The organism is Paenibacillus tengchongensis (assembly GCF_008973665.1).
In the GTDB taxonomy this organism is placed as follows: Bacteria; Bacillota; Bacilli; order Paenibacillales; family Paenibacillaceae; genus Paenibacillus_AQ; species Paenibacillus_AQ tengchongensis.
The window spans coordinates 1-115343 of record NZ_WACP01000001.1; the positions used below are offsets into that span (position 1 = coordinate 1).

The 115343-nt window shown below is 44.2% G+C and carries 55 protein-coding genes, 1 rRNA gene and 2 pseudogenes (1 of these 58 running past the window's edge); 4 read left to right on the plus strand and 54 right to left on the minus strand.

The features are described from left to right. The 26 genes and pseudogenes from F1381_RS00005 to F1381_RS00135 form a co-directional block, all read right to left on the minus strand. Positions 1-1151, minus strand: a 16S ribosomal RNA gene (locus tag F1381_RS00005); the annotation flags it as partial. 498 nt (positions 1152-1649) lie between these two features. After that, positions 1650-2603, minus strand: a complete 954-nt coding sequence (locus F1381_RS00010) for an ornithine carbamoyltransferase (RefSeq protein WP_246187849.1) — start codon at positions 2601-2603, stop codon at positions 1650-1652. A gap of 69 nt (positions 2604-2672) precedes the next feature. Beyond that, positions 2673-3395 carry a ParB N-terminal domain-containing protein gene (locus F1381_RS00015; protein WP_222850409.1) on the minus strand — a complete coding sequence of 241 codons (723 nt, stop codon included), beginning with the start codon at positions 3393-3395 and terminating at the stop codon, positions 2673-2675. A gap of 68 nt (positions 3396-3463) precedes the next feature. Continuing rightward, positions 3464-7936: a non-ribosomal peptide synthetase gene (locus tag F1381_RS00020; protein WP_151732785.1), complete on the minus strand. Its 4473-nt coding sequence runs from the start codon at positions 7934-7936 to the stop codon at positions 3464-3466. A gap of 47 nt (positions 7937-7983) precedes the next feature. Beyond that, positions 7984-9687: an ABC transporter ATP-binding protein gene (locus tag F1381_RS00025; RefSeq protein WP_151732786.1), complete on the minus strand. Its 1704-nt coding sequence runs from the start codon at positions 9685-9687 to the stop codon at positions 7984-7986. Then, complete coding sequence (locus F1381_RS00030; protein ID WP_151732787.1) at positions 9687-11474, minus strand: ABC transporter ATP-binding protein; 1788 nt, start codon at positions 11472-11474, stop codon at positions 9687-9689. The genes F1381_RS00025 and F1381_RS00030 overlap by 1 nt, the downstream gene beginning before the upstream one ends. Positions 11475-11499: 25 nt before the next feature. After that, positions 11500-11772: an acyl carrier protein gene (locus F1381_RS00035; RefSeq protein WP_151732788.1), complete on the minus strand. Its 273-nt coding sequence runs from the start codon at positions 11770-11772 to the stop codon at positions 11500-11502. Between the two features lie 26 nt (positions 11773-11798). Next, positions 11799-12794 (minus strand): BtrH N-terminal domain-containing protein, encoded by a 996-nt coding sequence (locus tag F1381_RS00040; protein WP_151732789.1) that lies wholly within the window; start codon positions 12792-12794, stop codon positions 11799-11801. Beyond that, the gene (locus F1381_RS00045; protein WP_151732790.1) at positions 12791-16552 is read right to left on the minus strand and encodes a type I polyketide synthase; all 3762 of its coding nucleotides are present in this window, start codon (positions 16550-16552) and stop codon (positions 12791-12793) included. The genes F1381_RS00040 and F1381_RS00045 overlap by 4 nt, the downstream gene beginning before the upstream one ends. Before the next feature lie 12 nt (positions 16553-16564). Then, positions 16565-22498, minus strand: coding sequence for a non-ribosomal peptide synthetase (locus tag F1381_RS00050; protein WP_151732791.1), 5934 nt, complete (start codon positions 22496-22498; stop codon positions 16565-16567). 18 nt (positions 22499-22516) lie between these two features. Beyond that, on the minus strand, positions 22517-23935 hold the full coding sequence (locus F1381_RS00055) for a B12-binding domain-containing radical SAM protein (protein WP_151732792.1): 1419 nt from the start codon (positions 23933-23935) through the stop codon (positions 22517-22519). 24 nt (positions 23936-23959) lie between these two features. After that, positions 23960-28798, minus strand: coding sequence for an SDR family NAD(P)-dependent oxidoreductase (locus F1381_RS00060; protein ID WP_151732793.1), 4839 nt, complete (start codon positions 28796-28798; stop codon positions 23960-23962). An 18-nt stretch (positions 28799-28816) separates the two neighbouring features. Further along, positions 28817-33502: a type I polyketide synthase gene (locus tag F1381_RS00065; RefSeq protein ID WP_151732794.1), complete on the minus strand. Its 4686-nt coding sequence runs from the start codon at positions 33500-33502 to the stop codon at positions 28817-28819. 11 nt (positions 33503-33513) lie between these two features. Beyond that, positions 33514-34680 carry an archaeosine biosynthesis radical SAM protein RaSEA gene (locus F1381_RS00070; RefSeq protein WP_187355111.1) on the minus strand — a complete coding sequence of 389 codons (1167 nt, stop codon included), beginning with the start codon at positions 34678-34680 and terminating at the stop codon, positions 33514-33516. A 36-nt stretch (positions 34681-34716) separates the two neighbouring features. Continuing rightward, on the minus strand, positions 34717-35979 hold the full coding sequence (gene fabD / locus F1381_RS00075; protein ID WP_151732796.1) for an ACP S-malonyltransferase: 1263 nt from the start codon (positions 35977-35979) through the stop codon (positions 34717-34719). A gap of 1 nt (position 35980) precedes the next feature. Next, positions 35981-42862, minus strand: coding sequence for a non-ribosomal peptide synthetase (locus F1381_RS00080; RefSeq protein ID WP_187355112.1), 6882 nt, complete (start codon positions 42860-42862; stop codon positions 35981-35983). Positions 42863-42872: 10 nt separating this feature from the next. Then, positions 42873-46817, minus strand: a complete 3945-nt coding sequence (locus F1381_RS00085; protein WP_151732798.1) for a non-ribosomal peptide synthetase — start codon at positions 46815-46817, stop codon at positions 42873-42875. Positions 46818-46847: 30 nt separating this feature from the next. Next, positions 46848-48056, minus strand: coding sequence for a radical SAM protein (locus tag F1381_RS00090; RefSeq protein ID WP_151732799.1), 1209 nt, complete (start codon positions 48054-48056; stop codon positions 46848-46850). Positions 48057-48073: 17 nt separating this feature from the next. Further along, positions 48074-51886: a non-ribosomal peptide synthetase gene (locus F1381_RS00095; protein ID WP_187355113.1), complete on the minus strand. Its 3813-nt coding sequence runs from the start codon at positions 51884-51886 to the stop codon at positions 48074-48076. 4 nt (positions 51887-51890) lie between these two features. Then, complete coding sequence (locus F1381_RS00100) at positions 51891-53561, minus strand: PhpK family radical SAM P-methyltransferase (protein WP_151732801.1); 1671 nt, start codon at positions 53559-53561, stop codon at positions 51891-51893. Positions 53562-53570: 9 nt separating this feature from the next. Then, entirely contained in the window at positions 53571-58028 is a 4458-nt protein-coding gene (locus F1381_RS00105; protein ID WP_187355114.1) for a non-ribosomal peptide synthetase, read from the minus strand. Between the two features lie 127 nt (positions 58029-58155). Beyond that, complete coding sequence (locus F1381_RS00110) at positions 58156-59271, minus strand: serine hydrolase domain-containing protein (protein ID WP_187355115.1); 1116 nt, start codon at positions 59269-59271, stop codon at positions 58156-58158. A 696-nt stretch (positions 59272-59967) separates the two neighbouring features. Then, positions 59968-60699, minus strand: a complete 732-nt coding sequence (locus F1381_RS00120) for a radical SAM protein (RefSeq protein ID WP_187355116.1) — start codon at positions 60697-60699, stop codon at positions 59968-59970. 30 nt (positions 60700-60729) lie between these two features. Then, positions 60730-61776: a hypothetical protein gene (locus tag F1381_RS00125; protein WP_151732806.1), complete on the minus strand. Its 1047-nt coding sequence runs from the start codon at positions 61774-61776 to the stop codon at positions 60730-60732. Positions 61777-62133: 357 nt separating this feature from the next. Further along, positions 62134-63192 (minus strand): hypothetical protein, encoded by a 1059-nt coding sequence (locus tag F1381_RS00130; protein ID WP_151732807.1) that lies wholly within the window; start codon positions 63190-63192, stop codon positions 62134-62136. A gap of 364 nt (positions 63193-63556) precedes the next feature. Then, a pseudogene (locus tag F1381_RS00135) lies at positions 63557-64605 on the minus strand (NAD(P)-dependent alcohol dehydrogenase). A gap of 120 nt (positions 64606-64725) precedes the next feature. On the opposite strand from F1381_RS00135, the gene F1381_RS00140 reads away from it, so the two are divergent. Both F1381_RS00140 and F1381_RS00145 read left to right on the plus strand, forming a co-directional pair. Beyond that, positions 64726-65142, plus strand: a complete 417-nt coding sequence (locus tag F1381_RS00140) for a MerR family transcriptional regulator (protein ID WP_151732809.1) — start codon at positions 64726-64728, stop codon at positions 65140-65142. A gap of 572 nt (positions 65143-65714) precedes the next feature. After that, positions 65715-68858: an amidase family protein gene (locus F1381_RS00145; protein ID WP_151732810.1), complete on the plus strand. Its 3144-nt coding sequence runs from the start codon at positions 65715-65717 to the stop codon at positions 68856-68858. Here F1381_RS00145 and F1381_RS28700 read toward each other — a convergent pair. Next, positions 68838-69035, minus strand: a pseudogene (locus F1381_RS28700) (helix-turn-helix domain-containing protein); the annotation flags it as partial. The gene F1381_RS00145 and the pseudogene F1381_RS28700 overlap by 21 nt on opposite strands. 144 nt (positions 69036-69179) lie before the next feature. Between F1381_RS28700 and F1381_RS00155 the strand changes: the two are divergent. Then, positions 69180-73607, plus strand: coding sequence for an endo-1,4-beta-xylanase (locus F1381_RS00155; protein WP_151732811.1), 4428 nt, complete (start codon positions 69180-69182; stop codon positions 73605-73607). 139 nt (positions 73608-73746) lie between these two features. Here F1381_RS00155 and sigK read toward each other — a convergent pair whose 3' ends face one another. The 10 genes from sigK to F1381_RS00205 all read right to left on the minus strand — a co-directional run bounded on the left by sigK (position 73747) and on the right by F1381_RS00205 (position 87508). Then, positions 73747-74448 carry an RNA polymerase sporulation sigma factor SigK gene (sigK, locus tag F1381_RS00160; RefSeq protein WP_150273160.1) on the minus strand — a complete coding sequence of 234 codons (702 nt, stop codon included), beginning with the start codon at positions 74446-74448 and terminating at the stop codon, positions 73747-73749. A gap of 246 nt (positions 74449-74694) precedes the next feature. Next, a complete protein-coding gene (locus tag F1381_RS00165) occupies positions 74695-75942 on the minus strand; it encodes an MFS transporter (RefSeq protein ID WP_151732812.1) in 1248 nt (415 codons plus the stop codon). Then, positions 75939-76859, minus strand: coding sequence for a serine hydrolase (locus F1381_RS00170; protein WP_151732813.1), 921 nt, complete (start codon positions 76857-76859; stop codon positions 75939-75941). Before F1381_RS00170 ends, F1381_RS00165 begins: the two co-directional genes overlap by 4 nt. 190 nt (positions 76860-77049) lie before the next feature. Further along, the gene (locus F1381_RS00175; protein ID WP_151732814.1) at positions 77050-78444 is read right to left on the minus strand and encodes a radical SAM/SPASM domain-containing protein; all 1395 of its coding nucleotides are present in this window, start codon (positions 78442-78444) and stop codon (positions 77050-77052) included. 2 nt (positions 78445-78446) lie between these two features. Then, positions 78447-79793, minus strand: a complete 1347-nt coding sequence (locus F1381_RS00180; protein ID WP_151732815.1) for a metallopeptidase TldD-related protein — start codon at positions 79791-79793, stop codon at positions 78447-78449. Next, positions 79790-81244 carry a metallopeptidase TldD-related protein gene (locus tag F1381_RS00185; protein ID WP_151732816.1) on the minus strand — a complete coding sequence of 485 codons (1455 nt, stop codon included), beginning with the start codon at positions 81242-81244 and terminating at the stop codon, positions 79790-79792. Before F1381_RS00185 ends, F1381_RS00180 begins: the two co-directional genes overlap by 4 nt. Before the next feature lie 198 nt (positions 81245-81442). Beyond that, positions 81443-83083 (minus strand): type 2 periplasmic-binding domain-containing protein, encoded by a 1641-nt coding sequence (locus F1381_RS00190; RefSeq protein ID WP_151732817.1) that lies wholly within the window; start codon positions 83081-83083, stop codon positions 81443-81445. Between the two features lie 57 nt (positions 83084-83140). Then, the gene (locus tag F1381_RS00195) at positions 83141-84040 is read right to left on the minus strand and encodes a carbohydrate ABC transporter permease (RefSeq protein WP_151732818.1); all 900 of its coding nucleotides are present in this window, start codon (positions 84038-84040) and stop codon (positions 83141-83143) included. A gap of 14 nt (positions 84041-84054) precedes the next feature. Beyond that, positions 84055-85011: an ABC transporter permease gene (locus F1381_RS00200; protein ID WP_151732819.1), complete on the minus strand. Its 957-nt coding sequence runs from the start codon at positions 85009-85011 to the stop codon at positions 84055-84057. A gap of 229 nt (positions 85012-85240) precedes the next feature. Then, positions 85241-87508, minus strand: a complete 2268-nt coding sequence (locus F1381_RS00205; protein ID WP_151732820.1) for an AraC family transcriptional regulator — start codon at positions 87506-87508, stop codon at positions 85241-85243. A gap of 415 nt (positions 87509-87923) precedes the next feature. Here F1381_RS00205 and F1381_RS00210 point away from each other — a divergent pair, with 415 nt between their 5' ends. Further along, positions 87924-88994, plus strand: a complete 1071-nt coding sequence (locus tag F1381_RS00210) for a hypothetical protein (RefSeq protein WP_151732821.1) — start codon at positions 87924-87926, stop codon at positions 88992-88994. 86 nt (positions 88995-89080) lie between these two features. On the opposite strand, the gene F1381_RS00215 is transcribed toward F1381_RS00210, so the two are convergent. The 17 genes from F1381_RS00215 to F1381_RS00295 form a co-directional block, all read right to left on the minus strand. Continuing rightward, positions 89081-91024, minus strand: coding sequence for a stalk domain-containing protein (locus tag F1381_RS00215; RefSeq protein WP_151732822.1), 1944 nt, complete (start codon positions 91022-91024; stop codon positions 89081-89083). 241 nt (positions 91025-91265) lie between these two features. Next, complete coding sequence (locus F1381_RS00220) at positions 91266-92024, minus strand: methyltransferase domain-containing protein (protein WP_151732823.1); 759 nt, start codon at positions 92022-92024, stop codon at positions 91266-91268. A gap of 121 nt (positions 92025-92145) precedes the next feature. Further along, positions 92146-92892: a succinate dehydrogenase/fumarate reductase iron-sulfur subunit gene (locus F1381_RS00225; RefSeq protein WP_151732824.1), complete on the minus strand. Its 747-nt coding sequence runs from the start codon at positions 92890-92892 to the stop codon at positions 92146-92148. Positions 92893-92924: 32 nt separating this feature from the next. After that, on the minus strand, positions 92925-94580 hold the full coding sequence (locus F1381_RS00230) for an FAD-binding protein (RefSeq protein WP_151732825.1): 1656 nt from the start codon (positions 94578-94580) through the stop codon (positions 92925-92927). Positions 94581-94619: 39 nt separating this feature from the next. Beyond that, the gene (locus F1381_RS00235) at positions 94620-95180 is read right to left on the minus strand and encodes a hypothetical protein (RefSeq protein ID WP_151732826.1); all 561 of its coding nucleotides are present in this window, start codon (positions 95178-95180) and stop codon (positions 94620-94622) included. 115 nt (positions 95181-95295) lie between these two features. Next, on the minus strand, positions 95296-96444 hold the full coding sequence (locus tag F1381_RS00240; protein WP_151732827.1) for an ABC transporter permease: 1149 nt from the start codon (positions 96442-96444) through the stop codon (positions 95296-95298). Then, complete coding sequence (locus F1381_RS00245) at positions 96441-97574, minus strand: ABC transporter permease (RefSeq protein WP_151732828.1); 1134 nt, start codon at positions 97572-97574, stop codon at positions 96441-96443. The genes F1381_RS00240 and F1381_RS00245 overlap by 4 nt, the downstream gene beginning before the upstream one ends. 29 nt (positions 97575-97603) lie before the next feature. Further along, positions 97604-98527 (minus strand): ABC transporter ATP-binding protein, encoded by a 924-nt coding sequence (locus tag F1381_RS00250; RefSeq protein WP_151732829.1) that lies wholly within the window; start codon positions 98525-98527, stop codon positions 97604-97606. 30 nt (positions 98528-98557) lie between these two features. Then, positions 98558-99373: a thioesterase II family protein gene (locus tag F1381_RS00255; protein WP_187355117.1), complete on the minus strand. Its 816-nt coding sequence runs from the start codon at positions 99371-99373 to the stop codon at positions 98558-98560. Between the two features lie 192 nt (positions 99374-99565). Continuing rightward, a complete protein-coding gene (locus F1381_RS00260) occupies positions 99566-100345 on the minus strand; it encodes a hypothetical protein (protein WP_151732831.1) in 780 nt (259 codons plus the stop codon). Between the two features lie 51 nt (positions 100346-100396). Next, entirely contained in the window at positions 100397-103867 is a 3471-nt protein-coding gene (locus F1381_RS00265; protein WP_151732832.1) for a thioester reductase domain-containing protein, read from the minus strand. Positions 103868-103891: 24 nt separating this feature from the next. Then, positions 103892-105019, minus strand: coding sequence for a 2-oxo acid dehydrogenase subunit E2 (locus F1381_RS00270; protein ID WP_187355118.1), 1128 nt, complete (start codon positions 105017-105019; stop codon positions 103892-103894). A gap of 13 nt (positions 105020-105032) precedes the next feature. Beyond that, positions 105033-106061: an alpha-ketoacid dehydrogenase subunit beta gene (locus F1381_RS00275; RefSeq protein ID WP_151732834.1), complete on the minus strand. Its 1029-nt coding sequence runs from the start codon at positions 106059-106061 to the stop codon at positions 105033-105035. Further along, complete coding sequence (locus F1381_RS00280) at positions 106054-106977, minus strand: thiamine pyrophosphate-dependent dehydrogenase E1 component subunit alpha (protein ID WP_151732835.1); 924 nt, start codon at positions 106975-106977, stop codon at positions 106054-106056. The genes F1381_RS00275 and F1381_RS00280 overlap by 8 nt, the downstream gene beginning before the upstream one ends. Next, positions 106974-107210 (minus strand): acyl carrier protein, encoded by a 237-nt coding sequence (locus F1381_RS00285; RefSeq protein ID WP_151732836.1) that lies wholly within the window; start codon positions 107208-107210, stop codon positions 106974-106976. The genes F1381_RS00280 and F1381_RS00285 overlap by 4 nt, the downstream gene beginning before the upstream one ends. A gap of 16 nt (positions 107211-107226) precedes the next feature. Continuing rightward, complete coding sequence (locus tag F1381_RS00290) at positions 107227-109266, minus strand: condensation domain-containing protein (protein ID WP_151732837.1); 2040 nt, start codon at positions 109264-109266, stop codon at positions 107227-107229. Positions 109267-109289: 23 nt separating this feature from the next. Next, a protein-coding gene (locus F1381_RS00295) for a non-ribosomal peptide synthetase (RefSeq protein WP_151732838.1) crosses the window boundary here: on the minus strand, positions 109290-115343 show its 3' portion. The gene runs 4233 nt beyond the window's last position; 6054 of the gene's 10287 nt are visible here — the last part of the coding sequence; its start codon lies off the right edge, out of view; it ends in the stop codon at positions 109290-109292.

Below are 115343 nucleotides of genomic sequence, written 5' to 3' on the forward strand. Positions count from 1 at the left end.
TTACCTGCTGGCAACTAAAGTCAAGGGTTGCGCTCGTTGCGGGACTTAACCCAACATCTCACGACACGAGCTGACGACAACCATGCACCACCTGTCTCAACTTTCCCCGAAGGGCACCTAATGCATCTCTGCTTCGTTAGTTGGATGTCAAGACCTGGTAAGGTTCTTCGCGTTGCTTCGAATTAAACCACATACTCCACTGCTTGTGCGGGTCCCCGTCAATTCCTTTGAGTTTCAGTCTTGCGACCGTACTCCCCAGGCGGAGTGCTTACTGTGTTAACTTCGGCACCAAGGGTATCGAAACCCCTAACACCTAGCACTCATCGTTTACGGCGTGGACTACCAGGGTATCTAATCCTGTTTGCTCCCCACGCTTTCGCGCCTCAGCGTCAGTTACAGCCCAGAAAGTCGCCTTCGCCACTGGTGTTCCTCCACATCTCTACGCATTTCACCGCTACACGTGGAATTCCACTTTCCTCTTCTGTACTCAAGCGATCCAGTTTCCAGTGCGACCCCAGGTTGAGCCCGAGGTTTAAACACCAGACTTAAATCGCCGCCTGCGCGCGCTTTACGCCCAATAATTCCGGACAACGCTTGCCCCCTACGTATTACCGCGGCTGCTGGCACGTAGTTAGCCGGGGCTTTCTTCTCAGGTACCGTCACTCCGTTAGCAGTTACTCTAACGGACGTTCTTCCCTGGCAACAGAGCTTTACGATCCGAAAACCTTCATCACTCACGCGGCGTTGCTCCGTCAGGCTTTCGCCCATTGCGGAAGATTCCCTACTGCTGCCTCCCGTAGGAGTCTGGGCCGTGTCTCAGTCCCAGTGTGGCCGTTCACCCTCTCAGGTCGGCTACGCATCGTCGCCTTGGTGGGCCGTTACCCCACCAACTAGCTAATGCGCCGCAGGCCCATCCCTTGATAGCAGATTGCTCCGCCTTTCATTCTTCCGCCATGCAGCAAAAGAAATTATCCGGTATTAGCTACCGTTTCCGGTAGTTATCCCAGTCCAAGGGGCAGGTTGCCTACGTGTTACTCACCCGTCCGCCGCTGAATGAATCGGGAGCAAGCTCCCTCATCACTCCGCTCGACTTGCATGTATTAGGCACGCCGCCAGCGTTCGTCCTGAGCCAGGATCAAACTCTCCAATAAGGTCGTTCCGGATGATCCGAAACTTTATCGAATAAGCTGATAGCTCATTTTGAAACTGACGAGAATAAATTCTCATTTGTGGAATCACTTTATTGAAACCAATAAGGTGAATTCCGATACTCACTCGTTGTTCAGTTTTCAAAGATCAACATTGTTGCGTTCGATCAATTTCTCATCAGCAGCAACTTTTATAATATATCATATTCAAAATTCGTTTGCAAGAGTTTTTTTAAGATAATCTCTTGCTGTCCTAACCGCCTTGATGCGGCCGGATTAATAGTATATCACGATATCAACAAATCTTACAAGCTGTATTTTTTACCATTGGCCCAACTTTATTTAAAAGTTGATAGGACTACCAATATACATCATTCAACCGGCATATTCAACATTAAATATTTCGGAAGTTGCCGACGGCCATGACCCACAAGATGGACACTCAGAAAAAGTGACATCTTGTGGGGCTTTGTGTTCAATACAAACTTTCTTTTTCTCTGCTTAATTGCTGCTAGAGCTTAAACACCATTCCATGGCTGCCATCGCACTGTACATTTTATTTTTTGCCTGCACAAACGCTATACTCGCAGGCCCATCCAAAACGTCTGCTTCAACTTCCTCACCGCGGTGTGCAGGCAAATCATGCATAAATACAGCACTGGAGTATGAATCCATTAACCGACTTGTTACCATAAACGGCTGAAAGCGTTCCTTCCAGCAAGGATCTTCTTTACTCGTACCTGTAGTTTCCCATCTTGTTGTGTATATGACATCTATATCATTTGGTAAGTCAAACGGATCATGATTCTCAATAATTTTTGCGCTGGAGATCTGAGCATATTGTTGAGCAGCTTGAAGAATTTCCGGCTTCAGTCCATATCCTTGGGGTGTTCTAAGATGCAACTCAGCGCCCGGAAACTTGGTTAGAGCAAGAGCTAATGCTGCTGCAGTATTATTGCCTTCACCAAAATAAAGTACTTTTATATTCTCAATTTTACCAAAGTGATTCTTAATTGTCGTTAAATCCGCCAAAGCTTGCGTAGGATGCTCATCTGCGCTCATTGCATTAATAACCGACATTTTGTTTTGTGAGGCAAACATCTGCATTTCTGACCATTCCCCTGCTGTTCTGGCAACTAGACAATCCAACATACCTGAAAGGACATTAGTTGTATCCTCAATGGTTTCCCCGGTGTTTATCTGTAGATCATTAGGGCCATAAGATATAATCTGTGCCCCCATTCTTAATGCAGCCGCGGAAAAGGCTGTTCTTGTTCTTGTTGAAGTTTTCTTGAAATATATGCCGATAATCTGTCCGACTAATAATTGTTGAATTTCCACATTACCCTTTGAAAAGTCCGTGCTGCGTTGTATTATTTGGCACAAATCCGCATACGAAAGATCATTTAAAGATATTAAATGCCTCCTCATAATCAAAGCACCCCCGTTGTACATTTCATAACACCCGGTCAACTATATGTATTTAAATACTTTTGGTATCCATATGGTTAAGAGACTTTCGGATCACTCACAAATATATACGGATTCCGGATAATATCTAAGTTTCTGTTGAATATTCACCAAAAAATCCAGCCAGCTATGCCCATAACCGTCAGGCTCCAGGTATTCCAAAGGTATTTTCAGGTTTAGTAATCGGTTACTTATAGAAAAATGCGTTACACCTGTGGGTAATTGTCCCCGTCTAGACACAAGCTTATTTATTTCCCCCATACTAAAACTATAAAAATCTACCAATATGTCTTCGCCAATAATCTCACTCTCATTTAGTTCACTGACTCTTAGAAAGGGTTTACAGCTATATTTAGCAACAATATTATGCATTGCATTCACATAACTCATTAAATTGTGGTCATCATTTAAATAGTAATAGAATGACTCTTGTTTTGAGTCCGTTATTTTAAAGGCATATTTTTGAGTGCTGAGCTCCTTTCCTGTTACTATCACATTTTTATCTGCGTAACCTTTTAACCATTCACCTGCTTTTACAAGATGAGACCACATATTTAGCTCTACATCTCTCTCCTCCACAATTTGACAAGCGACTACTTTAAAACCAAGCTCTTTTAAAGATAAGAAACGGTGAACTCCATCGATTATCATATACTCTTGTTCATTGATCCTGGTTGTGATTATAGGATTTATCAGCATTCTATCATTTAATATAGCAGACATAGTTTTTTCCAATCTGGTCGGTTGGAAATTTTCATGCATTTTAATGTTATCCACATGTAACAGCTGTAATGAGGATTTCAAGTCAATCATACTTTCTCCTTAATCACACATAAATTTTGTAACTATAGAAACAGACTATCTAACTCCTCCTGACTAATCTCCGCCGCATCAAAATCAGATGGAGTGTAATTAACATGAGTGGTTTGGTGGCAATGATCAACAATTTCTTTCAATCTATTTTCTAAGTTTTGAACAAAACCTGTTATGAAATCATCAGAATACAAAGTGCTGTTATAAGTTATTTCGAAACGGAGCTGGTCTTTTACGACCATCGAAATAATATCCATCTCTGCCGTCAAATGATTCTTCAGATCAATGTCAGGCCCAGTCCAGATATGACTCCAATCAATATATTGACTCTTGAATGCAGTATCGAACTCACCCATGTAGTTAAACCGGATCTCCGCCATATACACTTCGTTGTTAGTTTGACTCATACAATGATTTGAGAACATGTCAAAACCCACCCCATTCATGGGTACTGAACGTAACTGATCTTTCCACCTTTTCAATACAATTGTAAGATCACCAGTTGCTTCGGTCTTTAAAACTACCGGATACATCGTAGTAAACCATCCAACGGTTCGTGATAAGTCCAGCTTTGCATCCAACATTTCACGTCCATGACCTTCAATCTCAATGACAATTTCCCTTTTGCCTTCGTAAGAGTCAATTGCCGCCAGAGCGGTCCCTATTATCATTAATTCATTCGCATGTGTATTAAAAGCATAATTTGCTGTAGTAAGCAATTTCTTAGTGTACACCTCTGACAAAAGGAGAGACACTTTCTTTGCATTTTCTAATGCATTTTCAGATGTGATCTCCCATTTTTTATATATTGGCCTATCCGCATAGATCGAATCCAAATATTCCCGCTCCCGCTCTTCCATTTCATCCCTCTTGCCATATAAAAACTCAGCCCATTCTTGATAAGATGCCGTTTTAGCTGGCAAAGATAAGCTCATCCTATTTATGGTTTGCTTTAACAGCAAACTGATATCTTCCAGTAATATTCTCCAGGATATTCCGTCCGTTATTAAGTGGTGTGCAATAAGCAATAGGTACATATCACCTGTTTCCGTTTTAAATGGGGCCGCTTTAAAAAGTAATCCATTTGTAATATCTAAACTTGCTTTTAATTTGCCAGCTATAATAGGCATAAGCTCAAATGGTTCATTTCCGAAATGATCCAGATCCATTTTAAAGGATTGCAAATAATCATTTTGATAATACAAAATTTGTTCTTTCTGATTGTAGTTAAGCCTTAAAGCATCATGATGGTCCACAATATACACCATAATTTCATTTAATTGAGTTAGTGTGATCTCAGCATTAATTCTCAATAAAACGGACTGATTATAGTAATTTAAATTCTCAAAACGCTGGCCAAAGAACCACTTTGTGATTGGTGTGTGCTTCACGGTGCCTATACTTGTTCCGGAATTTGAAACATACCGATTTTCCTGCCGGATTAACATCGCCATATTTAAAATTATTGGATTAGCCAATATATCCTTTACAGATAAATGATATCCTTTGTCCAACAAGCTAGATGTAATTTGTATTGCTTTAATTGAATCGCCGCCCAAATGATAAAAATTATGATTAGCTTGAATAGAGCTATTTTGTAATATTTCTTTCAACACACAAATTAGAACTTCAGTTTCTTTATTTAATGCAGTATGCTGATCCTCTATTTCCATGGGGATTTTCGGATGTGGCAACTGATTTCGGTTAATCTTGCCATTATGGTCAAGAGGTATGTAATCCAATTGAACGATATAATCCGGAATCATGTAACTTGGAATGGAAGAGGCTAATTCACGCCTAATATTCAATTCATGAATTGGATGAGAACAAGTGACGTATGCACATAGATTTTTATTATTATCTTTTTCGTAAATAATAACTGTTGCTTCATTTATTCCTTCAATGCGCATTAAATTTTGTTCAATTTCCCCCAGTTCAATTCGATATCCCCTTAGCTTAATTTGCTGGTCAATTCTCCCTTTGTATTCCAGAACCCCCTCATCAACTAAACGAACATAATCACCTGTTTTATACATTTTTCCGCCCGGTGTAAATGGATTAACAATGAACTTTTCGGCAGTCAATTCCGGGTTGTTTAAGTAACCTTCTGCAACCCCTTCACCTGCAATATATAGCTCTCCTACAGAATACTTAGGAAGAGGCTTCAACAATCGATCCAAAACATATAGTTGTACATTATGAGCTGGCCGACCTATAGGTACAGAAATTCTATTATCCGTTTGATAATTATATTTATGCACGGTACACCCAACAACAGTTTCTGTAGGTCCATACTCATTATAAATCTCAATATCGGCATTGAAGATTTCGTATACCGCTCTAGCCAAATCCATTTTTAAATCTTCGCCGCCCACGATGATTCGCTTTATAGAAGAGCTTCGAAAATCATAATTCTTTATAAGTGAAAGATGAGCTGGTGTAAGTTTTATAATGGTAGCCAGATTTTTACGAAATATTTTGTGAAGGATAAATTCTGATGGGTCCTGTTGATAAATTACTATTTGGTGACCACTGATTAATGGCGTGAATAAGGAGGTTACAGTCAAATCAAATGAAAGAGACGAATATAGAGGGAAAATTTCAAGTTCGTTTTTAATGTAGGTCTTTTCAGCCCAGCATAAATAGTTTAATAAGCCCCGATTTTTGACCATTACCCCTTTGGGATTCCCTGTTGAGCCAGATGTGTACATCACGTAAGCAAGATCATCCGGGTGACTTATAATACCCAGGTTAGAGGTGTCTTCATTCATTAAATTCTTATTATGTACGTTAATAATTTCTCCTGCGAAATCAAAGGAAGCATCATATTCATCCATAATTAATAGAGAGATCCCAGAATCTTTAATAATATAAGATATTCTCTCTTGCGGATAACTCGTATCAATTGGAAGATACGTTGCCCCAGCTTTCATAACTCCCAATATTGCTATAATCATTTCAACAGAAGGATTAGTCATTACTCCAACAATGTCGCCACGAGTGATGCCTCTTGATTGAAGATACCAGGCCACCTGGTTTGCCCTTTGGTTCAGTTCAAGGTAAGTAAAGCCCTGTTGTTCAAGCAGAACAGCAATTTTGTTGGGTGTTTTATCTACTTGAGCCTCAATGATTTGAATGGTCGTTCGACCTTTAGGATATGCTGCAAAGGTATTATTTAAATCTAATAGTAACTCCCTTGATTCTTCATCGGAGATAACCGGAATCAGCTCTAATTCTGTCCCGGGATTGATCATAAGTTCCTGCATTAAATGATTGATGTTCCTAAACATCTGGACAACTTCTTGCCGTGTATAATCTTTCACTTTGTAATCAAAATCTAATGTCAACGCTCCGGAACAATCCCAATCCTTAATGACGAACTGCAGGGCATACAATTGTGAACCGTTGTAGAATTCATGATTTTCAACAGACTTACCTTCTATCGATTTGGGGTGGGTCGTATTATAATAATTAACACATAAATTAAAGAGATTATCGTAACCCTGCTTTTTAAGATCTAAATCATGCACTAATAAATCGTAAGGGTATTTCTGATGGATAAAATAATTGGTCATTTCTTTTTGTATCCGGACAATCAGATCTTTAAAACTTTCCTTCCCATAGATAGCTGTACGAAACGGCATTGAACTTGTAAACATCCCAAAAGTGTCTTTTTCTTTTTTTCCAGAGCGGTTAATTACGGGAGTACCAATAATTATGTCTTCAGCTTCTGTAGTTTTATATAGATACATTAGAAATACAGATACAAAAAAAATATTCATAGAAATATTATGACTTCGAACAAACGTTCTGATTTGATTAGAAAGCAATGAATCCAGTTTAAATGTCTCCCGGTTTCCGGTGAAATCATCAGAGCTGTATTTCAAGAAAACTTCGGGTAAATCTTTTAATTTCTCCTTCCAGAAAACCTTGTCCCTTTCGTATCGTGCCGATGCTAAATATTTTTTCTCCCGTTCATAATAATTAATATAGCTGTATGAAACATCATCTATAAGAAGACGTTCCTTTGAATTCTCTTCATATAGAGTATGGATTTGGTGAGTCAACAGTTGAAGTGACCATCCATCAGCAATGATGTGATGAAATTTCACAAAATAACCTGTTTCGCCAAGTGAAATTCGAAACATTGCTATATAAAAGAGAATATCGTTTTCTATGGAGAATGGTTTCGAGGCTTCTTTTTGAACCCAATCATCGAATAAGCTCTCCGCTTCTCCAAATCCACTAAAATCAAAATAATCAATTTTAGGCACATCGTAATAGCCGATATGCTGAAACATTTCATTATTTTGTTTGAATATTCGAGTACGGGTGTTTTCATTTTTTTGAATAAACCGTTTAATCGCATGTTCTAACCTGTCGAGTTCGACGGATCCCTTGATGCGAATAACCCCACCAATGTTATGAAGAGATGGATTAGAACTTATTTCTTTGGAATAATAAATTCTTTTCTGCGGATGGGTTAAAGGTAGGAGTTTCTGCACATTTATCGCCTCCCTTATTTCAGTTTACTTTATCAGCATTGAGTAGTTTAACTGATTACCATTCTATCTTCTTTTAATGTTCCATTCGCTAAAGTATAGATAACATCAGCAGCACCATAGGATTCCTTTTTGTGGGTTATTGTGATCACTGTCTTACCCTCAATCAATGTTGCCAGCGCTTTTTGAACAACAGCTTCGGTTTCCGGATCTAGTGATGATGTTGCTTCATCCATAAGAATGATTGGGGCATTTTTCAAGATACATCGGGCTATGGCAATTCGTTGTTTTTGCCCACCGGACAGAAGTACTCCATTACTTCCAACCATGGTATCATACTGATCTGGGAGACTCATGATAAAATCATGGGCGTGTGCTTCTTTGGCAGCCATGATTATCTCATCATTGGTAGCTCCCAACCGACCAAAACTTATATTCTCACGAATTGTTGTATCAAATAAAAAAGCATTTTGCGGAATATAAGATATAACGTTTCTTAATTGCAAAACAGATGTTTCTGAAGACAAGCCACTTTTGAATTGCTTTAAATTGACGTACACTTCACCATGTTTTATTGGAACAAGGCCTGTTAAAATTTTTATAATTGTACTTTTTCCACTACCACTTGGGCCACTTAATACTGCAATCTCACCCTGCTTAACAAGCATATTGATATTATCCAGCACATGTGTGCCATCATCGTAATCAAAAGATACATCCTTCAGGACAATACATTCGTTGTTGTTATCCGCATATCGAACGACTACGGATCCGTTCAGATGTTCAGTTTCCTCTTCAAGTATTGCCTTTATTCTGGAAGCCGCAGCTAAAGGTGCATGTAGATTTCCGATAAAAGTATTTATACTGCCGAACAGAAAGGTTACTCCGTTAAGCAATTGACCGATAGCAATAATTGTTCCAAACTCTCTCGAATTAGAAAGAAACAGGATTGAGCCAATGACAAGGGTTAATACGTAAGTCCCCCAGTTAATAAAAAAGTTCATTGATTCTATGCCGGCATTTTTTCGTTGGGAATCCTTATAGCTTTGAAACGTATCTTCACTCAAATCACTATATTGTTGAATAAACTTTTTTCTGATTGGAAACATCTTGACCAAAACAATGCCGGATATTAAATCTATCGTTTTTTCAGTTAATTTACCTAACCTCTCAAGCAGCTTATCATTGATCTTTCTTAAGTTTCTGGAAAAGAACACATTTACATAAGAAGTCAATGCACCAATTGCTATAAAAAGAACGGCAAACCGCCAGTCTAAAATAAACATGGATACTATAGACCCCATACCAAAAAAAACGGCAAATACAATCATATAAATATTTGAGGTAAAAGCATTCTCAATTGAACCTATATCATTACTTAATTTTGAGATCACTTCACCTGAATGATGTTTTTCAAAATACCGGTTAGGCAAATGTTCAATATGAGTAAAAACCTTTTTTTGCAGATCAGCCATCGCATGTTTAGCGCACTTGTTTCTCAAATAATTAAAGGCATATAATAATATTCCGGCCCCCACAGCTGTAGCTAAGGATAAAATAATGGCATATGTCAAATATCGAGAGTTGTCCTTCACTGCGGAGTCAACCATAAACTTCATAATCAGACCTATCATGATATAGATACTTGCACTAACTGCACCATGACCAACAGTCCCAATTACAAATGGAATTGTGCGTGGCTTTATTATCTGTAACAGCGCAATATAATCTTTAAGCGTACTTGTTTTTTTCATTAGTTGGCCACATCTCCCGGAATAGCGACATCATGCGAAGCAATTTGATTTTTATAGAGTTGATGATACACTAAGTTGTTATCCAGTAATTCCTCATGCGTTCCTATTCCTACTACTTCACCTTGATTCATAACTATAATATGATCCGCCTTCATAATGGTCGAAAGGCTGTGAGCGATAACGATGACAGTTCGATTGTCAGCAAGGATGTCAAGTTCCTTTTGTAAAGACTGTTCTGCTGACTTATCCAATGCAGACGTTGGTTCATCTAAAAGGATTAAAGGTGCATTTTTAAGTAATGCCCTTGCAATCGATATACGCTGTTTTTGTCCGCCTGATAAATTCATGCCGTCCTGGCCGACAATGGTATCATACTGATTAGGCAGATCCATGATAAAGTCATGGGCATTTGCCATTTTTGCAGCATTTCTTATAAGTTCAGTCGAAGCCTCAGGCAAACCAATTGCAATGTTTTCAGCTACAGTCATAGGGAACATATGACTATCTTGCGAAACCAGGGAAATATGCTGCCTTATAGTATTCAGATTTCTCTCGTCCAAAGGCCGGTTAAATACTTCGATACTTCCATGAGACACTGAATATAATCCGGTTATTAACTTAAAAATTGTCGACTTTCCGCTACCATTTGCTCCAACCAGTGCGTACATTTTGTTGGGAGCAATGTCGAAAGTTACATTATTTAGAACCGGTTCACCTTCATCCCTATATCTGAATGATACATTATTAAATTTGATAACATTCTCAGAAGAAGAATCGATATGTACTTCACTGCTGTCAGTCTCATTTACGTTTTCAATAGTCTCGTTCAGTAACTCCCTAATATAAGATGATGCCCCTTCTATACCCCGAACATCCCGGATCAGGTGCGGTATTTTGTTCATTGGTTCAATAATGTAATTCTGTAATTGTAAAAATGCCATCAACGTCCCCAGGGTAAGCACATCTTGCGTAATGAGGTAGCCCCCAAGTATTACGCATAAGACAAAGGGCATTAATCTCAAAACCACCTGGACCGGTTCCATTAAACTGTTTAGCTTAAAAATTTTTAATGAAGTATTTACTTCCTGGTCTATTATAGAAGCATGTTTTTGAGCAAAAATTCCTTCCAGATTGAAAATCTTCAAGATGCTCAAACCACTAATGGCATCCTGAATTATTCTCCCTTTGCTTCCTTGTCTTTCATTCAATTCATTATAGTAAGAACCATATGGCTTGCTGATCTTGTTTCCCAAAAAAATAGCAAGAGGCACCAGCATCGAACTTAATAATGTTAATTTCCAATCGATATAAAGCATACATGCAAACGCAACCAAAAATCGTAACGGCTGAAAAAAGAGCTCCGGCATCTGATATCTTAAAAATGCTTCTATTGAAGTTATTCCTGAATTTTGCCTTGCCGCAATTTCCGAACCATTGTTTTTCTCTATATATTTAACAGAAATATTAGACAGATGAGAATACACAGCAACACGGATATCCTTCGTAGTTTTACCGGCAAATTGAATTAGAAACAGCCTATTAAAGTAGATAATGGCTGTACTAAAAAGGATTATCCCCGCCATATATAAAACTGTTTGAATAAACAGCCCTTTTTCTCCTTCTAGAGCCAGGTCAATAATCTGTTTTAAGTAATACGCCAATACCACTTCTACGAAAATAATAATTAAAGATAAAGCAATACCACCTATCAGCCAGATCTTATGCGGTTTAATATAATTATAAAACCATTTAGCAATCCCTTCTTCAGTGTAATTCGTTTTCTTCATTCGTCAGCTCTCACCTTTCAAGTTACTATCCTAGTGTATTACGAATATACTTGACTAGTTTTCCAATCGTATTTAATCTATCTAAGCTTTCTAGTTCTTCATCTGCAAACTCAAACTTAAATTCAGTTTCCAAAGCAACCACTATTTTTATAATCATAAAAGAATTTAACCCGATATTTTGTAAATCATCATCTTGGGTCAGGTTACGAACAATATTCTCTGGGTCCTCTTCAAAAAGATCCTCTTCCTTCAAAATCCCGGTGATAATCTCCCTTACTCTTTCCTCCAAATTTATCATATGTCAACTCCCCTATTCTTTTTTTATTAATGATATTTGAGCAATAAATTCATATATTGCAGTTCTAAATGATGAATTTCATCCAGTTTTTCGGTACACTTTTCAAAATAGTCTGTTTTAATATCGCAAATATACATAGATCTAACTAGGACATTTCTTACAAATAACCATGAGGATAGTATTTTTTCGCAATAGCTCCTTATAATTAAATTTTCTGGAAGTAAATTTTTAATACGATAAGTCTCTACCTTCTTTACATTTACTGTCGTATTTACACTTTTCAACAGGTTATTTATATATGCCGGGAATTGCATCCCTTCCTCTAGCTCTTTCTTGAAAATATTAGTGTACTCCGCCAGGGATTCAAGCCCCTGAATTATGATTTCATTATGTTTGAATAAATTCGATTTAAATTGTTCTCTATACATGTTTATAGATTCTGTTCCCTCCTTAAACCTCCCTTCAGAAAACTCAAGATAACTAAATTTCTCCTGCCCGCAAAAATTGACCAGATACCCTTGGTACGAGTTACTAATATCAGAAAAACTAACTTCCGTTTTGTCATATGACAAGCTATCTTTATGCTTATGTTCCATCACCAAGAAGTGATTTCTCTCTTCGGAATAACCATATATCAATATATGATGCGGATGATGTTCTTTCATGAAAGTGTCTCTGCGAATGGACATATAAAAACAGTCTATCGAGAGAATGACTGGATAATCATTGTCCAAAGACTCCTGCAATTTCTTGACCACATCGGATACTCTGCCCAATTTATTCACATGAACTCCAATGGACTCTATTACAGACTCTAGAGGGTTCTCCGACAAATAATCTGCTTGAAAGCTTGTCCAGTCTTTTTGCTCCCTACATGTATAAAAGGAAATATCATTATAGAAAAAATTCATAATGTTCCTTCCGAAATGCAATACAATAGGAAAAAGAGCATTATAAAAACAATCTTTATAATAAAAATCATTAAACGCCTGAATTCCGTTGATCATTTTTTCTTTTTTCATATTCCCTCCACTAGACTATATGCACGGTTAATATACTGTCCTAACTCGGATATGGTGGGATACGTTTCTACATCAGAGAACTGAATATTGAATCCAAGTTTCTCCATCTCTACTTCGATAGCAACAGACAGTAAAGAATTTCCACCTAAATCATAAAAGTTATCATGTACACTAATTTCATTAATACCTAGGAGGCGACACCAGATCGTTGCGATTTCCTGCTCTATTTCGGTATAATCAGCTTCTAATGATTTACCGGTCAAAATGACACTGCCATGTTTTTGGGAATCTCCAACTGTTGCTGACTGATCATTTTTTGGCCCGATTCCCCTTCTTATCTCTTCGGAGAAATCAAATGACATACGCGGCTCCAGATAGAGTGCCTGCTTATTTATTTCACCTACTATCACCTGCTGCACATCCCTGCCAATAATTTCAGTAAAACCCAGAATAGCGATTGAAGCAGATAATGTTTTGAATAAACCATTTTCATTATCTTGAATTTTGGCGGCCATACCGGTTTTATCCCATGCTGCCCAGTTAATGCTTGTACAATGTTTGCCTTTTATATTTCTATATGCTGCAAAAGAGTCCAGGAACGCATTTGCTGAAATATAATCCCCTTGCCCGGGCGGAATAATAATGGATGAGATAGATGAACATAATACAAAAAAATCAAGATCATCCTTCTCAGTCAACAAATCAAGGATCAAGGTCCCCCGTGTTTTGGCCTCCATTACTCTCGAAAAATCTTCAAACTCCTTATTAAATAAAAACTCGTTATCTCTGAGTTCACCGGCACAGTGGATAATTCCATTAATATTTCCGTACTTGCTTCTTAAATGATTAATGAGCTGTTCCATAGCCTTATAGTTCGAAACGTCAGCGGCATAAGCCTCGACAGTAGCACCTTGCTGCTCCATTTCGAGCAATACTTCGATATTATCGCATACATAATCACTTGCTTTGTGATCATTGCATATATCATCCCACTCCGACCGATCAGGCATCTCTTTTCGATTTATCAGCACAATATTGGGACTGTTTTCAGAAGCCATGCGCATACCTAATTCTTTACCAATACCACCTAGTCCACCCGTTATCAGGTATACCCCTTCGCTTTTAATTTTGCGGTCATGCCTTTTGAAATTGTCCAGGCTAGTCTGCTTCATTTCCTGTGTATATCTTATCCCGTTTCTATAAGAAACATGACTCTGCTTCATATCACTTAACATAATCTCATTTATCAATTGATCCACTAAAAATTCACTGTCGACATCAATACACTTGCATTTCAGCTTTGAATTCTCCTGTCCAATCGCTTTGGCTAAACCGAAATATGCAGCACGTTCGGGATAAACCGTCGTATCACTTTCTGTGACCTGGTAAGCATATTGTGATATGCAATAAACATTTAAGTCACCAGACTGAGATAACAAAAAATTTGTTGAGTATAAGGATTTTATAAGTTGAAACAAATTATCGACCCCGTGCTCCAGCCCCTTGGTTAAGCCTGTCAATGGATCGCTTTCATTATTTGGTGAAATACTTCTTAAATGAATCAATTTGCTGATCTGCTTATCCTTTAATTCATTAAATAATTGCAAATAAGACATCCCGTTATCTTCACTAATATATTGGGTGTCACTTAATTTTGAAAAAGCTTTTCCCTTTCCTATCTTAATAACATGTTCACCTCTAGCCTCCAGTTCTTTGGCTATTTCCTTGCCAATCCCTGATTCATCTTCAAATAACAAAACTAATCCACTTGGTGAATATTGTTTCTGGTCAAAAATATGACTTTTCTGTTCGATCCACCTATTTATATAGTAAATATCTTTATTTAAATCTTTGCTGGATACATTGATTGGAACCCAACAACGTCTTTTCACAAAACCATAGGAGGGTAAATTAACCCTTCTTCTATCATGTTCTTTATATAATGGGTCCCAATCAATCATTGCCCCTCGGCAGTAAAGACTTCCAAGGCTATTTAAGAAAGTTCGGCGATCGTTTCCTTCGGGTACTTCTTTAACTACACGATTTGCAATTGCCGAAATTTCGTTGATACTTTCGTCTCTCCTCAAATTCTTGTCCCAACTATAATAAATATTATTTAGACCATGCTCCTCGATTTTATTGATTTCCAGTTGTTCAAGCTTTTCTTTGAAATCAAGATAGCTCTCTACAATAAGTGCTATCCGGTACTGGTAATGGTCCCTTCCTGTATTTGCTGTATACCCAATATAGTTTATATTACTTTCGGCTCCATATCGGAGCATTCTTTTATACTTCCTGATTAAGTTACAGAGTGCTTCTTTGCTTTTGGATGAAATACAGATTATTTGGCAACGGCTTCCTTGCTCATCCTTTCTATCATTTGCTTCGGGGCATTCCTCTAAAACAACATGACAATTTGTTCCGCTTAAACCAAAAGAACTTACTCCACACCGCCTTGGACCGTTAACTTCCCAATTCAGCGACTTGGTATTTACGAATACCGGTGAATTCAAAAAGTCGATTTGGCTGTTAGGCCGATTAAAGTTCAAACTCGGGGGAATCACTTTATTCTTTAGAGAAAGTACAGCTTTTAATAATCCTGCCCCGCCGGCAAGATTATCTAAATGCCCTATATTCGTTTTTATAGAACCGACCGCAATAAATTGTTTCCGGTCTGTATATTTACCAAATGCTCTTCTAATTCCTTCGATTTCTATCGGGTCACCCAACTTGGTTCCAGTACCATGCGCTTCAATGTATGAAAGAGTATTGGGATGTATTGTGGCCTGCTTCAAGGCTTGCTCAATTACCTTTGCTTGCGCATCGGGATTGGGGCTAGTCAATCCAATTGTTCTCCCGTCATGATTCACTGCCGTTCCCTTGATAATAGCGTAAATGGAATCGCAGTCACTTCTTGCTTCTTTTAATGGTTTCAAAAGGAGGGAAATAACTCCTTCACCAAATCCTGTTCCAGTTGAAGCATCATCAAAGGTCTGGGTTAGTCCGTTCTCTGACTCAATCCCCATCTTCCCTCCTTTTGAGAAGGGAAGGAGCGAAATCTTGACGCCTCCGGTTATAGCCATATCACACTCTTTATTTCTCAGCGCTTGGCATGCATAATGAACAGCGACAAGCGATGATGAACAAGTCGTATCAATAACCAGACTCGGTCCTGTGAGATCCATATGGTAAGCAATTCTGCTTGCAATCATTGCTCCCAAATTACCTGCCATAGAGGAAGCAATCATCCCAGGCTCTGCTTTTGAACAGATCCGAAAATAATCATCACTCATGAATTGGCTTATCCCTAAAAATACACCGGTTCTTGATCCGCGTAATTTCTGACCTCCGTATCCAGCATCCTCAATGGCTGACCAGGCTGATTCAAGAAACAACCTTTGATTAGGGTCCATTAATCGCGCTTCTTGGGGGGAATATTCAAAAAATTCGTAATCAAAGGCATCAATCCTGTTCAAAAATGCTTGTTTTTCATATTGAACGGTTTTCAAATCAATGCCAGGATCAGACCACATCATTAATTTTTCCAAATCTCTTTTCCTTGAAGTTGAAATCGGTCCGATTAAGGATTTCCCGTCAGCAAGATGATTCCAGAAATCATAGATATCTTCAGAGTGTGGCATAGTTGCCGATATTCCTATAATGGCGATATCCTCATTTTTTTCCGGTTCCGAATAAGATATTGATATATCACTGCTTTGAGTAAGTTCATCAAGTTCAATATCTAACCATTTCTCCATACCTGACCTCCTCTATTGAATAATCCCGCCTTTATTAACAATATAATCCAAAATTCCCGCACATTCTTTCGCAATTTCTGCCAATGAATCCCTGCCGACTTTATTACTGTTGATCTGCAATTGCCAGCTGTTGTCCTTAAACGACTTATCAAAACCGAGGATAAGATCAAATTCATCTAACAAGTTCACACGATTATTAAGTAATTTCTTGTCATAAAATATTGGAAATATATAGCCCGGTTCTTTATTCTTCATAACATCACTTATTTTTGATAAAGGAATGGCTTCCTTTAAAGATTTAATTTGCGAAATCCTTCTGATCAGTTGAGATAAGCTTTCTATCAGAGAAAGATCAAAAAATAATGATTTGATATGTTTCGGGGCATCCATCACTTGTATTGTTATTTTGTTTTCGTTATGTGACAGCTTATCCAGTACATAAATAATTACCGCCAATATTATATCTTCTTCGAACACTCCCATTTTCACTGCAGCTTTTTCTAAACCTGTTTTGATCTGACCTTTAATGTTTAGGTCTATGCCTAAACTGTTATCTCCTATGGCATACTCATCGAGAATATACTCTTTCGGCCAGGAAATTGGTATAAGGGGGGCAGCTTGCAACTGTTCCTGTTTGAGCTGAATAAACGCAGACATTTTTTCAATGGTCGGATTCGCAAATAAATCGGCCACTGCAAAAACTCCCGGATACCACTTATCAATCTCATTTTTTAGTTTCAACAGGAGTAATGAATTCCCACCCGCATTGAAAAAGCTGTCCAGTACACTTATACTTCCCTTATCTCTGTTCAACAAATCAGACCATATAGCCGTTAAGCCAGATTCAATTTCATTTTTAGGTGCATGAAACTCTACTTGATTCGGAATTTCTCCGACTAAAGAGAGCGTCTGCAAATCAAGCTTTCCATTCGGCGTCAATGGCGCTTGCTTCAAACGAAAGAAGTAAGAGGGAATCATAAAATCAGGTAACCTCTTTGAAAGAAACTCACGCCATTCCGTATCGGAGATCGTAATATCGGCAAGATAATAACCACAAAGGTACGAAGTACCATCTTGATATTGTTGTTTCGTTATGTAAGCATCCTCAATCTTATTGATAGCTGACATATTTTCGACGATCTCTCCAGGTTCGATTCTATATCCTCTTATCTTCATCTGGTTATCCATTCTGCCAATGTACTCAATCTCTCGATCAGGTAACCATTTTGCTAAATCCCCAGTTCTATACATCCTCTCTTCCCCGCAAACAATATCAGGAACAAATCGCGTTTGGGTCAACTGGAACTGATTCCAATATCCTCTAGCCAGGCCTGCCCCGGCAATATATAACTCCCCTGCAACCCCGGTGGGTTGTACATTTAAATCTTCATCCAGAATATACATCCTCGTGTTATCTAAGGGTCTGCCGATAGTAACTGCATCAAGCTCGGTTATTTCTTTGATAGAAGACCAAATGGTAGATTCGGTCGGACCATACATGTTATAGATCCGGGCATTATGATTCAACAATTGACTGGCCAGGGCATAGGGTAAAATTTCTCCGCCGATCAAAATACTCTTCAAAGAACTGTTAACTAACAGATTCGGATCACAGTATAGCAGTTGCTTCATCCGTGACGGAGTGCTTTGCAGGATCTCAATTTGATTTTTTTTAATTACCTCTATTAATAATTCCGGATCTTTGACTTCCTTATCATCCGCTAGAACGACAACAGATCCTGCAGTAAGCGGTAATAATAGTTCAAGCACAGAAATATCAAATGAAGTTGTTGTCACAGCCAACACTCTTGTCTCCCGTTTAAAGCTTATTCGGTTGGTCATTGATGCAATAAAATTATGAACCGCCTGATGCTCAATCATTACTCCTTTCGGTTTTCCGGTTGAACCGGAGGTATACATCATATAAGCAAGGTCATCCGGTTCCACTTTATCCTCTAGCTCTTCTCCGTCCGCTCCTTGAAAATCCAAATCCTCCAAATAAACCACAGTTCCATCAAAACTCTTTTTAGCATGAACCGCCTTTGTAGTTATAAGGACCTTAACCTGCGAGTCGCTTATCATATAATTCAGGCGTTCTTGGGGATACTCCGTGTCCAGAGGTAAATATAAACCGCCTGACTTAAGGATCGCTATCATGCTTATCAGCATTTCAACTGAACGATCAACCATGAGGCCGACAACAGTGCCAATATCGACTCCTTTTTTCCGTAATAAACTGGATAAGTGATCTGACCTTTTTTTAAGATCCCCATAGCTTAAATGCTTATCGCCAAAAATAACGGCGGTATCACATTCGGATTTCAAGCACTGCTCGTCAATTAAACTATGTATCGTCCGCTCTTTTATCGGCATTACTGTGTTAGAGTTACTGAAATCGGCAAGTATCCTGTCCCGTTCATCCGGTGCAATTAACGGGATTTCACCAATTGGTTTATTCAGGTCAGAAATCACATTCATAACTAAATGATTGAAATACTTGGATAGTCTTTCAATCGTTTCTTTCTTATATAATTGGGTTCTGTATTTAAGGTTAACAAGCAGTTGATGGTCCCATTCAATCACTTCAAAGGTCAAATCACAGGGAACGGACACTTGGTTAAATTCATACGGTATGATTTCAAAATCCTCTGTTTGCATCGCAGGCATCATGAAGTTCTGATAAACCAACATGATATCAAACAGGGGGTTTCTGCTCATATCACGATCTTTTACTTTCTGGGATACTAATTCATCAAAGGGATACAATTGATTTTCAATGGAAGCAAAGGTGTCCGCTTTTACCTCCGCTAAAAAATCTATAAACTTTTTTTTGCGATTTGGTTTATTGCGGAGAACTATAGTATTGATAAACAAGCCAATCATAGACTGCATATCACGGCTTGTTCTTCCGGAAACCGGCGTTCCAATTAAAATATCATCCTGTCCACAAGTTTTGGATATGAACACATTGAGAATAGCAAGAAATACAACAAACATTGTTGTTTTCTGTTCAATAGCTATTTTTTGGAGCTTTTGAGTTAACTCTTCATTAAAATGAAACGAGAAAACCTCTCCAACATTATCCTGAAACGGAAGTCTTGGGAAGTCAACTGGTAAGCTTAGCATTGGAGGAACATCTTCATAAACGTTCAACCAATAGTCCTTCTGCCGCATGAATGCTTCACTATTTGTTTGCGAGTTATGCCATACACTATAATCCTTGTACGTCACCGTTAAATCAGGCAAATTCTGAGCGTTGTATAAATGGAGGCATTCGTTAATGAATATACTTAAAGAAGTTCCGTCAAATATGATATGATGAGCATCTATGAACAATAAACTTTTTTCTTCATTCATTCTTCCAATCTTTATCCGGATAAGTGGAGCTTTACTTAAATCAAACGGGCAAATCCAACCTTTTATAGTATCAGCCAGTTCCTTCTCATTAATATCTTCACATACGTTTGCCAGCTGGGCATCAACAATTTTTTGTACAATTTCTCCATCGACAAAATCAAATATAGTACGCAATGGTTCATGTCTTTCTATAACCGTTAAACATGCTTCTTCAAATCTCGCCAAGTCCAAACGTCCTTTAATAATAAATGCCGATGAAAGATTGTGTTCGATCCCTGTATTATCCATTTGATGGAGCATGTATAATCTTTTTTGTGATGAACTGGTCGGGTAATATGACCTATATTCAGCCTTATCAATGGTTTGAATTATTTGTGTATTATGTGCGTTCAGGTTTAAACCGATATATGCGGCTAAGTCTTGTAACGTTTCATATTGGAATATGGCAAGTACATTTATCTCGAATAAAAACTTTTCGTGAATACGTTGGATCATCATCATAGCGTTAAGAGAGTTGCCCCCAAGTTCAAGAAAGCTGTCATTTATAGACAAGTGCTTTACCCCAAGCACTTCTGCCCAAATATTAGCCAGTTCAATCTCAGTCTCGTTATACAACCCATGCTCTCTTCCGCTAAGGCTGATATCTGTTTTCTCCTGAATGGGTTTGGTCGTTTTAACCGTGAATTTCTGTTCCAATATTGGAACCCAATAACGCTCTCTATCAAATTGATAGACTGGAAGATTAACTTTTTGCATTTTTTCCTGGTAAACAGTGTCCCAGTCAATCGCCGAACCGTTAGAATACTTGACAGCTAATTGCCTAAGGAAAGTTCTATAGGCAGTTGCGTCTTTATGAACATGCGGGTTGTCAACTGAGACCGCTTTTGAACCCTTTAGGTTCTTATTGAACCCATAATATAGATCATCCTGCATCTTTATATCAAGATTACCTGCATTAATATTTTGAATGTTCATTAAAATAAATGTCAGCTTATCCACCAAATCTTCTTTACCCGTCACAATTGCAGCAACTCTGTAATGATAATGTCCTCTGCCCGTATTCGCTGTATAACAAATATTTGCGATATGTAGATTCTTATTTTGATTAAGAAATTCAATATAGCTTTCGAGCAGTTTAGCCAGTGATACCAGAGTTTTAGCAGAAAGCGTAAACAGGAAAGATTCATCAACTGTGTTAGCCGGAAGAACAGGCTGGTTATCGGGTGCTTGTTCTAAGATGATATGACAGTTGGTCCCGCTGAACCCGTAAGAATTAACTGCAGCATATCGCGTTTCCCCACCATTATTCCATTCCGTTAAATTATTGGAAATATAAAACGGAGATTCAGACATATCAATATGCGGGTTTGGTTCATCAAAATTTATAACCGGAGGTATTTGGCGTTTATCTAATGACATTGCAACTTTAATGATTGACGCCAGACCTGAAACCGCTACTGAATTCCCGATATTAGGTTTTAATGCACCCAGCGAACAATACTGCTTTTCACCAGTGGCTTTGGAATATGCTTTACTCAATGCTTGAATTTCTATGGCATCAGATAATAGATTTCCACTTCCATGCGACTCTATATATGAAACCACGCCGGGGTTAATATTAGCTTGTTGACAAGCCTTTAAAACTAATCGCGACTGGGCTTCTGCACTTAATGCAGTAATACCGCTGGTTGTACCATTATTGTTTACAGAACTGCCTTTAATCACTGCATAAATATAGTCCTTATCGTTTATCGCAGCCCTAAGTGGCTTAATTACGATAGCAGCTATACCTTCCCCCCATACAGTTCCATTTGCTTTACTATCAAATGCCCGGATTTCATAATCAGGAGATACAAGTCCGGACATTTCACTAAATTGAGGCAGTAGGAATAAACTTACCCCACCGACAATGGCCATTTTACAATCATTATTTATTAATGCCCTACATGCCGATTGTAATGCTACAAGTCCTGAAGAACATGCAGTGTCAATTACAACACTCGGACCCAGCAAATTTAGAAAATATGAAACACGGCTAGCAAGAATACTTGAATATGAGCCGATTAACGAATGGATATCCCCATCCGGTAATGCTTTGCTATAGTCTGATTTATAAGTATGATCAACCCCTACATAGACTCCGGTATCTGTATAAGATAGGCAACTGCCTCCATAACCCGCATCTTCTACAGCCTCATAAGCAGTTTCTAAGAATAACCTTTGGCTTGGATCCATCGCAACAGCCTCGTTAGGAGAAATTCGAAAGAAGGACGCATCGAACTTATCCACTTCGCTTAAAAACCCGCCATTGGGTAAACTTATACCTTCAGGGAGGAAGGATTCTATATCCCTCTTTCTAGTCTGCGGGAACGAGGCAATGCTTTTTTTCTTGTTAACAAGATTACTCCAGTATATATCCTTGTTATCCGCCCCAGGGAATTTACCAGCAATTCCAACTATAGCTACCTCGGTTTCAATTGATTTGGATAATTGCTGCAGTTCTTTTAAATATTCAAATGCAGTGCTCTTATCAATATTTCCATCTCGAAACTGGTTTAAGATATAGCGTTGAATGTTACCTTCTCCCATCAATATCTTCTCTCCCTTCTAACGAATTTGATACGATTTACTATGCTTTGACAAATATTGTTCCAGGTTGGATTTAAAACAATTATAGAGTTCAACTTTATCTTTAATTTCTTTAGAAAGATTATCTGTATAACCAATAAAATAATCGCAGGAACCATTCTTACAATAATCCACATAATCTTGAAACGTATTTAACTCGGAGTTGATTTCATAAGGCAAAGACCGTACCGGAGCAAGGGGGTCCAAGACATATACTCCCATAGAAACTGATAATTGTTGCGATGGAAACAGTTCAATTGCTGATTCAATTTGCTTCAAAGATTGCTGAAATGACAAATAATCATCTCCATATGCATTAAACGAATAGAAAATATGTGTCCTGACGTTTGATTCGCTCAAAAATTCAAACAACTGGTGAATGTGAGAATTGGTTGTGTAAATTCCATTTTGTCTACGGACATGTTCGTCTCCAGAGATCAAGGATATTGATATTTGGCTATAATCCAACGTAAAGGTCTTGATCATTTCTTTAACAAAAGACTCGGACGGAGCTCTGCAACAGTAAGCATTCAACCCAATGTTAATTCTCTTATTCCGTATTAAGGAAAATATTTCCTCGTAATAATGAGAGGGAAATAATGAGAAATCATGTGAACAACATATGGTGTTCACTTTCATTTTAGACAATCTTTCAATATCGTTTACTACTTCTTCAGGTGGACGTACCCTCATGCCATTAATTCCGAATAAATCCATTCCGTTTTTGGAGGAGCCGCAACAATAGGAGCAATTTCTGTTACAACCTCGTGCAAGCAGTATAGGATATTTCTTAAACCTTAGATCAAGTCCGGCTTCGGTAGTAAAATAGGTGAACCGCTTATTTTTCATAAAATCACATGAAATGTAGTCAAAATCACCCGATTCCAAACATACATAAGTAATGTCTTTAACAATTGCCTTACCTTTTAAGCGGTATCCTATATTAGGAATTTCATTCAAGTGATATTGGTTTCGAATTAGATGATCCACCAGCATCCTTAAAGGTTTTTCGCTATCCCCTCGAATAACATAATCAATACATTGATAATTTGTAATAATCTCTTCACAGTAAATTGTTGAAGTTAGTCCGCCAATGATTACAGGCACGTGCGGATGAACAGATTTGGAAAGCTCGGCTACACTTGTAGCACCATAACTATGTTCATACCAATGCAAATCTACCAATAATAATTTGTAATGTGTTTGTTTCAGCTCATCAATCAATGAATAGTTTGGAGTTAACGCATTCTCAACCCCCAAATTAATACCTCTTACGCGGTACCCCGCCTTAATAAGCATGTTTAATAAGGCAACTATACCAAGGGGCATGATGGAATATTCAGTATTAAACAGTGATTTGGTTGGATGGATATAAAGAACATCGAATTCGCCTTCCATACATAGCACCTCGCCTGCTATCCGTTATTCTTTTCCTTCTAATAAAGTTATAGTTCCATCAATCGAAAGGCTGCCCGCTTCCAACTCGTCCAAGAGATTTAACAAACGGATGTCGTCCATACCTACATGATTTTTATGCTGCGGGACAGAATTTTCTTTTTTATTCATTCTATCTTCAACACTGCATGCAAGCTGATAAACGGTAGGATATGAGAAGATATCCGAAATATCGACTACTCCCGGGTACTTGCTTTGAATTGCTTTTATGAGTTGGGTAGCCAGTATAGAATCTCCACCCAGATCATGGAAATTATCAAAGATATCTATTTCCGTAAGTTCAAGAACACTTGCCCATATCCGTGCCAGATCTTTCTCTATTTCCGAATATTCACCGTCTGTTCCCCTAATTATTGTTTCTTCCATGTGCGCCTTTTGCGTGGTACTTGGAGCTGTATATTTACGCTTATACTGTTCAATTTTGTGCCTTAGCTCCTGCGATAAGGCAAGCGGAAGCTGTCCCTCGATCCCAGCAGCCATCTGAAGGTTAATTTCTGCTGGAATTATTCGCGAAATATCGTAGTTTAGAATTTCCTCAAATATTTGCAATGCTGTGAGTGTCGAAACTGAGCGGAATAAGCCTTCCTTTCTTAATGCGTCATGTTCCAACGCCATTCCCGTATCATTCCACGCAGGCCAATTTATAGTTGTCATATTCTTACCGTGACTTCTACCATATTGCGCATAACTATCCAGAAAGCTATTAGCTGCTGTATAGTCACCTTGGCCGGCTTCTCCAATGAGTGTAGCTATCGATGAGAACATTATAAAAAAGTCAAGCGTATTTTCAGCCAACAAATGATCCAGTATCATTGTCCCTTTTATTTTGGGGTCTATGACTTTCTTAAAGGTTTCGTCATCTTTTCGGAATAAAAATCCTCCACCTGCTACACCGGCACAATGAATGACACCATTAATTTTGTTATATTTCTTTTGAATCCTATAAAGATGTTGTTCCATTTCTTCTTCATTTGATATGTCAGCAGCCAGGACCATTACTTCAGACCCTGATTGTTCCATCTCTAATACAGCCTGAATTTTTCGGCAATAGGGATGTTCCTTATCCTCTTCCAGTAAGAACTTCCATTGATCACGATCTGGTAAACGGGTACGATTGAAAAATATTAAATTAACTTTATTCTTAGCTGTTAAATATTTGGCAATTTCCAGGCCTATACCACCCAAGCCACCAGTTATGATATAGACACCCTCTGAACGAATTTCAATATTCCGTCTCTTAAGCTTGTCAGCATCAATTTCTGTGAGTTGCTCTACGTATCGTTGCCCTTTTCTGAGCGCACAGAGATATAATGGTGTTGAATTATTGAGTTCGCTGAAAATATCCTGTGCTGTTGTATTCATTTCTATATCAATAGATCTGCAGATTAAATTCTGATATTCCTGATTGATCACTTTTCCAAGTGCATACAACGGTGCATGCTGAGGAAAAAGATCACTTTCCAGATGATCGACTGCGTGAACAGATTCGGAGATGATAGCAATATTGATTTGATTATTTATTTTCTCATTGATTAGTGCAGACACTAAATAAAAGAGACTGTTAACCCCCCGATTGATTTCTTCATCAAGGATATTCGCTTCATAAGTGAGATTTCTTTGAGAAACACTCGACATATGTACAATTTCAGTCAGAGTGACCCCCTTTAAATCTTGAAGCAGCTGGATGTAGTCTTCACGTTTTCCGGAAATAATATAATTGTGATTATTCAACCTTGTATATTCCGATCCGATACTTACGTGAATTAATTCATTAGAATCTTTGCCGTGAATAAGATCTGCAAGCTCCAAGGATAAGCCGCGGCTATCACTAAATATCAATATTGCTCCGGATTTCCATTTTTTTGATGGATTACCTTCATTCTCATCAAGAATCCACTTGGATTCTAAATATTGATTTGTTTTTTTACTCAACTTAAATTTCGAAGACGCTTCATGTACTTTTTTAATCACATAGTCATTTATCTTACATAGACATTTCCCTTGTTCATCTACAAGAATAATTTCAAATGACACAGTCTCCATGCTATGGCCCTTATTTTCTTTCACTTTAATGTAGCTATAGAAGTGTTCTGGCAAATCAGCATAAACCTTAAATTCCTTATAGGATAAAGGTAAGTATAATCCGCCGTCTCCTACCGCTTGAATAATCCCATTCACAGCATTATCCAGGAGGGCCGGATGAAGTGAATGTTTCAATAAATCTTGCTTATAAGCAGCCGGCAGATGAATTTCCAGCAGAGACTGTCCCTCTCCCACGTAGGTTTCATCTATGTTATCCCATCTCGGACCAAAGACAACCGTATCCCCCTCTGCACTCGGAGCCCGCTTAGCTAATTTAGTGGGGCAAGCCTCTTTAAGTTCTTCAATTTTATAAACGGGAAGCTCTGATTCCTGTAAATGATAAATTTTCCCTTCAGCATGAATGGTCCATTTTTTCTGCTCAAGTATAGTAGCATCCTCATTCTTACTTGCAAAAGTAAAGAGGAAATGATCTTCTTCCACACTAATTATGATCTGTACAGGCTTACTATTATTCTCTTCCACGATGATCGGAGTCAAAAAAACGACATCCCGGAATTCAATGTGTTCATTACCAAAATATTTACGGAATGCCTCACTGGCAATTTCAAGATATGCTGTTCCAGGAACCACACAATTACCAAGTATCTTATGTTCAAACAGCACCCAATGTTTCATTGCGTCAAAGCTCGTTTCAAAAATCCCCTGATTGATTGAATCAACGAGATGACGTTCAATTAGCGGATATCCAGCTTGGTCGTTACGGACAACTTCGTCCATTCCTATCGTTTTGGGATCTGCCCAAAATCTGATTCTTTCAAGAGGATATGTCGGGATGGATACTCGCTTTCTTTCTCTAGATTCGTAATAGTTACCCCAATTTATGTCGGCTCCTTTGACAAAAGCTTCACACAACGACTTAAGTATTGTCGCATCCGATATGCCGGACAAACGATGGTTAATGGATAAACTGAGTTCTTCTTTGTCTTTGTCCGTAATTTCATTAGAATCCTTTAGAGCTTTGGTTTTCCTTACCAGTTTATGTTCTCCGAAATATATCCCTTTGTTTGGATCTGTAGCCAGCATATTCTGTTCTGCCCATTCTAATCTTTCGATTAATTGCTCAGCAGTGTCAAACATAATCGCTAATCTGCTGGAATACTGCCCCCGCCCACTATTGGCGGTATAACAAACATCTCTTATGTCGATCTCTGGATTTTGATTAAGAAATTCAATGTAGCCATGGACAAGTTTTAGCAAAGTCTCTTTGTTTCTTGTAGATAAAGAGAGAACAAGCGGTGCTTCATGATGACGAACGGGAACATGATTCTCAGGCGCCTCTTCAAATACCATATGACAATTAGTCCCACTAAATCCAAATGAACTCACTCCGGCACGGCAAGGTGAATTCCCCTGCTCCCATACTCTAAGAGTGTCGTTGATATAAACCGGGGATTCCGGAAAATTAATATAAGGATTGGGCTCACTAAAGTTTATGCTCGGGGGAATCATTTTGTGTTTTAACGCCAGGATCACTTTAAATGCAGACGCAATACCGGCAGCTCCTACCAGATGTCCTATATTGGCTTTTACAGAGCCGATTCCACAAAACTGCTTACGGTTCGTGTGTTTAAGAAATGCCTTTGTAATCCCTTTAATTTCAATAGGGTCCCCCAGTACCGTGCCCGTACCATGCGCTTCAATGTACGAAATAGTTTCAGGTGAAATTCTGGCATCCTTCCATGCTTTCAGAATCACATCTTCCTGCGCCTCCGGATTAGGTGCGGTAATACCATTTGAAGCCCCGTCGTTATTGATGGCGCTGCCTTTAATTACTGCATATATATTGTCCTTATCCGTCAGTGCTTTAGATAACGGCTTGAGAATTAATGCCCCCACACCTTCGCTCCATACGGTGCCATTTGCGTATTTATCGAATGTTTTCACTTTGTCGTCTACAGATTTTACCGATTTAAGATTCACATTATTCTCCGACTCTTCTATCTTTAAGGATGTATACATGATATGGATACCGCCAGCAATTGCATAATCACATTCCTGATTTTTTAATGACATGCATGCTTGATGTATGGCCACCAACCCTGATGAACATGCAGTATCAATAACCATGCTGGGTCCTTGAAGATTAAGTAAATAGGAAATTCTGCTCGCTAAGATCCCTGCCCATGAACCGGTTTCATGTAGCTGATCCATTTCAGTAATATATTTATATAGGGATAAAGCCGTATGGTCATTGCCAACAAATACACCTGTTTTCGAACCAACTAAATTATTACCGCCATACCCGGAATCTTCTATAGCCTCCCACGCCACTTCCAGAAACAGCCGCTGGATTGGAGACATGAATTTAGCTTCTTTGGGAGGAATCCTGAAAAAACCAGCATCGAATTTATCGATTTGGCGCAGAAACCCCCCTTTTCCATAAATATCATCATAATCAGTATCAGGCGGCAGTTTGGTTCCCAAGAAAATTTCCGCAAAATTCGGATTTTTCAAAACAGAATTAAAATCTTCTTTTCTTGCTTGTGGGAATTCACCTATGCAGCTCTTTCCATTACATAAATGATCCCAAAATTCATGTATATTTTCGGCTTCGGGAAACTTTCCGGATATGCCTATAATGGCTATATCATCTTTACCATTATCCTCAAGGTTCTGTAACTCCAATAACATTTTCTTTGCTTCTTCTTTGTTCAGTTGTTGGTTTGCTACCTGCTTGTAAATATATCTTTTAGTGTTATCCATGTTTCAACCCTCCTGCTCTTAGATATTGATATCATCGATAAGAAGTTCCCCGCTGGCTAATCGATCAAGCATATCGTCTAGCTCGTCATAGCTACTTTGTGACTTATTGATTAATTGTTTCTTCAAGTGCCTACTCATTTCGCTTACGGATGGATAAGCAAAGATATCGGAAATATCCACCATCCCAGGAAAATCTTTATTCATATATTTCAACAAACGGGTCGCCATTATGGAGTCGCCCCCCATATCAAAAAAGCTATCATATATATTTATTTCTTTCATACCAAGCAGCTCTGCCCATATCATCGCTACGTTTTCTTCCAGTGAGCTTTCATTATTGGTTTCTAACCCTCTGACAACAACCGCTTGCTTATTGAAGACAACCTGATTCTGATTCAGTGCTTCTTTATTACTGTTTAAAGTTAATCCGATTTGAGCGGAAAGATTCATATGAACAAATTGAGTATCTTCTTTCCTTAATACTTCCGTTTTTAATTTACCTACAATTACACGAGCTCTGTTACTTCGGAGCAGCTTTCTAAAAAGGTCTACTCCTTCCTCTGGACTAACCCCCTGTATGAAACCTTCATCCGTTAAATCAAACGCCGCTGCCATTCCGGTATTATTCCACATAGGCCAATTTATTGAAATTGTGCGTTTCCCCATTTTGTTGCGGTAGAATGAAAATGCGTCAAGGAAGGAATTCGCTGCAATATAATCTCCCTGACCCGGTGCCGCAGTTAGAGTCGAGGCTGATGAACACAAAACAAAAAAGTCAAGATCATCCTGTTGACTAAGAGCATCGAGTACCCAGGTACCTTGTATTTTGGGTGACATGACTTCATGGAAATTTGCAGTATTTTTTCTAAACAGGTAGCCTACGCCTGGTACACCCGCACAGTGAATAATACCGTTAATTCTTCCAAATCTCGCTCTAACATCTGAGAAAACAAAATCCATTTCATCGAAGTTGGCGACGTCTGCTGTATAATGTGTAACTTCCGCCCCTAACTTTTCCATTTGCTTCAATGAATTTGAAATTGCTGGATTTTTATTTTGAAGTGATGTTCTGCTTACTAGAATGACTTTTACATTGCCTTCTGAAGCCAAGGACTTCGCAAGTTCAATGCCTATACCACCTGTTCCTCCTGTAATAATAAATACACCGTCCTGTATCCGAGGAGCAGGATGTGTTAACCAACCATCGTGTGGTAGATTGCACAATTCTTCAACAAAACGCGTTCCTTCCCGGAATGCTGTCAAATAATTATTCTCGATTTCCAAGAGTTCACAAGCCAAATCTGCCGGGGACGTGCCACTATCAATATCCATACACTTGCAAATCAAATTCGGGTATTCACTTTGCACCACTTTACCTATTGAGAACAATGGCGCATGCTGGGGATGGAGTCTTTCCTCCTTGCCGGTAACAGCATTTACTGAATTTGATATAATTGAAAGCTGAATTTTTTGGTTGTATTTATTTGAAACAAGTGCTTTTATTAAATAGAAAATGCTATGAACGCCTTTATTCAGCATTTGGTCCAAAGCCTTAAGTTCTGATATCGCATTTTGTTCCCGAATGCTTGAAAGGTGAATAATATGTTTAATTTGCTTTTCCTTCACCTCTTGTAATAACCTCAGGTATTCCTCCTCAGTGCCCGTAATTGTATAATTCCCTTCAACATTTTGTATGTACGAATCTCCGTATTTCACCGATATTGGTCGAACTCCTCTTTGAAGCAACTCTGGAATTAGCTTATCCGCAATTCCACTGTCATCATGAAATAACAAAGCATTTCCGCTGACGGATTCATTTGTACGCTCTGGTCGTATTTCCGGTTTCCATAAGATTTCTAAAAATTGATTTTGATTTTTTCTATTTCTCTGAAGCAAGATTTCCTCACTGTTAGCTTTTTTCACTATATAATCCTCTATCTCAATAAGGACTTTCCCCGCCTCATTGATTAAGGTGAGATCAAAAGCCGCCGTCTCTTTATGAACAACTTTCTTCCTAATATAACTAAAAAATGATCCCGGTAATTTTCTATATATTTTCATTGTTTTATAAGAGAACGGGAGGTAAGTTCCCTCTCCCGCACTTTGATTCGCAAAGTTCACTGCTACATCGAGAAGTGACGGGTATAATTCATAATCATTTATCTCGTGCTGGAATTCATCTGGGATTTTCACATGTGCCAAATAAGCATCATTACCCATATGGATGGTTTGAATACTTTTCCATCTGGGCCCTGTAACAATGGACCCTTCTTGAATTTCTTCATAGATAACTTCTCTGACCTCTGTACAGACTTTTTTGATCTCCGTAATGTCATAGACCGGTTCTTTTTCAGATTGGGCATACTCAATCACTTTTGCCTCTGCATGCAACTTCCATTTCTCATCTATGGCAGATTTGCTTGAAATGATTACATAATAGGCCGTTAATTCCTTGCGAACTGTAATGTATAGGTCATTTGTTTCACCAGGCTGAACAACCAATGGCGAAACAAAGATAACATCCTTAAACTGCACTTTTACATTTGGCAACTTGTTCTTGCAGAATTCAGCTATCATTTCCAAGTAAGCTGTACCAGGAAGAACGAATTCCCCCTCGATGCAATGTTCATTTAGAACCCAATGGTTGTTAACTGACAGTCGAGTAATCCAGACCGTTTCATCCATAAGCTCCAACACCTTCTTATCCAAGAGTGGAGCATTACCGTCACGTTCTATAACTCCGCTCATGGCTTTGGCGGATCTGCTTTCCTTAACCCAGCATTGTTTTTTTTCAAACGCATATGTAGGTAGACTTACTTTTTTCAGATGCCGGTTCGAGTATAGTTCATCCCAATTCACATCTGCTCCCTTGATATAAAGCAAGATAATATCCTTAAGGAGTTTTTCATATATAACTGAATCAGCATTACGTAATTGCTTCATGAGCTGATCCGACTCTTTATTTAATTTTGAAAGTTCATCATAAGTAATTTCACCTGCTGCTTTTTGCCCTGTAACATTTACAACCTTAAACCAGCCAAAAGATGTATGCTTGTTAATCTCAACATTATCTATTCCAAACTCGGTTAATAAATCCAGCTGTTCTCTAAGTTCATTCTCATGTTTAAACACAATGCATGTTCGGTATGAATAGTGCGCTCTACCGGTATTGGCGGTGTAGCATAGCTCATCCATGTTTAGTTTATCTTTCTTATTATGAAGCAACGTTGAATATTTACTAATGATTCCCATCAAACTCTGTAGTGACTTGGCGGAAATAGCCAATACCCTGACCGGCACGCTTATTGGTTGCATAGTTTCAAAAGCAGGCGCCTCTTCAAGAATCACATGACAATTTGTTCCGCTTAAACCGAATGAACTAACCCCACATCTTCTGGGTTTCCCATCGGTTAACCACTCTTTTAAAGTATCATTTACATATATAGGGGATATCTCAAACTTTATGTTACGGTTTGGTTTCTTAAAATGAATTGACGGCGGTATTTTTTTATGTTTAAGTGCCATCATCGCATGAACAAGACCGGCAATTCCAGCTGCGTTGTCAAGATGTCCGATTTTTGTTTTAACTGAGCCTATTGCACAAAACTGCTTTCGATCTGTTGCCTGCTCAAAGGCATTTTTAATTCCGGTAATCTCCACAGGGTCACCTAACTTGGTTCCTGTTCCGTGGGCCTCAATATACGATATCGTCTCCGGGGACACGTCGGCATCTTTCATTGCTCTAACGATAACATCCTCTTGAGCGCTGGAATTAGGAGCAGTAATTCCAACAGAGGCTCCATCCTGATTTATGGCACTTCCTTTTATAACTGCATAGATATGATCTTGGTCGGCTACTGCTTTGTGCAATGGCTTGATCAAAAGTGCTATTACCCCTTCACCATTCCCTGTTCCGTCGGAGTAATCATCAAAAGATCTGGTGCGTCCATCAACTGACTCTATACCAATCCCATCTTCCCTGTCACTTTTAAAGGGGATTAAATTTATTTTAATTCCGCCTGCAAGTGCCATGTCACACTCTCCATTACGAATAGCTTGACAAGCAAGATGAACAGCGACCAATGACGAAGAACAAGCTGTATCCACGAGTAGACTTGGACCTCTCAGGTCAAGTAAATATGAAATTCGGCTTGCGATTATCGATTTTATATTACCTGCAAGTGATAGTGCCCCCAGTTCTGTATCTCCTAAAGGGATAAATCTTTTATAATCTGCATCAAAGTTACCGCTATAACCTACATAAACTCCAGTTCTTGACCCCGTGATCCGTTTCCCGCTATATCCTGCATCTTCAATGGCCGCCCAAGCGGTTTCCAAAAAAACCCTCTGATTAGGATCGATTAATTCCGCCTCTTTTGGTGATATATTAAAAAAGGAAAAGTCAAATTTATCAATATCGTCCATATACGCTGCATCAATATAGCGGATCTCCGCTTGCTTTACTCCTAGTTGTGTCAAGTGTTCATCTATAATTTCCTTTCTATCATGTGGGAATTCCCTGATACAATCGGCCCCCTGCTCCATTTTCGCCCAGAAGTCGTCAAGAGTGAGAGTTCCGCCAATTTTACATGATGCCCCTATTATTGCCATATCCTTCTTCCTGGCATATTCAATTGCAACTTTTTCGATGTTAAGATCCGGTTCCCCAAATTTTTTAAAAAATGATGTTTTCCCGGCGTTCATATTTCCCCTCCTTAAAACAGTTTGGTTTCTTCAGAGTTGAAAAAGTTGGATATTACTTCAATTCTTTGTTGAAACGGCTCATAGGTTTTGTTACATTCATTTTCCCATTCCGCTTTGCAATCACACGTTAAATTATTGAGTACAGATATATCAAGGGTACGATTATATTCACGTATTTTATCTAATACGAATTGACTGCATTCGTCACAGTTGTAGGGCACTTGCGTCGGTGAGGGAAAAAACTGAAACAATCCAATCACAAGTTTGCCCAAGTGTGCTGTTTGCTTCGCAACTTCAACCAGACTCCATAACCAGGCCGGAGTAAAATGACCATGGTCATAAAGATATTGAACCAATGTATAATCCTGAATTGTACATGCTTCCAGCGAAACTGTGCAGCTTCCTGTTGCAAATGCATGCTTTATAGTTTGAATGGCCATTTCCACACCCTCTCTCTCTGTCAAAAAAGGAGGCTTAAGCATCACATATGTTCTTAATCCAAGATCAAACTTCTGTATAAGCTGCGCTTTTTCATTATAGCTTTTTAAATTAAACCCTTTATTTATACAAACTCTTCTCAAATAATCATCAACCATTTCAAGCCCAACGGCTACTTCGACCTTTTTATCCGGCACCAAAACTTTTAACTCTTCCAAAACTTCTGAATTTATGTATTCTGGTCTGCTTTCAACAACCAGCATGCGGATATGCTGATTTTGGTTAATAAGTTTCAGTATTTCCCGTCTCGCATTCTCAGGGATTTCACGATTATTAAAGAATGATCCGTTATTATACAGATTTAAAATTGGGAAATTAGAAAAATCAATACGATAAAATTCATCTTTAAATTGGGTGAGAATATCATTTTCATTCAAAGATTCATCATCACGTGTTTGTTTTGCTAAGTGCCCGCATACTGTACAACCATTTCCCGATCTTAATGCCCATTCACAGCCATTAGTCAGTAGATACATCACTGCTCTGTTCACATTATGGCCATCTAAATTCTCTTCCCTTATATCTGTTGGAGTAGGTACTCGCGATAGATTATAATCCTGGCTAGGAATACCTGAGTGGATACGTTCCATAACCTGCCCCAGAAAACGATAGTAACGGGACCCGTTAAGGGCTCCCTGTATATTCAAGGTTTCTAAATTAGCTGTCCATTGTTTATTCATTTTAAATCTCCCCATCATTGATTGTCGGCAAATATTTTATTTTCTTTTAAAAAAACCCAATTCGCTACAGGCATTATGCAGTAATTCATATGTTCCTGTTTCTTCAAAGATTTGAATGTAGCGTTCTTCTTGTTCAACAATAGATGTACCTTTGGTATCAAATATTTGCTTTAATAGGCGCAAAGCACTTATGCATTCATCTAGAGACGGTTGATTTCCCTTCTTTTCAAGTTCTTCAAGCTGTAGTTGAATTTTTTTATATGGGACAATAACGCCCTGTTCATACTCATTGTTTGACCAATTGTTGTTCTTAGTTGAAACTGCAACCGCTAAACATTTAATGATCACACCAATAGTGTTAAACGCGCTTACTGATGGAGCTGAGACTCTCTTCAAATCCAAATAATCATTTTCTATATCAAACGAATATGCTTTTACTAATGGCTGGTTTTTGGTCATCAATTTCGTTAAAACATTTTTCGGGCCAATCTCTATCGCATATTCAACATCTTGACCAGCGATATATGCCATAGATTGTTGCCATCTGACAGGTTCAAGCATTTGTGCCGATAAATATTGAGCTATCTTGGACTCTTCATAAGGCAGTCCGGTAACATTAGATATGACCGGCCATTTCAATTTCAAATACTCAATTTGCTCCAGCGCCCTCAAAAACTTAATAGAGGCAGGCTTCATATAAGGGCTGTGAAATGGCGCTCCAACCTTTAACGGAATTACCGTAGCACCCATTTGTTCAAACAATTCACCAATTTTTTTAATATCTTCCTCGTTACCTGATATAACGGTCTGATCGTGGGAGTTATAATTTGAAACAACCACCGAAGGATTTATTGCTGCGCATGTTTCCTCTACTACCTTTGCCGGAAGGTCTGTAATTGCCAACATCGAGCCTTGTGTAGCATCCGCTGCTTCTTGCATAAAAGTCGCTCTATTTTGTACCAGCTTTAGCCCGGCAGGAAAGCTTACGGCTCCGGAGCATACCAAAGCTGAGATTTCCCCTAAGCTATGCCCTGCTGAACAGACCGGTTCCACCCCTATTTCCTCCATATAAACATGGAATGCCGCTATGCTTGATGTGAAAATTGCAGGTTGGGCATACAGTGTTTTGGTTAATTCCCCAATGTTTCCTTCAAAACAAAGCTGGCTTAGTCCATATCCAAGTAAATCATCAGCCTCTTCGAACACTCTTTTGGCTGCGGAATAGCCGGTGTACCATTTTTTAGCCATTCCTATATATTGAGAACCTTGCCCCGGAAACAACAATGCGTATTTACTCATATTATTCGTCCTTTCCTATCGAGTGTATTGCCTCTAATAAATAGTGATGGAACCTGCTGATAAATCCCTCAACTTTAACTCTGTTTATCCTGTTACCATTAAAGAGGCAACTGATATCAATCTGTTCCGCTTTTTGATCCACACTAAATCCAAAATCTAATTGTTTCGACAACTCCAATCCCAATTTAATATCGTTAACAAAGAATGGAGCTATTTCCGCGTTGTTATTCTTTATCAATAAATTCCCAATATTAACTTGAGGGTATAGCATTCTTTTATCTGTCCTGCATTCCTTCACTTTGTACTCGACATATTGCAGATATTCATTAAAATCAACAAAAGAATAAAGCTGAAAATCCACAGTACTCAGCAAATCGCCAGATTCAACCGGAATCTGGACTGTAACGTCCACGAGTTCAGCAAGATCTGATATAGAATAAACAAATATGCTTAGAAGGAGCATAAAGAGTGATTCTGTGCTGCCATGCTTAAAATCCATTAATCTTGAATAAATTGCATCTTTTAATTGAAAACGTATGATCTCATTCCCGGAGCAGTCACTGTTTGTTCCAAAAAAATCTTCTGGAAAACGAACCATCTTGATTAATCCGATAGGTAGGTTCTTTTCTGATTTGACTTTGATTAATTCTGCCAGTCTTTCGATGGTCGGATAGCCAAAAATGTCTCCTACTTCAATAACTCCCGGATAGGTATCTTCTATTCTCCGGTACATTGAAATGACAAGCAGCGAATTCCCGCCAAGGTCAAAAAAATTATCATGAACACTGATGTTCTGGATATGAAGTAGTTCCTTCCAGATTTGAAGTACAAACCTTTCTGTATCAGTAATCGCCGTCTGGTGCTCGACCACACTTACAACATCGTTATTAATTGGCGAGGGAAAAGCTGCTTTGTCGATTTTCCCGTTAATGTTAAGTGGAAATGTATCCATTTGAAAGAAATAGGACGGGATCATATAGTCCGGCAGCAGTCCAGACAAATAATTACGGATAATAGCAGGTTTCACTGTGTGCCCGCATACATAATACGCAACAAGCACACTCCCCCGGTTCTCTATATGCTTGGGAATGACTACACAATCCGTGATTCCTTCAAATAGCAAGATTACTTTTTCAATTTCAACCGGTTCAACTCGGAATCCCCTAATTTTGATTTGATCGTCCTTTCTCCCCAATAACATGATATTTCCATCGGGAAGCCATTTAGCGATATCTCCCGTCTGATACATTCTGCTTGAAGGATAAAATGGATCCTCCACAAATCGGCTTTCTGTTTCTTCAGTGTTTACATACCCCCTAGCAACACCTACCCCAGCTATGAACAACTCCCCGGGAACACCCACAGGTGTAAGTTTCCCACTGCAGTCGAATATATATGTTCTATAATTGGGCAGAGGTTTTCCGATCGGTAATATATTACCTGCAAATGCGTCATTAGCTTTATATAATGTTGTGTTTATTGTAGCTTCTGTGGGGCCGTATATATTAAAAACAGCCTCAGCCCGAAAAACCCGGCGAATTTTTTCGTATAACTGTTTGCTAAACATTTCTCCTCCAAGGATAATGTAACGAAAACTAAGAGTTAAAGCAGGGTCCTGTTGTTCTGCAAGCGCATGGATATATGTTGGGACAGCATTCAATATATCGATATTGTTAAGGTAAATATACCTTGTCAGCATTGGCGGTGATTGAATCATTTCGCTGCTTGCTAAATATAGAGTACCGCCTGATAATAATGGCATTAAAATTTGTTGCACAGAAACATCGAACCCGAATTTGGCTAGCAGGATATGCCGGGTAGTTGGGCCTAGTTTTAATTTTTCGCATTGACCCTGAATTTGATTAATTAGACTTATTTGTTCTATCATGACACCTTTGGGTAACCCTGTAGAACCCGAAGTATAGATCATATAAATCAGATCATTCGGCTCAGTCTCGATCTGTTCAGCGGTTAAACATTTAATATGGTTCTTTTTGTATTCCAGCCTCCAAATATTCTCGTATTGCAAACCATTCGGAATCTCCCCTTGCACTAAGAGATATTGTGAATTACTGTTCTTCAGAATGGTTTGAATCCTGTCAACCGGCAGATCATGCGCAATCGGCAAGAATACTCCGCCAGCTTTTATTATCCCGAGTACAGCAATAACCATTTCAATAGAATAATCTGCCAGGACTGCTACAATATCTCCCCTTCTAATGCTCCATTTATTCAGTTCATGAGCGATCTTATTCACTTCATCATTTAGTTCTTCGTACGTTAATTTCTCTTCATTAAAGACCAGTGCATTATTGTTCGGGTATTTATCAACAATTGCTTCAAACCAGCTTTTAATGGAGGCCGGGCCAGAATATTGAACAGACGTTTGATTAAATACATCCAGAATTTCACGTTGTTCCATTTCAGACAGCATCTCTAACTGTCCAATACTAAGCTCAGGGTTACGGGTAACAGATTCTAACAAGTGGATATAATGGGAATATAGCTTTTCAATCGTTCTATGTTCGAATAATGCGGTGCAATATTCTATTTCTATAATGAAATCATCTGCCTCCGGAATTACTGTTAAAGTAATATCAAAGCGGGATGTTTGAGACTGATAAGCAAGCACATTTATTTCAATATCTTCCATCGTTAGATTTGGAAAATCCATGTTCTGGTAAACAAACATTGTATCAAACAATGGACTTTTACTCAGATCCCTGTTTATATGCAGCCTCTCCACCAATTTTTCAAATGGATAATCACTATTATTAAATGCTTCTAACGTTGTTAGCTTAACTTCAGCTAAAAACTCTATAAATGATTTTGTAAATGATGGACGATTTCGCAGAGCCAGAGTATTCACAAACATTCCAACCGCAGATTCTAATTGGAAATTTGATCGGATAGAAAAGGGGCTCCCAACAACAATATCTTCTCTTCCTGTATACTTGGCCAACAAGATATTATAGGTTGCCAGAAAGATCATAAAGGGTGTTGTTTTCGTACTTGATGCCAAATAAATCAAATTACGTGAAAGGCCTTTGTCGATTGTTGCTCTGATTTTTTTTCCAGCTGTGACCTTATGGAGAGGCCGTGGAAAATCCGTACATAAATCAAGAGGAAGCATTTCATCACAAAATTGTGTTAACCAATACTCCTCTTGCTTTTGTATATTCAAAATCCCCATGTTGTTCCGCTGCCATTCAGAGTAGTCTTTATATTGAAGCGCGATTGGAGATAATTGAACCCCATTGTATAGACTGACCAGTTCGTCCAGTAAAATAGCATAAGATGTACCATCTATAACCAGGTGGTGAATATCAAACAGCAAATAATATTTATTATATTCAGTCTGAACTATGCCGATTCGATAGAGCGGATACGCCTCAGTATCAAAGGGCTGTACAAAGCTACTAATGATATCATCTATGTTCTCGTTATGCTCAACCCACTTAAGAATTGTGAATGGTACCGGGGAGTGATGTATCCGTTGCATCGGCTCTCCGTCGACAAATTGGATATATGTTCTCAATATTTCATGTCTGTTTACTAAATCATAGAATGCATGCTCCAGCTTGTGCATATCCAACGGCCCATTAAGCCTCAAAATGAGCGGGAGATTATAGCTGATGTCGTTTTTATTGAATTGGCTTAGAATAAACAGTCTCTTTTGTTCGAATGACAAATGATAGCTATCTTTTGGAGCGGCAGGTTTTATTTCCGAATATACAGATGGCTTTTGTGTTTGAATTAGTTTTGCCAGATTCTTAATGTTTTGTGCATCAAAAATATCCTGAAGCGTTATCTTAATATGAAACTCTGAATGGATTCTTACTGATAAAGTTAATGCCTTTAAAGAATGTCCTCCTAAGTCAAAAAATGAATCCCTTGTGTTTATAGAATCACGCTGTAAAATCTCCATCCATAACTCCTGAAGCTTAAGTTCATATTCATTTTCAGGTAAGTAGCTTACTAGATTCATTTCAGTATTTAAGTTAACCTCTACTTCAGAAAGAGCATTACGATCAAGCTTTCCATTCGGAGTGACCGGCAATTGGTCTAACTTAACATAATAAGAGGGAATCATGTAAGAAGGCAAAAAAGCCCTTAAAAATCTACTGATATCAAACATTTCCATACTTTTTTTTGTTGCAATATAGGCTAATAAGTAAGACTCCTGAGTATTAGGATTAGTCCATACTGTTACAACAACGTCATCTACATCTTCATGCTTTTTTATTTGATGCTCGATCTCACCGCACTCTATTCGATAGCCTCTGATTTTAACCTGAAAATCTTTTCTGCCTGCATATATAAGTTCGCCATTAGGCAACCATTTTGCATGATCTCCGGTTTTATAAAGCAGTTCATCAGGTTGGCCCGGATGAAGAATAAATTTCTCTGCGGTTAAATCCGGCTTATGCAGATAACCCCGGGCCAAACATTTACCTGCAATATATAATTCGCCCGTTATTCCTGCTGGAACAAGTTGCATTTCTTCATTTAAAATATACACCCGTATATTGTCTAAGGGCCTGCCCAACGTAATTTCCTCTTCATCTGTTAAATCTTTGACGGTAGCCCAAACTGTTGCTTCAGTCGGTCCGAATGCATTAAATATTCTGGCACTGGAAGCTGCCTTTAATTTATTCAACAGTTCTGGAGGAAAGGGTTCACCTCCAACAATGATCGTCTTTAGACTCACCAATGACTGTAGAAAAAGCTCATTATCCAGCATTAACTTTAGTCTCGTCGGAGTGGCTTGCAGTATTTCGACTCTGCTTTCTTGTATTAGTCTAGATAGGTCAGCCGTGTTTAAGTGTTGACTCTCATTTGCAATATATACCGTTAGCCCTTTTGTGAGTGGAAGAATCGTTTCCAGTAAAAAAATATCAAAGGACATCGTTGTAAGCGCAAGAATACTTTGATGTGACCTAATGTTTATTTTATTTGACATGGATTCAGTAAAATTGAACATCGCTTTATGCTCTACCATAACTCCCTTAGGATTCCCCGTGGAACCGGAAGTATATATGACATAAGCCAGATCATTTTCAAAAATCCTTACCGGATCTTGGACAGTGGCAACATCCCTATACGAAGACACAAGTTTATCTACAAAAACAATATTCGAGTATTCTTCAACATCATCTTTAATATCTGAATGGGTTAAGACAAGTGAACATTTGCTGTCATTTAGGATATATTTCATACGTTCTTTCGGAAGAAGCGGATCGATTGGAAGATACACACCACCAACTCTTAATACGGATAAGATGGCAACGTACATATCAAAGCCACGTTCAAATATGATACCAATAATATCTCCGCGCTTTACTTTGTGCTCAACCAACCTTGAGGATAATTGAAGAGTTCTGTTATATAGCTCCAAGTAACTAATGCTCTCTTCATTATATTTTAGGGCAACATGATGAGGAGACTGATTAACTTGTTCCTCAAATAATTGGTATGTATCTTTGAAATGATAGATTGCCTCAGTTCTATTAAAATAGTTATGAAAAGAAGATTGTTCTTTTTCAGTACAAATTTCTATGTCTTTAATCAACTTATCTTCGGCATCTACAATTTGGCTGGACATATATTGTAAATGCTCTCCGATTTGCTGCATCTGTTGACTCGTATAATTACGTGCATTATAAGAGAACTTTATTGAAAAACTACTACCGGGAATAACTCTTACACACAAATCATATTCGGTTTGTTCGAGCTCATGGACATTGCGTAAGGAAATACCTTGATCATGAAGCGCATTGGTCGCACCAATTTGATTTTGTAACGGAATATTATCAAATATGAATATATGATTAAACAAATCACGTTTTAGCTCTGTTGACGCCTGGATATCTGCAAGTTGGCAGTAATGGTACGAACTCGACTCTATTTCATGTTTTTGTATCTCACCGAGAACTTCTGTGAATTTTTGTTGTTTTTCATACCTCACCCTTGCCGGAACAGTATTAATGAATAATCCGACAATTTTTTCAACACCATCCACTTCGAATGGTCTTCCAGACACGACTTTCCCGAACACTGCATCGTTGGAATTATTATATTTACACAGCAGGATTCCCCATAAGGCTTGAAATAAAGTACTCATTGTAATCTTATATTTCTTCGTTAAATTCACAAGTCCTAAGGATTGTTGTTCATCAAATACGTATAAAGTTTCTTCAAGCTGATACTCCCTTTGAGACCCGCCATTTACGGACCCCGGCACAGATACTGGAGAATGATATCCGGCAAGATACTCCTTCCAAAAGTCATAACCCTGAGAAAGGTTTTGCTCTCCAATCCAGTCAATGTAATTTTTGTAGGTTGCAACCGGTTGTAAAACAAGCTGACCGCCTTTACTCATTACGGAGTACAGTTCCAGTAATTCCTGTACTACAATATTAAAACTCCATGCATCACTGACTATATGGTGAAAGCTGAAGACAATTTCGTACATTTCCTTATCTAGTTTGATTAAGGACAATCTGATCGAAGTTTCCCGTTGCAGATCAAAACCCTTTTTACGGTCCTCTTCTAAAAAGGCAGAAAGATATTCCTCAATTTCCGTTAAGGACAAATTTGATATATCCTCAACTTTTACATTTCCAGTCCAATGTTTAATGACAACCTGTTTTGGTTTTTGTATTTTATGAAACACAAATAATGTCCGGAAGACATCATGTCTATCTACTATTAGTTGAAAGCATTTCTCAAATAATTCACAATTGAAATCTCCTGTTATTGTAAACCTTATTTGTTCAAAATAGGTCTGCGAACCGGGATTTTGAATATAATGATACAATATACCTTCCTGTAAAGGGGATAAGGGATAATAATGGACAATATCTGTTGATTTTATCTTCATATGCCTCTCCCTATTCATCATCTATTTCATTCATTACATTTAATATGTCTGCTAACTCTTCATCAACAACATTATGCTCCATATCCTGAATCATACTCTGCAAATGCTCCAGCATTGCGGCGACCAAACCAGCTATTGTAGTTTCTTCATATTCATGCTTATTGTAATGAATGCTAAACATAAGGGAGCCATTAATGATTGCAACCTCCACCTCAAGAGAAAACAGTCTTGTGCTGTGTTTACTGACCGAATTCATATCCGGCATAAATACTACCTCACAAAAATCACCCAAAGCCTTTGTACTTATTTGCCCCAAGTAGTTAAAACATATCTCCGGTTTTATTTTGCTCAACTGTTTTTTGTCCAAACGGGGACTGGAAATATATTTTAAGATGTTAAAAGTTATCCCTTTATTCGGAATTCGTTGTCTTTGGCTTTTCACTGCCAGAATTCTATCTGATAGATTATTTGAACGCTCTGACATGTCAAGAATTAAAGGATATGAGGATGTAAACCAGCCTACTGTTCGGGAAATATCAATATCTTCGAATATCTCTTCCCTACCATGGCTTTCTACAACGATGGCAACCCTATCTGTTCTTGCCCAGTCACTGATCGTCATGCTCAATGCCGCAATTAGAATATCGTCAATATCAGCGTCAAAATACTTGCAAGCCTGTTTCAGCAATAACGCCGTTTCATCTGTATTTAATTTCTCTGTTATTGTCCGGATATCGATGACCAGATTCTGACTAATCTCATTCCATTTTGGTAAAGGATTTATGGTTGGAAAGCTTGTACATTCCCAATAGTCTCTGTCACGGATGATAATATCCGACGTGGCAAACTCCCGCAGTTTATTGGCCCAATCCCGGTAAGAAGTGGTTTTACCTTGAATCTCGAACGGCTGACCATCCATAAGATGGGAGTATCCTATTGAGAAATCTTCTAATAGAATTCTCCAGGAGATACCGTCAGTGAGTAAATGGTGCATAATGACGGCAAGATAATCGCCTTCCATAGTTCTGATAATTCCAATATTAATTAGTGGCCCTTCACTTAAATTTAGTGATGCTTGAAGATCCTTTAAGATTTCTTGAACCTTCAAAGATTTATTCTCCATATTCTCCAAATAAAACTCATGCAATCCATAATTACATGAATCCATACTCTGAACGGTCTGTACGATCTCTCCCTCAGAGCCTGTAGAGAACACTGCTCTTAATATGTCATGATGCTCGATCATACGTTTGAACACATTTTTTACGATTGTGCTGTTAAAACCGTCTTTTCGGAACAATAGGACCGATTGATTCCAGTGATGCCTCTCTGACTTAACCTCATCAAAAAAATACATTTGCGAAGGAGTGAGCGGTATTTCTCCTAAAACAAGCGCAACTTCTTTTACATCATGACTCGTTTCGATATATTGACTCAAAGCAGCTATTGTTTGATGCTCAAATATATCTCTCACTTTAATTTTTCGTTTATGCTTTAATAATCCTGCCGATATTTGAATGGCTTTTATAGAGTCGCCTCCAAGATCATAATAATTACTGTAGATATTGATGGACTCGTCTCCAAAAACATCATGCCAAATGCCTATCAGCAATTCTTCAGTTTCATTGCGCGGCTTCGACGAATCAATATCTGAAATACTCCGTTCCACATCATTGGTCTGGAAGGGGGCGGGCAACAGCTGATCATTAATTTTTCCATTTGATTTCAAAGGGACTTGATCAATTTCTATAAATACATTTGGTACCATATATCTCGGCAGTCTAGATGCAGCATATTCCCTCAGTTCATTATGTTTTATGACATTATTAGCGACATAATATGCACAAATTATCAGCTCACCCTTATGATCAGTTCTCTGCAACACAACCGTTTCAGTAATCACTGAATTTTGCCGCAAAACACTCTCAATTTCCCCTAATTCAATCCGTCGGCCAGCAATCTTAACCTGCTGATCTTTTCTGCCGATGTATTCAAGATATCCATTTTCGTTCCAACGGACCAAATCACCGGTTTTATATATTTTCTCCTCCGGAATGAAGGGATGATTAATAAATCGTTCATTTGTTAGTGAGGAATTGTTAATATATCCCCTGGCAAGACCTGCTCCAGAAATATACAGTTCACCTTGTACCCCATAAGGGACCAGCTGTTGATGTTCATCTAAAATATATACACGGTAATTCATTAACGGTTTGCCTATTGGAATCGAGAGGTCCTCCTCCTGCAAAAGCTTACAGTCAAAGTAAGTTCCGTTAATTGTACACTCCGTAGGACCATAAATATTATAAATTTCCTGAATCATAAACTTATCTTTAATTCTCTTGTACAACGATACCGGAAAGACCTCTCCAGCTAACATCAATACACGAAGACTAAGCTTGCCTTTTTCTGTATTTAGCAGATAACTCATCATAGAGGGAACCACATTCAGTATAGAAACACGTTGATATATTAAATATTCAATTAATTTTTCTGAATCCGTCTTTAATGCTTCCGGAATTAAATGCAATTGGCCACCTGATGTCAAACTTAGAAAAATATGCTTGACAGAGGCGTCAAAGGTGTAGGGTGCAATTAAGGCATGGCGATCAGCCGGGTTTACCTCAAACATAGTTTGAAGCCCTATAATCTGATTTACTACACTTGTATGTTCAATCATGACACCCTTGGGATTTCCGGTTGTTCCAGAGGTATAAATGATATATGCTAATTCTTTGGAACTCACGGACTGTGAAAGATTAGGGATTTCCTCCTCTTCAGTACCTGTACATGGTATATCCATGATATCAACCGATACATCCCGGTATGCATTTACATCCAATAATTGATTGGTAAGCATTAGAGAAGTATTACTATCTACCAGTAAGTAATTAATTCTTGCTTGAGGGAATGCGGGGTCTATGGGAAGATATGCCGCTCCAGTTTTTAGTACTCCTAAAATACCAACTATCATTTCTATGGAAACATCCGCCAAGAGGGCTACGATATTACCCGGTCCAATACCTTTATGATGCAATTTCCAGGCCAGATCATTAGCTCTCTTATTGAGATCTCTATAAGTAATATGATTTCCCTCGAAGCATACCGCAATGCCATCTTGATGCTCTCTGACTTTATCCTCAAATAAAGAATGCAGCGTGACATTCCGGGGATAGACAAAATCAGTATTATTAAAATCATATAATAATAGTTTTTTTTCACTGTCAGTCAGAATATCAATTGTTCTTAACTTAGTGTTTGGCGTCATGCTGACTATACTTAGGAAGGTTGATAGATGCAGTAAAAATCTGGAGATAAACGCTTGGCTATATTTTAATTCATTATACTTAACCTCCACTTTAATGCTTTCTTCTATTATTTGGATAGAAAAAATAACATCTCCTTCAACAGACCCCTTGGAACAGATTTCTTGGATAGCATCCATTACAACTAATGTATGTACATATGGATATGCATCCCAGGACTCTTTTACAATTTCCTTCATAGATAAGAAAGAAACATCCTGATACTTAATAGCTTCGGCCAATACCTCTTTCACATCAAACAACAGCTCTTTGAAGCTTCTCTCATCATCCAATGAAATAATAACGGGGAGAATTTCAGCTTCGTTACTTTCCGTACCAGTTTTAAACACGGGCATCCCAAATAAAATCCTGCTGACATCCGGACATCCATTATATTTATGCATCAAGAAAGCGATGGACGTTAAAATGTAGGTATATACTGCAGCAGATCCTCTGTTACATGCATTTATTATTTTTGCACTGTCGATACTGCTAATCATACAATTTTCCACCGCATACGAAGGAGATGACGTGATCACTTGATCGGAAGTGTTTGTAACGGTCGTCACGTATAACTCCTCCCGAAAACGTTCGGTCCAGAAACTCTTTGCAATATGATTTGCTAAACGTGTATTAGTCCTAGTAACCATCTGCCATCTTCCCTCCAAACCATTACAAATTTAGAGATCCACATAAGTTCCAATGCAAACAAACATATCTTCTTCAAAAGTCTTTTTAAAAGCAATTCCCTGCTTGTCCATTTTGTTTCCAGCATTATAAACAGATCTGTCCTGAAGTACATCTTTCAGATCACTCCAACGCTGAATAATCTCAACTGGATCAACTTTACCATCTAGTTTATAAGAAGCGGCGCCTTTATTGTCACTGTAACCGTGATGTTTTATAACATTAAAGTAAGAATCTGTTCGGAAAAAATCTAATAATTCAAAGAAGTCCTCTTCTGTTTCTCCTGGAAATCCCACGATGATATCTGCAGAAATATATAAATCCGGACACTTACTCTTCATTTTCCCAATAATCGAGTATCCTTCTTCAAAATGTATATCCCTAACCATTCGCTTTAAAATTCTCGGGTTAATATGTTGCATTCCCATATCAAGTTTCTTGATAATTCCTTTCTCACACAATTCTAAAATTTCCGGCCAATACTTTCTTAGCCACTGTATATCAAGTCCCCCAAAATATAATTCAACGTCATCACTAATCAAAAGCATTGAATGAAGCAAAGAAACAATTGTTGAATCCCTATCTAACCCATAAGCAAATGTATCTTCGGCAGACAAATAAATCTTTCTGTATCCGCTCTCAATGGCAGTTTGGTATTGCTTCAATATTTCAGCTTCCGGAACGCTTTCTAACTGTCCCTTAGCTTTTTTGATAATACAATATGTGCAATTCCCAAGACATCCATCAGAAATTTTTATGTAAAACATAGCATCCTTCTTATCTTCCTGTTCATCTTGACGAATAGTAAAAAGGTTGCTCACATCAACATCTTTAAATGGAATTTCTGCATCAATCAATAGATCTAAAGCATCTTCGCTTTTAATTTCAACTATTTTCCCGGTGTAAAAGGATTGGATTTCTTCTTCAAATGTTTTAGGGAGACATCCCATCATAATAATATTTTCTTCAGGATATCCTATTTTCGCCAAGCTTTTTATGGTGTTCATTACTTTATCGTACATCGATTTATGGAATCCACAGGCACAAATTACGATTTTGTCTGCCCTTTCGAACTCCTCAACCACTTCCCATTGATTTGCTACGAAATACTTTTCTATCTTGGCAAAATATTGAACTGTTCTTTCACACTCTATATTATTGGATAGAATCATCACCGTTCTGCTTAACATCTTATTTATCATCGTGATTCCCCTTTACGTTATAATGTGAAGCTATTTTCATCAAAAATATTTTTATCTTGCTGATTATGAATCCCCTGTATAATGGCTTCTATTTTGATGTATTTATTATTGGCAATCGCCTCCAGAACCTTTACGTAATCTTCAAGAAAATCCTCAATAGTCTTCTGCATAAAAAGCTTGGTGGAATACATCAGGTTAAGCCTTAATCTATTGTTATCCTCAACTGCGCTTAACATTAATGAGAACTTTGTATTACAGGTTTCAAGCTCATACGGGATAAAAGAAAGCTCCTCGAGCTCCAGCGCAGGAATATCAGCATTTTGCAGCTCAAAAAATGCCTCAAATAATGAGTTTCTACCCGGTTGCTTGGGCAACTTCAAATTTTGCAGCAGATCATCCAACTGATAATCCTGATTCTCCAGCGCCTTGATCACACTAACCTTGATTTCCTCCAGATATTTTCTGAAGCTCTTTGTTTTGGACGGATATCCTCTAACAGCTACCGTGTTTACAAACATACCAATCATGGACTCTAAACCGGGATGGTTTCTGCCGGAGGTTGGGCTTCCTACAATGATGTCCTCCTGCTGAGAATATAAAGATAAAATGATTTGATATGCGGCTAACAATACCATATAAAGGGTTGCACCTGTGGTTTTGGCAAGATGATTTAACCGCTCCAGTAAGTCTCCTTCTAAGTAACAGCTTGTCTGAGCACCGTCATAAGTCTTAACGGATGGCCATTCATAATCCGTTGGAATATTCAAGACTGGCAACGGACTGCTCAATACGTTAATCCAATATTCACGTTGTTTATCAATCGCCGGACTTTTAACCAGCTTGTTGTACCAGGATGAATAATCTTTATATTGCAGCTCGGTTTTTGGCAAATGATTTCCTATATACAACTCCTGAAATTCTTGAATTAATATTCCGACAGATACCCCATCTGCAATAATATGATGCATATCCACAACTAAATAATGCTCATCATGGGCGACTTCAATTAAATTAGCTCTAATCAGCGGAGCTTGCTTTAAATCAAACGGACATATCAGTTGGTTTATTTCTCTATTCACGCTCTCTTCTGAACATGTTTTGAACGCAACTCTGAAATCAACATTCTCTTTAACGATTTGAACAATTTTCCCGTTTTGGAGCGAGAACTGTGTTCTTAGTATTTCATGTCTTGCAATCAGTGAATGGAATACCGTTTCTACCTTCTCTTTATCAATGGCCCCTTTTATTCTTAAAGCCATCGGCATATTATAGGTCATCCCTACTGCATCAGACTCACAGAGTGCATAAATTCTTTGTTGAACAGATGACACCTCATAATAATCCGCTTGGGGTACGGATTGGACATCCGGAATCTCCACGTTGTTCTGGTGACGAATCAAATGTGCCTGTTCCTTTATTGTAGTGTTACTAAAAATATCCATTAGGGATACTTCAACAGAGAACACTTTATTTATCTTAGCCAGCAATAGCACTGCCTTCAGCGACTGCCCCCCTAGGTCAAAAAAACTGGTGGCAGTACCAAAGTTCTTTATCTCCAATAGTTCCTTCCAAATCTCAATCAATTCATTTTCAATGCGGTCACCAGATGGACTTTCGTTAAGTTCCATTTGGCTAGCCGGGTGAGGCAGCTGCGCACGGTCGATCTTACAACTCTGATTAATAGGGATAGAATCAATTCTCATAAAATATGAAGGTATCATATAATCAGGTAAATATTCACTCAGGTAATCTTTAAGTGTGGAATAGGTTATCGTTTTATCCGAAATATAATAGGCACACAGATACTTATCACCTGTTGAATCTTCATCATCAATCACTAAACAATCAACGATTCCCTCATACCGTGACAAGACAGCTTGAATCTCACCACATTCTATCCGAAATCCTCTAATCTTAACTTGCCGATCACTTCTTCCGTGATACTCCAATTCACCCTTATAATTAATTCTCCCCCTGTCTCCAGTTTTAAAAAGAATGTCTCCTGAAATATGAGGAATAGAAATAAACCGTTCCTGCGTTAACTCCGGTCGATTCATATAACCTCTTCCTACACTTTTTCCTGAAATGTACACTCCCCCAATTGAACCAACCGGTGAGTGTTCTAATTGGTCATCCAAGATGTAAACGCATGTATTAGGTAAAGGCTTTCCAATCGGAATGATTGATAAATTAGCTGTCGATGAATCATAGTTATAAAAGGTAGAATCTACGCAGCATTCCGACACACCATATATATTTGTAATGAGCGGTTTGTTGCCATCAAATTGGTCAAGGAACTCTTCGACTATATTCTGAATTAATACCTCTCCACCGATTAGCAGTTGTTTTAAATATAGTTGATCCGCATTGCCTTGTATTCCTGCCAAATTCATCAATCGCAAGTGAACCGGTGTTCCGTCAGAAATGTGAACCCGATTCCGGATATAAAAGTCGATTAATTTGCTTCCATCCCTTCTTATATCCTCCGCTGCAATTATGAGCGTATGCCCCATCAATAAAGCAGAATATATTTGTTGTACAGATGCATCAAACACATAAGAAGCTATTAAGGCAACATTTAATTGTTCATTGAATTTTTGGTATACACATTTAGAAAGGCCACTAATTAAATTCATAACATTCTTATGTTCAATTAATACTCCCTTAGGTACTCCCGTCGTTCCAGAAGTATATAGGATGTACGCCAAGTCCGTAGGCAGGCTGTTTGTTTCCAAATTATCCTTCGATTCCGCCTGTATATGAGTATCTTCTTTATCCAAACAAATGATGTCAGTTGTATCTCTTACCGGTGAAATAGTGGGGTTAACCATCAAAGCAGCGCTATTCGTAATAACCAGTTTAATGTTACAGTCTTCCAAAATTGCATCTATTCTTTGCGTAGGATATGAAACTGAAATTGGTACATAGGCACCGCCGGTTTTCATAATCGCTATCATCGCTACAATCATGTCCAGGGATTCTTTTACGAAAATTCCGATCGGCATTTCTTTATCTACTCTGTGATTTCGTTGAATATATCTGCCTAAGCGGTTAGCTTTTTGATTAAGCTCCGCATAAGTTAAATGCTCGTTCCCAAATATCAATGCAACACTTTCAGGTGTTTCGTTTACTTGCCTTTCAAAAGCCTTATAGATAACTTCTGAATTCTGGCTGTTATCTATGTAATCCGTATCATTGAATTTATTGATAAAATGGGTGTCGCGCTCTGATAAAAAGTGAATATCCTTGATAGCTATTAAAGGATTGGCCACAATAATGGATAACAATTCCACATAATTTCCCAGCCATCCTTCAAGCGTACTTTTCTCAAAGTTTATAGAATTATAGGATAATGTGAACATTATCCGATTTTGAATTCTTTTAAATTTGCAAGTAAAATCATAATATTGTTGTAACGGCTGTTGCTCTGCAGTATGTATATTTTCCAATGAGCAGAAGATCGATGAGTTATTGGAGTCTTGAACCGCTGGTCTTTGCGTCAATATTCCACTGCAATGACTTTCATAAGCATCAAGCACAGATTGCCGCACCGCTAACAAATATTCCTTAAACGTAATATTGAGATCCGGAATTTCCGTTTTAATGTAGACAAGGCTATTGTGATCCTCTGGCATATCAAACTCATCCAAAAGAGGCACCCACATGGCAAAATCCTGATTCTTATAATCTGTTACTAACATTAATTTTAACGATGCCACCAGTAGTACGAATAATGAAAGGTCTGTATTCTTACTTGTTTTTATGAGTCTTTCACTTATATCAATGGGAAGTTCCCATTGCAGCTTCTCGAGTGTTTTTGAATGGTTCATTTCCCTATACATGCCCCTTTTCTTTCTCAAAGTCAAATTCAACATCATAGCGGGAACTGAAGCTTTTTTTCTGATCTAAACAAGCTTTTTTCATGGTACGAAGCAAGTTTGGACTAATATCCTCGGATTGGGGATTTTGCAACTGATTTTTGATACTCTGATTGAACGCTTTAATGAAGTCTTTTATTTGTTCAAGTTCCAGTCCCCTATTCTGCAAACTGAACACACTTACAAAATCAAAATTGTACTGGGGCATCCAAATGGAATTTTTTATATTTATAAACATACTTTTAATCAAATTACTTGCAGTGGAAGCATCCATAGTCGCATGTTTCCATTCAAATTGTGAGTTCCGTATGTCATACTTATCCTTTTCGTTCCATATTGGGGTAAACGGATCACAATACCATAACTGTGCTCTGAAGAAGTCCGGTTGATACTCCTCAATAAACTGAATTGTATCCATGACAGTTTCCTCTGTTTCGCCGGGAAATCCAATTACAAATGAAGCGTGAGTAGTAATATCATATTTTTTTAGTAACTCTATACCTTTTTTATACTTATCGATGGTTACTAACTTGTTCATATTATTCAATATCGTCTGATTAGCGGATTCAATTCCCAGAAAAACCCCTTCACAGCCGCTCTCTTTCATTAACATAACCATTTCTTCATCAACAAACTGACACCTTAAATTACAATTCCATAAGAAGTTATACTCATTTCTGATCATCATCCGTAACATTTCCTTAAATCTCGCCGGGGGTACATTAATTGTGTCATCAATCATATTGATTCTTTTTACGGAGCCTAGTTGTTGTAGCTGATTCAGCTGATTTTCTACAGCATTTAATGAAGCTGTTTGATACTTACCCGCATGTTCCGGAAATCCGCAAAAAGAACAAGAAAACGCACAAGAAATTGAACTGCGCATGGCAACTGATTCTCCAAGACGACCGGAAAACAAACTCCAATCAGGCATATTTACATCTAAGCTATTATTTTCGGGAATAAAATCATTGAAAATATATGTTTTGTTATTTTTATATATAACATTATTCATGCCGGATATGTTTTGATTATTTTTCATAGCATGTAGCAATTCTACCAATGCTGTTTCACCTTGGGCATTATGGACATAGTAATCGGCGTTAATAGATTTTAATAACATTTGGATTGATTCTTGATCTTGTGATTTCATTTGAGTTGCCACAAAGGGGCCGCCGACAATCACAGGAATCTTATCGTTTGTTTCTTTGATTAAGCGAACCATTTCAATGATTGGTATAGGGGACACATATAATGTCGTAGGAATCACAATCGCTCTTATATTTTGTTGCAGCAGTTTATGAACCAGTGTATCTTTTTCGTATTGAAAAGAATTAATATAATCAAAGGACAGGCCTCTTTTGTCCAAGAAGGATCCGAGGTAGGCAATTGTCAAATTAAAGACATTCGTTAAGCTCACTTTTCCTCTTCCGTCATGTTCATTAGAGAACCTCAACTCATTCAGCATATCGTTAGCAGTAAATACCTGATTATTATGTTTCACGAAGTTAAGCCTTAGATCCTTATAGGCGTTCGATTCCGCTGACATATTCCGTAATGTTTGTTCATATTCCGCAAATACCATTTCATTGTATCCAATAAAAAAACAATCAATTTCCGGAAGCATTTCTGCGTTTCACCTTCTTTCATCTTGTGCGCAACAGATAGCAGATATAAGGCTTTGGGGGTTACGGGTTACTTGGTCAGCAATACTCTCAAAGCAAACAGCCCATTGTTCCACTGTATTTTTTCGAAATAAACTTATGTTATATTCAAATTGGAAGCTAATCTGCTCTTCTTTCTCAATTGCATTAAGCGTCAAATCACATTTGGCCGAGGCATTATCAGGATATTCAATTAAAGTGACATGTACCCCTTGAAAACGGATGTTACTTGGATCAGTGTTCTGGTAGGCAAAAGCTACATCGAAGATCGGATTTCTGCTCAGGTCTCTACGGAGGTTAAGCTTCTCCACTAATTTATCAAATTGGTAATCTTGATTCTCATATGCTTTTATTGCACCTTTTTTCACTTGCTTCAATGTATCACGGAAGCTTTTATTAGTATCAATTGTCTGTTTCAATGCGAGCATATTGACAAACATCCCAACGGTTCCGGCGATCTCTTCACGGCTACGGCCGGAAACCGGAAAACCAACGATGATAGTGTCTTGCTCTGCAAATTTATGAAGTAATACCATGTAAATAGTCATTAGTACCATATAGACGGATGACTGCGATTCTTTAGCCATGCTTAATACTCGTGCGGTTAAATCTTTATTAAAATTAAATTTCACGCTTTTCCCTTGAAAAGATTGAATTGCCGGCCTCTCATAATCAAGCGGCAAGTTTATGACTGGAATTCCGGATCTGTACATATCCAGCCAATAATTTTCTTGCTTCCTCATTGCTTCAGATGTAAGATTATGATTTAACCAATGGGTATAATCCTTATACTGTACATTTATTGATTGAAGTTCCCCGTTATTGGAATAAAGCGCTGTAATTTCATTGATTATGATATCAAGCGATTGCCCGTCTGCAATAATGTGATGAATATCGAATAATAGATAATGTTTATAAGTGCCACTTCTATACAACCTCACTCTAAACAGTGGTGCTTTGGCTAAATCAAACGGTTGAATAAAATCTTCAACCAAAGCATCTATTTCGCTCTCTTCACACTCCTTTAATTCCCAATTAAATTCTATCTTCTTATGAACAACTTGAACGGGGCCTGTATCTTGTAAACTAAAAGAAGTCCTAAGAGATTCGTGTCTTTCTATCAAAACATGAAAGGCGTTCATCAATTGTACAGTATCCAACAACCCCTCCAATTTCATGACACAAGGCATATTATAACCTGTTGAAGTTCCCAATAAATTCAAGATATACATCCGGTATTGCGCGGGGGATACGGGATAAGAATCGCTTTGTGTACTAGGTGTTATCATTTCATACGTACTCTTCTCCAGTGTTTCAATATACTCCGAAATTTCAGCAATATTGGAATAACCGAATATAGAAATGGGTACGTTTACATTCATTTCTTTTTGAATTCTTGACATAATCATCATGGACTGTAATGAATGTCCGCCTAATTCGTAGATGTTGTTATACCGAGTAACCGTGTTGCATTTTAGGATATCTTTATAAATTCGAACTATAATTTGTTCCGTTTGGGTTAGAGGGGACAAGTCAGCGGTCTGTTCAACATAATCGATCGTTGATAGCTGCTTACGGTCTACTTTCCCATTATGCGTTACAGGTATCTTGTCTAATTGAATAAATTTTGACGGAATCATATATTCGGGCAAAAATTGAAGCAAATGCTCCTTAAGCAAACGGATGTTTAAAGGTTCTCGCGACACCAGATAAGCGCATAAGTAATTATCTCCATTCAAACTCCTTTTAGCTTCCACTATGGCTTCCTGTATACCGGTGAAACTTAACAATCTCACTTCAATCTCTCGGGTTTCAATGCGATGCCCCCGAATTTTCAGCTGTTGGTCATTTCTCCCGATATACTCGACGATTCCATTCGGAATTTTCCTGGCATAGTCACCTGTTTTATACATTTTTTGTCCCTTGATAAACGGATTGGGAAGATATCTTTCCTGTGTCAATGAGGGTTGTTGGTAATACCCAAGGGAAACTCCGTCACCGGAAACATAGATTTCTCCGATCCCACCATCGGGTACCGGGCATAATTGATTATCCAGCAAATAGATTTGAACGTTATCTGCCGGAACACCGATAGGAACTGTGCTGCCGTTATCAGCCGATGGGGAATACCTGTGAATCATACAGCCAACAACCGTTTCGGTTGGACCGTATTCATTATAAATCTCGATTTCGTGATTAAATTGTTCACTCAGCTTCTTTGCCAATACCGTTCCAAAATCCTCACCGCCAACAATCAGTACCTTCAAGTTAGAATTAGATAATATGATTTGTTCAAATAATTTACAATGTGAAGGTGTGGCCTTAATTAAACCGACCTTATTATCTTCGATTATTTTTCTAAAACAATCAGCATTATTAGGCCCGTCATAAATAACTATCTTATTGCCGGAAATTAACGGGGTGAATATAGAAGTAATTGTTAAGTCAAATGATATTGAAGAATATAAGGGGAACGCCAACTCACGCCCACGAACATAAACTTTATTTGCCCACCAAATATAGTTAGTCAATCCTCTATGCGTAACCATAACACCTTTGGGAAGTCCGGTTGATCCGGACGTATACATTAAATAGGCAAGCTGATCCATGTTGTTTAGCGCTAAAGGTGCAAAAATTTGTTCTGGTAAATCATGCTTAATATTTGCTGCGTCTACATCAAATATGACTCCCTTGTATGATGTAAACATCTCTTCACGTATGTACGCCTCATGCGTTAATAATACTTTCGCTCCACTTTCCAGCAGCAATGCTAATACCCTTTCTTCCGGATAATTCGGATCAATTGGAAGATAGGCTGCACCCGACTTCAGCACACTTAATATTGCTGTAACCAATTCAGGAGAATGTTTAAGGAGAATGGCGACAATCTGTCCCTCACAGATCCCCGATTGCAACAATTGATAAGAGAGTGTATCTGATTTATCCTTTAATTCCTTGTAAGTAATTTGAGTATCCTTATACTCAATGGCTATTTGATGCGGGTTCTTTATTGTTTCTTCTTCAAAAAGCTGGTGCACGCCCTTATGAGGGATGGGTGAATCAGTCTGATTGAAATCATAAACGGAGTGTCTCTTGTCTTTTTCAGAAAGCATTTTAATATCTGCTATTGAATTAACAAAACCAGATGTAATTTCAATTACAATATTTTGATAATGCTCTAATAGATTGATGATTGTTTCTTTACTGAACAAATCGGGTTTATAAGCACACTGCACAACTAGTGTTTCTTTACCATGGGGCCAAGACACTTCAAGAACCAGCGGGTACTGGGTAGATTCAGACATAGCAAATGACTCCATATGAAAAGGCAAAGCATTAGAATAGATCATGGGATCAACCGAATAATTCTGAATGATCAGCAAAGAATCAAATAAACTGTCATATTGCTCACTATTAGCCTGAATTTCGGCCAAAGGCATATTAACGAAATCGGAACTTAATAACTGATTGATATCTTTCATAATCCCCACTAAACTATCATTCGGTGAAAACTTAAAGCGTAAAGGTACTGTATTAATAAATAATCCAACCATATCATTAATACCCTCTATGGGCAGATCCCGGCCCGATAGAACTGTTCCGAATATAACATCATTTGTATTACTATATTTTTGGAGTAATATTCCCCAAGCTGTATATAACACTGCCGATTGTGTGACATCAAAACTTTCTGCATATTTTTGAAGAGAACTTATAACTTCATTATTAAAGAAAGATGGATACGAATGTGTCTCAACTAACGTACCGCCGGTGACAATCTTGGGTAAGTAGCTTCCGCCAACAAAATCTTTTAAATAGCTACTCCAAAATAGGCTTTGTTCTTCTTTCGAATATAGCTTTGTATGCTTTATGTATTCCTTAAATTTCGTTTTACGCAATACAGGCACGGTCTCACCGTGATATATTTTCGCGTAAATAGTCACAAACTCTTTGATCAGATTAGCTGCACTCCATCCGTCGAAAAGAATATGATGATAACTTAGCAGCATACTGTGATTCAAAGAATCCAAAGTGTAAAAATGTACCCGGAAAGGCACCTCTGACAAATCAAGCTCCCTCATTTGATCTCTCATTTTTGCTTCCTTATAAAGGATATCGCTATCTTTCCCGTAAGTACTAAAATCATAGTGACGCAGGTTTATATGATTTTCTTTTAGAATGACTTGTACCGGTTTATTCAAGCCTTTCCAACGGAATGTTGTCCGCAACATTTCGTTGTTTTCTGCCAATACCTCCCACGTCTTTGCAAACACTTCAAGAACAACCTCACCAGTAAAATCCACACTCAGGTGTTCTAAATATAATGTGCTACTATTATTCTTGATATACTGTAATAACATGCCTTCCTGCATAGAAGTTAACGACAAGATATCATCCACTGCTTCAGCGTGTAGCTTGGGATTAATCAAGGCTTTTCCCTCCAGCATAAGAGGTCCAGCATTACTTCCAGTTCATATTTGGAATAGGAGAACAAGGAAATTACTCCGCTGTGTTTTGATTTCATCATCTCACGCTCCTATATAATCTGCTTTATCCTCATAAAAGGACTACATTTTTCCTGGAATTGAGGTACATCAAGCCCTTAAATAACACAGACGATTTACTGACTGGGTTTAATTTCAATAAATCAAGATTTTTTTGAGACAGAGGCCCTGTTAACTCTTCCAACCAATGCTTGACTATTTTCACGGAAAGGATTTGACCGTAATTACTGTTTGTCATAACAACGATGCCTTCCCCTAATTCAGGTAGAACAATAAAATTGGCATACCACCCAATGTTCATGCCACTATGCATGATCATTTTTATGTTATTCGGTAATGTAAATATGTAATAGCCCAGTCCATATGGGATCCTTCTATTCACGCGTGAATGCATCATTGTTAAACTTTTATCTGATATAGGCATATGCTTACTATTACTGTGGTACATATTTGCTAATAAAAACTTGGAGAAATCATTTATGGAGCTGCATAGACCGGCGGCTGCTTTCTCCGTATAGTGTAGTTCCTTACTTTTAAATCCGAGAACATTGTATGACGGCATCATAGCCAATTCATTCCGATCAAACGTGCTATTTAGCATCCCCAACGGATGTAATATCTGGTGTTTCATATATTCTTCGAATGATGTTCCGGTTAATGTTTCAATTAACAGCTGCAATAAAGTGTAATTACTTCCTGAGTAGCAAAAATTCCCGCCTGGCTCTGCAGTTTGTGTTAGCGCTGTATTACCCGCTCCTTTCAAGCTCTCAGTAACTGAAGGCAATGACTGATGAAGCCGATAACCAAGGTAGCCCACAGGAGCAAGTCCCGAAGTATGACTCAGAGCCATTCTGACAGTCACCCGACTGAGATCAATAAAATCTATATATGTTAAGTATTTGCTCATCGGGTCATCCAAATCAATCATACCTTGCTCCGCTAATCTGCATATTCCCCATGAGGTAATCGTTTTGGATATTGATCCCAGTTCAAAGCTTACATTGTCCGTTTTATCCAGATCTCCACTTAAACTGCTGTATGTTTTCTCTGAAACCACTCTCATATTACTGATTATTGAAATAGATACGTTAGGAACACGGACTTCACTCATCCACTTATTCATATTCATATCTAGCTCATCCAAAAAAACATCCGATAAACAATTCATAAAATTAGAGATATCCATTTCTGATATATTTGGTAATATATTGAATTAAAGATGTATTTAAGTATTACACCCAATGAATAAAATGTCAATTATTGCTCTCACATTCCAACAAAAAAATATATATTTCTTCAATTATATTGAAAATAAATGAACATTAGGATAGAAAAAGAAATTATTTTGTCAAAAAAATTCATTGATGGGATTTAATATTGATCTTTTCTTAATTGTATGCGTTTTCATAAAAGTGTAATTATAAGAGCCATCTCCTAGAGAAATAGCGAGCTAATTAAAAATAAAAAGCGGTCTATGATCAATTAACTGATCTTAAGACCGCTTTAAATCCTAAATACTTTTAGTTAAAAAAAACCTTTTATGGAAATTCGAAGCGTGTTTCCTTCTAAAAGCCAGATTTGATGCATGCAAAATAGCGCCATCTAAACGTTCCGCTGAAGCCTTAGTACACGCTTTGCAAACTGTAATCGAAATTTTATCGCTATTTACCCGAGTATATAACAATTTAACACGAGTATTCAAACAAACAGGACATGTTCCCCGTCCTTTTGCCGGCATTTTCGATAGTATTCTACCACGTCTTGTTTTAGGCATTTTTTTATTCACCTCACTTTTTATCCCAATACTTCCATCTTACACGGTATGGATATTTTTGTCTGTTTCAATAATGTGAACAAGCTAGATTTAATATCTGTCTAAACAATCACTTTCATCAAAATTTTCTAAACATTTTTTCCAAGTTGCAGAAACTACTACCTCAATATTATTATTATCTACTTGCAGCTGCTGATAGCGGCCGCATTTTGAACATAGCGGATTAAACATCTTGGATAGATTTTCAACATTCACTTCTGCTAAATCTTTTATCCCAATATTGTATTTGAAGAATTTATCTATAGCACCTCCTACTGCGCAGCAATAGAAACCGGAGGCATTCAATGAGATAGCACATGCTTCAGTAGTCCAACAGCCCTTATATTCATAATTTGGATTATTGTGAATATCGCAAACAGCATAATGAATCAGATTAAATCCTTGTTGGTAATTATCCACTTTATTTGTATTTTCTATTATTATGTCCGGATAATTCTCCTCAAGCCACAATAGCTTTCTCTTAGTGTAAGCAGTATATCCGTTGCTTGATACAATTAATCTAAGGGAGGGGTTATACTCTCTTTTATATTCATACATAATATGTATAATTTCATTAAATTCATGATGAATCGTTGGTTCTCCACCCATTATTCTTATCTGCTCCCAAGGCTGCCCACAGGAAATAGATTGATCTACAAACCTTTTTATTTGCGCCAGCTCCATAGTTGTATTTTTATTCCCTTGAAGCAGCGATAACCCCCGGTCGCAATTAAAGCATTGTAATGTGCAGTTATGAGTGATATCAATTTCAAGTTTTTTCATATTCGGTATGTACATATATCCAAAATCCCCCTAAACACTTCTCAATTGTTTTGTAACGTTCGACAATATTTTAATTTCTTTCTCGCATACTTCTTTAATACTGGAGTTGATGTTGGTTAGGATGCCGGAATCTTTCGTAACCGAATATTTGATGATAGAAATTCTTCCAGCATTAATCTTGTTGGCTATCTCTAAGTATTCATTTATTATTTCGGCGTCATAAATTAGCTTGTTTTGATAAAAATACTTCAATCGTTCTAACATACTTTTTTTATGTTCCCATAAGCAATGCAATGGACGAATGTCAAAATTAGTTTTATTCATTGATAATGCCTCGTTGAACAATACTATCTGTGCATATATATCCATACCGAAGCCCCAGTTTTCGTTAAATAAGGAATAATCTAAATTGTCCATATGTTCTGTTCGATTATCAAAATCATACTTCAAAAGATTTCCAGCACAATTTCTGGAGAACAGGTAGTCTTCTAATTTATCTATAACGTTATTTTTATCAAAATAATACTGAAACTCTTCTCTCATCTTGAGAAGTTTTGAATAATTTCTTTTAGACTGTACTATTGCGCATACTAAATCATCAAAACTGATTTCAGATTCTGCATAATTTCTTTTTTCATTAAAGCCAATAATTTTAAAGCTTTTATTACTCAAATCATAACCAAATATTAATACATCATGAGTAAGACTGTTTTTATGATAGGAAGTTCTATGAGGGACATGATATTCATCAGCATACGTATAGATATAATACCCGCTATCTAAAATCGATATAATTTCATTACATAAATCATAAGGTTCATATTCAAAATAATTACTAAAATCAAAATCCAAATATTCTAGCCAAGGAATCCCTCCATAAACACTCCCTGCAATAAAATCGACATTCATATCCACTTTATTCTCCACAAAGTTCAAATCACATTTCAAATGCATAAAGTTGCTGTGTAACCAGATTTCTGTTTCTGCATAATTTGAAGTCACTGATAACGGATATGCCCTGTACTGATAGACTAATATTGGTGGTTTCACATGGATCGGAAGTCGTAAACTCTTCATAACTGATCTCCTCAAAAACACTAATGTATGCTGAAATAAACAACCAGACTATTAGAACCAAACAATTTTTTATCGAAGTTACAAATTAGGATCGTTCAAAAGTATTACAGCAGAATATGCCTTCTTTTCTTGGTAACCACCAACACCTGCCTCCTTGTACCTCTGGTTGTCAGACACTTTCGAAATCCGGGAGCTTTGTAATTAAATTTCTCTCTTTGGATTTTTATAACATTTTTCAATCTAACATTTTATATATAATAAGTAAATATAAAGCCTCACTTTCAGCATTTTTTCGCTAATAGAGCTAATATTTAGAATTCAAAGAAAAAAGCCTGTCTAAAGACAGACTTTGTGATCTCAGCGCTTCGCCTTATAATACTCGTGAGCAGCTCCAATATCTGATATGGTTCCTTCCAATGTACTTAAAACATGTATTAAACACTTGTTTTCAATCGGAATAATCTCGTTAAAATGCTCAATTACTTTTAGAATTATATTTTTATCGTTAGTTATATCATATTTCAGCATTTTATTACGAATCAAGAGTGATACCTTTATAATGTATGAGTAACTCTCCAAAACTTCTTCAGGTATTATTATAAATTTATTGCTGCGCATATAAGAAAATCTATTAAACATACATTTTTTATGTTCCCAAAACAAATGAAAAGGTCTAATATCAAACCCAGTCTTCCCTTCAATTAATTCATTTAAATAAAACAGAACAGAATCATATACTTTCATTCCCCTAACAAAATAGAGACTATTCGATATATCAATTTCCTCAGATTCATCATCAGAATAAATATATTCTCTTAATAGATCACAAACCCTGTTTAAGTCAAATTTGTATGATTTACTGTTATATTTAAGCGAAATTACCTCATTCTTATAATATTGATGATTATGTTCATACGCTTCAATAAACTGCTGAAACCTGATACTATATTCCATGAATTTTTTTTCAGATGTATATCCTGATACAAATAACTTTTCTTCAGCCAAATCATATCCATTAATAAGAATATCATGTATGTAATGCTGGTTTTCGTATCTAGAACTAGAAGCAATAAAGTATTCATCTATATGGGTATACACATAAAACTCATTTTCAATACATTCAATTATGTACTCTATAATATTAACATTCAGCTGTGCAAGATCTTCTTTTCTTATTTTTCGGGTATTTAATAGAGGATGGGTGTCTAATGGATGATCAATGAAATGGAAAGAAGGTCCATGTTTATTAAAATTAACGCAATCTTTGCTTAGTGCCCGAATTTGAATATAATTGTTATAGAACCAGGGTATGGCATGATCGTATTTCAAAAGAACAGAGAGTGGGTAAGCATGAAATTGCATACCCACAATTGGTGGCCGCACAATTTCTAACACTCTACGGTTTAGATTCTCCATTTGATCTTGATCCTCCTTTGTATGCTCTAACTCCATAGATCACTTCGAGACAAGTTGACGAAAGCGTTCTCTAAAAAAATCACTTTCTAAAACACGCCACTTTTACTCTTCCAGATTGCATTAAACAGGATCATTTTATCCAAATTATAGCATTACGCTTGTTTTTTTTACATAGGAATGCTCCTTTTTCCACCATTCTTTTGAACTATATGTTTAAATTTACATATAATAGCTACATTTTCCCTATTTAGAATTGAACGCAAAAAGAGCAGCTTATCCGCAGATAAGCCGCTCTTCAAACTCACTAATATTGTTAACAGCCGTAAGATGCCCAGTTGAGATATATCCTTCTGGTCTGTGCTCCTTATTCATTCCCCATCGTGCTGATATCGATTACAAAGCGGTAACGGACATCCGAAGCGAGTACACGCTCCCAGGCGTCATCAATCCGGTCGGCAGAGATAACCTCGATCTCCGAGGCAATATTGTGTTCAGCGCAGAAATCAAGCATCTCCTGCGTTTCGCGGATGCCGCCGATCATCGATCCGGCGAACGAGCGGCGGTGGCCGATCAGCGAGAACACGTTAATTGACAATGGATCCGCCGGCGCACCGACATTGACTAATGTACCGTCCAGTGCCAGAAGCGAAAGATAAGCATCGATGTTAATCTGCGCACTTACCGTATTTATAATCAGGTCGAATGAACCAGCAAGCTGCTTGAATGTTTCCGGATCGCTGGTGGCATAATAATGGTCTGCCCCTAATTGCAGACCGTCTTCCTTCTTCTTCAGTGACTGCGACAGCACAGTAACTTCAGCTCCCATGGCATGCGCAATCTTTACCGCCATATGTCCAAGTCCGCCAAGGCCCACCACGGCCACTTTCTTTCCAGGAGCGGCTCCCCAATGACGCAGCGGCGAATAGGTTGTGATTCCGGCACATAATAGCGGTGCAGCGGCATCAAGCGGAATGGCATCAGGAATCCGGACCACGAAATCTTCTGTCACAACAATGTGAGTGGAATACCCTCCCTGGGTATAATGTCCATACCGGTCGGTATCTCCATAGGTGCCGGTACTTCCATTAAGGCAATATTGCTCCTCACCCTTATGGCAATTGCTGCACTCTCCGCAAGAGTCAACCAGGCATCCTACCCCTACCCGGTCACCTACAGCATATTTGGTAACATGTGATCCCACCTGACTGACAATGCCGGCAATCTCGTGCCCGGGAACAAGCGGATATTTCACCGGCCCCCACTCTCCGCGGGCTGTATGGATGTCAGAGTGGCAGATTCCCGCGTATTTAATCTCAATCAGAACATCATGCGGCTGAAGCTCCCGGCGCTCATGGCAGTCAGCTGAAAGGGACCTTCCTGGCTGAATGTAGCGCGTGCATTTACTTTTATCATAGTGTAACCTCTCTTCCAGTAATAATTGAAATCTGTAAGACCGCTTTACAAATCATATGTTATTACCTAAAGTTAACTCTAAGTCAAGCGCCAAATTCATTTTAGATTGGAGATCCCGAAATGAAGACATATTCCATAACCGAAGTCGCCGAATACTTTAACCTGACACCACATACCCTGCGTTATTACGACAAGGAAGGACTTATACCTTTTATAGAAAGAACTTCCAGCGGAAAACGCGTGTTCAAGGAATCGGACATAGAATCTTTAAAAATCATTGAATGCCTGAAGTCATCCGGGATGCCAATTAAGGAAATTAAACATTTCATTGAGTGGTGCGCTGAGGGGGATTCTACGTTACAGCAAAGATATGACATGTTCCTGGAGCGGAAAGCTTCCGTAGAAGCACAGATGGATGAATTGAAGAGAACGATGGAAGTTATCGAACATAAATGCTTGTATTACAAGACCGCTTTGGATAGCGGTACGGAGGATGTTCATAAAAATATTAAAGTAAAAAGTTCATCCGCTCAATAAAAATGGATCTTCAGCTTCCTAGCTGAGTTTTTAATCCATCTATACTCCGAGCTGCAAAAGAGAAAAGCTCACACCCACATGTTTTTCATTATCTTCCTGTAATCTTGGAACTGCAGGAGACGAGCGCCCGCCTTTGTCTACGGATTTCAACCGCGCACAGCGGTTTAAATTTAAGAAATCCGCAGACAACAGCGGCCCGAAGTCCAAACATTCTCTGGAGTCCCGCATCTACCTGGAATAGTAAAATCACCGGTTCAATCTGTATAGTACATAACTCCGCGAGATCCCCAGGTTTTCATCACTCTCTCATTTTCAATAGCTTTGATAATCTGATCGTGCTGATGGAAAGAAGGAACTTAAACAACAGCCCATCCAAAACGTAACATGTAGTGTTATATAATTATCTAATATTTACTATATATATTACAAATTACCATTATATTAGTCTTTTTTCTTATTAAAACCTAAAATTATATATTAAATTTATAATAATTATTGACTGATCAGAATAACGATGTTATATTCCCTAACATAAATTAATAACATACATAAGGGAGAAGGAGATTTTTGAAATGAACAAGTTAAAACGTCTACGTAAAACTAAAAGAAATCATTTTAAGTCCACCCGATCTGAATATTCATCAGCAAAAAACAACTGGAGTAAAAAGCAAGTTATAGCTACTTCAATTGCGTTATCTGTTATAGCTTCAGGAGTAATTCCGTTTCAAACAGCTGATGCTTTAACTCGAGTTACTTCAGAAAGTGGCACCGTATGGGAGATTCACGATGTTTTTGCTCCCAGCTTAGACACAGGAAGTTTACGTACAGTTGGTGCTACACAAGTACAAGGCTTCGGTAATATCTTTGTTAAAGTGTCATCACCTTCAGCTTCACTGATGAATGGCCAAATGATGCGCGGGTTTAACTTATCGTATGATGGCGTTAATAAGTTCATCTCCACTCAAGCTGTAAATCTAGGCAATGTAATAATTACACGTGAGGTTTATGTTGATACAAAAAATAATAGAACGAGATTCTTTGATACTTTTACTAATAAAAATGATATGGCTGTAAAGGTTGATGTATCTTTCGGCGGCTCTTTAGGATATGGTACAGCATCAAATGCTTCAGTAGTCAAGGCAACATACTCAGATGATCTAAAGGTGACTACAGATGATTCCTGGATTGTTGTAGATAGCAGTGCTAAAGACAATAAACCGCTGGGCGTTGCAGTTGGGTCTCCAGCTCCATTTGATAATGGATTAAGTGGACTAGGTAATCAGCAGCAGAATCCATTTACAACACCATTAGCTGAGTCCGGAAATGAAGCGAATTTTTATGGGTTCATTAATACATTAAATATTGAGCCGGGTGAATCGAAATCCCTGGTACATTATGTACAAGTTGGAGAAGGTGGTGAAGAAGGGTTGAACAATCTGGTTACTATGCTAAATGGGCTTAATAGTCAGCTGGATGTAACCGGATTAACTAACGCACAAATTCGTTCAATTAGTAACTGGGATATATCTGCTATAGAAGGACTTGATACCTCGGACAGCCTGCTCATTCCAAATGCTCCTGCAGTTAAAGAATTAGTAACTTCATCCCCATATGATGTTACGAATAAATCCATTGCAGAAATGCAGCAGGATATGATTAGTGGTAAAACTACTTCTGTGCAAATTACTCAAGCCTATTTAGATAGAATCAAGGCATACGATGAAGGCCAATTGGGCTTCCATGCCTTCCTGCATGTATCTGAAACTGCGCTCAACCAGGCAAAGGCTGCTGACGACGCCCGTGCACAAGGTGCAAAAGGTGATCTGCTAGGTATTCCAATTGCGATAAAGGATATCTATGATACAAAGGATATGCCTACTACAGGCGGCAGCAAAGCTCTTGAAGGCTGGCAGCCTGATTCGGATGCATTTCAAGTGAATAAGCTGCGGGAAGCTGGAGCTGTAATTATTGGTAAAGTAAATACTTCTGAGTTTGCTAACAGCGGAAGCTTTAGTGAGAGCGGCTGGCTTCAAACATGGAATGCACTATATCCATCGAAAACATCCTTTGGCTCAAGCGGCGGATCGGCAGTATCTGTTGCAGCTGATTTTGCAGCAGCAGCAATGGGATCGCAAACAGGGGTATCTCTCTACGCACCTACTACAGGAGCTAGCTTAAAAAGCTTCCGTGGTACAGACGGTATGGCAAGTACTACTGGTGTATTGCCACTCACATGGGGACAAGATTATGCAGGTCCCATTGCTAAAACAGTAACTGACCTGGCCATTATATTGAATGCTACAACGGGTACGGACCCGCAGGATATTTTCACAGTGACTGCAGATGCAGATCATAAGCGTCCAGCGGACTGGAAGGAAGCTCTGGATGCTTATGCATTGCAAGGAAAGAAAATCGGATATATTCCTGCATCCTTTGTCTCCAATTATGCCGATGATGATACTGGACAAGCAGTAATGGATAAGTTCTCAGAGCTTCAAGCAGCGGGTGCGACAATGGTTGAAATGTCAGCAGTTCCATCTGCTCCTAGCCGTCCTTCAGGCATTAATGGTTCTACTGAAGGTTGGGCGCGCTATATTGAGCTTCATAAGAACTTCCCTTACATTGATGGAGCAAGTGTATTGGCTTCAGATAAGGTGCTTATCTATAACCAAAGAGGATATAATCAACCTACGCGTATGACTGAACAGGCTGTACAAGATTACATCAAGTATAGAAGCGACTATAAGGAAGTTATTAAAGGTTGGATGGACGAGAATGGTGTTGATGCTGTTGTTTATGCAGGTTTTATTAGTGACGTATATAACAATGACGCAGCAGCCTCTCAATTAAGTTCTGACCGTGGGACGGGCGTATTAACGTCTAATGTTGGGCTCCCTACGGTAGTTGTTCCTGTAGGAACGAACGACAGCGGATATTCTATCTCTATGCAGCTTGTTGGCAGAGCATGGGACGATGCAGAAATTTTAGGTATGGGTTATGCTCTTGAGCAACAAAGTCAAGCTAGATTACTTACAGCCTTCGCTCCAGCACTTCAATATGTTTCAAGCTCTACTAATCCTGATCCAATAGTAGATAATGGACCAACAAATCCAAACACTGGAGAAGGTACAACGACTCCTCCAGCAACAACGCCGACACCTGCAGAACCAACAACACCTGCAAATAATCCGGAAGTTGATAGTTTTGCAGATACAATGAATCATTGGGCGAAAGCAAGCATTGACGTACTTATTGCTAAGGGGTTACTAACGGGTTATTCCGATGGAACATTTCGTCCTAATTCAGGTTTGACTCGTGCCGAAGCCATTAAGGTAATTGCAACTCACATGGGAGTTGAAGGACAAGAAAGTAAATTTACAGATGTATCTTCAACTCATTGGGCGAATAAGTTTATTGGTGCAGCTGCTGGATTAGGCTTGATGAACGGATATAGTGATGGAAGCTTCCGTCCGGAGGAAAAGATCAGCCGTAGTGAATTAGCGGCACTAATTACTAGAGCCTTCAAGCTAACAGGTACTGGAACTGCATCATTCACAGATGTTAAAAAAAATGCATGGTATTATGATTCCATTGATGCACTCGCATCCACTAATATTATTACAGGCTACGCAGACAATACATTTAAGCCTGAAAAAGATATTACTAGAGCAGAGTTTGCAACAATCGTTTCCAGATTACTGGAAAATACAAACTAAAATAAAGGCCATCCCGAAAAGGATGGCCTTTCTTGCCGTTACAGATAGCGCGGTGAACCTTATCCACACAGATAACGACTTATTCGTAGAATTCATGTGCGCCCTCTTTTCAATCCGGGACACATAACTTCGGCTGATCCACAGCTCCTTGGCAATCTCCCGCTGCTTCTTTAGTTTATTACTAAAAAAAACGAGGATTCTCCTTTAATTTGAGAGTATTAAGTTCCTAAAGTCCAATGCTATAATCCGGGCTAGAAGGAGGTGAGTGTCTAACAAATTTGTAAGCGCTTTATAACAAAACTCGCTGAAGGAGATGTATTAATGAGGAAATCGTTTAAGCAGGTTGTTTCCGGGTTACTCGCAACGGCCTTGCTTCTTCCGATCGGCTTGATGGCCCCGGCAGTCAACGCAGCAGATCTGGCGGCAGCTAACTCGAAAACTGTATATCAAGAAACATTTAAAGATGTACAATCGGTAAATGACGACACAGATATAACGCAATCCGGTAGTCCAAAACTGACGATTGTAAATGGCAAGACGTTTGATGGAAATAGCGATGGAGCAGCTTTATATGTAAATACCCGCTCCAATCAATGGGATGGCGTAGATATCGCCTTCGGAGATATGGGCTTGAAAGTTAGTCAGGAGTATACTGTAACCGTTTCCGTATATGTTGATGATAATGCTAACCCGCCAGCAGCCGGCAAAGCCGTCCTGGAAGTTGTAAGCAATAAAGGTTCAACTGACCCTGACAAAAAAGAGAGTTACACCGGAATCGGTTCCTCTGATTTCAAAGCGGGGCAAGGCATCACACTATCCGCCCCTCTTTCCGTTACCAGTGTTGAGCACACAGCGCTGCGAATCAAGTCTGATGATGCAGGCAACAAGGTTCCCTTCTACATTGGAGAAGTCACTGTCACCCAGGCAGAAGCACCTGTCCAGGCTACTGAAGTCCTTAATCAAAGTTTTGAGGACGGAAACACCGGAGGTTGGAGTAAGCTGGGTTGGGGATCCAACGGTAACACTGCGGTCGTTGACGAACTAGCCTCCCATGGCACGAAATCATTAAAGTTTTCCAATCGGGCCGATGAAAAAGCAGTTCCTGCTCTCGTACTGACTGACAAGATGAAATCCGACCGTAAGTACGACATTTCCCTTAAGGTTAGACTCGGTTCAGGTGAAGGCAATTTCCATCTTGGCTCCAAGATTGATTCCGATTTAGCAAACAATAAGTATCCTTGGGTCATCGGAGACAATAAAGTAAACGCTTCAGATTGGACGTTATTTGAAACGAAAGGCTATGAAATTCCATCTCAAACCAAGGAAGTCATTATCTTTGTTGAACCATCGGGCAATACTTTGACCTCGGACATATACATTGATGAAGTCATCATCACCGATGTGACCCCTGGCCAAACCTCACCGGAGGTTGTAGATAAGACTGGCATCTCTGCAGACTTTGAGAATGGCTTAGATGGCTTCGGTCCACGGAGTGGCAAAGAAACTGTGAAGCTTTCCCAAGATGCTAACCATACGCCTAACGGAAAACAAGGCTTGATTGTTACTACTACTGCACAATATGATGCAGCCCTAGTTAATGCTGCCGGAAAAATGGCAAAGAATCACGAATATGAGCTGTCAGCTTGGGTGAAAATGGCGCCTGGTGAAGCGCCTACAACGCTTCGCATTAGTGTTCAGTATGCTGACAGCGGTTTTGCAAACGTTTCACAAAATGCAACCGTTACCGATTCAGAATGGGTAGAGCTCAAAGGCAAATATACACTCACCACTACTCCAACGGTACTCAATGCTTATATTGAGACAGCAAACGACGACGGCGGCAATCGTACCTTCTACTTTGATGACTTTGTTCTGAAATATTTGGGGCCAGTAGCTGCGGCACCTCCAATTCAAGAAAATCTCCCTAACCTCAAAGACCTTTATAAGGATGAATTCCTGATCGGTAACATTGTTAACCCGGCTACCTTTGACGAGACCAGACTCAAGCTTCTGACGAAGCACCACAATGTCGTTACGTTTGAGAATGATATGAAGCCGGATTATGCTTATGATACCAACAGACAATTTGATTTCACCGCAGAAGATGCTCTGGTTAAAAGGGTACAGGACGCAAACCTGGACCTAGTCGGTCACGTACTCGTCTGGCATGCACAGTCACCTTCATGGCTTCATACCGCTGCTGATGGTAAACCATTGAGTCGCGAAGAAGCTCTGGATAATCTGAGAACACATGTCAAAACCGTAGTAGAGCACTTCGGTGACCAAGTCATTTCCTGGGACGTTGTCAACGAAGCCATGAACGACAACCCGGCTAACCCGACAGACTGGAAAAATGCTCTCCGCAATTCCGGCTGGTTACAGGCCATTGGCCCTGACTTCATTGAGGAAGCATTCCTTGCGGCAAAGGAAGTCATTGACAGTAACGGCTGGGATATCAAGCTTTACTATAACGATTACAACGATGACAACCCGAATAAATCTACAGCCATCTACAGCATGGTGAAAGAAATCAATGAGAAGTACGCCGTAGCTCATCCGGGTAAAAAGCTCATCGACGGAATCGGCATGCAGTCCCACTACAACTTAGGTACTAGACTGGAAAATGTAAAATCGTCGCTCGAGCGTTTTATTTCTTTGGGTGTAGAAATCAGTGTTACAGAATTGGACATCATGGCAGGCACCAACTCTACAATCACAACAAAAGAAGCGAAGCAGCAGGCATATCTATTTGCCCAATTGATGGATCTCTACAAGAAGAACAGCGAGCATATTGCGCGTGTCACCTTCTGGGGATTAAATGACAGCACCAGCTGGAGAGCCGAGCAGAATCCAACCTTGTTCGACAAGGATTTTCAAGCAAAAGAGGCGTTCTACGCGGTCACTGACCCTGAAAAGTTCATAGCGGAAAACCCGCCGAAAGAGCTTGAATACAAGCAATCCAGCGCTTATTATGGAACACCTGCAATCGACGGCTCCGTAGATAGCGTATGGAGCAACGCTCCTGAAATGAAACTGGAGACGAAGCAAATTGCCTGGTCAGGTGCTACTGGAACCGCCAAAGCACTCTGGGATGACAGCAATCTGTATGTGTTGGTGCAAGTCAAAGACGATAAGCTCGATAAATCCAACCCGAATGCCTGGGAGCAGGATTCCGTCGAAGTGTTCGTCGATGAAAACAATGGGAAAACCTCTTCTTTCCAAGACGATGATGGGCAATATAGAGTGAATTTCGAGAACACAGCTTCCTTTAATCCTGAGGAAATTGCTGCAGGCTTCGAATCAAAAGTCTCTGTTTCCGGTACCAACTACACGGTTGAAATGAAAATCCCTTTCAAAAAAGCTAAACCTGCGAACAACGCCAAAATTGGTTTCGACGCGCAAATCAATGATGCTAAAGACGGCAGCCGGATCAGTGCAAACGCATGGAACGATGCATCCGGTCAAGGATACCAAGACCCTTCCGTATTCGGAGAATTAACTTTGACTGGCAAACCTTCTCCAGGCAATAACAATGACGGAGACAGCGGTGGAACCGGTACTCCATCCGCCGGTACGGTCCACAATAACAACGGTGTGGTGTCCATTCTGCCTGCTGTAAAAGTCGGGAACGGAACAGCCACCGCAACAGTTTCAAGTGCTAGCCTAAATAAAGCAATTGACCAGGCTTCTCCAGGTGCGAATGGCAAGAAACAGGTTGCAATCGAGATACCGAAGCAAGCAAATGCGCAATCCTATGTAGTACAATTGCCTGCTTCATACCTGCAAAGCAACAGCAATATTGAGTTTATACTTAAGACGGATAATGCTGAACTTATTATTCCGTCGAACATGCTGTCTAATATGACAGGGCAAGCAGATCAAGTATCCATTCAGATGAACAAAATCCCGGGGGATAGCTTGAATACAGGAGTTCGCGGAAAAGTGGGCAGCCGTCCAATTATCGAACTTAGTGTAAAAGCTGGCGACAAAGTTATTGCTTGGAATAACCCTGCGGCCCCTGTAACAGTATCCATTCCGTATACAGCTGCGGCACAGGAGCTTGCCAATGCAGATCAAATCGTGATCCTAACCATTGACAGCCAAGGGCAGGCAACAGCTGTGCCAAGCGGACGCTATGATGCGAAGAGCGGTTCGGTTGTATTCAAAACAACTCATTTCAGCACCTATGCTGTAGCCTACGTAATCCCTTCCTTTACTGACATGCAAAATATACAGTGGGCGAAACAAGCTGTAGAAGCAATGGCTGCACGCGGCGTAATCACGGGAATCTCTGAGGATAGCTTCGCACCTGCGGATTCTATCACGAGAGCAGACTTTATTACCTTGCTTGTCAGAGCGCTTGAATTGAAAGGTTCCAGCACGAATGCGGCTACCTTCAGTGATGTACAGCCTACGGCTTACTATGCGCAAGCTGTAGCTATTGCACGGGAGCTCGGAATTACATCAGGATTTGAGGACAATACCTTCAAACCGGGCAGCAGCATTACCCGTCAAGATATGATGGTCCTTACAGCAAAAGCCCTGAAAGCAGCCGGTAAGCCATCTGCCGGAAGCGGAAATCTGACTTCTTATTCCGATGCAGAAAGCCTTTCCACTTACGCCATGGACAGTGCAGCTTTCCTTATAGGAAGCGGAATCGTCAATGGCAAGAACGATAAAATTGCACCAGCCGATTCATTGACCCGCGCTGAAGCAGCAATGATTCTTTATCGGATCTGGAAGATGTAGAATGAATTATTAAACAGCTGATAAAAAAGACTGCCTCCGTCATAAGCAGACGGAGGCAGTTTCTCTTTACATATAGCAATCTCCCGCAGTTCGAGAGTTTCTGAGTTAATGTCTCATTCCTGCAAGCAAATGTCCTACCTTACCGCTTCGCCTTATAAAACTCATGATACAGCTTCATGAGCGCCCTTTTCTCTATCCTTGACACATAACTCCGCGAGATCCCCAACTCCTTCGCAATCTCCCGCTGCGTCCGCTCCTCCCCGCCGGTATCCAGGCCGAAGCGGCCGATGACGACCTCTTTTTCCCGGTCATCCAGGATGTCCAGGTTGCGGTAGATCTTGCTCTTCTCGATCTTCAGATCGACTTCCTTTATGACATCATCCGTCTCGGAGCCAAGGATATCGATCAGGGTAATTTCATTACCTTCCTTGTCTGTCCCGATCGGATCGTGGAGCGATACGTCTTTACGGGTCTTTTTCAGGCTGCGCAAATGCATCAGAATTTCGTTCTCAATACATCGGGCGGCGAAGGTGGCCAGCTTGGTGCCTTTGTTCGGACGGTAGCTTTCAATCGCCTTGATCAGGCCGATGGTGCCTATGGAGATGAGGTCCTCCATGTCTTCGCCGGTGTTGTCGAATTTCTTGACTATGTGCGCGACTAAGCGGAGATTATGCTCAATCAGCAAATTACGGGCTTTGGCGTCCCCCTCGGCCATCAGCTCTAAGTATTTGCTTTCATCTTGTTCGGACAGGGGCTGGGGAAACGCATTGTTTCTGACATACGATACGAGCAGCGTAAGCTCTTTGATCAACAACGCAATGGTGCTAATGATTCCCGGCAATTTGGCGACACCTCCCGCACATGTACAATGAAACCGGTCAGTAAGGAGAACTACGGGTTCATGGTCCTTTTATTGTATGTGGGTAGGTGCCCAGAAGTGCTTGGACGCCGGAAATAGGTACAGCCTCAGGAACTTTTTATCCGCTGCTGATGCAGTAGGCATTTTCAAGGAGACTGTATATAGTTTTCCAGCTCTGCGATCAGGTTTTCTATTTCAGCTTTATCTTTAATTCGATAGGCCTCTCTTTCATGCAGCCGCCCCTACCTTTACATTGGATTTCCGGTATACGGTGAGGTAACCGATGGAAGACAGCAGGCTCAGCAGGATATTGGCACCGATCAATAGCTGGTAATTGTGGAACAGGTCATAGTTAGCCCCGCCTGCGATCCCCGAAATAGCCCCGCCTGCCTGATGAATACATATTAAGAAACCGGTCAGCATGCCCGCAGGGATTCCTTTCTTCTCAAGCGTTTCATTGGCTAACAGGATCCCGCCCGGTAAAGCGCCCAAATAACTGGCACCGAATATCAAAGAGAAGAAGAGGGGACTGACGGGAAAATTCAAGAATAAGATAACAAAAGCCGTAACTCTAACGATATAAAGACAGCCTAAGGCCAATTCCCGTCTCATCCGGTCTAGCAGAAAAGAAAAGACAATGCCTCCCGAAAGCTCAAGGACCCCCAACAGCGACAAGGAAGAAGAGAAAATCATCTGATTCGCTCCCGCTACCTGATAAATGGCCATGAGATGCATTTCGACTGTCCCCATACTGAACCCGCAGGTAAACAGCGCAATCATCACCACCATAATTCGTCTATCCTGCAAATTCCGCACAAAGCTCATCGCTGAACGGACCTTTAATTTCTCACGCGGCCGCTCACTGTGCAGCTCCGTTTCAAGCCTATTCGCAGGATTTCGGCGGACCACCAAGAAGGTAAACACACAAAAAAGCAGCCCGGAAGCAAAGGTCACCCAGTAGAGCTGAATCCAGCCGAGCCGGCTTTCATTAAGGATAAAGATGGGGCTCAGAATCGCAAGTCCCAATGAATTAGAGCTGTTGAGAATGACCAGAACCTTGGCTCTATGACTGGAAAACCAGTCGGCTACAAAGATATAATTGGCAGAGGCCGCTATTCCAATCAGTCCGGACAATACTCCGAAGCCTATAAAATACCCTGCTGTATTCTGAAAAAGCAGAAGTGTGCCTACGGATGCAGCTCCCAGTAAGGAGCTTGCCATCATCACTTTTTTGTAGCTATATTTATCGATAAGATAGCCGCCTATAGGCGAGCACACCGCTCCAATGATAATACTGAGAGACCAGGTCGTCCCCAGAAAGCTTCTCCCCGTCGAAAGCTGGCGGGATATATCCTCCTGATAATAGGATTGTACGAAGCGGTTAACCGAACCAACAAAGCCGTATATCCAAAAATAAAGGATCAGGAACCATGCATAACGGCTCCCCGCCGAGAATGCCTTAAATGTAGGCTTCATTTTGAGCTCTCCCATACCAACCGGGTAATGCGGCCGACCGCCTCATTGATTTTAATGAAATCATCCTGAATAGAGTCCGTTAGAAAAACGAACACCGGAAGAGTATCACCATCGATAAAACCGCAATCATTGATCACTGTATACCCAGTGTCGGCAATGATCGTTCCAATCTGATGTCCGGTTTCGGCCTCCGCCTCAGGGGGCAGCCTGAAAGGCATCCGGTTCTTGGAGGTTTGCCCCTTAAGAATGTGGATTCCCAAGGCTGTAAGCTCCGGACTTGCGAGCTTCCCGGTGATGAACCTTCGGATCAGGCTCTCCAGATCGCCCGCTGTGGAGTAGTTGTGTTCCGCGAAGTTAAAGCATTCCGCTCTTAGAAGCACCTCCGGTCTTGCGAAATATTCCTGGTTATTCAATGAGAAGGAGTAAAAGTCCTGCCAGGAATCTATATGTATCGAAGGGGCTATCCCGTATGATCGCATGTTAAGCTCAAGAATCGATAAATCAATTTGAGTGTTCTTCAGCCCCAGCCCGGCAAAACGCCGGTTCAGCGCATCCTTTGAAAGCCGGGTTATAAAATAATCGGCAATGAGGCTGTCATTTAAGGCAATCATAAAGGAGAGGAGCTCCAAGACAGTGGCCGGCGCCCCGAGATGCCTCATGCCAAAATAGGTCCCAGGTGCGGATACATGATCCTGACGTTCCAGATCAATTTGTTCTTCTAAACTTATATTCCCTTCATCGGCCTGCAAAAGCACTTCAATTAAAATCAGCATTTTAATCACGCTGGCCATATGAAAACGGCGATCTTCATTTATAGCGAACCTTTCAACCGCTTGCCCGCGCCCTTCGGTAATCTTAATTCCAAAGTCCGCCTTGATGGAGGATAACAGCTGACCAATCTCAGCTTGAATACTCATTCCATTCACTCCATTTCATAGAGAAAGGCCAGCCGGAATATCATCCAACCAGCCTTGCTCTGCTAGTCATTAGGATTTCGGGTTAACGATGGTTTTGCCGGCCAGACGCATGCAGGAGAACTCCAATGATTTCGTCGATTGTGCTTTGATTGTTTTCATTCTGATCACCTCCTTTCAAGCGGACGCCTTACTAATAGCCGCGTATTTCAGCAAGACTGTAGTCTTTGAAACATACACCCGGCTTATCCACGAGATCGTATTGCTTATAACGCGCCCAGGCAAGCGCCCGGCATTCTCCGACGCACTCCACCCGTGAATCACAGCCGATGCAATGAGCAGACAGCGTCCCGCGTTCGTAATCTCTCATATAATTCAGCAGCTCGGACTGTTCCCAAATGACATCGACGCTGTCTTCTTTAATCGTTCTGGGCCAGCACAGGCTGTCCGCATTCTGAAGATTGTTGCAGGCATAAATTTCACCTTTGAAATTAATGTACAGCCATAGGGTTCCTGCACGGCAAAAGATTTCCCGGTCCGCTTCAATCTCCTGATCGATGGGACAGTCCACAATGATTTCCGGAACCGTAGCCCGCCCTTCTCTAACCATCAGCTTAACGCGGTTGTATTCTTCCTTGGACATCCAGATATTGTTCTCCATAGCCTGGCCGCATGGCACTGCAGGGATCACCCGCAGCATCGTGATGCCGATCGATTTGGCCAGCTCGAACATCTGCGGAATATCCTCCAGGTTGTTGGCAGCATGCGCTCCGTTAGGCTGAATAATCATATTGATTTCTGCTCTAAGCCCGGCTTCGACCACTGCCTTTAAGCCCTCTACAGCTTCCTTATGGGAATCAATATGGCGCGGCGGAATCCGCAAGGCGATCTCATGCTCCCTGACAGGTGAGGATAACGAAACCTGATAACAATTGATTCCCGCTTCTTTATAGGCAGCTATATTTTCTTTCAAATGAAACCCGTTGGTCAGGAGATAAATGCTGACAGGGTCTTTTCCCAGGATCTCGTTTGTCCGGCGGGTGATCAGCTGTGCAATCTGTGCAGTGTTATCCGGTGAAACCGATGGTTCTCCACCCGTCAGACACCATTCCAGTAAACCGTATTTTTCCAGAAGCGGCGTTATTACATGGGTGTCCAGATGCTCTTGTGTGTAAAAAAGCTCCCGGTCAATATCCCTCGGCGGTATGTAACACCAGGTGCAGCCATAGTTGCAGAAAGGGGTTACTTCTATAATCGGGGTAGGAGGTGTAATAATCCCCTCGGAACAGGCATCCAGGCGGCTTGCCAGATGTAGCGGATCATAGTTGGAGAGTGAAGGCAAATTCTCTTCTACAATGAAGCGAAAGATACTTTCAGTCAATTCCTCGTCATATCCCTGGTGCTTGCATTGCAGTTTGAACCTTAGCTCAGCTTCCTCGTCGCTTAATAAATCCAGATGCTTGTGCTGTAAGGAAAGGTACTGCAGGTAAATCTGCAAGGAAGGTAAATCACACTCCCATCTTCCTTTGTAGTAAGCATCCATGATTACAAATTCATTGTCGTTCTTCTTATAGATTAAGGCATACATCTTCAACACTCCCTAAAATGGATTTGAATACAGCCGGATTCCACGGATGGCAAAAGAAAATTTTCACAAAGCTGCCGGTCATAAAAAATGGCTTCGTTATCTCTCAAGAGGGCAAACAGATTGCCGGAAACGGTTCCTTGCAAGCTTAATGGAGGTGCGCCTCTGCGGTTTAAAGTGATGAAGTCTGATTCCAGCATAAAATCCCCTGCTTGCGCATCTGCCGAGTATCCGCGTAATGATTCTATATATAGATAAGGCACTGAGGCATCCAAGCTCGAACTGACTTGATCAGGAGAGGGCTTGAACTCAAAATTATTAATATATACCTGCCCGTCGCCCATATAATGTCCGGTGGGAGTGAGACCATAACCAGCATATTGATCCTCCAGTTCTTTGGAGAGCATTGGAGTTATAAACCGGCCTTGTTCAAAAAATACCGTTCTTCCGCACAGGGTGCCTTCTTTGTCAAAGAACTTTGATCCGGCTCCCTTGGCCTGCTGAGCATCATCGATAATATCGTGATTACCTATCACCTTTGTGCCAAGGTAATCTTTGTGGAGGAAGGAACTTTCTGCAGCAATTCTATAGCCATCGAGATTTTCCAGAAAAACAAGCTTGATCAGGTACATGAAGGCTTGGGGAGAGAGGATTACCCGCATGGATGTGAGCAAAGCCCGCTCAGGCAATGGCTCCCGCGGGTATGAAGGAATGACCCTGTTCCGTGTCACATCATCTAATAAATCTTCCAGAAAACGGGTTTGGACTTCCCGCTGATTCATCCCTCTGTTGTCGTGGAAGGCCAGATAAGCTTGTGCATAGGTCTCGTTGTAAGACAATTCCCCGCCACGGCTATTGATGTAAAGATGCTCTTGATGTACACAGCGGACTTGGAACTCAGCGGATAATTCCGTATGCATTTGTGATTGCCAGAGCTTTAATTCGCTTAATAAGGCATTTAGTACGTCGAATCTTTTATGCGAGATATGGTGAATGATTTCAGGGTCAGCCAGCGTGTCGCCAAAGTTCCTGGTATGGGGTAATAAGGATGAACACTTAAAAGGATTCTGCAAACTGACGCATGCTTCCACCAGTTCCTCAAGGGTTTCGGGGTCATTCGCGTTCCCTTGAATTTTCCCGCCAAATCCCTCGTGCGTATGAAACTCCAGCAGAATTGTATGATGCGTTCCTTGGGCCGGAACCCCAAATCTATAATTTCCGGAGTGAATGGCGCTCCTTAATTCTTCAGTCCGCAGGATATAACCACTCCAGGCCTTAATGTAACTTAAAGCATTCAGCCTTGTAACAAGATTCGATGTATGATTCTGCATCCTTGCCCCCACTTTCTTCATTGGGATTGAATCCCTATCAGTTGGATGCCTTGCTCCCGCTTGAAAAGGTTCAGTTCGGGTCCTCCATCGGAAGTTATGAGCAGATTTCTTCGTTTGGAGCAATATCCAAATGTATCTACAATGAGCAGTCCATAGGAATGCAGATGCGAGTTCAGCAAAGCGGCAGCGTTCCCGGTAAACGAGAGATTCGTATGGGCGACAGGGGGGCTATTGTCACTTATCAGGTACATCATTGGAACTGTGATGTCAAACTCCAGGCTGGCCCAGCTTGCGGTTCCTCCGCTCCAATCCGTCAGATAGGCTACCACCTGGCCATGCTCTAAATATCCTCCCTTCCGGAGTATGGCTGTTATTTCCTGAATACTGCCGCATGGCTCAGATTCCGTATGGTTATCGGGCAGAAAATAAACGCTGCTCATCCTAACCATAGGTGGCTTGTAGTACGCTTCACAGAACAGGTGGCCATTAGGCCTGGCGTCCATCAGGGCTGCTGTCTGCTTGCTGTGCAAGTAATCAATTACTTTGCCGTGCTCTATGAGGAGCATCTTCCCGCCTGCTACTCCCTCATCATCAAACCGGCGGTAAGCCGCGTTTGGCCATGTGGGATCTGCAGCGATATTAATGTGTTCACCAAAATGGAAATCACGGTCTTTCAGAAATGACGAGTTACCGAGAACATGGTCAGCTTCAAGAGCATGTCCAACAGCCTCGTGCACAATCATTCCCATTAATGAAGAATCTACTGCAATATAATCCGGCTGATACTTGCCTGAAGCCGGCGCAGCAGAGGCCAGCTGTGAGGCTTTCAGCTTCCCCATATAAAAGTAATCCTTAACTGAATCTGCTTTCCAGTCCAAATCGTTTACAAAAGCTTTGCGGTTGTAGAACATCTTGGCTCCGGACTCATGATCCGTATAAATATACTGTCCCAGGAAAACAGTACATTTAGCATCTTCTGTTACAGTGCCTGATGCGGAGATGTAGATATTGTCTTCATATACTTCACTGAATTCGGTATGTATAGCGCAAATATGCGCAATATTCTCATCTGAGGCTAATTCACAAAGCAGGGACTTTTCACTTTGGTAATCCCTTCTGCCTCGCTGCTCTAATTCTTCGGGTCCTGCAATTCTTACCCTATTTAATTGGTTGATATAGCGTTCTTTCTGCGACAGGTCTGTGTCCGGTAACGCATACACAATTTGACTGATGATGGCCACGCAGTCCAGAGGCGAAGTCAGGCTGGAGTAGATCATTTCTTCAGAGCAGGGGGTGCGGACTGTGCATTGTACTCCTTGTTCGCTATCGAGCTGCAGATGTACCATGGAGGTGCCCTCCATGCGCATGGATAAGGAGCGTTTATGCTTAATTATCCATTCCAGCTGAATGTCCAGCTCCAAAATAATCGTATGGAGTGCTTGAACGACATCCAATAAAACCTGATTAGACACTTAAAAACCCCCATAAAATGTAGGAAACAATTATATTATGAATATACCATTTTATAGAATATTTTTACAAGGATTAAATTGTAAAATACTCCTCTCCCAAACAACACAAAACCCCGGCAGCCCTCCACTTTCGGTGGATCGGCTCGCCGGGGATACGTTTATCTATCCAGTGGTTCAGTTATATGCAGCGTTTTCGGATTAACGGAACTGGCCTGCGTCGATTGCCGCTTGCTTCTCGTCAAGAATTTCCTGATAGCCTGCATCCAGGAAGGTCTGCTTGGCTTCCTGATAGGTTGCATCGAATTCATCTTCCGGAGCGAGTACGGTCTTGACATACAGGTCCTGGAACAGGGAGTTCAGATCGGCTTTGTACTCGTTAACCTTTTCCAGCACGGTAGTGAACATGGCGTCCGGTGTGCGGAATTCGGCAGTTTCATTGTAGTACTTCACCATATCTTCAGCCAGGTATTCATAGCCGGCCGGGGACCAGTTACGCAGATTGGCTTTAAGCGTCTTGTCGGCATCCGGATATTGCGCAATTTCCGTTACGAGTGCCCAGTAGTCTTTGTTGTTATTCAGGGCCAGGACAGATTCGCCTTTGTAATCAGGGTTCTTTACAGCGATACCTTCTGCGTCAAGCGTGTAGTTCTCGCCCTCCACACCATTCTGGAATTTGAACAGGTTCTCCGGCTGGCTCAGCCATTCCAGATACATCCAGACAGCAGCGCGTTCTTCGGCAGAAGTCTCATAGTTGATGCCCATGATGAAGCCAAACGGCCAGTAGGCGCGTCCTTGAGGCTTATTGCCTTCCGGAACCAGTGCGTATGGAGGCATTACCGCGAATTCGGCATCCGGGTTATTAGCCAGTGTTGCTGCGAAGACATCGGTATTGTTGGTCAGATAGAAACCGTAGTTACCTGTTTTGCCGGCGACAAACTCTGCTTTGATCTTGTTGTCGTCGCTGCGCAGATAGAATTCTTTATCCACGATGCCGTTGTTGTACTGATAGTTCAGGTTGCGCAGGAAGCGCTCAGAATCTGCAGTGGTGAAATCAGCTACACTCAGATCGGAGTAAAGAGCACGGTACTCCGGATCCACCGGCCAATCACGGAAAGCATAGGTATAGTTGAAGCTGTCTTTGATCAGGTTGCCGCCGGTTACACCGAGTCCGGCTTCCTTCCATTTCAGCAGCATTTCATTGTACTTCTCCAGGGAAGTCAGGTCTTCCATCTTCATGCCGACCTTCTCTACCCAGTCCTTACGGATGATGTTGACGAAATTGTCCGCTTCCGGACGTGCAGCAAAGAAGAAGATGTTCTGATCGTCCACCGTACCGTACTGCTGGATGGTTTCACCCATATTTGCCCAGTAGGTTGGAGCATAATTTTCTATTTCTGCATAGTTAAGCGGCTGCATAACATCCTCGCCGTAATAAGTAAGCGCTTGTGGCATGTCGTAGTGGAAAATAATATCCGGGGCCTTATGCGACGCCAGCAGCTGCTCGTAATCCGTTACTTCACTGCTGCGGGTAATCGGCACATAGTTGACTTCGATATTGTACTTGTCCCCGAATTCGGACTGCACCCAGCGGGTGTAATAGTTGTCGGTTACATTCCAGCCCTCGAACGCACGCTCATAGACCGGAATATCAATCTTTACCTTCTCTTTGAAGCCCTGGGAGTAATCGGCGAAGCCTCCCTCAGCTGTCTGGTTGTTGTTTGCAGCAGGCGTGTTCGAATTGGCCGCCTCTTTATTGTTGTTGCCGCCGGAGCATCCGGCCAGCATACCGGCTGTCATGACCGAAGCCATCAGTAATGAAACAAAACCTTTTTTGTTCATTGGAATTCCCCCATTTTTAATTTTCGGAGTTAATAACACTGCTTGTGGAGCCTGCGGCTATTCCTTGACTGCCCCGAGCATAACGCCCTGTACGAAGTATTTCTGGACGAATGGATAGATGCAGAGAATAGGCAGAGTGGCAAATACGACAACTGATGCTTTCAATACTTCCGGATTACTCAGTTGAACTGTAGTCGCTTCCATCTGGAAGCTTTCTGTAGCCTGGATAACCAGGTAATACAGCTTAAGCTGCAGCGGCCGGAGTTCGGTCGCATGCTTGATGTAGAACAAGGCATCCTGATAAGCATTCCAGCGGCCAACCGCGTAGAAGAGCGACAAGGTCGCGATAATCGGTTTGGAGAGTGGAAGGACGATGCTCCATAGAATCCGGAAATGCCCGGCGCCGTCGATGCGCGCAGATTCTTCCAGGCTGACCGGAATACTGCTCGTTAGAGAGGTCTTCATAATCAGCAGGTTGAAGACGCTGAACGAAAGCGGCAGAACCAGTGACCATATCGTATCAAGCAGTCCCAGATTGTTAATGTTCATGTAGTCCGGGATAATGCCGCCGCTGAAGTACATCGTGAACAGAAAGATGAAGGTGATGACTCTCCGGCCCTTGAACTGCGCTCTGGACAACGGGTAAGCGGCACAAATGGTCAGGAACATCCCCAGAATGGTAAACAGTACGGTTACGAGAACCGAGACATACAGCGACCGGAGAATACTGGCATCCGCGAAAATCTTCTTATAGGCCTCAATCGTAAAACCTTCCGGCCACAGAAACACCTTATTGGCGATAACGAAAGAGTCCGAGCTGAAGGATTTCGCCGCGACATGCAGGAATGGCAGCAAGCATATCAGCGAGAAGATTACGATAACAATGCGGATCAGCAATTCCCAAATATCCGGACGATTCTTACTTAATGCGGCAGAGTTGCCGGTTGATGCTTTCATGGTTTCGCTCCTTTCTAAAGTATTCCATCCTCGCCGAGCTTCTTAGCCACGCGATCTGCCGTTATTACAAGAATTATACCGATAACGGATTGGAACAATCCTACCGCCGTTGCCCGGCTGAAATTACCGGATTCAATCCCCCAGCGGTACACCAGAACCGGTATGGTCGTTGTAAATTCTGTGGTGGCTTTGTTCTGCAAGGCATAGATACGTTCGAAGGAACCCTCCATGATTTTGCCCAGGTTCATAATCAGCAGCGTGACGATCGTCGCACGGATCGAAGGCACCGTAATATTCCATACCTTTCTCCAGCGTCCGGCTCCGTCTACGGTGGCCGCTTCATAGAGCTCCGGATTAATACCGCTCATTGCCGCCAGGTAAATAATCGTCCCCCAGCCCATACTGTTCCATACCCCGATGGCCAGATAGCTGATCAGCCAGTTGGTATCCTCCTGAAGGAACGGTATCCGGTTGCCGCCCATTAATTCAATGACGTTGTTGACGACACCGCTTCCTTCACTGAGGAGCTGATACGCAATCGCCCCGATAATGACCCAGGACAGGAAGTGCGGCAGATACAGCAGGGTTTGGTTCGCACGTTTGAATTTGACACTCTTCACTTCATTCAGCATCAAGGCCAGGATAATCGGCATCGTGAAGCTGAATATGAGATCAAGAATGTTTAGCAGCAGCGTGTTGCGGACGGCCCGGGTGAAATCAGGCTTGGCAAAGATGTCCTGGAAGATTTGGAACCCGACCCATTCGCTGCCCCAGAAGCCTCTGGCAATCTTGTAATCTTTAAAAGCGATTACAAGTCCGGTCATCGGCAAGTATTTGAATACGATTACAAAAGCCAGCGGAATGGCTACCAGCAAATAGAGTTGCCAGTCCCGCTTTAAAAAGTACAGGGGCCCCTCTTGCTTTCTTAATAGAGCATTGTGATTGGTCTTTGAAGCGTTTGCAACTTTCATAATCTCACCTCCTACACCACTAAGTTTCTCGGTGCCGGTCACGTTAGCCGGCTTGAGTTCTATGCTATCCTGAGCGGGAGGATTTGAAAACCATGAGTAATGCTGCCCTCTATCAAAACTGACAGGAATGCGGTTTCATAGACTTTTTCCGCAGCTGAATAATCATTTTTGATAGGTGAAAACGTTTTATTTAATCCGTTCTATGACGGAATCAGTCAAAAGCCGACCTCTAAGTGTTCTTGCTCTTGGCCGATTTATAGCTGCTTGGCGGCATCCCTTCATACTTGCGGAAGAACCGGTTAAAGCTTTGCACATTATAATAGCCAACTTCTGTGGCAATTTGTTTAATCGTCAGGTCGGTATCCAGCAGCAGCTCCTTGGCCTTCTCGATCCGCAGCTGGTTCAGATAATCAATCATGCTTTTGCCGGTCAGGTCATAGACAACCTTGCGCATATAGGAATAACTGATGCCGAATTCATTGGACATATCTTTCAGAACAATTTCTTCGCGGTAATGATCCTTTAAATATTGAACGATCCGTTCGCCATGATTGATCTCCGTGGTGTTATGGTCCAGGTTCTGTATAATTTCCCGGAAAATATCGCGCAAGTATTCCTCCAGCTCATCCAGCGTATCCATTCCGGCCAATATGGTGTATATATCGCCTTTACCCATAATCATTCTTCCGGTTGCAATATGGTTCTCGCGCAGATGCTTAATGGTCGCCCCCATCAGCTGATGGTAAATAAACATAATATTATCGTAGGAAATATGCTTCTCGGCGCTGATCAGGCAGCGGATCGTCTGAAGCTCCTTATAAATGCCATCCAGATCGCCGGCATCAAGGAAATTCAGTATCCGCCGTTCGTTGCTTTCCGTATCGATATATTTGTGGCTGTGCTCTTCTTCATCCTGCCAGTACATAATGCTTCCCGCGCCGTTGATGATCCGCTGCTTTATTAATTCCATGGCTTCGAACAGCCGCTCGGCAACCATCTCGGGAGCATCCGCCACATCGCTGACTCCGACAGTGACGGTATGTCCCAGCAGCGCAGACGACTCATCCCCGATCATCTCCAGCGCCCGGTGGATCAGCTCATGCTTATCTTCCTGCTCATCCTGGGCAAAATTCAGCACAATGACCATACAACCGTCGGTATGATAGACAGAATGCGCCACAATTCCCTCAGGGAACAAGCTTTCGTACTTTGTGTTAAGCAGATACCGGTGGTAGCTGCGTGTCTCCACATTGGTATTGCCGACATATCTTCTGTACTGGTCAATGGAGACCACAACCACTTTGTAATACGCTTCCGGAAACACCTCTGCCAGCCGGGGCGGAAGCTCTCCGCGCAGCAGCCGGTGCACAGCGAAGCTCCGGGTATCCTGCTCGCGCTCCTGCAGCAGCTGGAACAGCCCTTCCTCTTCCTCCTGCATCCGTTTGAACGCCGTATCCAGGAAGGCCAGTTCATTTCTGCCTGCGACCTCCAAATCGCTCTTTGAGCGTATCGTCCGCACGAGTTGCCGGAGCGGCCTGGACAGCCAGGTCGCAATAACGACGGCCAGCACCGTCCCCAGCAAAATAATGGCTCCGGTCAGCAAAATAATATTTCCCTGCATTTCCCGTGATTCGCTCATCAGCTCATCCATGGAACTCCAGCTGACATTCCACCAGCCGGATAAGGCCGAGCGGCTCCACGCATAAACCATCCGCTTCCCGTCCAGTTCACGGAAGATATAACCCTCCGCATCTCCCTGGGTCAGCATTTCCTTGACGAAGGGCAGCTCAAAGCCGTCCGTGAGCAGCAGCGACTTGTCACTGTAAGAAATCACTTTACCGTCAGGGCCCAGCAGCAGGGAGCTGCTTCCGGCAACCTCCGGGGTATCCAGATATTTTCCAATCTGGCTTTCTTCCATATTAACTACGATTAATCCGCTTGTAGGAGAAGAGAGGCGGTTCAGCGGATAGACATAAGATACGACATGTTCACCCGATTCCAGCTTGCGGGGGACCCATACACCGCTGATCCCTCTCTGGCCGGCGAGCGCCTCCGTGGTCCATTCGATCGGCTCATACCGTTCCAGCGTCGTGACGCCATTATCTGTAGAAATGACATAATCCGAGTTATTCAAATAAAAGTACGAGGAATTCACACCATCCACCCGGCGGTTCAGGTTCCGAAGTTCATCCAATACAGACAAAGCCTTGCTGACATTGTTGTAAGTGGAATTCACTTCATTGTAGGTCGCGAAGCTGCGGATGCTTTCGAATACATTGGTTGCCGCCAGGCGCGCTGTATCCTGCGCCAGGTTTGCAAGCGCATTCTCATTTAACTTGCGGTTGGCGTTCAGCCCGGCCAGCGAGGACTCGCCGATGGCCTTCTCCGAGTTCTCAATGATCTGTTCGCCGCTGTACCAGGTCAGAATAGCCGTCGGTATGGCCATGACACAGAACAGGATCAAGGCCAGCTGTAGCATCATCGGTATTTTCTTCATGGTTTTCCCCCTATTGTCTCTGTAAACGTTACCAACATAAACAGAGAAGCCGCGCACACAGCGGGCTTCTCCAGGAATAACCTTCTAAAATTACGGAAGAGTAACTAGCTGCGCGTGTTGTAAGTCTATGGATGTGTGTGTCTAGATTAAGAGTATGGTGACGGCCCATCGTCCGCCCCCGCTTGTTGCTATAATAACATAAATGTTAGTTGTCAGTCCTGTAAATTGCTCACAGATTGTCGAATATTGCTTATAAGGCCTCACGCCCTCTAAACGGCTGGAACAAGTTACTGCTCAAGGTATCACGGAGCACGAACATTTCTGTAGTAAATTTTACCTAGAACTGCTAGACTGTAATCTGTCATTTATTATCCGTGTTAAAGCACTGACATTAACACACTGGGGGAATTATTCAATGAAGAAACAAATGACGCTGCTGCTTACGGCGCTCCTGCTTATCAGCGGAGTACTTCTGTCTTTCGGAAGCGGGCAGGCTGCAGCTGCGAAGGCACCGGTATACACGGAGCTTGCAACCTTTATCGATGGAAAGCTGCAGATCGCACCCGTCAAATCGCTGCTTGCGAACGGCTCAACTTATGTCCCGGTAAAGCTGGCGCAGCAGATTCCGGGCATCACTGCCGATACCTCGGCAGGCGTCACCTTAACGGGCGGCAAGGGAACCGCCAAGCTGGACGCAACCAATTCGATTCTGTACAAGAACTCGAATTATGTATCCTTCAAGACACTGCTGAAGATCGGAAATGTTGAAGGTAAATATGCTTCAAGCGCCGAAGCAGTATTCTTCTGGACAACCGAAGAAGGCAAGACCAAGAGCAATGCTACGCTCTCCAGCATCAGCAAGCTGCCGGGAACGATGGGCCTTGCCGTAGGGAAGAAGGTATATGTGTTCGGCTTCCCGGATTACAGCTGGGTCCTTGATGTGGCCTATGACGGAGGCTCCACCATGGTGTTCACCCTCCAGCATATGGACGGCACCATCTGGACACTGGATGATCAGGTGTACGGCTCAGAGTCTATGTACACGGATGCTTACCTGCAAAGCCTGAAGAGCACTTATTACGGCCTTGCGGCTTGGGTCAACAATTCGATTATTGAAGACAGCCCGTTCGCAAATATGGAGAAGGTCACCATTCTCAACTTGTTGCCCGATCCGGATCACAGTGCTGTGAAGGTTCAGGTACGGCGGGCCAATGGCCAGGAATTTTATATGACAACCGATCCGGAAGGCGATATTGAAGAGGAGATCGACCAGTATTTCTATTTCAAAAATCCCCGGACCGTCTATAAAATCAACGACAAGATGTGGAAAGCGATTCAGGAGGAGCGCGTCGTGGTAGGGATGACCTTTGAGGAAGTGTTCTTTGCCTGGGGCGAACCGGACCGGACGAATGATTCGCTGGGGCTGGCAGTGTACGGCAATACCTATCTGTACTTCCGGAATGACAAGCTGGCTTCTATTCTGTAATTTCGGTAATTCAAACCTAAACACCCGCTGCATCGGTGCAGCGGGTGTTTATTCTGCCGGATCAGTGTTTGGAAAGCAGGTGCGGATTATTCAAAAGTAATTTTGGTTTCGTCCGGCATATCTTGGCGGTGTAGTAACTCTTCAATGCCCTCCATATCGAACTCGTGGTCCGCCGCCATTTGCTCATCAGAAATCATAAAATACTTGTACCCGACCCTCCCCGGAGTGTCCGGAACAGGATCATCCCAGGTTGCATCCAAGTGATAATGGCCGTCATCCAGCACAACAAGATTCCAGGCATGCCCCTCACCGCCTGCCATCCCTGAAACCGTGTAATTCTCCACCTCAATGAGATCCAGTAGAACGTCCATCGCTAGGGCATACCCTGAACAAACAGCTGTATGCTCTACAAAAACGCCGTAAGCAGTATAAGAGATTGCCGGAGCCGTGTCTTTCAAATAGTTGTCATAGTCATATGCCGTATTGGCTACAACATAGTCGTGCAACGCTTTGATCTTTTCCCGCTGTGTCATCTCAGGACGAATCGTTTGATCCACGATCTGCCGGGCGACCCGTTCAGCCAGCTGTACTTTCTCATCATCGTCATACGGGTAAAGATGGCGGGTGTCTTTCTTCTCAGTAGGGAGCACTTTTCCAAAGAGACTTCTTCCTGTTTTTCTGGCGATATTGACCGCATACACCGCCGACGCATACTGATCATTGTCATCGAACACCGATTTCTCATAATATAACGAATCATTCAGCATGACAAACCGCAAAGGTATGCCCCAATGCTCCAGATTAGCGACCGCCCTGCTCCCGGTTCCATCCAATTCGCTCCGGTAAATGATCGATCCCAGACCGTAATAGAGAGTATCTCCCGCAATATTAAACCCGTCTGCGGTTAGCAGATATTCCAGAGGCCCGCCTTCAGCGGGTATCCGCCCGGTCTTAATCTTGCTTTCTTCTTCCACATAATAGTTAACATAAATATAGTCTTTATGTATCGTGATATCTTCATAATCCAATTTGCCATAGGTTACAGATTCTGTGCCATTGATTCTAACCCTGGCTAGCGTATCCATATGTTCTGCATCGGGATTTCCGTAATAATAGACCCATCCCCGGGAGACAGTGAATTGATCAATCTCCGAATTCTTCAGGACCCGAATAGGAAGCGCGCTGACCCGGTCAACCTGCAAGCGGTAAATTCCATCATCCGTGTTATAGAACAACCAATTATTCATCAGTATTAGCTGTCTTGAATAAACCCCTTCTACCAGTTCTGTTAACCCGCTGCCGTCCGTCCGGATTTTGTAGATGCCACCGCTGCCAAGAAAGTATATCCACTCATCCCGGATATTCAGCTTACGTGCTTGCTCAGCCAATAAGAGGGTAACGTCACCACCTGCTGCGTTAACTTTATACAGGTATCCGCCACTGCTGTCTGACGCATATCCGTTCTCTTTATTCTCAAGACCATAAATCCACTCTCCCTGCTGAACCGCGTAGCCATTGTTCATGAGGTTAGCCGCCGTATTGCCTGTAGGCTCTGCTGAAATGGAGGATAGCAGCTTATCGTCGGAAGTGATCTTGATGGTTCTGGTCCCCGCGTCCCACTTCACCTCTGCCCCGAAGGCTTCACTGACAAACCGCAGCGGGACCATAACCGTTCCATTTCTGATCAGCCCCGGAGAGGATAAAAACAGTGCTTGCCCATTGAGCTCGGCGTAGCTTTGACCGATGGTGTACTCCAGCTTTTGCGCACCTTTTTCTGCCCGGAGAGTTTCCGTGCCTTGATCCCACATGATGCTGACACCGAGCCGTTCGAGCACCCCGCGTAATGGAACATAGTTCACATTGGCGATCGTCACCGGCGGTGTGGATAACTTCACCATTTGCCCGTCCACAGCAACAGCAATGTCCCGCTGCTTCTGCTCTGCTTGTACCGGGGAAGAGAGCAAAACGGCAATCCCCCAGGCCAAAGTTAAACCTAAGCATAATTTCTCAATTAACTGTTTTCTGTACAAAAGACCTACCCCCGTTACTGTTGCTGTTCAAGCGCCAGCTCTCTTTCGTTTCAGCTTTTTGCTGCGTTATATAGCTCGCTATATTAGAACAATATTAATAGAAGAAGTCGTACATGGATGCCGATTATGTCACTTATCAGTGAATTATAAGATGATAACCAATAATAGCTTAATACTCACGGATGCTATATAAAAAAGAGACCTGGCAAAAAATCACACCAGATCCCGTTATTATTAAACCTCACTCAACTTTCCTCGCAATAAGATGCGTGAATACGGCAATATCCCTGTACGGGCTTTGCCCGCCCAATCCGAACTCCAGCTGCTTCATCTGTTCATGCCAAGCGTCGTCATGCTTAAGCTCATTGTCTGCGATGTATCCGTAGACATTATGTATGCCGAAATGCCCGGCTACCTTATATCCCGACTCCCGCAGCCATTCCGTCAACTGCTCACAGGAATACACGGTAATGTCCGTGCCGATAATGCCGCTGTACTCTTTATCGCTGCCCATGCCGGCCAGCGCTTCCGCCGGTTGCTTAAGCATAATGGCCTTCTTCAGCACTTTGGCCGCCGGATTGTGGGCGATCAGGGACAGGCAGCCCCCGGCTTCCTGGCACCCGCCGATCAAGCGGATAAAGCCTGCCGGGTCATCCACATATTCCAGAATGTTATGGCAGAACACCCGGTCATAGCGCCCGAGTCCCGCTGCCGCCGCTTGAAAGGAAGTGTTGATGAACCGGACAGGCTGCCCGCCTGCTGCGGCCAGCTCCAGCATTCCCCGGGTGGGCTCCAGGCCAGTCACACGGAAGCCCCGCCTGCTGTACTCATTGCTGGAGAGGCCAAAGCCGCAGCCGATATCCAGTAGCGTCTGCTTCTCTCCGGTCATCAGACCGTCAATCTGGTGCCACGCCGTCTCATAGAACAAGCGCCCCCAGGGCATCCGGGTATAATGTAAATAAGCTTCCAGTGAATTTGAAAAAGCGGCAGTACGGTCCATTGCCTTCAGCCCTTTCCTGTCTGCTATAAAGATACTTCCAGTATAAGGCTTGTGCAGAACCGTACCAGGGATTCATATCACCTAAGGATGGACGGATGTGACTATTTCCCCCGGTTCTGTTCTACTCCGCTTCCACACCAGCCATCAGGGCCGGCTGCTCCCGCTTGCCCAACAGGTTCCACAGGCTCCAGACTGAAATCCGGTTCATCTTGGAGACCGCCTCGACAATCGGAATATCCATCGGGCAGACCTCCTGACAGGCGAGCGATTTGGAGCAGCCCTCGTAGACCCGCTTGGTGTACTGCTTCTTATAGGCTTTGTTCTCACTCAATAAAGTCAGATTAAGCGCCGACATCGCCGCCGGCATGCCTGTGAAGGTCTCACCCAGACTGTAATTCGGACAGGCCTCCAGGCAGCTGCCGCACATCAGGCATTGGGAGACCTCGTATTGCAGCGGCAGATGGGCGGGACGGACCTTGGCCGGGGCTTCCAGCCACAGCTTCATTTCCTTCATCGCCTCGAACATCTCGCTGCGGTCGACAACCAGGTCGCGGACGACGGGAAACTTGCTGAGCGCCTGGATGCTGATTTCCGGCTGCTCCTGCAGCAGCTCGTCGCAGAACATTTGGCAGGACAAGCCCGGCCGGTCATTGACCACCATCGCACAAGCTCCGCATAAGCCCTGTTCACAGCTGCATTCCCACTCAACGGGCCGTTCGCCACTGTCAACGGAAGCCGCGATATCACGGTTGATCGCATCGATCATCGTGGCTACGGATACATGTCTTTCCCCTGAATATTTAAAGCTCTGCCAGTACGGTTCCTTGTCGGCACTCTCCTGCCGCCGGATGTTCACCTTGACACTCACTGCCCACCGGCCCCTCTCCTGTTAAATTTCGTTTATCCAAAATCCACGGTGATGCTGCCGCCTGCAACCCGTGCATTGGTCGGCTTCTTGAACTGGCGGTCGTTCTTCTCGCTGAAATCGGTCCGCTGGTGGGCGCCCCGGCTTTCCTTGCGCTCCAGCGCGCTTTCCACCATTGCCTTGGCCAGCAGCAGATTGGCGTATAAGGTACGGTCCTCGTAATAGCTGTAAGGATGGCGCGCTTCCGCAGCCCGCTGCTCCAGCTCGGCCAACCTTCTGCGGGCCCCCAGCAGCTCCCGCTCCTTGCGGTAAATGCCCATGGACCCGTACATAAGGGTGGACAGCTCGCTGCGGATCTCCGCATATTCGGATAACGGGGAAGCCTTCGTCCCTTTCCAGCGCTCCAGCTCGTCCGCCGCAGCCGCAAGCGCCTTCCGTCCGGCTTCATCCGCCGCTGCCCCGTCAACTGCGGTCACCGCTCCGGCGCTTTGCGCCGCCACCATTCCGCCGCACACGGCCCCGAGCAGGGAATTGCCGCCCAGCCGGTTGGCACCGTGGTACTGGGCCGAGCACTCGCCCGCGGCGAACAGCCGGCCGATATTGGTCCGGTGATGCTTGTCCGTCTTGATGCCGCCCATGAAATAGTGGATACCCGGGGATACCGGGATCGGCTCTGCATAGGGGTTGAGATTGAGATACGTCCGGCAAATCGTGACCACTTCATCCAGCTGCGAATCGATGACCGCCTTCGGCAGATGGGAAATATCCAGATACACGGTCTGTCCCCCGCCAATTCCGAGCTTAAGCTCATTGCAGACCTTATAAATGCTCTGGCTGACGACATCCCGCGGCATCAGGGCGCCGCGTTCCGGATACCATTCCTCCATGAAGTACCAGGGCTGCCCGTCCTTCATTACGAATAATCTGCCCCCGACCCCGCGGGCAGCTTCCGTAATAAGCATCTGCTTCGTCGCAGTTAGGACGGTGGTCGGATGATACTGAACCATCTCCAGGTTGGCGAACTCCACGCCTTGCGCCAGCAGCGCCCCCGCGGCATAACCGTCGTTGAGGCGGGAGCCGGTCGTATGGCCGAAGACGCCGTTCGGTCCGCCCACTGCCATAATGACGGCATCCGCCGTGATGCTGCGCAGGGCTTGGGTCCGCTCCTCAATAATGACGGCACCGGCACATTCCGCCCCCTCCAGGATCAGAGAATGGAAGCGCCAGCCCGTCAGGCGCTGAATGGTCCCGGCCGCTTCATATTTGCGGCAGCCGGCAATCACCGCGGCCATGATCTGCTTGCCTGTGCGCGCACCGGCGTATGCCGTGCGCTTCTTCTTTTGCCCGCCGAAGTTCCGTAAGTCCACCCGGCCCGCTTCATCCCGCGTAAAGTTCACACCGATCTCGGCCAGCCAGCGCACGATACCCGGAGCCATCCGCACCAGATTGTCCACTGCCTCGGGATCGCCAAGATAGCTGCCCCCCTGCATCGTATCGACAAAATGCTGCTCGACGGAATCTTCCTCGCCCTTTGTATTCAGCGCCGCGTTAATGCCGCCCATGGCCATGACGGACTGGGAACGCTCGGCATAAGCAGGCGAGACCAGCGTTACGGCGGCTCCCTGCATCGCCAGCTTCAAAGCGGCTGTCGATCCGGACAGCCCGCTGCCGAGGATTACGATCTTGTTCATGAAATGTTGACACTCCTCTCGCTCATGCAATTCCCACGGTTACCCGGCAGCTACCGGATGACCTGTCCAGAACACGATCTGGGATACCATATACACCGCCAGAATCAGTCCCAGCACAATGTGCGTGCGGCGCATCAGCTTCGGATAATTCTCGCGCTTCTTGACCGCTCCCATGGAGATAAAATGCTTCGGCACACTGACCGCCATGTGCAGGCCGACAATCAGTACGAAGCCGAACTCCACCGCCACATAAAGGATGCTGAAGAGCGTGCCCTGGAACGTTTGCGCTTTGTCCAGCTCAATGACGAGGATGTGGAACAGCAGAAAGATGCCGGTAAAAATCCCGGAGGCCGACTGCAGAACCAGGCTCATGTTGAGCTGCGGATACTGCTTGGCCTTCTTGTCCCTCTGGCGGTTCTTTACCATCAAGGCAAGCGCAAACACCATATGGATGGACATCGTGATGGACAGGACTCCGCCAATGGTCATATGGATAAAGCTGTACGGCATCAGTCCGAGATAATAAATGCAGGCCACAATCAAATGGGCCAGGAACAGCACGGTGCTGAGTGCGCCAAAGATGGCGACGATTTTCTTCATATTACTGACTCCTTAGTAAGCGGGAGTAACACCCTATCCGCTCTCCCGGTCAATGTGTGAAATGTTTCATTTGGCGGAAGCTGCCGCAGCCCCCCTCGTAAATGCCGCTGCGCTATCAGGCCAGATTGCGGAATTTCTTCTCGCGTTTGCTGGTAATGAGGATGGCAATCAGCAGAATGACTACTGCCATTACGCCGAGCAGGACGGTTTTGCCCCCGATGCTGGCCAGGCTCATACCCTGCTGCAGGTCGAGAATGCAGGCCATCGCCCACCGGGCCGGTGAGATGTAGGAAATAATATCGATGGCTTTCGGGAACAGCTCCACCTGAATGAAGCAGCCGCCCAGAATAACGATCAGCAGATTGGCGAAATTGGAGATCATCGAGGCCGCATCCGCTTCTTCGGTAATGGATACATAGAAAGTGCCCAGCGCTACGGCGACCATGGCCGTCAGGAACAGAATCAGGAACAGCACACCGGGCTGAATGCCGATGGAGGAATCCGTCAAATATTCCATGCCGAGCACGGCCACCAGGATCTGAAAAGCGGCGATGCCCAGATTGCATAGAACGTTGGACAAGTAATACATCCACACCTTGGCCGGCGTCAGGAAGATGCGCGCATACACATTGCGCTCCCTGTCCGTGTTGATGACATTGGCGATCATCGACGAATTGAAGAAGACGAACAGGATCAGGAAGCCGACAAAAATATTCGAGTTGTTGTACTCCGTATACAGGTCGTTTAGCGAGGTTTTCTCCACGTATTCCGAAGTGGCAATATAGTTATCCACGGAGTTCTCGAATACACCGGCGTCGCCCGACGAGATTTTGCCCAGATTGCGCAGGTTCAGCAGATGATTCTTCAGGATGGCCTGCAGCAGGGTGTAGACATTCTGCTCTTCGTTGCCGATAACCCGGATCTTCTCAATCTCGTTTCCGAGCAGCCCTTGCTGGAAGCCGTCTTCAATGACCAGGGCCACGTTGATCTTATTGCTCTGGAAGGCCGCTTCCACTTCATCTTCATTCATATAAAAGACTTCAATGCCCTCCAGCCCGCCGACAATCTGTGTGATCGCTTCGGACGCCCGGCTCTTGTCGGCGTCGGCGATGCCGACGTTGACGAAGCTGCTCGAGTAGCTGACCACCTGACTGGCAATCAGCAGCACAATAATCGGCGCGATCGTCATCAGCACGAAGGATACCGGCTTATGCAGAATGGAGATTCTGAGGTTATTTTTGATCAGTGCCATAAAGGATCTCATGCCTTCAGCTCCTCCCTCTTGTCCTTGACGATGATTACAAGCAGACACAGCAGCGTCAGCAGAGCAAAGGCGGCCGCGCTGAAGAACAGCACTCCGTTGTCGTCCGCATAAATGCTGCGGAAGATGCCGATATTAGCCCATCGCAGCGGCGAGACGAGCAGCACCTTGGCAAAGGTCCCTTCCATGTCATAAGGAAACGGCGTATAGGAGCCTCCCAGGAACGAGAAGATCGGAATAATAAGTACCGAGAGCAGCACATCGACTTTGCCGCGGGACTTCAGCAGCTTGGCGATCAGCATCCCGAGAGCGGCGTTGAAGATGGCAAACAGCACAATGTACAGATACATCAGCGGCGGGTATGCCCCCCAGTTCACATCGAGATAGGTGATTGAGAAAATAAACGCCGGAATGAATACAACAAGGCCAATAAGCGAGTACGCGATCAAAGAAGCCGCATAATACTTGCCCCGGCTCAGGCCGGTCAGCATGATCCGGTCCTTCACCTTGGTCCGCTTATCCGTGAACAGGTCTCCGAGCGGAATCAGCATCAGGTACAGCACCATCAGCGTCAGCTCCGCCACGCCGTAATAATCGTAGGAGCTGAGCGCATTCTCGGAAGGGATCATCTCCACCGCAACTTCATAGTTGGCGTTGTCCGTACCGATCAGCTGGAGGGCGTTCTCCCCGTCGATCTTGTAGGCTTCCTTCACCGTCTGGATGCTGCAGGCGACACTGCGGAACAAGGCGACGACCCGGGCCGTATTCAGCGGCTCCGATTCGTTGCCGTACACCTGCATCTTATCCTTGTTCATATGCACGAACACTTTCTTGTTGACCCGTGCTTCCCTCTTGCCGTCCTCTAAGGTATCGGTGTAGTTGATCCGGATGCCGTAATCTTCTTCGATCGACACCGAAGCCGAGCTCAGCGCATCCAGCACCTCGGCCGAAATGCCCTCGGACTGGTTGAGCAGCGCGACATCGACCATGGTCAGATTGGATTTATCGGAGAAGGCCCCGCTCAGAATCGAACCGATCAGCACCATCAGGAAGATGGGGAAAATAAGCAGAAACAGAAACCACTTGGGATTGCGGATCTGATTGCGGATAATTTTCTTGATTATCTGAAACATAGGATCGCCCTTTCCGGTTAACTTCTGCGTCAGTCGCGCAGTTTGCGGCCTGTCAAGGTCAGGAAGACAGTTTCCAGCGTGACATCCCGGAAGCCGATATCCCGGACCTTCACCTGTTTATGGCTGACATATTCCATGATCGCATGCAGGTTGTCGACTTCCTTCAGCGATTCGACCTGAACCTCGTTGTCGCCGATCTCTACATTGATGACCCCTTCAATCTGGCCCAGCTCCTCCTTGCTCAGCTCAAAGGCATTGTCCACGGTGAAATGCAGCGATTTCTTGTCGTCGATCAGCGCCGTCAGCTCCTTCTTGGTGCCGGAGGCAATCACCTTGCCCTGGTCGATAATGGCGATGCGGTTGCAGAGCGTCTCGACTTCTTCCATGTAGTGGGTGGTATACACGACGGTAACGCCCTTCTCGTTCAGGCGCTGCACCGATTTCAGAATGTGGTTGCGCGACTGCGGATCGATGCCGACCGTCGGCTCATCCATAATGATGAGCTGCGGATTATGTACCAGGGCGGCGGCAATATTCAGGCGTCGCAGCATCCCGCCGGAGAAGGTCTTGGCCTTCTTGCGCCGCACGTCGCTGAGGCCGGTGAACTCCAGCGCCTCGTCGATCCCGCTCTCCAGCTCCTTGCCCCGCAGGCCGTACAGCTCGCCGAAGAATTTGACGTTCTCGTATGCGGTGAAATTGTCGTAGAGGGCAATATTCTGCGGGACAAAGCCCAGCTTGCTCTTCTCGGCATCCGCCGGCTTGCCGAACAGCTTCACGTCCCCCGAGGTGGCATGCAGCAGGCCGCACACCAGATTGATCGTTGTGCTTTTGCCAGCCCCGTTCGGTCCGAGAAGACCGAAGACCTCGCCCTGCTCAATGGTCAGGCTAAGCCCGTTCACGGCGGTATGGTCGCCGAATTTTTTTACCAGATTGTCGATTTCAATAACCTTCATCCTTCACCCTCCGCTCATAATTTGCGCCATTCAAGAATGCGTTCTGCCTGTAAGCTGCGTTCTGCAAATGTCAGCCAGCTTGTTGCGAAGATGGAACAGCACCACCTGGGGATGATCGGCAAAATAAAAATGTCCGCCCTGGAACAGTGTCAGCGCAAAATTCCCGCCGGTAAACCGCCGCCACCCCTCCAGCTCCTCCCTTGTCGCAATGCTGTCCCTATTGCCGCCGTATATTTCAAATGAAACCGGCACGGCTAGCGCCTCATCCGGGTTATAAGTCTCACACAGTTTCATATCTTGTCTGAAGGTAGGGAGAATGAGCTGCAGAAATTCCCTGTTCCGGATCAAGGCATCCGGAATGCCGCCCAGTCCGATAATGGTATCGATGAATTCGTCGTCGCTCTTCAGATATAATTTGTCGCTGGCGTCAGAGGTCAGGCTCTCCGTAAAGGTATCCATATAACACGGGGCCTTCATGCTGGAGATAATCACCGTTTCCGGTAGACGTACGCCCCGGCGATGCAGCTTCTGAACCAGCTCATAGGCAAGCAGTCCGCCCATGCTGTGACCGAACAGGACATAAGGCAAGTCCGTATAAGCAGCGATTTCATCCGCCAGCACCTCTGTCAAAGTCTCCGCCCGGTCAAACGCCGGTTCCGCTATTCTGGCGCCTCTGCCGGGAAGACGTACCAGCGCCAGCTCAACCTCATTCGGCAATTCCTCTTCCCAGCGCAAATAAGTGGACACATCGCCTCCCGCCGGAGGCAGCATGAACAACCGCAATGTAATTTCGGAATTGTCCGCTTTCCGTTTGAAAAAAAACCAGGGCTTGACCTCTTGTTTCATCGTTTCCTCCATGTTTGCCTGAATTGGGGCCCGCAGTCCCCGGGTGAGCCAGCCGTGAGCTGCTGCATTGATGACTTGTCCGGTCACCCTGACGGGAAGCGGTTGCCGCCTGTGAACTCCTTGACTTTTGAATAAATTTAAAATATTTACATTAAATAAGACAACGGTACCCTTACCGCTAAGCTCCCCGTCCTAAGCTGAATATTTCTCCAGACGTTCCGGCTCCAGCAGGGTGGGAATTGAGCCTTCAAAGGCCGCTTTATTCTTCTTCATATCGAAGAACATCCAAATGTGGTACACTGCACCGGCAATGCCGCCCAGCAGAGCGGTAATCTGCATCACGGTCATTTGTCCGCCGTCAAAGTAGATAATCGTATCCGTCATCGCGAACACCATGGTCAGAACCAGATCCAGTCCGACAATAATGCCGAGAATATTCAGCTTGCGGGAGAAGATGCCGCTGTCCTTGGCGAGCAGTGAAGTCACCAGATACCATAAGCCGAAGCCGCCGAACATCCACAGGAAATCGGGATCGACCGGGAACGCCGCAACCTCAAGCGCTGTCCGGTACATTTCGTTGCCGCTGGAATACAGGGTCATGACTTTCATGATAAAAATCTCGCGCATCCACTCGATGCAGAGCATCGCCGCACCGCCGTAGCCGAGAATGGTCACCCAGCGGTACAGGCCTTCCCATTTGTAGCTCTTGGTCCGTACGACGGTAACCGCCGCATTGATCCAGTACAGGGACAGAAAGCCGATGACGACGAAGATATAGCGCCAGAAATGCGGAATGAACGGATGGGCGGCAATTTGCTCATAGAATTCCGTGCCGCGGTATTTCTCCGCCGGGTCGAGCGGCATCAGAATGCCGATCCCCGTATAGAGCAGACCTATAATCAGGGAGACCCACATTCCGCCGGTATAAATGCTCATTTTCTTCGCCTTGACCACATCAAGCCTTTCTTTCATCTTCGTTCCTCCTAAATTCAATATGAGTATAACGCGGGCCGTACCTGGTTCTCAGTGATTTAATTGAAAATATTGGGTTTCTACAAAATAATCGAGATATTTTCTAAAAATCTCCGCTTCTACAGGCGGACAGGCGATTCCCGTGCCTTGCAGCCCCCGGTCCCGGTTGGCGGTATCGTAGACCACTTCCACGTCCCATTCTCCCATATCCTCCGGAATAAAAGGCAGCATGGCCTTCACCGTGTTCAGCTCCGGATGATTCGCTGCACGCTCGACCAGCTCGTCCTTCCAGCGGTCGTAGGACATCTTCTCCACCTGAAAGCCATAACTGCTCATCCATTCGTAGACCTGATGCAGATTGTTCATCCCGTTGCCCGTAATATGAAAATTCGTGTTCCGGGAAGAGTCCTGCACCGACAGTGCCACAATGGAGCGGCTGACATAGTCGACGGGAATAAATTCGATGTTGACGTTCTCTTCGAACAGAATTCCGGCTTCCACGCAGCATTTGATCATCAGCCACATAATGTCTTTGGTCTGGCAGGCACCGCTGACGCTGGAGCCTGAGATACGCCCCACTCTATAGATGCTGACTGGGATACCCCGCTGCTTGGCGATGGCGAGAATCTGTTCGGCGACCCACTTGCTCTGCTGATAGCCGAGCACGAGCACCTCGTCATCCGAAGGAACCTCATCCTCGTAAGCGACAAAGCCATGTTCGTGTGACAGATTCGAGAAGACGTAATGCGTAGAGACATAATGCACCGGCTTCAGCCGGCCGGTCGCCGCCAGCCGCAGAATCTCCTGGGTGCCCTGGACGTTGACATCCTTGATTATCCGGTACGGCTCCAGGAAGTTGGTGATGGCCCCGGCGTGGTAAATGGCATCTACGATATCCGCCAGCCCGTTAAACTGCTGCAGGCCCAGCCCCAGCAGCGGCCGGGACAAGTCGCCTGCCACGACATCAATCCGCGCGTGGTAGGCCTCGTTCCACAGGCCGTACCGCTGCAGGTTGGCGGCCACCTTGGCCCGGCCGTCCTGCACCGATGCCGTCCGCACCAGCAGTACGATGCGGTAATCGGTCACTTCCAGCAGCTCCTGCAGCAGGAAGGCGCCCAGGAAGCCGGTCCCGCCTGTGAGCAGCACGGTCTGTACTGATTGGGAGGTGCAGGCCGCTTCATGCACGGCTCTGCTCATGGCAGCCTGTCCGTCCTGCCTTCCTGTGTATACGGCACTGCTCTCGGCGACTTGCCCGCCTAATGGCCCGGCTGGAGCGGTACCCTTGACGCCAAGGCCGGTCCATCCGGTGATGCTCTCATCGAGCCACACCTCGCTGCGCAGGAATTCCCGGGTCTTATAACGGAAATTGCTGACCGCAGACTCGTTCAGCTCCTCCTTGTCCTGCTCGGCGCGGACGGCGTCGATATAAAGCGCCATCTGCTCCACGGAGGAGCTGTCGAAGAAGATCCGCACCGGCAGCTTGATGCCGAATGCATTCTTGAACTTCACAATCAGCTGGGCCGCCATCAGCGAGGTACCGCCGAGCCCGAAGAAATTGTCCAGCACACCCACTTTATCGAGGTTGAGGATATCTCCCCACAGCCCGGCAATGATTCTTTCCGTGCCGGTCCGCGGCTCGATATAATCGGCCTGCAGACCTACCCTTGTCCGGGCTTTGGACTGGGCAATGGCGTGCATGATTTCGGCGACCGGCGGAGCATCGCCCCGCAGAGCTTCCAGCTGCTCCCTGTCCGCAGAGTCCAGGCGGTTCCACCTCTCGGCGATGAACGCGTACGGGTCGAAGCCAGGGGCTGCCGGCTCCGGTTCCTGGACTGCTTCTACAGGACACAGCGCTTCGGCCGCGTAATCCGCGAGAAGACCGCAGGAGAGTATGGCGGTTTCTCCGGCCAGAATTTGCCGCAGACCGGTATGCGTCAGCTTCGCCAGGAACCGGGCGGCGGTTTCGTTGCGGCCGTTCGGCACGTAACGCAGGACCACTTGTGCGCAGCCCCCGCCCTGCAGCGTCTCTGCCAGCTGCTTCATCAGCAGGAACTCGGCGTTCTTCCCGAGCACTCTGCAATTCAGCAGCAGATTGTCCACGGTGAAGCCGTCCGGGCTGTGCGTGCCGATCACCGCGCCCGCTATGCCGTAATCCCCGAAACGGTCGGCAATTCGGACGGCATAGACTGCCGTGCCGGACTCCTGCATTAACGCGACAAGCTCTGCGGATGAGAAGGCGCGGCCGGTCAGATTGAAGTCCTTGGTGCCGTGCAGCAAATGCTCCAGGCTGCCGGCTTCGCCAGCGTCTGCCGGCTGCAGCGACACTTCCAGCGCGATGGACTGCAGGAATTGCCCGAGGCTCATCGTTCCGGCAGCTTCCCCGTCTGCCGCTGCCGCAGCCTCATCTTCATAGAACTCCGCTTCTGCCGGGAGGTAATCGAGCAGCCCGGAAGCTTCAACCGTCTGCATCCACAGCGCCGGATCTTCCGGCAGCAGCAGCTGGCTGCCTGCGGCAAGCCCCAGCTCCCTGGGGTCCAGAACCACGATGTTTCCGCGAGCGAGTCCATGGCATGTCTCCAACTGACCGATGGCTGAGTCAAATGAACCGCATTCTGCACAGATATATGTAAAATCCTCCTGATTCAGCAGTACGCCGCCCTGCCTCAGAATCTGCGCCGCTTGCTCCGTACCGGAACGGGTGCATAAGGCCAGTTCCGCTCCCCAGGCTCTGAGCTCCTGCAGATAGGAATGGAACATCCGGTAGGCATCGTCGTCAGCCAGACGCAGCCCGTCAATATCCAGCAGTGCATCAGACGAGATTGAATGGTCCTGAGCTTCCAGCTCCTCATCCGGTTCACACAGCAGCACCCCGGCATCCATCAGCAGAATGCGCCGTTCCTTCCGCCGGGCAAGCGGGATCAGCCGGGCGAATTGCGCCGCAGCCTCCTTGTAAATACGGTTAACATACGGCACCTTGGCGAAGGCATACATCCCCATATTGCTGCTGCGCTCCGCACCGTAGCGGCGGATGATGTCTTCCGCATCTGCCAGACTGAGCCCCTGGACCGGACGCAGCCGCTCCAGCATGTAGGCCCGGAGCAGCAGCGAGGTCTCCATTGCCCCGCGGGCCACCTGGTAATCCCCGGCGCCGAGCGGCCGGTTCTCCAGCATGGCCGGCAGCATGAAGACGACCTGCAGGCCGAGCCGCTCTTTGGCGAGCAATACGGCATCAATCAGCATGGAAATCTCCTGCTTGCAGCGGGCCAGGCTGCCCGGACGGTAGAAATCCTTGCCGCTCAGGATGTCCTCCAGCCGTGTCCACACCAGCAGGACATCCGGCTGCTTCCGGTATAAGGCGCTTTCATCGTCCATACACTGGCTGATGATCTGGTTATAAGGCCCTGTGGTAATCCGGGCGGGTATTCCCGCTGCCTGCAGCTCCTCCGCCAGAAAAGCTTCCAATAAATTGGCCGTAAAGCTGGCCATCACTACAATCTCCTGCGTGCTTCCGCTTAAGTTCAAAAAGTGTCCCTCCTTCTTCCGCAATCAGGCAATCCCCGGGACCGGACTAGCGGTAGTAAAACGCTCCAGCCGCTCCTTCAGCCGCGTCAGGAATCCTACGGCATAAAAGCCGTTGATTACCCGGTGGTCGTAAGCCAATCCCAGATGTACGCAGCTTCTCTCGACGATCTCCCCGTCCTGCAGCGCCAGTTCCTTCGTCACGCCGCCCACGGAAATCATGCCCGTCTGGCCCGGCAGTATGATCGGCAGCACGCTTATCACATCCGGGTTCGTATTCAGGCTCACCGTGATGCAGCCGCCCGTCAAATCACTTCCTTCAAAGCTGCCGCGCAGCGCCTTGTACTTGTATTCCGCCATCACCTCGGTTACACGCTCAATACTGGACAGATCCGCCTGCCGGATCACCGGAATATATAATCCTGTTCCGGCATCCAGCGTGACGCCGACATTGACCTCGGCTGCAGGAAGGAAGGTCTCTTCATCCCGCAGGCTGCCATACAGAAGCGGGAACTCGTCCCGCAGCTCTGACAGCATGCCCGGCAGCACCTCACCGAAGCCCACGAACTCATCCAGCCGCGCCCCAAGCTCGCGCATGGCGGCCAGTGCCCCGTCACAGTACACCTTCATCAGCAGGAACGCGCGCGGGATACTCTGGTACGAAGCGGTAACCGTCCGGGCTACCTGCTTCTGGTTCTTGGACAACGGCATATGCTCCGGCTCCGCCGTCTCCCGCCCTGCCAGCAAGCCTTCCAGGTCGCTGAGCTTGATTACCTTTTTGTTCAGGGAAGAGAGCTCCTCCGCCGTAAATTGATGCAGTTCGGCAAACGCCCTGGCCTGGTTGGACAGCGTGTACTGCTCGAAGGATGCCGGAACGGCTGCCTGGGCGGCCGCCGCTTCTTGATAAGCGCGCAGCTCCTCCACAGTGGCGAAGATCAGGGCCAGCGTCTCGCCGGTCTTCACTTCACTCTGCGCCTTGGCCAGCGGATAGAAATACCCGTCGCTCTCTGCCTCTACATCAATCACTGCCTTGGAGGTCTCCAGGGTAGCCAGCAGCTCTCCCGCCTGAACGGCGGCTTCCTCCGTTGTGTGCCAGGCTTGAACCGTGCACTCCTCGTCATTGGCGTTCAATTGCGGTACAACGATCTCGAACACACCCATTCCCCCTTCACCGCACGGGCTGCGGCTTCATTAATTGCCGTACGCTCTCCATGATGTCCTGCCCGCTGACCAGCACCCGCTGTTCATGATGAACCGCTGCCGGGATGATGCTGTCCGCAGAATGGAGAAGCCGAATTTGACTTCCGGGCCGGCTCATCAGATGCGGATACAACTGAACGGCCACGACTTCGCCCCAACTGCCGCCGCCGGTTCCTTCCTCTACGATCAGAATCCTGCCCGCCTGCACGGCCTCCCCGAGAATGTCCTCGATCCGGCAGGGGTACAGCTTGGAAGGAACGGCAATCTTAACCTCGATCTCGTCTTCGAGAATCAGCTGCTCGGCGGCGGCCACACACATGGCAGCCAGACCTCCCGGACAGAGGATCAGCACATCGGCAGCCCCTGTCTCCTCGATGGAAGCGACCGCCCAGTTGTCCTCCTCCCCCGTCAGCGTAAAGCTGAACAGCTCATTAACGGTACCTCCCCGGAACATGTAATGGGAGTAAATCATCTTTTCCTCGAACAGCATGCACGGCTGCTTCTCCTCCAGCATCCGCCGCAGTACAGCATAATTGTCGTGGAACGGGGACAGCTCATAGACACTCAGATTGGGAATGCCCATGAAATATTTCTGCATGCTCTGGCTGTGCGTCGCCCCGTAACCCCGGTAGCCTCCGTTGGCGCATCTGACGATCATCGGGAGCTCCAGCCGGCTGCCGTACATGGTGACCGACTTGGAAGCGAAATTGAGCAAGGGATCGAACGCCAGCGCGGTAAAATCGGAAAACATCATATCCACGACCGGCTTCAGGCCCATCAGCGCCATACCGGCGGCCATATTAACGAAGCCCTCCTCACTGATCGGCGTGGCCAGCACCCGCTCCGGATACTCGGCGGACAGCCCTTTCGTTATCTTGAATGCGCCGCCGTATGGCTCATGTACATCCTCGCCGAGCACAATCACCGAGTCATCCTCGGCCATCAGACGGCGGATGGCGCCGCGCAGGTTGTCGTTAATCCGTTCCTTCTCAGACATTGCGCCATTCCGCCTCCTCTCTGCCCATTACGTCCTGCCGGAGAACTTGCATACGGTTCCGGACCGTCTGCTCCAGCTCCATAAACCTGTTGCCGCCGCTTGCCTTCATCCGGTTGTACCAGTAGCGCTGCTGTACCGCCCGGAGCTCTTCTTCGCTGCGGGTGTCGTCACTCTTGCTGTGGGAAGCCACCCGGTCGGTGATAAACTCCAGCACCAGCGGCTTGTGTTCTTGGCGGACCCGCGCCATCCGCTCCTGAACCTGCAGGCGGATGACTCCCGGGTCCCGGCTCTCCAGCCGCAGGTAATCGATACCGAAGCCATGTACGCGGCCTTCTATGCTCCCTGACATGCCGCCGCTCTGCGGGGTGGATAAAGCAATGCCGTTATTCTCAACCACGATGACCATCGGCAGCCCCCACAGCCCTGCGAAATTGAGGCTTTCGTACACGCAGCCCCGGCCAAAGGTCCCTTCGCCGATGTACACGAACACCGCCTGCTCCTGCTTGCGGTACTTGTAGCTCCAGGCGATGCCGGCACCTACCGCGATGCCCTCCGCCTGGATTCCGGTGGACAGGAACCTCCCCCGCCGGATATGCTGGCTGCCGCCGATGCCGCCGCAGACGGCACCGCGCCGGCCCGTGACCTCCGCCAGCAGCCCTTCGGCATCGTTATAACGGGCCAGGTAATGCCCGTGGCCCCGGTGGTTGCTGATGACATAATCCTCCTCCCCGATGAACGCGTTCAGGGCAACCGGAATATATTCCTGGCCGATGCATGTATGAGCGGTTCCTTTGATCAATCCCTCTGAGAACAGCTCCAGCACCGTCATTTCAAACTCGCGGATCATCAGCATGGCTTCCAGGTCTTCATCGCTTAGTCCGGCAAACGGCAGCGTCTCCGCCATAGCCTTACTCAAAAGGCCTCATCTCCTATTCCCTTGCCGCGGAGCACGTTCTCGAAGGCGGCGTAGCTCTTCAGGCTCTTCATTTCTTTCATGGTGAACTTGACCTGGTACGCTTCCTCGATGGTTGTTATGAGCTCCACCTGCTTCAGGCTTGTCCATCCCGGAACATTCTGCGGCGAGGCTTGGCCGTCGATATCTCCGGCCGGAAGCTTCAGCACACCTGCAACAATTTCCTTCAGTTTCATTTCACCCGTACCTCCTTCATCGCCGGGACGGAGCCTGCAGGCTCAGCTCCAGCATTATTCGGGCCAGCTCCGTGCCGAGCGCCGTAAAATATTCCCGCAGATAGGGAACATGCCCTTCCTCATCCCCTAATCCGTCGTTATATTCCGTTAGGCCGTATTTCCAGGCAATCTCTTGGCCCTGCAGCACTGTAATGTACCGGTTTCCTGCAGCCTTGCCCGTAATTTGCGCTTCCAGCTGCGCGATTTGCGCGGACAGCCCCGGCTGGCCGAGAATCCGTTCCGAAGCCGGACATAACACCAGCAGCAGCGGAGACCGGTGCCGGTTCACATGGCCGAGCAAACTTTGGATGAACCTGGCGGTATTCTCGGCGAGAACAGCCTCCAGGCGTTCCTTCGGGAAGTCCATTCCCTGAATCCAATCCTCCAGGCGCAGCAGCACCACACCGATGCCGCCGTGCTGGCCGGACAGCAGGCTTGAGGCGTCAATCAGCTGCTGAAACACCTGGCTGTACGGTGCGAATTGCAGCTTTGCCGGGACGGCAAGCCGGTCCAGCCAATACTCCAGCGCCTCGGCAACCGGCTCCGATTCGAAGGAAGAGACGATGGTCAGCGCGAGCTTCTTGCGGCCCAGCAAGCCCGCCAGCTCGGCAATGCTCCGGTCCGGGTCCGCAGTAGCGGCCTTCAGCAGCACTTGGAAATCCTCAATCATCCGGAGGATAGTCTCCCGGCTGAACAGGTCGGTATTGTACTCGAACCCGGCAGAGATGCCTTCCCGCAGTACAGTGGCATACAGCGAGAGGTCGAACTGCGCCGTCTCCGCCGTGACCGGAATGACTTCGGCATTAATGCCGGGAATCGTTACATTCAGCATGGATTCCTCCGTCTGCACGTACAGCACCTGGAAGAGCGGGGAATGCCGCATCTGCCGCTGCAGCTGAAGTCCGGTCACCACTTGCTCGAACGGAATTTCAGCATGGTTAAAGGCCTCGATACAATTGCCTTTCACCTCTTCAAGCAGCGCTGTAAAGCTGAGCTCCGGCTCCAGCCGGCTGCGGATCACAACTGTATTGATGAACAGGCCGATCAGCTTCTCCAGCTCCACCCGGCTCCGCCCCGCCACGGGCGTGCCGATGCAGATGGTTTCATCCAGGCTGTAAGCGTGCAGCAGCAGAGACAGCGCAGACAGCATCAGGTGGTAGACGGAGCTCTTATGCCCCAGGGCAAGCTCATGAATCCTCCCGGCTGTCTCCCGGTCAACGGTGAAATATTCTGTCCGTCCCCGGTAGGTCTGCACATCCCCGCGTCTGTAGTCATAGGGCAGGGCGATGCAGGCGGGGCCGTCCTGTAATTTGCCGAGCCAATAGTTCAGTTGATCGTCCAGCTCGCCGCTTTCGATCCGTTGGCGCTGCCATTCGGAATAATCGGCGTACTGCACAGGGAGCGGACGGACATCCGCCTGCCCCGACAGCAATCCGCTGTAGCCTTCGGCCAGCTCCTGCATAATGACGCCGAACGACCAGCCGTCGCAGATAATGTGATGCAGCGACAGGGTCAGCACCACTTCCTCCTCCGCCAGCCGGATCACCTGGAACCGCCACAAAGGCCCGACCGTTAAATCAAACGGCCGTCTGGCGATCTCGCGGTTGATCTCGCGGAGCTTCTCCTGCTGCTCCCCGCTCCCGTATGCCTGCAGATCGATGTGTTCGATCCGAAAGCGCTCGTAGGGCTTGATGATCTGTGAAGGAATGTAGTCGACAGTATTGAATACCGTGCGCAGACTTTCATGCTTTTCCACCAGCTTGTTGAGCGCTTCCTCCAGCAGGTCGATCCGCACCTTGCCTTTTAACAGATAAGATTGCGGTACATTAAACACGCCGCCGTTCATTAATTGTTCCATGAACCACTGCCGCTGCTGGGAGTAGGATTGGCTGAAGCTGCCCGCCGAACGGTCGGCACGCCCGATGGCCGGGCTCTGCTTCTGTCCTTTGGACCTCGCCATCAGCTCCAGCAGCTGTTCTCTGGATAAGGCCTTGATCTTCTCCTTCGTATTCTCCATCGTACAGCTCCTTACCGGGTCTTTTATTTCATAAGCTCCTTAAGACGTCTGCGTTTCTCGCGCATCGCTTCCTTCCCGCTTTGCGCCTGCTCGCTGACCGCAGCCACTTCGGCGAAGCTGCCGGAAGCTTGCTCCAGCACCTCGCACAGGCTGCGGATCGTCGGGTATTTGAACATATCCACTACGGTGAGGCTCGTGCCGAAGGCCTCCTTGATCTGGTAATACACCTGCAGCACCAGCAGCGAATGGCCGCCGATATCGAAGAAGTTGTCGTTGACGCCGATATTGCCGGCACCGAGTACCGCTTCCCAGATTTGCTTGACCCGTTTCTCCGTGTCGCTGGCGGCATCGGCATATTCCGTCAGCACATTCCGCCGGGTGTTCTCCGGCTCCGGCAGCGCTTTGAGGTTCAGCTTGCCGCTTGGCAGCAGGGGCATCTGCTCCAGCACCATGAAGTGGGAAGGAATCATATACTCCTGCAGCGATTGCCGGACATGCTCCCGGAGGAGCGGAACGTACTCCAGGTTATTTTTCCATTCCAGCGGATTGGTGAAATAAATGCTCTTGTCCCCGCTGAACCGCAGCGTATGCGGCACCTCGAACTGATAATTGGAGCCTTCCGCAGGGAGCTTGTCTTTACGCAGCAGGAGCAGCTGGTAATCTCCGTTCGCCGAATGCCCGTTCCAGCGCGGAAGCACAGCATATTCCCCGTCTTGACCGTGGATGTCCTGAAATAACTCCGCCGGCCGGCCGCCGTCAAGCTGGATATTCACTGCAGGATCTGCCTCCAGCCGGGCCTTCAATTCATTGACAGTGCTGCTTCCGGCTGCTTCCGCTGCCAGCAAGGCCTCCGCGTTGTTCTCATACACTAGCCGCCCGAGCGGAAGATGGTCGATGAGGATGACCTCATCGCTGCAACCGGCCAGAATGCCAGACAGTCCGCGGCTGGTATCAAGCTCCCGCCCGTCCAGCCTGACGAGGTTAGCCAGCATTTGTGCTTCACCTGTGCCGATAACGACCTGATAGCGGAATTTACTCATTTCATTGCCGTAACGGGTCATCTTGGGCAGGACCGCGACATGGCCCACCCGGGTCTCCGTCTCCTTGAGACTCAAGAAATATTTGGAGTCCACCAGCAGCTCGTTCTCATCGGCGACAGCTGCGCGGATTCGCTCCTGCAGCTCCGGTACCGTAAGGTCTCCAGGCGCTTTGTAAAGCTCTACCGAGGTATGGTAGCTATGCAGCAGGGCCAGGGAACGCACGTCCCCGATAAACAGATGCCCGCCCGGACTCAGTATGCCGAGCAGCGTATGAATAACGCGGTCCAGATAATCCCCGTTCGGGAAATACTGGATGACCGAGTTGAGAATGATCGTATCGAAGCGCTCTTCAAGCAATTCGCCCAGACCATCCGCCGCCTTCTGGTAGAGCCGCACCTTCATCGTGCCGTCCAGATGGTTTTCAATATAGTCGAGCCCCACCCGGGATAAATCTACGCCCACGTATTCATCGCACAGCGGTGCGATCTTGAACAGAATCATCCCGGTGCCGACGCCAATCTCCAGCACCTTGCGCGGCTTTAGCCCGCGGATCACATCCACGGAATCGGCCAGCCATTCCTCCATCTCCGCAAGCGGAATGTTCTCCCCGGTATAGCTGCTGTTCCAGCTGACCGTATTCAGGCTGAAATCCTGAAGCGCAGCATCATGGTTATAGGCGTGGTCGAAGACTGTTTCCCAGCGGTCGACCTGTTCCCGGCCGCCTTCCTCTGCAGCCTGCACCTGATACTCCTCGTCGCGGACGATGTAGGATACAATCCGCACATCGCCGCCGCTCTCCCGGGCCAGCACCACATTGTCCTTAACGGAAGGATGGCTCTGGATCACCTTCTCGATCTCGCCCAGCTCAACGCGCAGACCCCTGATCTTGACCTGGTTGTCGGCCCGCCCGATAAAATGGATATTGCCGTCCGGCAGCAGTTTGACGATATCCCCGGTCTTGTACATCCGGGCGCTCGCGTACTTGCTGAATGGATTTGGAATGAACCGCTCTGCGCTCAGCTCCTCCCGCTTGTAGTAGCCGCGGGCCAAATTAACACCGGCAATATACAGCTCCCCGCCCACATTGTACGGGACAGGATTCATAAACCGGTCCAGCACATACAGCTGCACATTGGCAATCGGTCTGCCAATCGGCACGATTTCCTTGTCCAGCGCTTCGCTGCAATCATAATGCGATACTTCGACGGACGCTTCGGTCGGACCGTACAGGTTGTGCATCTCCGCATGCAGCGTGGCGAAGAACTGCTCCTTAAGCCGGTAAGGCAGCGCCTCGCCGCTGCAGAACACCTTCTTCAGGCTGGTGGCCGCCTGGCCCACACCCGGATGATCGAGGAACAGCTTCAGAATCGACGGGACAAAATGGCAGAACGTAATCCGCTCATCCCGGATCACCTCGATGAGGTAATCGACATCCTTATGCCCCTCCGGTCTTGCGATCACCAGGCAAGCACCTGCGGTCGGCGCCCAGAAGATTTCGCTGCAGGAGACATCGAAGGAGAAAGGCGTCTTCTGCAGCTGCCGGTCTCCCGGCTGCATTCCGAACTGCCTCTGGCCCCAGAGAATCCGGTTGCGGATGCCGCTGTGGACATTGACGGTCCCTTTGGGCTTGCCGGTCGAGCCGGAGGTGTAGATCATATAAGCCGCATCCTGCTCCGCCACCTGAACCCCCGGGTTTGCGGTGCTGTATGCTTCGAACAGAGGGTAGTCCCTCAGATCGACCGCCGTTATTCCCTCAGGGAAAGACGCCTCTCCGGCGCAGACCAGCACCAGCTTGACCTCCGAATCTTCGAGAACATAATCGATCCGCTCCTGCGGGTAGGTCGGGTCAATCGGCACATAGGCGGCTCCCGCCTTCAGGATGCCGTAGATGGCCGCGACCATTTCGATCGACCGCTCGGCGTAGACACCGACGAAGTCCTCCCGTCCGATGCCTTGGGCCAGCAAATAATGGGCGATCCGGTTAACCCGCTCATTGAGTTCCCGGTAGGTCAGGGTCATGCCTTCGAAGCTTACCGCCGGGGCATCCGGCCGCAAATCCGCCTGCGCTTCAAAGCTCTCATGAATGAACAAACCGGAAGCAAAGCGCTCCTCCGTTGCATTCATCCCGTAAACCACTTCCTGAATCTCTTCCTTGTCCATGTAATTGAACCGCTTAACGTCCTGCGAAGGATCGCCGCACAGGCTGACCAGAATATTCTCCAGGTGGCGCATCATCCGCACCACGGTCTCCCGCTTATAGATATCCGTGTTGTATTCGCAGAGCGCGTAGACCCCGTCCTCCAGCTCACGCATGGAGATCCAGAAATCGAACATCGCCGAACGGTTATCCGTCTCGATCCGGGAGATGTTCAGGCCCGGCAGCCGGAAATCCGGCAGCTCCTCATTCTGCAGGGCGAACATCACCTGGAACAGCGGGTTGCGGCTGAGATCGCGTTCAAGATTCAGCTCGTCAACCAGCATCTCGAACGGCATATCCTGGGCGTCATAGGACTCCAGCGCCGTCGCTTTGACCCGCTCAACCAGCTCCAGGAAGGACAGCTCACCGGAGAGGTCGCTACGCAGCACCAGTGTATTGACGAAGAATCCGATGGTATGCTCCGTTTCCTTCCGGGTCCGGTTGGCGATCGGCGTACCAATCGCGATATCTTCCTGTCCGGTATACCGTGACAAGAGCACATTAACGGCGGCCAGATAAATCATGAACGGCGTTGCCCCCGTACTCTCCGCCAGATGGCCGACGCTGCGCATCAGCTCCGGACTGTAGGTGAAGAATTCCTTGCGCCCGTTATAGGTCTGCACCTTCGGCCGGTCATAGTCGGCCGGAATATCCAGCGTCGCTATGTCCTGCAGCTTATTTTTCCAATAGTCGAACTGCCGCTGCTTGACCTCCCCGGTGAACCAGCCCCGCTGCCAGGCGGCATAATCGGCGTATTGCCATTCCACCCGCGGCAGACGAAGCGGCTTCTGCTCTGCCAGCGCTTCGTACAGCGTGACAAATTCCTCGACGAATACGCCCATAGACCAGCCGTCGGAGACAATATGGTGCATCGTCAGGAAGATGATATGCTCATCCTCGGCAAATTTCAGCAGCCGGCAGCGGAGCAGCGGTCCGTGCTCGAAATCAAACGCCCGGGCCACCTCCGCATCCGCCAGCTCCTTAAGTACCGCTTCCCGGTTCTCCGGCTGAACCGCCGTCAGGTCCTGCAGCGGCACCTCAACCTCGCGGGCCTCATGCAGAATTTGCAGCACCTGCCCCTCCACATTGGCGAAGGTGGTCCGCAGCCCGTCGTGCCGCTTGACAATCTCGGTTACCGCCTGCCGCAGGCAGTCCACCTTCAGTGCGCCTTCCAGTCTGACGGCCTCCAGAATGTTGTAAAAAGCGCTGTCCTCATCATATTGCCGGAGGAACCACAGCCGCTGCTGGGCGTAGGACACCGGAATGCCCCGCCGCTTCTCTTCCTCGCTAAGCACCGCAATGCTGCCGCCGCCTTCGGTCTGGTTCAGTTCCGCCATGCGCCCGTCAATGACGGCCGCCAATTCGCCGATGGTCGGATAATAGAACAGGTCATTGATGGCGAACGGAACCTCATAGGCTTTTTTGATCCGGGAGACTACCTGTGTGGCCCGCAGGGAATGTCCGCCGAGCTCGAAGAAGTTGTCGGCCATGCCGATCCGCCGGAGGCCGAGCACCTCGGACCAGATCTCGTGGATGGTCACTTCGGTACCGGTTGCCGCCGCGGAATAACCGCTCTCTTCCCCGCCATCCATAGCTCCAAAGCCCGAATCGCCCGTGAAGACCCGCACCGTGCTGAGTGCGCCGTAATCGTCAATTAACCGGGCATTCTCCAGGCGGAGGCCGCCGCCCTGCGTTTCGTCCAGCGATACGGCGAGCATGTCCATCCCGTATGTCTTCTCGGCGATCCGCCGCTTCATCTGCCGGTTATGCTCGTCGATGCCGGCGTAGATTAGCGCCCCCTTCATCCGGATAGCCGCTTCGAACAGCAGCAGACCGTCCTGCTCGCCGATCACATGCTGGCCGATGGATTCACTAAGGATGTTGATCGACTGCAGATTGCCCGCCGTCATGCCGATGTTGTCCCACATCGTCCATGAAATACACTTCACCGGATAGCCCTGCACTTCGGCCGCATGCTGGCAGAACATCTCCAGGAAGCTGTTCGCGGCAGAATAAGCGCTGAAGGTGGCACTGCCCAGAAAGGAGGTCACCGATGAAAAAGCGATCATGACCGCGCCCTTCCTCTCCTGAATCACACGGAACAGATTCTGCGTCCCGTACACCTTCGCATCGAACTCCTCCGCGAAGGCTTCACGGTCTCCGGCAGTAATCCAGTAAGCGTCGCGGTGATCCAGATGCCGCTGGTAGCTGGAGTTGCCGGCCAGGTGCAGGACCCCGTCGATGGCGCCGCCTGCCCGCTGCTCATAATCCGTGATGGCCGCCTGCAGCGCGGCCAGATCGCAGACATCGGCCCGGGCATAGCTTACCGCTGCCCCCGAACCGGCAAGGCTGCGGTAATTCCGCACTCTGGCGTCGTCCTCGCCGAGAAGCTCCAGCCCGCTGCGGCCGACAATCAGCAGCTCTGCCGCGTAATCGGCGATGAGCTTTCGGCAGAGGACCGTGCCGATGCCGCCCAGCCCGCCTGTAACGACGTAGCGTCCGCCCCGCTTCAGCTGCACATTCGGATCACCCGGCTGCAGCGGCAGATGCTTCAGCATCCCTGCCAGCCGTCTGCCGTTCCGGTAGCTGATCTCCCGGCCGCCGTTACCCTCATGGCGGATTTCATCCAGCAGGCAGCTTGCGTCCAGCAGACTGTCGCTGCCTTCCAGATCGACCAGCGCACTGCTAAGTCCCGTGTTCTCCATTTGCAGCGCCGCTATAAATCCGATCAGGGAAGCCTGATCCGCATGCGGCTCCCGGCCGCTTACCCCCTGATACACATTTGCGGCACCGACGGTCAGGCTCGTCGAGGCGCATAAGCCATGGTCCGCGAGCGTTTG

Excerpts from the sequence above, each read along its gene's own strand:
- F1381_RS00110 (WP_187355115.1), bottom strand. The coding sequence starts at position 59,271 with ATGAATTGTTTATCGGATGTTTTTTTGGATGAGCTAGATATGAATATG.
- F1381_RS00080 (WP_187355112.1), bottom strand. The coding sequence starts at position 42,862 with ATGAAGATAAAATCAACAGATATTGTCCATTATTATCCCTTATCCCCT.
- F1381_RS00045 (WP_151732790.1), bottom strand. The coding sequence starts at position 16,552 with ATGGAGAAATGGTTAGATATTGAACTTGATGAACTTACTCAAAGCAGT.
- F1381_RS00120 (WP_187355116.1), bottom strand. The coding sequence starts at position 60,699 with ATGAAAAAACTTGAAATTGATATCACTCATAACTGCACATTACAATGC.
- F1381_RS00230 (WP_151732825.1), bottom strand. The coding sequence starts at position 94,580 with ATGAACAAGATCGTAATCCTCGGCAGCGGGCTGTCCGGATCGACAGCC.
- F1381_RS00190 (WP_151732817.1), bottom strand. The coding sequence starts at position 83,083 with ATGAACAAAAAAGGTTTTGTTTCATTACTGATGGCTTCGGTCATGACA.
- F1381_RS00155 (WP_151732811.1), top strand. The coding sequence starts at position 69,180 with ATGAGGAAATCGTTTAAGCAGGTTGTTTCCGGGTTACTCGCAACGGCC.
- F1381_RS00090 (WP_151732799.1), bottom strand. The coding sequence starts at position 48,056 with ATGATAAATAAGATGTTAAGCAGAACGGTGATGATTCTATCCAATAAT.
- F1381_RS00060 (WP_151732793.1), bottom strand. The coding sequence starts at position 28,798 with ATGGATAACACTAAAAGATATATTTACAAGCAGGTAGCAAACCAACAA.
- F1381_RS00055 (WP_151732792.1), bottom strand. The coding sequence starts at position 23,935 with ATGGAAGGCGAATTCGATGTTCTTTATATCCATCCAACCAAATCACTG.
- F1381_RS00250 (WP_151732829.1), bottom strand. The coding sequence starts at position 98,527 with ATGAAGGTTATTGAAATCGACAATCTGGTAAAAAAATTCGGCGACCAT.
- F1381_RS00070 (WP_187355111.1), bottom strand. The coding sequence starts at position 34,680 with ATGAATAAACAATGGACAGCTAATTTAGAAACCTTGAATATACAGGGA.
- F1381_RS00030 (WP_151732787.1), bottom strand. The coding sequence starts at position 11,474 with ATGAAGAAAACGAATTACACTGAAGAAGGGATTGCTAAATGGTTTTAT.
- F1381_RS00085 (WP_151732798.1), bottom strand. The coding sequence starts at position 46,817 with ATGGTTACTAGGACTAATACACGTTTAGCAAATCATATTGCAAAGAGT.
- F1381_RS00220 (WP_151732823.1), bottom strand. The coding sequence starts at position 92,024 with ATGGACCGTACTGCCGCTTTTTCAAATTCACTGGAAGCTTATTTACAT.
- F1381_RS00065 (WP_151732794.1), bottom strand. The coding sequence starts at position 33,502 with ATGAACGCCGGGAAAACATCATTTTTTAAAAAATTTGGGGAACCGGAT.
- F1381_RS00050 (WP_151732791.1), bottom strand. The coding sequence starts at position 22,498 with ATGGGAGAAGGTAACATTCAACGCTATATCTTAAACCAGTTTCGAGAT.
- F1381_RS00275 (WP_151732834.1), bottom strand. The coding sequence starts at position 106,061 with ATGTCTGAGAAGGAACGGATTAACGACAACCTGCGCGGCGCCATCCGC.
- F1381_RS00210 (WP_151732821.1), top strand. The coding sequence starts at position 87,924 with ATGAAGAAACAAATGACGCTGCTGCTTACGGCGCTCCTGCTTATCAGC.
- F1381_RS00195 (WP_151732818.1), bottom strand. The coding sequence starts at position 84,040 with ATGAAAGCATCAACCGGCAACTCTGCCGCATTAAGTAAGAATCGTCCG.
- F1381_RS00010 (WP_246187849.1), bottom strand. The coding sequence starts at position 2,603 with ATGTACAACGGGGGTGCTTTGATTATGAGGAGGCATTTAATATCTTTA.
- F1381_RS00035 (WP_151732788.1), bottom strand. The coding sequence starts at position 11,772 with ATGATAAATTTGGAGGAAAGAGTAAGGGAGATTATCACCGGGATTTTG.
- F1381_RS00175 (WP_151732814.1), bottom strand. The coding sequence starts at position 78,444 with ATGTATGCCTTAATCTATAAGAAGAACGACAATGAATTTGTAATCATG.
- F1381_RS00180 (WP_151732815.1), bottom strand. The coding sequence starts at position 79,793 with ATGAAGAAAGTGGGGGCAAGGATGCAGAATCATACATCGAATCTTGTT.
- F1381_RS00290 (WP_151732837.1), bottom strand. The coding sequence starts at position 109,266 with ATGGAGAATACGAAGGAGAAGATCAAGGCCTTATCCAGAGAACAGCTG.
- F1381_RS00100 (WP_151732801.1), bottom strand. The coding sequence starts at position 53,561 with ATGCTTCCGGAAATTGATTGTTTTTTTATTGGATACAATGAAATGGTA.
- F1381_RS00235 (WP_151732826.1), bottom strand. The coding sequence starts at position 95,180 with ATGAAGAAAATCGTCGCCATCTTTGGCGCACTCAGCACCGTGCTGTTC.
- F1381_RS00245 (WP_151732828.1), bottom strand. The coding sequence starts at position 97,574 with ATGTTTCAGATAATCAAGAAAATTATCCGCAATCAGATCCGCAATCCC.
- F1381_RS00125 (WP_151732806.1), bottom strand. The coding sequence starts at position 61,776 with ATGAAGAGTTTACGACTTCCGATCCATGTGAAACCACCAATATTAGTC.
- F1381_RS00240 (WP_151732827.1), bottom strand. The coding sequence starts at position 96,444 with ATGAGATCCTTTATGGCACTGATCAAAAATAACCTCAGAATCTCCATT.
- F1381_RS00200 (WP_151732819.1), bottom strand. The coding sequence starts at position 85,011 with ATGAAAGTTGCAAACGCTTCAAAGACCAATCACAATGCTCTATTAAGA.
- F1381_RS00145 (WP_151732810.1), top strand. The coding sequence starts at position 65,715 with ATGAACAAGTTAAAACGTCTACGTAAAACTAAAAGAAATCATTTTAAG.
- F1381_RS00095 (WP_187355113.1), bottom strand. The coding sequence starts at position 51,886 with ATGAACCATTCAAAAACACTCGAGAAGCTGCAATGGGAACTTCCCATT.
- F1381_RS00170 (WP_151732813.1), bottom strand. The coding sequence starts at position 76,859 with ATGAGTATTCAAGCTGAGATTGGTCAGCTGTTATCCTCCATCAAGGCG.
- F1381_RS00255 (WP_187355117.1), bottom strand. The coding sequence starts at position 99,373 with ATGAAACAAGAGGTCAAGCCCTGGTTTTTTTTCAAACGGAAAGCGGAC.
- F1381_RS00260 (WP_151732831.1), bottom strand. The coding sequence starts at position 100,345 with ATGAAAGAAAGGCTTGATGTGGTCAAGGCGAAGAAAATGAGCATTTAT.
- fabD (WP_151732796.1), bottom strand. The coding sequence starts at position 35,979 with ATGAGTAAATACGCATTGTTGTTTCCGGGGCAAGGTTCTCAATATATA.
- F1381_RS00025 (WP_151732786.1), bottom strand. The coding sequence starts at position 9,687 with ATGAAAAAAACAAGTACGCTTAAAGATTATATTGCGCTGTTACAGATA.
- F1381_RS00140 (WP_151732809.1), top strand. The coding sequence starts at position 64,726 with ATGAAGACATATTCCATAACCGAAGTCGCCGAATACTTTAACCTGACA.
- F1381_RS00165 (WP_151732812.1), bottom strand. The coding sequence starts at position 75,942 with ATGAAGCCTACATTTAAGGCATTCTCGGCGGGGAGCCGTTATGCATGG.
- F1381_RS00130 (WP_151732807.1), bottom strand. The coding sequence starts at position 63,192 with ATGGAGAATCTAAACCGTAGAGTGTTAGAAATTGTGCGGCCACCAATT.
- F1381_RS00285 (WP_151732836.1), bottom strand. The coding sequence starts at position 107,210 with ATGAAACTGAAGGAAATTGTTGCAGGTGTGCTGAAGCTTCCGGCCGGA.
- F1381_RS00205 (WP_151732820.1), bottom strand. The coding sequence starts at position 87,508 with ATGAAGAAAATACCGATGATGCTACAGCTGGCCTTGATCCTGTTCTGT.
- F1381_RS00040 (WP_151732789.1), bottom strand. The coding sequence starts at position 12,794 with ATGAAAAAAGAAAAAATGATCAACGGAATTCAGGCGTTTAATGATTTT.